We start from the raw sequence: 88,009 nt of genomic DNA, 5'->3' as shown, positions 1-88,009 counted from the left end.
CTTCTGGAAACCGAAAAGCTGGTGCTGGCCCCCGCCCGCGCGCCCGGCTTTGACTTTGACGCTTTTGAACGGGCCTGGACAGCCTTTGAAAACGCCCGCACTTAAAGCGGGCCAATCGGCACCTGACCCGGGACGGTGCCGTCGCAAGTTTCTCGACTGTTGTTGTCAGACGGTACTGTCAAAGGCAGGATCATGATCAGGACTTCGTCCAAGAGGCACCCGTCATTCGGCCGTGGACGATCCCGTCCGATGCGGCCCGCAAATCCTTGACCAATGCGATGGCCCGCAGCCGAACTGCTTCCTGGCTGATGGTCACACCCCTCGCAGCCAACACTCCTCGACGTCAGATGTGCTCACTACGAAGCAATGGTTAGCCCAAACCGCGCACGCAATGATCTCACGAGGAAAGCGAAATCCCTTTAAGCGTGGCTTGATCGTTGGGATGTTCTTTCGCGCGAGCTATCTGGATCACTCAATCTGAACTACTGCAATACCGTCCGTACATTTCGACACTGCCCAGAATCGCCGCAAGGTGGTTATTGGCTCTTGTAGTTCTCTGTCGTTGCACTTGGCAGCATGTTGGTTGGCATTGTCAGCTAATGCAGTGCCGTTTGAGAACATTGAACGATGCAACGCCCTTAAGACTCTGACGGTAGACGAGGCACGAATTGATTGTCATGAACGGGTGTTTGGTCCTGATGGGTTGGATGGCATCCATTTCCAGAAATTTAAGAACCGGCTCCGCCAACCAAGTGATGTATTCGCCAGATTTGATGATCTCGGCGACGGCGATTATTGACTGCGAAGTCATGGCAAAATTAGGAATGCCGCCAGTCAGTTCCTCAATGCGCCTGAGATAGCCATCGATGCTTTGGGGATCACTGCCGAACATGACCCACGGGTAGTCCAGCATTCGCCCCGGATCTGCCCCGCGACAGGGATGTGTTGCATTGGCAACCAATTGAATTCGAATTTCCGGGCCATCCGCTTTTTCAAGAAACGGTGGCAATTCGTCGAGACTGTGCCCATCGGCGCCTGCCAAAATGTCGATGTCGCCGTTGCGCAAGGCCGGCTCAAGCTGATTAATGGGGCCGATCGAAAGATCCACCCTCACAGCCGGGTAGTGCTGATGCATTTTGGCGATCGCTGAGGGAAGCAAATGGTAGCCCCAAACCGGAATCGCCCCGATTCTCAGCACACCCTGTTGACCCTCGCGGAAGGCTTTGACTTCCGCTTCAGCAAACTGAATTTCGCGGTCAATCACCTGGACATGTGTCAGTAAACGTTCACCAAACGGACTCAGACTTACACCTTTAGAGTGCCGTTCAAACAATTCAGCGCCATAGCTTTTTTCCAGTGAGTGGATTGATTTGGTCAGCGAAGGCGGTGTGATGTGAAGCTGGCGCGCAGCTTTGCCAATACTGCCTGCGCGCGCGACGACCAGAAACCTGTTGAGGAGATGGAGATTTTCCATATCACCTTCAATTTGTGAAGTACTTTTGGAAAATAATGAATTTGAATGCACCTCTCTGTCAAGCTTATCATTTGGTTAACAGCGGCGAACTCGCCAAACTAGTTACGACAGGATGAACGAATGAACATCATAGTTGTGGTGTCCGACACTTTTCGGTTGGACCATTTCCCAGGCTTCAACACGACAGAGATTTTTGCGCCAAACCTTGAGAAGTTTGCCCAGAACGCACAAGTTTTCAACAATTGCCGCCTGGGATCTTTTCCAACTGTTCCGGCACGGGCTGATATCGCAACGGGCAAGTTTGCTTTCACCTTCATGGGCTGGGATGCGTTGCCCAAGTCGCAAACCACAATGGCGGAATGTATGAGCAAGGCGGGTTACCTGACCTGTGGTATTGCCGACAATCCTTTCCTGGTGCGTAACGGTTATGGATATGACCGAGGGTATCAGGATTTCATCTGGGTGCGTGGTCAGCGCGCGGGACCCGAAGGCCGCGACGTCAAGAAAACCTGGAGTAGTGAAAACGATTGCTTTGCCGCACAAACGTTCACTGAGGCCTGCAACTGGATTGAGCGCAATGCGGAGGAGAAGTTCTTCCTCTATCTGGATCCATGGGACCCACATGAACCCTGGGACCCACCAGCGCATTATGTAAAACGCTATCTGCCTGACTATAACGGCGAGCAGATCTACCCTGCCTATTGGGATGTGGACGATTCCGGCGTGACTGCGCGTGAACTGGAAATTGCGCATGCTTGTTACAAGGGCGAAATTACCATGATCGATCATTGGTTCGGTCGGATGATGGCGCGCATTGAAAGCCTTGGATTGGCTGAAGACACTGTTGTTTTGTTTACCTCTGACCATGGATTCTATTTCGGCGAGCACAACATTTTTGGCAAGCGCCGGTTCCTGTGGGATAAAAAACATCCAATGAACAAGGTGCGGTTTGGTGAGCGGGGGTACTATTATTCCTGCCCGTTGCACCAGGAATTAACCCGCGTGCCCTTTGTCATGCACCACCCGAAACTAAAAGGTAAGACGCACGACTGCCTGCTCAGTCTATGTGACATCGCGCCAACGGTGATAGATATGGCTGGCAGCAAGGCCCCTGATGACATGCATGGCCGCTCGCTTGTGCCGGTGCTGGAGGGTACCACGGATACCCATCGTGATATCGTTGTTTCCGCCGACGCTGACGCACAAAACCTGCGCAGCACATCAAAAGCGGTGGATGACGTACCACGCGAAATTCTGGAGGTTTGCCCGGCGACGATCTTTGATGGCGAATGGGAACTGGTCTACGCCATCGAAGGCGACCCACACGCGCTGTATAACTCAAAGATAGATCCTGAACATCGGACAGATGTTGCGAATGATAACCCAGAGAAGGTTCGGGAGCTTCACGCCAAATATGTCGATTGGCTGGAACGTCACGGAACCGAAGAGGCGAACATCGCACCTCGTAGAGCACTGTGAGTGGGCGGATTTTCTCCCGACCGCTCATTCACATGCTCTTGTTGCGGCGACAAATGATAAGGCGGCGATGCCACGATGGCTAAGGTCACTCTAAGAAACGTAAGTAAACGCTGGGGCGCTTTCATTGGCGTCGACAATCAGAGTTTGGTGGTCGAAGACAAGGAGTTTTTCGTGCTTCTTGGACCATCGGGGTGTGGAAAAACCACGCTGATGCGAATGATTTCCGGGCTGGAAATGCCCACGGATGGCGACATTGAATTTGATGGCCAACGGGTCAATGATGAACTGGCAAAAGACCGCGATGTGGCCATGGTTTTTCAGAACTATGGCCTCTACCCGCATATGACAGTGCATGGCAATATCGCCTATCCATTGAAGGTTCGTGGCACCCCAAAAGGTGAGATCGAAAGCCGGGTTCAGGAAGCTGCGCGCCAGGTTGAAATGCTGGACTTTCTTGATCGCAAACCACGGGCACTTTCAGGCGGGCAGCGACAGCGCGTCGCCCTAGCTCGAGCGATTGTACGCAAACCACGCGTCTTTCTGATGGATGAACCACTGTCCAATCTTGACGCCAAATTGCGCGTCTCCATGCGGGCAGAGCTAAAGCACCTGTCGAATGCGCTGAAGATCACGACGATCTATGTGACCCATGATCAAGTCGAAGCAATGACACTTGCCGACCGTGTTGCCGTGATGAAAAAAGGTGTGATTCAGCAACTCGGCCCACCAACTGAAATTTTTGACGATCCGGCCAATCTGTTTGTGGCCGGCTTCATCGGGTCACCCGCCATGAACCTGATAAACGGCTCGGTGCGTAATGGCCGGTTCATCACCATGGGTGGGACATCGACAGTTGCCGTGAATACACCAGATCGCGAGCGTGTTGTTCTGGGCGTGCGCGCTGAGGATATTTTGGTGCATGAAGAGGGCGGCGGAGATCTGAACGTATCTGTCTATGCATATGAAAACACAGGCGAAAACGTAATGCTGACATTGCAGTTTGGTCAGCAGAGGGTCACCGCGCGGACAGATCGAGGGCTGCGCAAAAAGCAAGATGAGAAGGTTGGTTTAAGCTTCAATCCGGATCGTCTTTACCTGTTTGACGCAGATACAGAAGAACGAATTCGAACCTAAAAAGTTGCGGACAACGCGATGAACCAAAATCAATACCGGGAGGTAAAAATGCGAAGATTACATGAAAAAACCGGAACAATCCTACGTTCAACCCTGCTGGGCACGGTTGCGAGTGTTATGACATTTGGCACGGCACTCGCCGAGGATCTGCCTTATGGGTTGAAGTCCGGCAAGCCCTATGACGGTACAAAGATCACTTATCTTGCACCCGTCGCGACACAATATGAAGGACATTCTGAGCGTGTCGCGGAATTCACTGATATGACCGGCATTGAGGTCGAATTTGAGTTCGTTCCCTTCAAGACGCTGCTGGAGAAAATTCTCTCGGTCAAGGTCGCGGGCGATAGCGACCCAGATGTCATCAACTATCTGGATGCCTGGGGGCCAGCGTTGAAAGATATGCTGGTACCTTTGGATGACCAAATGGATGCGGACGGCATCTCAATGGACCGCTATTTTGCCGCTCATGCAGCCGGCGCGACCTATGACGGTGAGGTCTACGGGATGCCGCTGCGCGGTCATGCGCAGTTGTTGTTCTATCGCAAGGACCTTCTTGAAAAACATGGTCTTGATGTCCCTGTGACTTGGGACGACCTGGTCAATGTGGCTGCCGTCATCAAAGAGAAAGAAGGTCTTGGGGTTGCTAACTACTATTCACCCAAGAATGGCCAGAACATCTTTACCTGGGTCAACTTGCTTTGGTCCAACGGGGGTGAGTTGATCGCGGATGGCAAAGTTGTCTTCAACTCTCCAGCAGGTGTTGAGGCGCTTCAGTATTATGCTGACCTTGAAAACAAATTCGATGTCAACACGTCTGGTGCCAAATCGCGGGACCCGTATGAATCGTCCTTGTCTGTCGGAGCAGGAAACAGTGCCTTCTTCATGGGCTGGTGGTGGCACTACGGCTCGCGGATCCTGGGCAAGAATACGACACTGCAGGCCGATCAGATTGGCTTTACCGGAATGCCTGCTTATGGCGACAAAGGTGTTACATTCGCGCTATCGATGCCAAGCGGAATAAACGTGGAATCCGATGACAAAGAAGCCGCCTGGGAATTCCTGAAATGGGTCTCAAACCCCGATCTGGAAAAGCGCAACGTCATCGAAAAGGCAGACCGCAATGTTATTGTCGCTCTGCACAAGTCCAACCTGACAGACGAAGACGTCAATGAGGCTAACCGTGGCCTGCATATGGCGGGCGCAAAAAGTCTGGCCGACAGCCGCATTTTCCCGCAGTTGGAATCCTGGCCTGAAATTCAGCAGCTGATCGCGAATGCGATCTCTGATGTGGTCAGCAATGGGACCGATCCGCAAGAAGCGCTGGATACAGCCGCAGCGGCTGCTCAGAAACTCGTTGATCAGAAATAAGATCTGCGTCCGGGCCTCCTGCGGGCCCGGGCAACTCTCAAGGGTATGATATGACGGACCGAAGCTTCAAATACATGTTTATTGCTCCGGCGTTTTTGCTGGTGTCTGCGACGGTTCTTTACCCGCTGCTCTATGCAATCTGGACCAGTTTCCACGAATGGCGTCTCAGTAAATCTCGCGCTCCCACCGATTTTGTCTGGTTCGAAAACTACGCGCGTGCCTTTTTTGATGATCCGGCATTTCTGCAGTCCGTTGGCGTGACCTTTACCTTTATCATCGGGTCAGTTGTTTCTGCGATCCTTGTCGCGTTGCTGATTGCTCTACTGTTGTCCCGGCAGGGAAAGATTTACACAGTTACACGCACAATCATCGTGCTGCCATTTGCCATGTCACCTGCCCTACAAGGCACCTCGTTTCGATTTTTTCTGAATCAGGAGTTCGGAGTTTTTGACAGATTGATCGGCTTTATCTTTCCATTCGCCGCTGAAATCGACTGGCTTGGGGATAGTACATGGGCGATGATCTGGCTGATCCTGACAGACACCTGGCATTGGGCCCCTTTTCTGTCGCTCATGCTGATCGGTGGGCTGCTGTCCATTCCCCGTGACACGATTGAGGCAGCATCGGTTGATGGTGCATCGGCCTGGATGCGGTTCTGGACCGTTGTCCTTCCCCAGCTCTTACCGGTGTTGGCAATCGCCTGTGTGCTCAAGACAATCTTCTCATTCAAAATGTTTGAGTATGTTTACCTCCTCACAGGCGGAGGCCCGGGGACGAGCACCGCAACGTTAACTTATTATGCCTATCGCCAGGGATTTCATGCCTATGACATGGGATACGCATCAGCGATTGCCTTTGTGTTGGCCATACTTCTGATTGGTGTTTCGGTTGTTTATTTCCGTTTGCTCTTTCCAAAAGAGAAGGAAGTGTAAGATGGACTTTGATCGACAAACCAAAGATCGCGCCTTTGCGTTTCTGCGCGGGGTTGGCATCGCCATGATCATCTTCGTGTTTTTGGGCCCGATCCTTTGGATATTCCTTACGGCCTTTAAGCCGCTCTCAGCGGTTTACACCATGTCGCTTTGGTTCGAACCTACGTTGGATAACTTCCGCCAGATCTTTGACAAACCTTTTTATCTTGGCCAAAAGCTGTGGAATTCAATCGTCATTTCCGCCTTTACCGTCGCGATCGGAGTGCCAACCGCGCTGGCGGCCGCCTATAGCTTTTCGCGCTTCCCGATGAAGTACAAGAAGTCCCTTTTCTTTGGTGTTCTCGCCACGCAATTCATCCCGCCGATGGTGGTGGTGCTCCCGTTCTTTCTGATGTTTCGCACCTTGGGTCTGCTGGACACCTGGACCGGCATGATCTGGATTAATCTATCTATTGTGCTACCCTTCGCCATCTGGATGTTGAAAGGGTTCATTGACACAATCCCCATAGAAATGGAGGAAGCAGCCATGATCGATGGCGCATCTCGTCTGCGGGTGGTGTGGGACATTGTTCTGCCCGTCTGTGTTCCCGGACTTTTTGTGGCGGGCATCTTCTGTTTCATCTTTTCATGGAACGACTTTCTCTACGCTCTGATCCTGACCAAGAAAGAGGCCGTGACCCTGCCCGTGACCCTGAATGCATTCTATACTGAAGAGGGTGATCGCTGGGAGCTGATGGCCGCCACAGGCACCTTCATCCTGCTCCCGATGTTCGCAATCAGCTTCTTTATCCAGCGGCACTTTGTCCAAGGCGCAACGCAAGGGTCAGATCGTTAAGTAAGCCTCCGCTTTTGGACCCATCAAACAGAAGGGTCCTGTCGCGACAGTCTGCGAAATGGTGGAGCCGGGAGGTTTGATGTTTGACCAAGCCTTCGGCGAAACCCGCTCAAACATCACCGGTTCCCGCAAGACACCCTTTTGGTGGTAGTGAGGTGGCACTGCCTGCTGATCCGATCGAGCCTGAATTGGCATGTGGACGAAACTTTCATCTCTGTGAGGCCGCCAGCGATACCTCTGGCGAACCGTAGACGCGGATGGGCAACTGGGAAAAGAGCACTATTGGTGCATCGGCCCCCTCCTGTTTGGTTGCTGCGGGTACGGGATAGTTTCAACAGGTGCCAGAAAACCAACCGAATGACACTGCCAGCTAGGGGCCATTGTCGAACGGCCTGTCCAATGCTATCTGAGGCCCAATTCTCGGGTTAAAGGAGCAGGGCGCAATGGCGACCGACTATATTGTAAAAGACATCAACCTGGCCGAGTTCGGCCGCAAAGAACTGAACATTGCCGAAACCGAAATGCCGGGCCTGATGGCGCTGCGGGACGAATACGGTCAAAGCAAACCGTTAAGCGGTGCGCGCATTGTCGGCTCGTTGCACATGACCATTCAGACAGCTGTTCTGATCGAGACGCTGGTGGCGTTGGGCGCTGACGTGCGCTGGGCGTCGTGCAACATTTTCTCGACTCAGGACCATGCCGCCGCCGCGATTGCCGCCGCGGACATTCCGGTCTTTGCAATCAAAGGTCAGTCACTGGAAGAGCATTGGGATTATCTGGACAAATCCTTCATGTTCCCAGATGGCCCGAACATGATCCTCGACGATGGTGGCGACGCGACGCTCTACATCCTCTTGGGCGCCAAGGCCGAAGCCGACGAAAGCGTTCTGGGTGTGCCGCAGTCGGAAGAAGAAGAGGTCATTCACGCCCAGATCCGCAAGCGCATGGCGGCCAGCCCCGGTTGGTTCACCAAGATGCGTGACCAGATCCAGGGCGTGTCCGAAGAAACCACCACCGGTGTGCACCGTCTTTATGATCTGGTAAAAAAGGGCGAACTGCCCTTCCCCGCGATCAACGTCAACGACTCGGTTACCAAATCGAAGTTCGACAACAAATATGGCTGCAAAGAGTCGCTGGTTGACGGTATCCGCCGCGCCACCGACACCATGATGGCCGGTAAGGTTGCCGTGGTCTGCGGTTACGGCGATGTGGGCAAAGGCTCGGCCGCCAGCTTGCGCGGCGCTGGTGCCCGCGTGAAAGTGACCGAGATTGACCCGATCTGCGCATTGCAGGCGGCGATGGACGGTTTTGAAGTCACCACGCTGGAAGACGAAGTTGCCAGCGCGGATATCTTCATCACCACCACTGGCAACAAGGACGTGATCCGCATCGAGCATATGCGCGAGATGAAGGACATGGCCATCGTTGGCAACATTGGTCACTTTGACAATGAGATTCAGGTCGCGAGCCTGAAGAACCACAAGTGGACCAACATCAAGGAACAGGTGGACATGATCGAGATGCCTTCGGGCAACCGCATGATCCTGCTGTCTGAGGGACGTCTGCTGAACCTTGGTAACGCCACAGGCCACCCGTCGTTCGTGATGTCGGCGTCGTTCACCAACCAGGTTCTGGCGCAGATCGAGTTGTTCACCAAGGGTGATGAGTACAACAACGACGTCTACATCCTGCCCAAACACCTGGACGAGAAAGTTGCGCGCCTGCACCTCGACCGTATCGGCGTTAAGCTGAGCAAGTTGGCAAAAGAGCAGGCGGATTACATCGGTGTGTCCGTAGAGGGCCCGTTCAAACCCGAGCACTACCGATACTAAGTCATTCAAGTATTTAACAAAAAGGCGCCAATAGATTTTTGGTGCCTTTTTTAATGATCTTCCCAGAACAGAAAGCGGTCCTGCCCATTTTCCATTCGAAAAATGCGCACGGTGCACCATGGGCTTTCGCCGTTGGTCACGCCGAGACAGAAGTCGTCAACGCCTGGTTCATTGTAGTCATCGCCGGCATCAGGCATTCCATCGACTTCCATTGACGCCCAGTGCTTTTGGAACCGGAAGCTGTGCTTTGTTGGATTGGCAGGCAACCCTAGCGCAAAACTACCCTCGGCGCTGACCTCAATTGGCTCGTTATCTTCGAACTGATAAAAAAGGTCGAATGAGGCACTCAGGTCTTCGCGAGGTGTTTCAGTGATGGTTTCCACACAGCGACTGTAACTGGTCAGTTGATCGCCCTGGGTCCACCCGCAGATTCCTTTTGTGGATTTAGCAACAGGCGCAGAGAGTTCGCTGGACAATGCGTATTCGCGTCGGCTGTCATCAGTCCGCGCCAAGACAGTCAAGGGCGTCGCGCGCGTGACGAAATAGTTTGCATATGGATCGAAGAACAGCGTGCGCCCTGTATGGTCTTCGCCAATTTCAAACATGAGCATGCCGGCAGAGGTTGTTGGAATGTACCAGTTGTAGAGAATGGGGTCAGTGTCGGGCTGGAATTTGCAGGACACATCACCCTGGGATCCCATCGGTATCGGCATTTCGCCGATCAGATTTGAATACTTCTCATAGAAAACAGGCGGTTTTTGCCAGAAATTGCCCTGATAGATGTCGACCCGCGCCTCACCCAAAGCTTCGGCCACAAGGTTACGGGCATTGTAGCAGGCATTCCAGACTGCAAGTGGAGAGAGTTCGCTCGGGAACACGGCAGGAGCCACACGGATGCGCCAGTCGATGGCATGGCCAGCGGTGGAAACGTAAAACATCTGTTCGGGAGGGGTCAGCAACATCCTTTCCAGCAAAGATTCGGGAAAGGAGATTTTGTTCATCTGCCCAACCAGACGGGCAATGTGGCGAACAGACTGACTGTAAACTGCGTCCACGACCTGTTTGTCGTATTGGCCTTCGGGCACGAGGAGTTTGGGCGCATGAAAGCCCAGTTTTCCCAGGGGATGCAGAACCCGTCCGCCCAGTTCCAAATCGATAGACCCCCCATCGCCGCTGGCACCGGCCATGAAAATGAGCGCACAGGCGCTTTCGCAGCGCATACCCTTGCCTATGGCCGTCGCAAAGGTGCCAAAGTCCTGTTCCAGAATTTCAAGGGCCTCATTGTACGAGCCACCTGGACTGTCGAGGCAGATGCGCGGAATGCTTGGCATCCATTCAAGTTGTGGCGGCGAGTCGCCTCTGAGACGCAGCTCTTGACGTGCCTTGGCATAGGCCGCGACCTCGGCGCGTAGCTGTTCCTGATCCCCCTTTTCGATCGGGCCTTCAAGTTTGATGTGGCAGGACATGATGGGATCTACGGGGTCAATACTGCGCGTAAAGCTTGCCCCGAGACTTGCTTTGGTCGACAGAAGAAGCGCTGCGCAGAATACCCAAGGCATCAGGAAGCAAATGTGACGCACCAATAGACCACTCCCCATTTCGCCAAACCTTTTCATTTGGGTTGCCATGGGGCAATGGTTGAGGCCATAGGCTGCCCCGTCAAGGGGAAGTACGAGATCCTCAACCTGATGTTGCACGGGCGATGGCCGCGCTAGTGACCTATGTGTTCCCCGACAGCGGATTTGTCGACAGCTGAGATCAGCTTGGCGACTGCATTGGGGGTAGTGACCCCGTCAATTGACATAATGGCCTTGTTTGTCAGCGGTACAGATATCCGCAGCGCGTTGCGTGTCCCATATGCGTAGCCAATGGGTCGCTGGATCGGGCTTTTGCCCTCGGCCTTGGTCAGGTTGACGATATCGTGTCCGGCAAGCTTGTTACGCTCGACCACCTCATCACGATTGGCTCTGGCCTCAAGCCGTTTGGCCAGCGAGTCGATCCAGACAGATTTTTTGTCGCGCGGGCCAAGGGCATTCTTGTCGCCGGTGAATTGCATACGGACCGACATGAATTCGCCGTTGGGGTGCAGATACATAGCGCGTGTGAGTTTTCTTGCAAGGACGCGCTGTTCGAAATCCGGTTTGCGGTAGGTCCTAATGAAATGCACCAGATGCTTGTAGCCAGGGTTCTGCGCAAGCGACCGCGCAGGACCGGGCCAAGCGTGATGCAGGTCATCCAGAATATTCGGATTGCGCGCATCCATGACAGTGACACGATACCACCCATCACGCGCCGGGGGGAGGTAGGTCAAAGGGCCAGGATCGCGGCTGTCAAAGAGCCCAAGTATGCGGCCGAAGTACCCGGTGAGGCCACCCGGATCCACGCGGTCATAGGATGGCGCATCAACGCGCGTTTCCAGTGAAGCGGTCTGGGTCACGGTCATTGGTCTGGTGACTTCTCGCAGAGCAAACAGCAAGACCAGCGATGGCAAGGTGATGCCCAGGACAATCAAAGCAACCAATGTCGTCTTGCGCGGGGCGGTACGCCCGGTGGATGGGCGCATTTCGGCCCCTTGCGGCGATGGAGCACTTTCAGGGTTTTGCCGACGGAATTCAGCAAGCCGTTCTTCAAAGGATTTCTGTTTCGACATGAACGTAGGCGCAGCCAATTGTGTTTCGCATCAACTGAAACACGTGCTCTGGGCAGGAATATGGCGTAATGTCGAAATTCCAACGTTCTGCTGCTTTTGGTGCGCCTGTGTTGAAACATTTGAATTGGCCGTGCGGCGTTTCGGGCTGTGGGATGCTGTGAGTGGTTTGTCTAAGATGGCAAGAAACGCTTGTGCGTGGAGATTTGACGATGAGATTGTTGTTCAAACTTACTGGGGCGGCCTTGGCGGCTGTGTCGCTTTCACCGATCCAGCTGATTGCAGATCAAGGGGATGACCTGGCCAAGCAGCTGGCCAATCCGATTGCCTCACTGATCAGCGTGCCTTTTCAGTTGAACTACGACGAAGGTTTTGGTGCCTCCGGGGATGGGTCGCGTCTGACTCTCAACATTCAACCGGTCATTCCGTTTGAGCTGAACGATGATTGGAACGTGATCTCGCGCACAATTCTGCCGGTGATCTCGCAAGAAGATTTCACACCGGGTACGTCGCAATCCGGGATTGGGGACGTGGTCCAGAGTTTCTTCTTTTCACCCAAGGCGCCGAGCGCAAGCGGGTGGATATGGGGGGCAGGGCCTGTTTTCCTGTTGCCAACGGCAACGGACAGTGCGCTGGGTCAGGACCAGCTTGGCGCCGGGATTACAGGTGTCGCGCTGAAACAAGTGGGCCCATGGACATATGGCGCGCTGGCCAATCACATCTGGGATGTCGGAGGTGGGTCCACGGATATCAACGCGACCTTCTTCCAGCCCTTCATCTCGTATATCACGCCAGAGAAATGGACGTTCTCGCTGAATACTGAGCTGACCTATGACTGGAACACGGATTCGGCCAATGTTCCGATCAACATGACAGCGACCAAGCTGATTCAGATCGGCAATCGACCTGTCAGCATTGGGGGTGGCCTGAGGTACTATGCGGACAGCCCGGCAGGCGGTGCTGACGGCTGGGGTGCGCGCATGATCGTGACGTACCTGTTCCCAAAATAGCACCTGCGCAGGGAATGGGGCGAGACTGACCCGCCCCAAACGCAAATTTCAGAAATCTTCGCCGAGACCGAAAGTTTCGGTCACATAGTCGATGTCCTTGTCCCCGCGACCGGACAGGTTGATCAGAATGGACTTGCCCGGGTTCTTGGCGGCTTCGCGCTGGGCAAAGGCTACGGCATGGGCACTTTCAAGCGCGGGAATGATGCCTTCGTAGCGGCTCAGGTCATAGAACGCCTTGAGTGCCTCTTTGTCGTCGGCGGCGGTATAGTTGGCGCGGCCGGTGCGGTAGAGGTGCGCGTGCTCGGGTCCGACACCGGGATAGTCGAGCCCGGAGGCAACCGTGTGTACCGGGGCGGGTTCACCGTTTTCATCCTTGAGAACCATGGTGCGGAAGCCATGAATGTCACCATCTTCGCCATAGGTGATGGTGGCGGCGTGCTCGCCCAGTTTCGAGGATGTTCCCAGAGGCTCAACGCCATAAAGCGCCACGTCGGCGTCCTCGATGAACCCGGCAAACATGCCCATGGCGTTTGACCCGCCGCCGACACAGGCCGCGACCATGTCGGGCAGCCCGCCGGTCATTTCAATGAACTGCTCGCGGGCTTCGATGCCGACGATGTGCTGGAAGTCGCGGACCATCATTGGGAAAGGGTGGGGACCAACGACCGAGCCAATTGCAAAAAGGGCCGTATCCGCCTGAGGGACATAAGATTCAAAGGCGGAATCCACCGCCTCTTTCAGGGAACGTCCGCCAAAGCCCACGGGAACAACGGTTGCCCCCAAGAGTTTCATGCGGGTGACGTTTGGTGCCTCTTTCGCGATGTCGATTTCACCCATGTGGATTTCGCATTCCATGCCGAAATAGGCGGCGGCGGTTGCCAGCGCGACGCCGTGCTGACCGGCGCCGGTTTCGGCCATCAGCTTGGTCTTGCCCATGTGTTTGGCCAACAGCGCCTCGGCCATGCAGTGGTTCAGCTTGTGCGCGCCAGTATGGTTCAGGTCTTCGCGCTTGGCATAGATTTGCGCGCCACCGGCACGGTCGCTGAGGTTTTTGAGGTACGAAACCGGGGTTGGACGCCCCTGAAAATGTTTACGGATGTAGCGCAGGTCGCGAATGAACTCGGCTGACTTTGAAATCTGCTGATAGGCCTCGTTGATTGCCTTGAAATGGGGTTCCAACGGGGGTGGCAGCATTGCTCCGCCGTACTCGCCAAAATAGCCGTCCGCGTTGGGGATGGTTTTCAGATAAGATGCCATTCGTGTTTTCCTGTCATGAGTTCACCGTGATTTGGCAGTGTTTTCAACGCGTAGCCAAGTTGTGAAAGTGTCGCGCTTGGTCGCATAAACTCGCGGCTATTCGCCGAGGGGGAAAGCATCGCCAAGTTTCCCGTTGTTGGGTGGCCGAGAGAGGATACTCTTTGACACAGCTTCGCGAGGGGCTTGGATCTGAATTACGGCAACGCCAGAAAACAAGGGATGGGACCTATGGGAAAACGTGACGACCTGATCGCCAAATACGCAGAAGATCTGCGCAGCAAATGTGGGATGGAGCCTGATATGGACCTGTTGACCAAGGTAACCATCGGCTGTGGTCCTGCGATCTACAACGATGATGCCTCGACCGTCGCGGCGACCCAGCCGGAAGAGCTGGAAACCGTGAAAAACAACTTTCTCATCAAGAAGTTGGCCCTGTCGGATGGGCCAGAGTTGATGGAAGCCATCAATTCGGTGATCGACACCTATGGGCGCAGCGAACGCAACAAGTATCGCGCGGTGGTTTACTATATGCTCACCAAGCATTTTGGAAAAGAATCCATCTACGGATGACATCCCCCTCAAGGGGATGAAATGCGCCCGCTTGACCAAGTTTGACCGCTTTAACCTCGTCGGTCATGCCCTCTTGGTTAAGCGGGTGTTTCTTTTTTGTCCTTGGTTCTAACTACTTGGTGTTTGTCCGAATCCGCAGGCTGGGATAGGTATAAATCAACGCCGCGCCAGGATGGCCGGAACCAGTTTCAAGAACACGTGTGGTGAGTAGGGAGCACGTGGGGTAACGGAGGTTCTGGCCGATGTGGGATCGGGTGGAGCCTCCGTTTTTAGTTGCGCAATCTACTTTTCCAAAGCCTGTTTCAGTTCATACAGTTTCTGCAGTGCTTCGCGCGGACTGAGGTCGTCCGGATGGACGTCTTCCAGTAACTCTTCGACCGGCGATGGACCCTTGACCGGGGCGGGAGCCGGAGCAGGCGTGGCGGCAAAGAGTGGCAGATCGTCGATCAAAGCCTTTTGCGCTGGCCCCTCGCGTTCGCCTTGTTCCAAAGCTTCGAGAACGACGCGCGCGCGCTCAACCACAACCGGGGGCAGGCCCGCGAGCTGTGCGACCTGAACACCATACGAGCGGTCGGCGGCACCCTTTTGGACTTCGTGCAGGAAGATTACCTCGCCTTCCCATTCTTTCACGGTCACGGTCGCGTTTTCGACTCCCTCCAATTTGCCCGCAAGAGCCGTCATTTCGTGGTAATGCGTGGCAAAGAGTGCCCGCGACTTGTTCATGTCGTGCAGGTGTTCGAGCGTTGCCCATGCGATGGACAACCCGTCGTAAGTGGCCGTGCCGCGTCCGATTTCATCAAGGATGACAAGGGCGCGATCGTCGGCCTGGTTCAGGATCGCAGCGGTTTCGACCATTTCGACCATAAAGGTCGAGCGCCCGCGCGCCAGATCGTCCGAGGCACCAACACGGCTAAAGAGTTGGCTCACCAGCCCGATGCGGGCTTTGTTCGCCGGGACAAAGCTGCCCATCTGGGCGAGCAGGGCAATCAGCGCGTTCTGGCGCAAAAAGGTCGATTTACCGGCCATGTTGGGACCGGTGAGCAACCAGATGCTGGCCTCGTCCCCGCCGGAAAGGTCGCAGTTGTTGGCGACAAACGGCGCGCCAGTCTTGCGCAGGGCGGCCTCAACCACTGGATGGCGACCGCCTTGGATGTGGAAATCGTGGCTTTCGTTGACCTCGGGACGGCACCAGTTCTCGGAAATGGCCAGCTCGGCGAGGCCGGTGGAGAGGTCGAATTCAGCCAACGCGCGGGCAGCGGCAGAAATAGGCCCGGCCTGATCCAGCACAGCAGCGCGCAGCATTTCGAACAGGCGCTTCTCGATTTCCAGCGCGCGATTGCCGGCGTTGAGGATCTTGGTCTCCATCTCGCTCAGTTCCACCGTGGTAAAGCGCACCTGATTGGCGGTGGTCTGGCGGTGGATGAAGGTCTCGGACAGTGGCGGCGACAGCATCGCGTCGGCGTGTTTGGCTGTGGTCTCGACGAAGTAGCCAAGGACGTTGTTATGCTTGATCTTGAGCGACTGAATGCCGGTGGTCTCAACGTATTGCGTCTGCATTCCGGCGATCACGCCTCGGCCTTCGTCGCGCAGCTGGCGGCTTTCGTCGAGTTCGCTGTCATAGTCGGGGGCGATGAAACCGCCGTCGCGGGCGAGCAGCGGAGGTTCGGCGATAAGGGCCTGATCGAGCAGCGCCAAGAGGTCGTCGTGCCCTTGAAGAGCGGTGAGGGCAGTTTGCAATACGTGAGGGAGTGCGTCAGGAAATGAGGCCAGAGCCAGATCCATTCCCTGACCAAGCGCATTGCGGATCGCGGCAAGATCGCGCGGGCCGCCACGGTCCAGCGAAAGTCGCGAGAGGGCACGATCCATGTCAGGCACGCTGCGCATGGTGTCGCGCAAAACTGCGGCAATGCCACGATGATCGGCGAAATAGCTGACGGAGTCGAGGCGGTCCTGCACGGTCGACAGGCGCAGGGACGGGGACGAGAGACGTTGTTCCAAGAGCCGCGCGCCGCCAGCGGTGAGTGTGCGGTCGATCACAGACAGAAGTGATCCGGCACGACCACCGGACAGGGCGTGGGTCAGCTCGAGGTTGCGACGCGTGGCGGCGTCGATCTGCATCACCGCCTGCGTTGCTTCGCGCATGGGCGGCCGCAGGAGCGGCAGTTTGCCTTTTTGGGTCAGGTCCAGGTAGTCGACGATTGCTCCAAGTGCGCCGATTTCGGGGCGTGCAAAGGTGCCAAAAGCCTCCAGAGAGTTGGTTTTAAACAGGGACGAGACCCGTTTTTCAGCATTGGTGGAATCGAATGAACCGCGGGATAGTGGGGTCAACGGGACGCCCATGTCAGAGACTATTTCAGCTAAACCCGGCTCTGATCCTTCGGCAACCAGCAATTCGGACGGTGCCAGTCTGGCCAACTCTGGTCCCAATCGCACTGGCGCGATTGGCATCACGTGCAGGCTGCCTGTCGAAATATCGGCCCAGGCCAGTGCCGCCTCATCCCGAACCACAGCGTAAGCGGCGAGGTAGTTGTGTCGGCGCGCATCCAAGAGCGAGTCTTCGGTCAGGGTGCCGGGGGTGACAAGGCGCACGACCTCGCGCCGCACGACAGCCTTGTAGCCGCGTTTTTTGGCCTCGGCCGGGCTTTCCATCTGTTCGCAGACAGCCACCCGGAACCCTTTGCGGATCAGGGTAAGGAAATACCCCTCGGCGGCATGATGGGGGACGCCACACATCGGGATCTCGGATCCTTCGTGTTTGCCGCGCTTGGTCAGTGCAATATCCAGCGCCTCAGCGGCGGCAACGGCATCGTCAAAAAACATCTCGTAAAAATCGCCCATGCGATAAAACAACAGGGCATCCGGATGCTCGGCCTTGATCTCGAGATATTGCGCCATCATCGGCGTGACGGCTGGCTTGGCTGCGTTCACGAGTGACATTCCCCCTGTCGTGGCCCTTTTCTTAGCAAATGCGGCACATTGCGCGAAAGGCGAAAGTGCTTGGCGGTTGTGAGATTCGCACCCTTGGGCTAAGAGGCCCGGAAGGTATCGGAGGAGTCAGCAAAATGGCCAACACCAAAGTCACTGCGGAAGAAGCGCTCGCGTTCCATCTGGAGCCGACTCCCGGCAAGTTCGAGATCAAGGCCTCGGTGCCGATGACCACGCAACGTGACCTGTCGCTGGCTTATTCTCCCGGTGTGGCTGTGCCCTGTGAGGCCATCGCGGCCGATCCGGCAACGGCCTATGATTACACCAACAAGGGCAACCTTGTGGCGGTGATCTCGAACGGGACCGCGGTTCTGGGCTTGGGCAACCTTGGCGCGCTGGGCTCGAAACCGGTGATGGAGGGCAAGGCGGTTTTGTTCAAACGCTTTGCCGACGTGAACTCGATCGACATCGAACTGGATACCGAAGATCCGGATGAGTTTATCAAGGCAGTGCGCCTGATGGGTCCGACCTTTGGGGGCATCAACCTTGAGGACATCAAGGCGCCTGAGTGTTTTATCATCGAGCAGACCCTGAAAGAGCAGATGGACATTCCAGTGTTCCATGACGATCAGCACGGTACTGCGGTGATCTGTGCCGCGGGTCTGATCAATGCACTGCACATCTCGGGCAAGAAGATCGAAGACTGCAAGATTGTTCTGAACGGCGCGGGCGCAGCGGGCATTGCCTGTATCGAATTGCTGAAATCGATGGGCGCCAAGCATGACAACTGCATCACCTGTGACACCAAGGGCGTGATCTATCAGGGACGTACCGAGGGTATGAACCAGTGGAAGTCGGCCCATGCGGTGAAAACCGATCTGCGTACGCTGGAAGAAGCCATGAAAGGCGCTGACGTGTTCCTCGGCGTTTCTGCCAAGGGTGCTGTGACGTCCGAGATGGTCGCCTCGATGAACGACGATCCGGTGATCTTTGCCATGGCCAACCCCGATCCGGAGATCACACCGGAAGAGGCCCACGCCGTACGTGCCGACGCCATTGTTGCGACGGGCCGGTCGGACTATCCAAACCAGGTCAACAACGTGTTGGGTTTCCCATACCTGTTCCGGGGTGCGTTGGACATTCATGCCCGCGCCATCAACGACGAAATGAAGATCGCCTGCGCCGAGGCGCTGGCCGAGCTTGCGCGTGAAGACGTGCCGGACGAGGTTGCCATGGCCTATGGCCGCAAGTTGTCCTTTGGTCGGGACTACATCATCCCGACCCCATTTGATCCGCGCCTTATCCACCGCATTCCCCCTGCCGTTGCCAAGGCTGGCATGGACACTGGCGTGGCGCGTCGTCCGATCATCGATATGGATGGGTACGAAGAAACACTGCGCTCGCGAATGGATCCAACGGCGTCGATCCTGCGCGGCCTCAACGCGCGTGCGCGTCATGCTCAAGCGCGGATGATCTTTGCAGAAGGCGACGATCCCCGTGTTTTGCGGGCGGCTGTCACCTATCAGCGCAACGGCTTTGGCAAGGCATTGGTTGTCGGTCGCGAAGCGGATGTGAAACAGAAACTCGAAGCCGCAGGACTGGGCGATGCAGTGCGCGAGATCGAAGTGGTCAACGCGGCGAACACGAGGCATCTGGAGACCTATACCGACTTTCTCTACGAACGCCTGCAACGCAAGGGCTTTGACCGCCATGACGTGTTCAAGCTGGCCGCACGGGATCGCCACGTGTTCTCATCCCTGATGCTGCAACATGGTCACGGGGACGCGCTGGTGACCGGCGCGACTCGCAAGTCGGCGCATGTGCTGCAACTGGTAAACCATGTGATTGATGCCAGTACCGAAAATGGCGCCGTGGGCGTCACAGCGTTGTTGCATAACGGGCGCATTGTGCTGATTGCCGATACGCTGGTGCATGAATGGCCGGATGAGGAAGATCTTGCCAATATCGCGGAACGTGCTGCTGGAGTGGCCCGTCATATGGGTCTGGAACCGCGTGTAGCGTTTGTCAGTTTCTCGACCTTTGGGTACCCGGTGTCGGAACGCGCACAAAAGCTGCACGTCGCGCCTCAGGTTCTGGATCGGCGGGGCGTGGATTTTGAGTACGAAGGCGAGATGACCGTGGATGTGGCTCTGAACCCACGCGCTCAGGAAAACTATCCGTTCCAGCGCCTGACCGGCCCGGCGAACATCCTCGTGGTGCCAGCGCGCCACTCGGCGTCGATCTCGACCAAGCTGATGCAGGAAATGGCGGGTGCAACGGTGATCGGTCCGATCCTGTCGGGCGTTGATCATTCGATCCAGATATGTTCGACCGGCTCGACCGCAAACGACATCCTGAACATGGCGGTGATGGCTGCGGCCAAGATCGGCTGAGACGACGACAAAGCTTGATGTTTTGTGCAGGTCGGGCATTGTTGCCCGGCCTGTTTTCTTTTGTTGGTGTTTCTTATGGCGATCTACAATCTCGGGTCCATCAACGCGGATTTTTTCTATCGCGTTCCACACTTGCCCGCTGCCGGGGAAACCCTGGCGGCGACGTCGGTTTTGCGGGGGTTGGGCGGCAAGGGCACCAACATGTCGGTGGCCGCAGCCCGTGCGGCGGCCCGGACCATTCACATTGGCGCAGTGGGGGAAGACGGCAAATGGGCGGTCGAACGGTTGCTGGAGTACGGCGTCGATACGCGCCACATCGCGACTCTGCCCGAGACCCCGACGGGCCATGCCATCATCAACGTGGATGATGCGGGTGAGAATGCCATCGTGTTACTGCCGGGGGCCAATCACGTGATTTCCGAGGCGGCGATTGGCTCTGCGCTGAGCGAGGCATCGCCAGGGGATACGCTGCTGATCCAGAATGAAACCAACAATCAGGCTTATGCTGCCGAAATGGCCAAACAGCTGGATTTGTTTACGGCCTGTGCCGCCGCGCCTTTTGAGGCCGAAGCGATGCAGGCCGTGTTGCCCTATACAGACATTCTGTTTCTGAACGCAGTTGAGGCAGCGCAGTTTGAGCAGGCCACCGGACAGGCCCCGCCCGATTTGCCGGTAAGCCAGGTGATCGTGACCAAGGGTAGTCAGGGGTGCTCGCTCTATGACAATGGCTCTGGTGAGATTCGGCATTTCCCCGCATTGCCGGTGACGCCGGTCGACACGACCGGTGCAGGGGATACCTTTACCGGGTATGTGTTGGCGGCGCTGGACCGGGGCATGCCGATGCCTCAGGCGATTGCGCTGGCGACACGCGCCTCTGCCTTGATGGTGACGCGACACGGTACGGCCGATGTGATCCCGGACCTGAAGGAGGTTCAGGACGCGAGTTTCTAAACAGAGTCTGACCGGACCGTCCGCGGCCCCCTGCGCCCTTGGCAGAGAATCAGCCCGAAAACACAAGGGTTAATGGCCAAAACCCACATCTGTATCGCGTCGGTATAACGTCGCTATTGCGTCGGTGTTGGGGGCGGCATCCGAAGAAATTAACGCGCCGGTCGGTAGGTCGGACAAAATTGTCCGACCTACGGGGCGTTTGCGCCCTTACTCAGCCACTTCGTCCGCATTGAGGAACCCGCCAGACTGTCGCGCCCAAAAGCTGGCATAAAGCCCGTCTTGGGTCAGAAGTTCAGCGTGGGTGCCTTCTTCGACGATGTGACCGCCATCCAGCACAAGGATGCGATCCATCCGCGCGATAGTGGACAGACGGTGCGCGATGGCAATCACGGTTTTGCCCTCCATCAGACCATAGAGCGTTTCCTGAATCGCGGCCTCGACTTCGGAATCAAGTGCACTGGTGGCTTCATCGAGCAGGAGGATTGGCGCATCCTTGAGCATGACACGCGCCAGCGTGATCCGCTGACGCTGCCCACCTGAGAGTTTCACGCCGCGTTCACCCACCTGCGCGTCATAGCCGGAACGCCCCTCGGGGTCCTGCAGGTCCATGACAAAATCATGCGCTTCGGCCTTGCGGGCAGCATCGAGCATCTGTTCCTCGGTCGCATCCGGGCGACCGTAGAGGATGTTTTCGCGGACCGACCGATGCAAGAGGGAGCTGTCCTGCTGGACCATGCCAATCTTGTCCCGCAAAGAGTCCTGCGTGACCCCCGCAATATCCTGACCGTCGATCAGGATGCGTCCGGCTTCGGCATCGTAAAACCGCAAGAGGAGCTTCACGAGCGTTGATTTGCCCGCGCCAGAGCGGCCAATCAGGCCAATCTTTTCGCCGGGCTGAATGGTGAGAGAAATGGCGTCCAGACCCCCGGCACCACGCCCATAGTGGTGAGATAGAGACTGAATCTCGACTTTTCCGTCTTGCATGGCAAGCGGTTGCGCGCCTTTGGAATCGACAAGCGTGATGGGCTGCGCAATGGTCTCCATCCCCTCGGCAACAACGCCAAGTTGCCGAAAGAAGGTGGTCAACGCCCACATGATCCAGCCGGTCATAGCATTCAGGCGCAGCGTCAGTGCGGTGGCTGCAGCAACGACGCCAACGCTGGCGGCACCCTGCATCCAGAGCCAAATCGCCCAGCCGACAACCGCGACAATCAACAGACCATTCAGTGTCACCAGCATGATGTCCATGATGGTGTAGATGCGCATCTCATCCCGGAAGGTTGTTCGCGAATACTCGATGGCCTCTTTGGCATACTCCATCTCGCGCTCATCATGCGCAAAGAGCTTGACCGAATGGATGTTTGTATAGGCATCGACCACCCGACCCGTGACCTGCGAGCGGGCGTCGGATGCGCGTTTCGAGGCCGGGCCCACCCGCACCATCGTCCAGCGCACCAAGAGGGCGTAGAGCACCAGCCAGCCAAGCATGGGCAGGACCAACCTCGGGTCACTGTCGCTGAGCAGGATCGCGGCGCCCACGAAATACGCGATGGAAAAGGTGATGGCATCAAAGACCTGGAACACGGCTTCGCCCGCGGCGGGAGGCGTCTGCATGATCCGGTTGGCGATGCGGCCGGCAAAGTCGTTTTCAAACCAGCCCACTGATTGGCGCAGCACGTGTTTGTGTGAACGGTATCGGATCAGCGTGCCAAAATTGGGCAGGATGGTGTTGTTCAGCAAAAGCACATCGAAGGCCTGAAGTGCGGGGCGCAAAAGCAGGATAAACAGCGCCATCAGGATAAGCTCGGTGCCGTGCTCTGCCCAGACTTGCGCAGGTTCGCCGCCGAGGATGTCCACGATGCGCCCCATATAGCCGATCAGGAAGATTTCGACTGTGGCCACGACAATCGACATGATCCCGGCCACCCAAAAGACTCGTTTAAACGGCTGGGAATAGTCCCAAAGGAACGGCCATAATTTGGTCGGCGGCGTATCGGTTTCCGGATAGTCGCAATAGGGGTCAACGAGGTTTTCGAAAAACTTGAACATGGAAGGGGTCCGAAACTGGAAATGCAAAATGGTCCGGCAAAGCCAGTTGGCAATACCGATGTGAGGTTAGCTTTGGCTCAGGTCAGCCAGATACCTCGATACATTTTGCACCCTCCTTGCTCATTGGGTTTGGGGACTGTGGGGCAGGGTGGGGGCCTGTGTCAACTGCCGGGTAGCAAAACCATGATTGAGAAAATGGCGAGTGCGACCGCCATGCATCGCGTGAAAAGGGCCCAGGCGAGCGGGGTGGTCAGCAGAAACGACAAGAGTGCACCAGTGCAGGACCAGAACAGGCAGACAAAAAGGTTGATACCGGAAAAGGCGCTGCCGAGACGCAAAGCCTCGAGGTGAAGCGGCAGGTCAGAGGCATAGGCTGAGGCCGCAGCAAGGGCGACGATCCAGACCTTGGGGTTTACCCATTGGAACAGTACGGCTTCGACCAATGTGAAGGGGCGGTCATCGTCGATCGTGTGGCCCGGCCGGGACGTCCAAAGGCGGTATGCCATCCACATGATCCAGATGGCCGATATGGTCTTGAGAGTCCATTCGAGAACCGGCCATTTCAACAGGATCGCGCCAATTCCAAGACCGGTCAGAGCGGACGTGATGCCAACCCCGATCACCACGCCAAAAAGATGTGGAAGGGTGCGGCGAATTCCAAACCGTGCGCCCGAGGATGTGAGCAGGATCACGTTGGGTCCGGGGCTGAACAGACCGAGGAAGACAAAGGCGTAGAGCGGGTCTATTTGGGCAAAAAACGCTGAAATAGTCACTGTTTTTGCTTCAGGAGTTCTTGCCGTCTCAAGGTGAATCCAGAGGCGATCCAGAGGGCCTCGAGCCGCTTCAGCTCAGCCCCCAGTGTCGGGCCGCTCAGCGCTGGCATGAGGTCAGCGGGTTTGACCGGGAAGGTGGCTTTGGCCCCTGCTGCGATCTCGTTGCGCCATGTCGGAGACATGGGCATTTCGAGCAGGGCCGCGCGCAGGAGCAGGACCGAAAGTGCGGTGCCTGTCCCATGTTGATAGGCCAGTGAGCCAGCGGTTTCGGGCGTGCCGATGGCGTTGTGCAGCGTGTCGAGCAGGCGGGTCTGTTTCTTGGAGAGGCGCAGGCCTTTGGCGACGTTCTGACCGCCAAGGGCGGCAAGGCGGCGGATTGGATCGGGGTTGGCGCCGATCTCTTGTTCGAGGTGCACCAGGGGGGCCAGCGCGCGGTCGTCGGCGCCGGTGATGACAGTTGTAAGCGCGCCGGTCTGGCGCATGGCGGCAACGGCGGGGGCGGGATCGGGCGCAGCGAGCAGCTTGAGCATTTCAGCGCCGAGGCGTTCTTTGGAGAGGGTGTTGATGCCGTCGATGTTCGTCGCAATGGCGGCGAGCGCGTCGGGATCCATGCCCTGCGCGGTGTCTCCGTACCAGGCATGAAATCGGAAATAGCGCAGGATTCGCAGGTAATCTTCGCGGATGCGCAGATCGGCGTCGTCGATGAACCGGACGCGGCGGGCCAGAAGGTCGGTCATGCCGCCCAAGGGGTCGACGATGGTACCATCGGGCTGTGCGTAAAGCGCGTTCATGGTGAAGTCGCGGCGGTGGGCGTCATCTTCGGCCTGTTTGGAAAAGGCGACGACGGCACGGCGGCCATCGGTTTCGACATCCTTGCGGAAGGTGGTGATCTCGTGCGGGATGTGGTCAGCGACAACTGTGATGGTGCCATGATCGATGCCGGTGGGAATGGCGTGCAGACCGGCGCGGGCGGCAAGGTCGATCACGGTTTCCGGCATGGCATCTGTGGAGATGTCGAGATCGTTCACCGCGACCCCAAACAGCGCGTTGCGCACACATCCACCGACAAACAGCGCCTGATATCCGGCGTCGGTCAGCATCGCGCAGACCTTTTGGGTGTGCGGATTGTCTAACCAGTCGCCGGAAATGCGTGTCACGGGTTCATCCTCTCGGCCAGCCCCCGCAGGATACGCGCGGTGGCCCCCCAGATGTAATAGGGTCCGAAGGGGACCGTAAAGTAGGAACGCTTCTGTCCCATCCAGCGGCGCGACTGGACCGAGAACTGCGCAGGGTTGGTGACATGCGCGAGCGGGACCGAGAAGACCTCATCCACCTCACCGGGCTCTGGAATGATGTCAAATGCGTCTCTAACACGGCCCAAAACGGGTGTAACGGTAAAGCTGGTGACCGTTTCGTGAAACGGAAGGGTCCCCAGGACTTCAACGTTGTTCTCAGGCAAACCAATCTCTTCGCGCGCCTCGCGCAGGGCTGCGGCGACGACGTCCACGTCACTTTCGTCCTGTTTGCCGCCCGGAAAGGCGATCTGGCCGGGGTGGTGTTTCAGGTGCGAGGCACGTTTGGTCAGGATGACATGGGGCACATTTGCACGCATCTCAATCGGCACCAGAACCCCAGCGGGGCGCAGTTTGCGCCCCTCGGGCAGGACCACGTCGGGGTTCAGATCAAAATCTGAAGAGGCCCCTGTCTCGCGTTCCAGAGAGGCCAAAAGAGAGGCGAGCGGATCACTCACTGTCTGCGGCCTTCGCATCCTTGCCGACGGTTGTCGGGTCGAGGTCATAGTGCGCACCACAGAACTGGCAATCGGCGGTCACGCGGCCCTCGGGCGTGGTCATTTTTTCGATGTCCTTGGCTGAGTAGATCGAGAGCGACTGGCGCACACGATCTTCGGAACAGGAGCATCCGAATTTGACGGGTTGGGCGTCATAGACCCGCGGTGCCTCTTCGTGGAACAGGCGTATGAGGAGATCAGCGGGCGAAACGGATGGCCCGATCATCTCGAGATCTTCCACGCTGTCCAACAGGATGTTGGCGCGGTTCCAGTTCTCGCTGTCATCTTCGTTCAGCACATCCTGAGCCAGCAGCAGGCCCCCTTCGCCGCTGCCGCCCTCGCCGGACACATGCGGAGAGGCTTTGGGCATGTGCTGCAGCATAATGCCACCGGCGCGCCAGTGTTCAGGCACACCGGGTTCGATAGATTTGCCAAAGCGCAGGGCAAATCGCGTGGCCAGCTGCTCGGACTGAGCAAAGTAGGCCTCGGCACTTGCCTTGAGCGAGCCGCCTGTCAGCCCGCTGATGCCTTGGTAAGGCTCCATGCCCTTACCCTGGTCGATCAGTACGGCGAAGTACCCGTTGCCGATCTGGTCAAAGGGCTCACCATCCGTAATGCGGTCACCATCAAAGCTGGCATAGGCGCGGATGCGCGCGGGTTCACCGTCTTCCGAGGGACCATAATAGTCTGTCGCGATCATGCGTACGGGCCCGTTGGACTGAACCTGCAACGAGAGCTTCCACCGAAGCTTGATTGTCTGACCGATCAGCGCCGTCAAAAGCGTCATCTCGGCGACCAGCGCTTCGACCGCGGGAGGATAGTTGTGCTGTTTCAGCACGCCATCGAGCACACCGTCGAGGCGCGCCACGCGACCGCGAATATCCGAATTGTCCAGTTGGAACGGCAAAACAGTGTCGTCCCAGGCAATTTTGTTACCAAGTGTCATGGAGCGTTTCCTATAGGCTTTCCTTGCCATACCGCGACTATATAAGGGCGGCAAGTCGAACAAAAAGGGGCAGGGGCCATGATCCGCAGATTTGGCGAACCACCACGGCGCGATGTGAAATACAGGATGCGTCCCGGCGCCTATGCTGTGTTGTTGCGTGGCGATCAGATGTTGGTCACTTTCCAAGCTGAACCGGACTATGAGTTTCAATTGCCCGGAGGGGGGATAGATCCCGGCGAGTCGCCTGTCATGGCGTTGCATCGGGAAGTCTATGAAGAAACAGGCTGGCGCATCTCAAAGCCATTGCGATTGGGTGCATTTCGGCGGTTTGTGTACATGCCGGAGTATGAAATCTGGGCGGAGAAACTGTGCACGATCTATATGGCGCGCCCTACCCATCGGCTGGGGCTGCCAACTGAACCGGGCCATACGGCGCATTGGATGGACCCGGAGCAGGCGTTACCCTTGCTTGCGAATGAGGGGGATCGGCACTTTGCCGAAATGATCCTGCGCTAGAGCCATGGACCGCGGTATTCGAACAGGATGCCCGAAATGTCATCCGGGAAGCTGGCGCCACCAGAAAACTCTCCAAGCTGCCAGATCAACGTTTCAAGCATGGTTTCGATGCTCTGGTCCTTGAGATCGCCCAGCATTTCGGTCAGCCCGTCTTCTCCCAACATGTCCCCCGAGGCACCCGGGCATTCGGTCACCCCGTCCGACAGCACCAACAGACGGTCGCCGGGGTTCAGACATTCTTCGAAGGGGCTGAATTCTGCCCCCTCAATCAGGCCGACCGGCAGGCCACCCGGCCCATCCTGTTCGATTGTGCCGTCAGCGCGCAGGATCACCGGGTGCGGGTGCCCTGCCTGAGCCATTTCAAGGTGTCCGGTCTGCAAATCAACGATCGCAAGCAGCATCGTAAAGTAATGCTCAGTTTCCATCTCTTCCATGATGATGCGATTGAGCGTGGCTATGACCTCGTTCGGGGGGACGTAGGATTGGGTGCCGTCCGGCAACAACTGGAGGGCCACGTTCTGTTCCACCGAAGAAGACGACAGGTAACCTGCGAGCCGTGCAGTTATCAAGGCCGAGCTGATGCCGTGTCCGGATACGTCAATGGCATAAAGACCAACAAGGCTGTCGCTGATCCGGTATTGGCCAACGAGATCGCCGCCAACATGGCCCGATGATCGCAACTCCAGCGATACCGCGCCGGTTCCGAAGTCCTGGAAGCGCTCGCGGACCAGCGATTGTTGCAACTTCTTGGCTTCCATCAGGTCATTGTCGAGCGAATCATAGAGCCGCTGCAATTCGTCCAGCGTTTCTGAAATGACCGTGTTCTTGTCTGTCAGTTCCTTCTGCATGCGCAGGATTCGTTCTCCGGCGCTGATCCGGGCACGCAGTTCGTGTGCGTTCACCGGCTTCATCACAAAGTCATCTGCGCCGCCTTCTAGGCCGCGCACGACCTCTTCCTTTTCGCTTTTCGACGTCAGCAGGATAAAATACCCGTACTGATCCCCCGGCAGGGCGCGAAAGGCCTGGCAGAACTCGAGCCCGTCCATTCCGGGCATTACAAGGTCGCTGAGAATGAGGTCCGGTGGTGTTTTGCGACAGATTTCAAGGGCTTGATCGCCGGATTCGGCCTCAAGCACCTCATAGCCGTCGCGCGTGAGCGAAGCGCTGAGAATGCGCCGTTGCAAACGGCTGTCGTCCACCAGCAAAACCCGACGGATGGCTCCGCCAGGTGTTGCCACATCTTCCTTTGCAGTCGCTTCCTGCACACCAAACCCAAATCATACTTGTTCACCGGACTCGAACGACAGACCTACGTGCTCTCTCTTAACAATCGTTGAACTCTAAAATTGCACAGACAAAAACGGGCAGACGGTATTTGTTAAGGCTTTTCTGTCAGGTTGACCGCAAGACATAGGAGAGAGCCGTGATCAACTGGACACGTGTGGATGAACTGCGGGATGAAATCGGCGCTGAGGATTTTGCCGAGGTGGTCGAGTTGTTCCTGGAAGAGGTTGAGCAGGTCATAGACAAGCTGCGCAAAGCTCCGGATATGAACACGCTGGGCGAGGATCTTCATTTCCTCAAGGGCAGCGCGCTGAATCTGGGATTCCGTGGCTTTTCAAGTCTGTGCCAAACCGGTGAGACCGCTTCGTCCGAGGGCAAAGCTGAAACTGTCGATATTCCCGAGATTCTGGATTGTTACGAGGCTTCGAAACAACAATTTCAGGCCGGGCTGGAACAGTAAGTCGGTCTCAGAGCGCGCGCTTCTCGATGGCGACTCCATAGATCGTGGTGAGGAGGCTGGCACCAACCAGGGTCAGCAGGCAATTCGATGCCACCCCAGAGGCCAATGCAGTTGCGGGGATTGCAGCGGCGAGCAGTTCGCTCGCAAAGGCCAACACGAAGCTGAGCACAAAGGTCAGCGCTGCGGCGATCAATGTCGCGCCAGACAATGCGGCCGTAGACTCCCACGCCTCGCGGATGGTGGTGGGTTTTTCAATGGCCGAGGCGGGCAAAACGGGAGAGAGCCGATAGAAGACCCAGATTCCCATCGTGGTCACGGCAAAAGAGAGAACTGCAAAAAGGATCGGTGCCACACCAGCAATCAGAGCGCCAACGCCAAGCCCAATCATCAGCAATAAACCAATCAATAGCCCAAGAACAAAGGACGTTCCAAAGTATGACAGTATGCGATCAAAGCGAAGGGGCGGAATGGTCTTGGGGTACTCTTCAAGCAGAATGAAACGGTGCCAGGCGACTATGGTCCAAAGTGATCCGATCAGGATCAACGGCAACGCCAGCAAAAGCCCACCTGCCCCTTCACCGGGGTTTGCGACGTCCAGCCCGGACAAAATGGCTTGGCCAGCCAGGAGAAAGGCGACAACATTGCACAGGATCAATGGCACCGAGATCTTGAGCGCGTGAGGCCAATTGACCAGCACCATGCGCACCGAATGGCTAAACAGCTTCCAACCTAACATGTGATGACCTCATACCTGTGATGCCAGCACTTGAATCGCTTTTAGGGCGACTTGGCAAGGGTTTTGGGTCAGGGGTGTCGCGGCCCGAGCGTAGCGAGGCCATGCCCAACATCTGGCAGGCGGCCAACTGGCCGCCGAAGATGGCGGGAGCGCCGGTCAGGCAGTTAGCTGAATGCCATTGAGGCCGATGATCGGTGCGGTAACAATCTGGCCTTCTTCCTGAGTCTTCGCAAAAAGCACTTCGGTGAATTGCGCTGTACGGCCCATATGCGCGTTTTCCATCAGGATATGATGAGTTTTGCCAATCTGCGCCTGCAGGTGGTTTTTAACCTGAAGATCGCCAGCTGCACGCAGGCGGGCGGCGCGGTCTTTGATGACATTGCCGTTGACCTGTTTGGGGATCTTGGCCGCCGGGGTGCCTTCGCGTTTGGAATAGGGGAAGACGTGCAGCCAGGTGAGATCGCAATCGGTGACCAGCTTGAGCGAGTTTTCGAAATGCGCTTCGGTCTCGGTTGGGAAACCGGCGATGATGTCGGCGCCAAAGGTCATGTCGGGGCGTAAGTGGCGCGCCTCTTCGCAAAAGGCGATGGCGTCGTCGCGCAGGTGGCGGCGCGCCATGCGTTTCAGGATCATGTCGTCGCCGTGCTGCAGCGAGAGGTGCAGGTGAGGCATCAGGCGCGGCTCGGTCGCGATGGCCTGCATCAAGGCGTCATCGGCTTCGATCGAATCGATCGACGAGATGCGCAGGCGGGGCAGGTCGGGGACCAGTTTCAGGATGCGCAAAACCAGATCGCCAAGGCGCGGCTGCGCAGGCAGATCAGCACCCCAGGATGTGAGGTCAACGCCGGTCAGCACGACTTCGTTAAAGCCCTTGTCGACGAGGCGCTTGATCTGGTCGACCACGACGCCCGCGGGCACGGAACGTGAATTGCCGCGGCCATAGGGGATGATGCAAAAGGTGCAGCGGTGGTCACAGCCGTTTTGCACCTGTACATAGGCGCGGCTGCGGGTGCCGAAGCCGTCGATCAGGTGGCTGGCGGTCTCGGTCACGGACATGATGTCGTCGACCATGACCTTTTCGCTTTCGCCAATGAAATCAGCGGCCATGCCGGCCCAGGTCTCGGGCTGCATTTTTTCGGTGTTGCCCAGAACAGTGTCGACCTCGTCCATGGCGGCGAAGGTTTCAGGCTCGGTCTGGGCGGCGCAGCCGGTGACAATGATGCGGGCATCGGGGTTGTCACGGCGGAGTTTGCGGATTTCCTGACGCGCTTTGCGCACGGCCTCAGCCGTCACGGCGCAGGTGTTCACGATCACGGCGTTGTCCAGCCCTGCCTCTTCGGACATGGCCTTCATGGCTTCGGTCTCATAGGCGTTGAGACGGCAGCCAAGCGTGGTGAACTTGGGCGCGGCAGACATCACACGCTCTCCAGGAAATCCCGCGAGAATTCACCGGCAAAGACGGTCATGGTCGGGCCGGTCATCCAGACGCCGTCTTCGGCCCAGTTGATCCAGAGCGTGCCGCCATCAAGGTCGATCTGTACCTTGCGCCCGGTGAGGCCACGACGGGCGGCGGCGACGGCGGTGGCGCAGGAGGACGAGCCGGAGGCCAGCGTGATTCCCACGCCACGTTCCCAGACACGCATGCGGATGTGGTCGGGACCGATGAGGGACGCGACCTGAACATTGGTGCGCTGTGGGTAGAGCGGGTGGTGTTCGTGCGCGGCGCCAAAGGTTTCAAGGTCAACCGCCTCGGCGTCTTCGACAAAAAAGGTGCAATGCGGATTGCCCATGCCGGTGGCCGTGGGCGTGCCATCAATGGGCAGCTCCAGCGTGTCCATGGGCTCGGCCAAGGGGACTTCGTCCCAGTTCAACTGCGGCTGGCCCATGTTGACGGCGGTGAGGCCATCGCCTGCGTCACGTGCCATCAAGAGGCCGCGGTCGGTGGTCAGGCGCAGGGTCGTGAGACCCGTTTCATCCATCAGCTTGCGGGCGATGCAGCGAGTGGCATTGCCGCAAGCCGCCGAGATCGAGCCATCAGCGTTATAGAACGTCAGATGCGCGTCATGCTTGCCCGAAGAAATCACCGCGAGCTGGTCAAAGCCCACGCCGCAATGGCGGTGTGCAATGGCGCGGACCAGACGTTCAGGCAGGGGAATGTCACGCGCACGCGCATCCACGACGACAAAGTCGTTTCCCAGCCCGTGCATCTTTTCAAAGGGCAAACCGGTATGTTTCCGAGCGATCATGGGGCGCATATAGGCCTTTTGGTCGGGAATAGGAATATGAGTCGTCAGTCTGCCTGTACCTTGATGCCCATTTCAACGCCTTGCATGGTAAAATACTCGGGCGGGTCAGCCAGCATTTCGCAGGTGGCATTGTCGGCGCGGTAGTTCACCGCCTTGCAGCTTTCTTCTTGCAGGCAGGCTGTGGCACAGGAATCGTAGCTGCCAAGCTGAACCGTCTGGTAGGCGTAGCCATCAAAACCTTTGCCCTTTCGCCCCTTCATGACAACAGGGCGGGTGTCCTGTGCGATGCGGTTGGCGAATTCGGGCCGCATGTAGGTAGAGGCCTTGGGGTGCAGGCGATACGTGCTGCTGAGCGCGCCCTGACCTTTGAGGAAACAGAGACCGTTCCAGCTATCTTCGGTGTAGCCGATACAGTCAGACCGGTTCATACAAGCTGTGGCACAATCGTTCATGTCCCCACTGCGCACAGTTTCGACGTCACCTCCGGGGAGATCAAGCCCGCGATAGGTCAGGAACCGTAGCCATACCCAGCCCTGCGCTTCGCGGTCATTCTTGAATGTGCTCTGTGGTTGCTTGGCCGCGGAATGCTCTTCGTTGGTGGGCAAAACCTCGATCGGCATGTCAAAGGGGAACATGTAAATCGGATCGATTGAGCGCTCCTGAAGCACACTTTGTTCCTGTGCCCAGGTCAACACATCGATGTCGCTCTCCGGGATCTCGGTATACGACACGATGCGCACGGAAATAGGCGTGGATTGCAGGTAGTAGTCTTCGGCTTTGAAATCTGTGACGCCATCCAAGTAGAAAGACACAAAGCAACCGTTCACATGGTATTTGGTCGCCGACGGATAGGCGCCCACAAAAGCGAGAAGCTCATTGTTGCGGATCTCGGCAAAAACCTCGCGATCCTCGCTAAAATAGTCCTCATCTAATGAAGCTTTCAGGTCCTTGGTGTTGGTAAAGCCGTGGTGGATAGACGCGCTCAGACCGTAGCCAGCGGGGTAGCTGCCCTTGAGATAGACATTGTCACAGATGTTACGGATGTGGTCAGTGCGGAGTTTTACATCAAAGTTTACGCCACCAACGGAAATGTCAGACAGGATCGCGTCCCCAACCGTGTCGATGTAGTACATGCTACGGTGGTCGGTGTTAAGCCAGCGGTGCAAAAGATGATCGGTCATGGCGCGGCTGCCACGATCCTGAGTCCGGTTGACCTCAAACAGTCGCGCAGCGGCGTCGAGGGCCGTTTTGAATGCAGTGTTCAGATGCTGGTCCTGATACGACTGGCCAGTTTGCAACTCCAGGCTGGGGCCGTGAAAGCCAAGTCGCGACCCAACCCACATGATGCGATCCATCTGGCGGGTGACATCGGTGCCTTCGAGCGTGCTGCCACCCAGAAAAGCAACGGCACAGGCCGATTCGCAGCGATCTCCTGGCAGAACCGCGGTGGTCAGGTTGACGTCCCAAAGGAGGTTGAAGAGTTTCAGCCCCTCTGAAAGGCTTCCTCCCGGGCTATCGACGCAAAGGCGCAATGGGTAGCTGCCGGTCGGAATTCGGTCAATCAGCTCGCTGTCACCCTTTTCAATCTGCCCAGTGAACTTCCAGTCGCAGTATTCGTTGTTTTCAGAGGTTAACTGACCAGCCATCGAGACCGTAGCCGACATGCCTAAAGCCAGTAAGGCAAAGAGAAAGGGTTTCATCGCGCGTTCTCCCAAACAATGTGTAACGAGTTTGGACTTGGTGAGCCTGTTGGGTCAATTCTTGTGAAATTCATGAAAACGATTTTTCTTGTGATTTCAGCCTTGACCGTGCCCACCTCTCAGCATAGTAAGCGCGCCACAGAGTGGGCCGTTAGCTCAGTTGGTAGAGCAACTGACTTTTAATCAGTGGGTCGTAGGTTCGAATCCTACACGGCTCACCACTTTTTCCAAAACACTGAAAATTCTGCTGAAGCCCCGAGGGGCAAGGTGGTTTTGGCGATGCGACTGCGCTCGGTTCGGCATCGGGCAGGAAAGCTTGTGAATTCAGCCCGAAAGAACGTCCGTTTGCACTCTCACGTTTTGGAAATCCAAGGTTTGCGGATGGTTTCTAAATCCGGGCTGCTTGCTCGGAGTTTATGGCGATTGTGTAGCTTGTGTTTGGGTTTTGTCGCGCCTGGCGCGTACCGCTTCAAAGGTATGTGATACGCGCCAACCAACCCTCCCAGGTGCAGGGGCCGCGTCAAATTCTGCTTGCCACGAATACAGGCCAACAGTAAGTAGTCCGCGTCGCCTCAATAGCTCAGCTGGTAGAGCAGGTCCTTCGTAAGGACAAGGTCGGGGGTTCGAGTCCCTCTTGAGGCACCACCATCACCAGATTTGGAAATGGAATCAATGCCTTCGGCAACCCTGTAAGGTGACGCTTGTGCTTGCGACTCTTGCGTGCTCAGACGGTACCGTGCGCGGGCTAAAGCGTTTTGTCTTTAATCTGAGGCACAGATTGAAGGCAAAATGCCCACAAGACCGACGGCGGGTGGGCATTTTGCCTTTTTCCCTGACTCGGTAAAAACGCAAAAGGCTTTAGGCAAGAAGAAGCTGACCTCGGGATTTGTAGCCCTTCTGTTGGTTGTCATTGTTGCAAAATGTGGTCGCGCCGTTTTCCGGTTAGCGGTGTGGATTTGAGTCAATGCCAATAGGGCGCACGAGAACGTGCGCCCTGGGTGCTTAAATGGAATTGGATATCCAATTAAGGTCAGGTCAGAGCATCAAGGCGTGTCTGTCTGGGGACAACGCGCGCCTTAAAAGGTCCACTCACGGAAATTCCAGCCTTACCGATCTTCTTAATACAGGACTTAAGCTGCTCTGTCGCGCGCATGAAGGTGACAGAGTAATGATTGCTTATGCAAAATTACCCAGTAGTGCTACAAAGTACTCAGCAAAAACTGACAATCATGGCGACCATGGAACAAAGAACTGATACGAATGGCTCCGTTAAGGTGAACGGTGAAGCCCTGAAAGCCGATAGAAAACAGGCGGGCCACACACAGCAGTCTCTTGTTGTGGCTTGTGGATCTGTTTCGCTTGCGACGCTACGGCGCGCTGAACAGGGGCACAGAGTTCGCTGTGCCTCTCTTATCAGGATCGCCAGTATTCTGGGACATGAGGTTGATCGTTACGTTCGTGCCGATCTTTTGAACCAGAAAACCGAGTTTGCCATTACGGTCGAAGGCAATTGGTTTGGCCTGTATATCGAAGCCGACCGTGGTGTGCGGCCCTACATTGTCGTCGATGAGACCACATTTCACCAAACCGGGGACAGTGTTGCCGGCGGTTCGGTCAACATTGACCCACCCGATCATCGCCAAGAGCAGTTCGAGGACTGTCGTGTTGTGCACAATACAGTCGTTGGATTGCACCACATTGATGCCTGGAAGGCGCCGTTTGGTATTGGGTCCTTCGTCGTGAAGTCCACCCGGAATGATGACTGGCTTGAAGGTTTCTCAAGCTGGTATGACCCGGATACAGATCGGATTGAAACGTCTCGCTACATTCTTGTGCGCAAGGACAGCTCCACCAGCGAACGCTATGTCGCGGAAGCCCGCAAGATCCTTGAACAGGACATCTTCCTGTATGAACTGCGCAAGCTGGTTGAGACAGGCTATGGCGTCGAGGATGCGATCAGGATGCTTTCGGCTTCGCTTTCCGGGCACAACTGACCCCGTGGCATCATGCCTCTGCATTTTCCGGGCACGATCAATTGAATTTTCCATGCCACTGATTTAAAGGGACGGCATACAAGTTGCTGCACCTGCAAAAGATGCGGCGATGAGAAACCGAGGATTCGTGGCACACGCTGCGTAAGTCACCAGAACTTCCTTTATCGCTGAAAGGTAGGAAAATCATGGCCGATCAACTGAACGCCGACATATTGTATACCATTGTAGACGAAGCGCCGGAGCTGGCCTCGGCTTCGTTCCTTCCGATCATCCGCAAGTTCGTTTCCGCCGCGGATATCTCGGTTGGAACGCCGGATATCTCGCTGGCCGGCCGCATTATCGCGACCTTTCCCGAGAACCTGACCGACGACCAACGCCAATCCGACGATCTTGCGGCGCTGGGCGAGTTGGTCAAGACGCCGGGTGCCAACGTGATCAAGCTGCCGAACATCTCGGCTTCGGTACCGCAGCTGACGGCGGCCATCACGGAACTGCAGGCGCAAGGGTACGATCTGCCGAACTATCCTGATGATCCGCAGACGGATGAAGAAAAGGCCGTCCGTGCGCGCTATGACGCGATCAAAGGCTCGGCCGTGAACCCGGTATTGCGCGAAGGAAACTCGGACCGTCGCGCGGCGCGTGCGGTCAAGAACTATGCCCAGAACAACCCGCATTCCATGGGTGCATGGGCCGCCGACAGCAAAACCAAAGTGTCGAGCATGTCGGGCAACGATTTCTACGCCAACGAAGTTTCGGCAACGATCACTGATGCGCAGGCCGGTGATGCAAAGATCGAATTTGTCGGCAAAGACGGGTCTGTTTCCGTTCTGAAAGACGGTTGGCCGTTGGAGGCAGGCACGATTGCGGATGCGACGTTCATGTCGGCCAAGGCATTGGGTGCGTTCCTCGCGGAAGCCATTGAAGACACCAAGAAAGATGGCACCATGTTCTCCTTCCACATGAAGGCGACCATGATGAAGGTTTCCGACCCGATCATCTTTGGCCATGCGGTCAAGGCATGGCTGGGCCCGGTTTGGGACACGCATGGAGATGCGATTGTCGCAGCCGGAGGGTCACCCAACTCGGGTCTCGCGGCCGTGTTGGCGGCCATCGACAGCATGGACAATGCTGCCGAGATCAAGGCTGAGATCGCCGCACTTGAGCGCCCCGACATGTACATGGTCGACAGCGACAAGGGCATTACCAACCTTCATGTACCTTCGGACGTGATCATCGATGCGTCGATGCCTGCCGTGATCCGCGCAGGCGGCAAGGGCTGGGATCAGACGGGCGCCAAGGGTGACACCAACTGTGTGATTCCGGATCGCTGCTATTCGACAATCTATGACGAGACCATCAACTTCTTCAAAGCCAACGGCGCGCTTGACGTGACCACGGCGGGTGCTGTGGCCAACGTTGGTCTCATGGCGCAAAAGGCCGAGGAATATGGCTCGCACCCAACCACATTTGAAGCCCCGGCAGACGGTGCGATCCGCATTGTCCTGGCAAACGGTGAGACGTTGCATGAGCAAAACGTCGAGGCCGGTGACATCTGGCGTGCCTGTACTGTCAAAAAGGCACCGATTGAAAACTGGATTGAGCTTGCTCGGGACCGTCAGCGCCTGACCGGTTCAGAGGCGATCTTTTGGCTCGACGCCAATCGCGCGCATGATGCGGAACTGATCAAATACGTCAAGCCGGCCCTTGAGGCGGCGGGTGTTGCAGACAAGTTTCAGATCATGGCCCCGCGTGAGGCCACGGCACAGTCGCTGAAAACCATCACCGCGGGCAATGACAGCATCGCCATCACCGGCAACGTTCTGCGTGACTACCTGACCGACCTGTTCCCGATCCTGGAACTGGGCACTTCGGCCAAGATGCTGTCGATCGTGAAGCTGATGAAAGGTGGCGGTTTGTTCGAAACCGGTGCTGGTGGATCAGCACCAAAACACGTGCAGCAGCTGGTGGAAGAAAACCACCTGCGCTGGGACTCGATGGGTGAGTTCTGTGCGTTGGGTGAATCGCTGAACTTCCTGGCTGACGCCAAGGGCAACGCAAAAGCAGGAGTTCTGGGTGCGGCGGCTGAGGCCGCGACGCAGGGCATTCTGGATGACAACCGGTCGCCCAGCCGCAAAGTGGGCGAGCCGGATAACCGCGACAGCCACTATTGGTTTGCCCGTTACTGGGCAGACGCGCTGGCAGCGCAAAACAAAGACCCGGGACTGGCGGCGGAGTTCGCGCCGATTGCCAAAGCCTTGGCTGATAGTGAAGAGGCGATCCTGGCCGAGTTTGCAACGGTCCAAGGTCCGGCTGCAGAGATCGGTGGCTACTACCGTCCTTCGGTTGAGCTGAAAGCGAAAGTGATGCGCCCAAGCGCGACCCTGAACGCGATCATCGACTGATCGGCCACGTTACAACATGCAAAAACGCCCGGTATGAAAACCGGGCGTTTTTCATTTCTAGTAGTCCAGTTTGTAAAACAACCCGATCCCGGTGTCAGAGTTGGAATCGAGCCGACCCTTGACCGTCAGCTTCGGGCTGACGTCCAGGTTGAGGCTGATCGAGCTTTCGCCTTTCCCCTCAAGGCCAATCTCAGTGTAGACACGATCGGTCAGGTGTTTGCCGGCACTGATGCCCGCGTTTCCTTCGTCGTCCGTGGTGATATCCAGGTTATCGAGGCCGATGCCTTTGCGGAGCCCCCCGACAAGCCCGTTTCCACTGCCTTGTCCGCGCAGCGAGGCGACCGCGCTGGCCAGCTGCGCGGCCTGGATGGCCGAAATATTCTCAAGGTTCTGTCCAAACAGGATTTGCGACAAAGCTTCTTCTTCCGGCATGCTGGGGGACGAGTTGATCGAGAAATCCGGATCCGTGGCGCGACCTTCGAGTATGATCTCAAAGCTCGCTTCTGATGTGCTCGTTTCGGCGACCATCCGCATAAAGGGCACAAAGTCGCCCTCAAGCCTGACCAGACCCTCGGTCAGATCCAAGCGTTTGGTCAGAAAGTCGATTCGCCCACGGGCGAGATCGAATTCGCCTGAGGTGACGATGGCATCTGTTGGCCCGTTCAGGCCAATTTCACCTTCGAATTCGGCATCCAAACCAAGCCCCCGGACAAAGATTCTGTTATTTGCCTGAATAAGCAAATCCAGCACGAAAGGTGGCGGAGTAGATCCGGAACCCGAGTCGACCTTTTCCACCACTCCAGCAAAGTTTCGAGTTCTGTGGACCCCAGATGGTTCACCAACATGGCGGATCTTTGGAATGGGGTCTGCGCTCAGGCTGCCGCCGGCGACGTTGACCTCGGTGCGCACCAGATCAATCAATCCCGAGATTACCGCGCCACCTGTGAGCGGGCCAGTGATCCGGACCTCGCCCTGCAGAACGGTTTCCAGCAGATCCTGATAGTGGATCACCATGTTGTTCAGATTAAGCCGCAAATCGCTGGTAAATGGTGCCTGCAACGCAAGCCCGCCACCCAGGCTGAACCCACCACCCGCTCTGGCGGCGCCATCGGCTGTGATTGTTGCCGAAGAGTCCGAGACATTGGCGCTAAAGTTGACATCTGTCAGTGCGGTCGCCAGCTCTGGAAAGGTGACCCTTGCGTTTGACGTTCTGATCGTGCCGCTGACGTTGCCAAGTTCAAACGGCCCGTCCAGGGCGAGATCAAAGCTTGTGCTGCCTTGCAAACTCACAGCATCGTTGGTGAACAGGTTGGCAATCTCGAGCGGAACTTGACCCGTCAGGCCAAGGTCTCCGGATTGAAAGCTGTTGTCTACAAAGCCGTTGACCGTCAGGGCAAAACCATTTGCGCCCTCGCCATCACTGTCAATTTCCCAGCCTGTATCCTTGCGAAGCGCAGCTGCCACGACTTTTGCGGACCCTGTCAGCGACGGCACCAGTGCCTGGATTCTGCCAATTGCTATGTCCAGATCAACCTTGCCGCCACCGGACTTTGGCAGCGACAATTTCCCTAGAACGGTGGTGTCTCCGGGGGCGGAGCTTTCAATCTTGGCTGTCCAGCCCTCAGTAGTTTCTTGGCCGGACCCCGCAACGTTGAGAGGGCCGCTGAATTGTGGCGCCACGCGGTTCACATCATCCAGAGCAAAGTCAAACACGACCGAACCTGACCCGGTTCTCAAATCCCCTTTGGCGCTGACCTTGAGGGCGTCCGACTGCATCCGAAAATCGCGCAGGACGACGCCTTTTGAATCCCTTTTTGCGGAAATGGACAGGGCAGAGCTTTCGCCTGTCAAGGCATCAACGGCGGGCTCTCCGATCATCAGACCCGTGGCGGATGCGGAAAGGGTGAGGTCGAAGGCCCCGGTCAGTGGTTCTGCCGAACCGGAAACACTGGTCTCAACAGCGCCGCGCAGGGGCCTTTGCAGTATGGGTTCGAGAAACGCCAGGTCGCGTACACTGGCGTCTGCCTGTCCGGACACTGTAATCGCCTCAAGAGGGCCGTTGATTTGGCCTTTGGCCGATACTCGGCTTTGCGGGGTGCGCAGCTCAATCGCATCAAAGGTCAAAGGTGATCCGGCCTGCCAATGAAACTGCGTAGAAACGCCAGCAACATCACCGAGGGCATTGGCAACGTCTGCACCTGCATCATTTGTGGGCCTAATGCCAATCGCCCTTAGAGAAATGTCAGCCGCCACATCGGGCGTTTCGCCATGATGAATGGTTCCCGTTCCATCCAATGACAAGGACGCCATCGAGATGTCTGGCAGGACAAGATCCTGAAGACGACCCCGCAAGGACCAACTGTCTCCGGTCTTTTGGTCGTATCTGAGTTCAACCTGCCCGCTGTCCAAATTGATGCCAGCCTTGGAAGGAAACTCAACCCGGCCGCCATTTGGGTCAGCCAGGGTGATGTCGAGCGCCATTCTTTCCGGCATTCCTTTTGCCGCGAGCGTCAGTTCGCCTAGGGCGCGGAATGAGCGGGTGTTGATCAGGAGTTGATCGAGGTGTGTCCGGCCATCAGATGTTTGTCGAACCACTGATGTCAGTGAAACCTGTTCGCCAAAAAAATCCTGGTACTTTGGGGCGAACAAAGGCGCCATGTCACCTGACAGGTCCACACCCAGCACGCGTGTTTGTCCTGTTACCTGACCCTGGTTGTTGATTACTTCCTGAAGCTGGCTGGCAACGGCTCCGGTCATCCGGGCCTGACCATCCGTGGCGAGGTTCACCTGGGCCACGTAGGAGTCAATTGGACCAGAACCCTTTATCGACAGGTTGAGCGGCGGCGCCCCCGGAACGTTCAAGAGATCAACAACAATCCCGTTGTCCGCTTCGACCACGCTAAGATCGACGCTCAGATGGCGTTCGGTATTGTCAAACCCCCCGGCCAGCCGGACGTGTCCTTGCGGCCCGTCGGTGCGGATGACATCCAGAGTGGTCGCGCCGCTTCCGCCTTCAAGGGACATTTTTCCCAACAAGGAGAAACTGACCACCTGGCCAATGACCGACTCGCCCAGTTCGACGTGACCCGCATTCAATGCACCGATGTTGATGCTGACCGGCAGTTCAGGCAACGCAAACTCTCCGGACTCGGGGTTTGGTGCTGAAGGGTCGGTTTTGGGGATCCGGTACAAAATGATCTCAGCCGCGATCAGCTTTTCGACCTCTACCCGACCCCGAAGCAAAGCGCTTCTGGTCCAGATCAGCTCGATCCCTGACAAGGTCAGCCAGACACCGTCAACGTCGGAAATGGTCAGTTTCTCGATCGAGGCGTGCGAACTCAGCGCACCCTGAAATCCGTCGATCCTGACGTCGCGCCCGGCACCGGAAAGGCTGTTTTCGAGAAGCTGCGCCAAACGGCCCTTTTCTTCTTCACTGGCCAGCGCAGCCAAGGGCATCAACAGAAAGCTTATGACCACAAGCCACCGCATCAAAAGGCCTGCCCAATCCCAACGTACAGTTGTGTTCCACCAGAGGTGTCACCTGAAACAGGCACGCCAAGGTCGACCCGAATAGGTCCAAAGCTGGTGTGATAACGAATGCCCAGACCAGCACCTGCATGCCAGCTGCCTCCACCGGAAAAATCGCTGGATTCGCCGACAAACCCGGCATCGTAAAACGCGACTGTTGAAATGCTTTCGGTGGTTTGAACACGCAGCTCACCCGATATGCCAACAAATGAGAGACCGCCGCTTTCGCGACCGTTCACGGTGACAAAGTTTGATTGGTACGGTTGACCCCGCACTGTACCGCCACCGCCGGTAAGGAATAGCATGTTTGGCGGGGTTTCCGCGATCGACGGACCGAGAATGGTGCCCAACTGAAGCCGTCCGGCGGCGACCACACGACCATTGCCGAGGCGTCGATAGGCACGGGAGTCTGCCAGCACATAGGCGCCGGGCGCGCCATCATCAAAGGCTGCGTAGGGCATGATTGTGCCGCTCAGGTAATAGCCGCTTGTGGCATCCAGCTTGTCGTCCCTTTGATCCCAGGTTGCCTTGAGAGGGAGGCCCAGGATTTGAAACTTCCTGTCGCCGTAATCGTCCGTTGATTGCGAGTATTCGGCCAGAAACCCGCCCGCAACAGTAAGCTCAGGGGAAATCACACGCGTCAAGAAGACATGCGCGCCCAGCCTTTCCATCTCGTAGAGCGGATCGTCAATCATCTCAATGTCGAGACCAAACGAGAGGTCCGTGTCAGGCTGAAACATCGCCGGGCGCGTCAGTTCCGTGTTCAACCGAAGGTCTGTGCCGCCAGTCTGGGCGCCGATGCCGCTGACTTCTCCATCAATGAGAAACCGTTCGCCATTTCCAAAGAGGTTTCTATGTAGCCAGGTTCCCGATACCGAAAGACCGTCTCGGGACTCCAGCTCCGCCCCGAAAGTGATGCGTCGCGGTTTGTCATCTTCGACCTGGATGTCGATGCCGAGCGTATCATCGGGGCCGATCCGGTCGGCCTCGGAGATTGAGACGGACCGAAACACCCCGGTACGACGCAACCGGCGGCCAATTCGGTCCAATTCGTCAGGGCTGAAGGTTTCTCCAACAGGCAGTGCGATAATCTCGCGCAGGCGTTCTTCGGTCATGCGCGTGGTGCCTGAGATACTCAGGTCGCCAAACCGAAGCTTTGGACCGGGCGTCAGGTCAATTTTGACGTCTAGTTCGGTGTTGTTGTGATCTGCGGTAATCAGCTGATCCGCGATATCGGCTTTTGCGTGCCCCTGATCACGCCACCCCGCGACGCTTTCGCGAGCGGCCTGCGAGATTGCACCGGTTGTTGCGGGTTGTCCGGTTTGAAAGCGGTCCGTTATCTGAGTTTCCGGCGCAAGTGGCCCTAACTCTGTGAGCCCGAATTTGAATCTGGAACCTGGTGTGACGCGCAGTTCGACCTGTTGAACCTCTCGAATGGTTTCAAATGGCGGCAGGTTCGCAGCCTCGCGACCATCCACAAGCACATGAATCTTGGGACCGAAATAGCCTTGGCCATACAGTACGGACAACAACCGCCGGTATTCCGCGCGCGCTGAAGATACAATGTCATGTGCGTCGTCAACGTCATTGCGCTGGGCGGAAAAGATCAATGACGCGCCTTCCAGCTGACCACGTAATTCTTCCGCGTCGGGTGGAAGGGTCAGGCGTGCTTCAAAGCTGGCTGCCATCATTGGGAACAGGACCAGCAAAACGCCCGAAATGGTGCTGGCGATGGTCGCGCGATGACGGGAGGGCAGCATACCCATGAACGCTCCTGACACGGTCATTGCGCACAATCTAACTCAGCCCCATACGGATGAACATAGCGTCAATTCACGAACAAAGATTTTTCGGCATCGAAAGGCGAATTGTTGCCTTTTCATCTTTGCGTCGAAAGGGCACAAATTACTGAGAGTTCGTGCGGAATTTCCGTGAGTGTTATGACAAAGCAGCCAAAGACGACATTTTTCGTTAGAGCAAGGTCCATAGCGTTCTATGGTTTGTCCGGGGTGTGTGCGGTCCCGTTTTTGCCGTTATTGCCGGGGTTGGTGCTGCCCGCGGGCGCGGTCTTTTTCGTAACGGATGTGTATCTGCGGCTTCAGCTGTTCCTGTTGCGGGTGGTGTGCGGCATTGACTACGAGGTTCTGGGTCGTGAAAATCTGCCTGAAGGTCCTTGTCTGATTGCGTCTCAGCATGAGTCTGCCTGGGAAACTCTGTACTTTCAGGTGTTGCTTGGACGGCCGGTCATGTTTGCCAAAAAAGAGGTGTTTGGCTATCCGATCTTTGGGTTTTTGTCTCGGAAGCTGGGGCACATTCCGGTAGACCGTGCGGGTTCTGTTGACGCTGTACGCGAAGGGTTTCGCACTGGGCGCGAGGCGGTTCAGAACGGGCGGAAACTTTTGATTTTCCCAACGGGCACACGCCGTCAGGGGGCTGAACAAGGCAATGCCGTTCAATCCGGTGTTGGTGTGTTGTATCAATTGATTGGGCAGCCTGTGGTGCCTGTTATGGTGAATTCCGGCGCGTGTTGGCCTGCGTCGAGCCTGATGAAGTTTCCGGGCAAGATCACAGTTCGAATTCTACCTCAAATCCCAGCTGGATTGGATCGGCGCGAGTTTCTCGAGCGCGTAAGCGACGAACTGAACCCTAACGACTAGGGGTCGCGACCCAATCTGGAAATGCTGAAAATTCTTATTGTTAAGGGAAGGGAAACCTCCTGGGTGCTAAACCCGTTTTTGGGTGAGTAACAGGTGGTGGAAATGGGTTCGCATTCCAATGCGGCACCAGTCATCATCAAAAAGAAAAAAGTTATCGCAGCTGGCGGGCACCACGGTGGGGCGTGGAAAGTGGCCTATGCGGACTTCGTTACGGCGATGATGGCTTTTTTCATGTTGATGTGGCTGTTGAACGCGACAACGGAAAAACAACGCAAAGGGATTGCGGATTACTTTAATCCCAATGTGCCAATCAACCGGATTTCTGGCGGCGGCGACGCAATGTTTGGCGGCGATAGTGTCTTTGCAAAAGACGTGCTTGCCAAAAACGGTGTTGGTGGAATGCCGAAGATTGACGGGCTGGATGGCCCGGAAGGTCGCGCAAAGTCCAGGGAACCCGAGACTGCGGCGGAGAGTAAGCGGTTCGAAAAAGTTCAGGACTTTCTCGTCGGCAACGGCGGGGAGAGCCTGATTTCTGAGAACGCCATGAAACATGTCGTGACCAAGCTGACGGATGAAGGGCTGGTTATCGAGTTGTTTGATCTTGAAGGGTTGCCCTTGTTTGTCGAGGGCGAGGACACTCCGAACCCCGAACTAGAGTCTTTGATCCGCCTCGTGGTTGCCGCCGCGAAGAAGGTTGGCAACCATGTTGCAGTTGCAGGCCATCTGCGCTCGGAGCCCGTTGTGATCGCGCAAAGTAAAGTCTGGATGTTGTCATCGATGCGGGCTGACAAAGTCCGGCGCTTGTTGGTGGCCGAGGGACTTGAAGCGTCGCGCGTGGATCGCGTCACTGGTCATGCGGACCGAGATTTGGTGGATGATGACCCCAGAAGTCTTCGTAACAACAGAATCGAGATTATTCTTTTGCGAGAGACAGGAAATTAGAATCGATTTTATCTGTTAGCACTGTTTTAAGGGCACTGGCCTAGCTGTTGTTTGGACATTTTGTCGATACAGCAGAAAGGCGTATTCATGACAATTTCATCGTCGCTCAATGCCGGGGTTGCGGGGCTATCCTCTAATGCAAGCCGGCTGGCCGCCATTTCAGACAACATCGCGAATTCCGCCACGCCTGGGTACAAACGTGTGGTGTCAGATTTTCATTCAATGGTGATTTCGGGGCGCGGTGGAACCTATTCCGCGGGCGGTGTTCGTGTCACGCATCAACGACTTGTCGATGAGCGTGGGGCGCTGGTGTCGACATCAAATGCCACCGACCTTGCGGTGAGGGGGCGAGGTATGCTGCCCGTCGGTCTTGCTTCGGAAGTGGGCGTTGGCAATGGCGGAACGCAGATGATGCTCAGCACGACAGGGTCATTCCGCACGGATGCGCAGGGATACCTGACGACGGAATCCGGATTGGTCTTGCTGGGGTGGCCAGCAAATCCTGACGGCACGGTGCCAAGTTACCCGCGGGATACCAGCGACGGGCTTGAGCCGGTTCGGATCAATGTGAACCAGCTGAGTGGCGAGCCCACGACAACCATGTCCTTGGGTGTCAACCTGCCCGCGACGGAAACCGAGGCATCCGCCTCGGGTGACCCCCAGGACCTGTCGGTTGAATATTATGACAACCTCGGTCGTTCCGAGTCGCTGAGCATTCAATTCGTGCCCACAATCCCGGCCTCTGGCTCGTCAAACGAATGGACGGTCGTGATCACTGATTCCGCATCGGGCAACGCAACTGTTGGAGAGTATGTGTTGACGTTTGACGACAGTCGCACCGAAGGCGGCACGCTTGCCTCGGTCACGACAACATCCGGCGGGGCATACGATCCCGCCACGGGCAGTGTCATCGTCAACGTTGCGGGCGGCCCCATGGAGATCAATATTGGTGAGATCGGCGCCAATGACGGATTGACTCAGCTGTCCGATACCTTTGCCCCGTTGCAGATATCCAAGGATGGTTCCCCGGTCGGCAACATGACTTCGGTAGAAGTGGATGCGAACGGATTTGTTCACGCCTTCTTTGACACCGGCATCACGCAAACCATTTTCCAGGTGCCCCTTGTCGATCTGCCGAACCCCAACGGCATGGTTGCCTTGGATCATCAGACCTACATTCCGTCTCCTGACAGCGGTAGCTATTTCCTTTGGGATGCCGGGGATGGTCCGACGGGTGACATTGTCTCTTTCGCGTTGGAAGAATCCGCAACGGACGTTGCGGGTGAGCTCACTGACATGATCCAGACTCAGCGGGCGTATAGTTCAAACGCTAAGGTGATTCAGACAGTGGACGAGATGCTGCAAGAAACCACCAATATCAAACGCTGATACCGGGTCCTGAGGACATGGCATCATGAGTATTTCAGGAGCGCTTTCCAACGCGATTTCGGGTCTTACAGCGGCCTCGCGCTCGGCCGAGGTCGTCTCGACCAACATCGCCAACGCGATGACCGAAGGCTATGGACACCGAAGTGTCGCACTGTCTTCTCGCGGTCAATACGGTTCCGGAGGTGTGGGTATCGACGGCATTGTCCGCCGGTCCGATCCGGTTGTACTCGCAGATCGCCGGCTGGCGGAAGGACAGGACGCCAATGCCCAGCGCATGTTGGGTTTTTTTGAAACAATGGAAAAAAACATCGGCATTCCTAGCGAACCAGGCTCTCTGGCGTTCCAAGTTGCCGAGTTCGAGACCAGCCTGATTGCCGCAGCAAGCATGCCGAGCGCCAACGAACGACTGCAGGCGGTTTCGTACGCAGCAAAGGCTCTTACAGATACCTTCAACAACCTGTCAGACGGCATTCAGTCTGCGCGCAAACAGGCCGATCAGAACATCTCGGATTTGATTGGCTCAGTGAACGCCAACCTGCAAAAGATTGAGCGCCTCAATGTGGCAATCGTCCAAGCATCGGCCAATCGCCAGGACACGTCGGCATTGGTGGACCAAAGGCAATTGGCGTTGGACAGTGTGGCAACCATAATACCTGTTCGCATCATGCCTCGTGACAATGGGCAGATCGGGGTCTACTCGACCGGTGGTGCAGCCTTGGTTGACGGCAAAGCTGCGGTGCTCAGCTTTACAGCTTCTAACGCGATAACAGCACACACCACACTCGACGGCGGTATGCTTTCTCCGCTCTCAGTTAACGGCAAAACAATTGACACCAGGGCCGATGGGGCACTTGGTGGCGGCCTGTTGGCGGCTGAATTCGAGATACGCGACAAGCTTGGCGTGTCGCTGCAATCAGATCTGGATGCCATGGCAAGAGACCTTGTCGAGCGGTTTCAAAGCACTGCCATGGATCCAACCCTTGCCCCCGGTGCAGCCGGTTTGTTCACGGATGCGGGGGCGGCGTTCTCAGGGACAGACGCAACCGGCCTGAGTGGTCGCCTTTCCATCAATGCCTTGGCAGATGCATCTCAAACCACCGAAATGTGGCGATTACGTGATGGTCTGGGTGCCGTTGCCCCCGGCGCAGCCTCTGATACGACTTTGCTTTTGGCCATGAAGGATCAAATGGCCGGTGCGACATCGCTGGCTGATGCGACGCATTTGGGTGGCGCATACTCGGTCCATGCGTTTGCGTCCCAGCTTGCCTCTGTCGTGGGGGCGCAACGCGTTTCCCAAGAGGACAGCGTGGCGTTTTCCTCGGCGCGCCTTGGAGCTCTTCAGGAACAGGAAATGGCGCAGGGCGTTGACACTGACCAAGAGATGCAGCGCCTGCTCTTGATCGAACAAACCTACGCAGCAAACGCGCGTGTCATTCAGGTTGTGGATGAACTCATGGAAACCTTGTTGGGACTTTGACATGACATTTTCCGGAATTGGTGATCTGGCACGGCATCTCGCGCTTAGCCGTCAACATACGACACTGAATGCTCAGCTTGATCGTCTGACCGATGAGCTCGCCAGCGGGCGCAAAGCCGATGTCGCCCATCCGGTAACAGGCGGATACTCTCTGCTGGGTGACATTGCCCGTTCGGAGAGGTTGCTTGCAGGTTTCGCCCAAGGTACGGCCGAGGCGGCTTTGTTCTCGGAAGCACGTCAATCCACTCTGGAAAAAGTGCAAGAAAACTCACAATCCCTGGCGTCCGACCTTTTGTTGTCGGTCAGCGCCACTCAACAAACGCTTCCTTCACTGACTTCAAAAGCCAAGGCCGCATTTCAAGACCTTGTTTCGTCAATGAACACATCGATCAACAACAAGAGCCTGTTTGCCGGAACAGCGACTGACAGGCCGGCGTTGGCGCCGGCGGACGACATTTTGACTCACCTGCAAGCGGAGGTTGCCGGCGCGGCCACCGCGCAACAGGCCCGTGATGCCATTGAAATGTGGTTTGGGGGGGCAGGGTTCGAAAGCGATGGCTACCTTGGCAACAATGCTTCGATTGATTCCCAGGTTTCTGAAGGGGTTTTGGTGAGCTCGGACCTGAACGCCGGGTCCAGCGCGATCGTAGATTTGTTGGCCGAAACGGCGATTGCAGCCATGGCGACAGAAATCCCCGGGTTAAATGAAACCCAGTCTCGAGAGCTGCTGAATTCTGCGGGTGAAGGGTTAATGGCCGCGCAAGACGCAGTGACCGGGCTCCGGGCTGATTTGGGCGTAGTTCAGGAGCGGATCGAAGCCGCGGAGGCAAAAAACCTTGCCCAAAAATCTGCACTGGAAATTGCCCATTCGGAAATCATCTCCAGCGACCCTTTTGAGACTGCAACCGCCCTTGAGAGCACACGCCTACAACTCGAAGCCCTTTACACTGTCACTGCGCGCCTGTCCGGGTTGTCTTTGACGTCCTTCCTCAGGTGATTTTATGCTCAGAAAACTAACAATCAGTCTAATCTTTCTGGTTTTTGCCAGCCACGTTTCAGCCAACCAGGTCCGGATCAAGGATCTCGTGGAGTTTGACGGTGTACGAGGCAATGATCTTGTTGGGTATGGCCTCATCGTGGGTTTGAATGGCACTGGGGACGGTCTGAGAAACGCGCCATTTACCGAAGAGATCATGTCAAACATTCTCGAGCGCCTGGGCGTGAATGTTTCTGGTGAACAGTTTCGGCCAAAAAATGTTGCAGCTGTTTTGGTGACGGCAGAGCTCCCGCCATTCTCCAGGGTCGGTGGGCGCATTGACGTAACCGTTTCGGCCATTGGGGACGCAAAGAGCCTTTTGGGCGGCACCTTGGTAATGACTCCCCTCAACGCTGCTGACGGAGATATCTATGCCGTGGCACAGGGAACGATCATTGCTGGTGGTGCGGTGGCCGAAGGTGATGCTTCTTCGGTGACAGAAGGGGTGCCAACTGCTGGCGTTATCCCTTCGGGGGCCCGTGTGGAAAGAGAGGTCGATTTCGACTTTCGTACTTTGAAACGCCTCAGGATTGCGCTTCGAGAGCCTGATTTCACGACGGCAGCCCGGATCGAACAGGCGATCAACAAGAACTTTGGCAGGCGCGTTGCGCTGATGATGGATGCAGGTACTGTCGAGCTTGACATAGCCTCAACTCAGGCACCGTCTGCAGCACATGCGATTGGCCAACTTGAGAACATTCAGATCCAGCCTGAGCGCCGCGCGCGAGTCGTCGTGGATCAACGGTCTGGGACAATCGTGATGGGGGAAGATGTTCGCATTTCGCGGGTTGCAGTGTCTCAGGGTAGTTTGACGCTTCGGATAGATGAAACGCCGCTGGCTATTCAACCGAACCCATTTGCAGATGGGCGGACTGTCGTGGTTCCGCGCACGAATGCTGAAATTGAAGAAGATGAGGGAACGGGCCTCGCTGAGGTCGCAGGCGGCACGTCATTGAGTGAGGTCATCGCAGGTTTGAATGCGCTGGGCGTGTCGCCCCGCGACATGATCGATATTCTCAAAAGCATCAAAGCGGCTGGTGCATTGCATGCAGAGTTTGTTGTGCGATGAAACTGCGGCGGTCCCGGGTTGGACAGCATCACTTTGCAAGCAGAACCCGTGTACTTTAGTGTAACAAATCTCTCTAAAAGTAACCTCTGACCAGACTTCCTGCGATCAAGCTCCAGCCATCAGCAATGACAAAAAAGGCCAGCTTGAAGGGCAGTGATACAATTGCCGGAGGTACCATCATCATACCCATCGACATCAGTATGGCGGCCACAACCAGATCAATGATCAAGAAAGGCAGAAACACCAGGAACCCGATCTGAAACGCACGGGCAATCTCCGAAAGAAGAAAGCTGGGAATAAGCACGGACAGGGGAGCCTCTGGGCTGATGTGGGATACAGCCCCTTCCGGGCGAAGCGCGGCCATCGAATGGAATGTGTCGGGATCTACGCGAGACGTCATAAATACGCGGAAAGGCTCTAAAGTGCGTGGGAAAGCCTCTTCCACGGTCAACGTTTCATTCAAGAGAGGGGAGATTCCGTTTTCCCAAGCGGTCGTAAAAACAGGCTCCATGACAAAGTAGCTGAGAAACAGAGCAAGGCTAACAATCAGCAGGTTTGGGGGTGATTGTTGAAGCCCAATCGCCTGCCGCAAAATGGACAGAACCGTAACGATGAAAGGGAAACACGTGATCATGATCGCCAGACCAGGTGCCAGGCTGAGCAAAGTAATCAGCACAAAAAGCTGGATACCCCGTGCGGTCAGGGAATTTTCTCCATCGCCCAGAGAAAGTGACATTTCCTGAGCGAACCCTGTGTTGGGCAGGGCAAAGCATATCAGCGCCACCCCAAGTATCGTCCATAGGCGTGACATTACAATCCGCTGGGAAATTCGGCGATTTCGGTCAGTCGAACAGCCAGTTGACCGTTTTTGCTCTCACCAAGTTCTTCGAGTTCGCCACGTGCAATCAGACGATCGCCGACATACAGCTCAACCGGATCGTCGACCTTTTTATCAAGCGAGAGAATTGCGTTTTCACCAAGCTCCAGAAGCTCTCCGATCAGCGGTCGGGCGCGGCCTACTGATACGATGACTTCAATGGGCACGTTGGTGAATGGGTTATCTCGGGTTGGGGTTTCGGACTCAGCCATTGACCACCTCTCTTTGGGATTGATGAACGAACCCGGCCAGCGCCTGAGACAGGTTTTGGACGACGTCTTCAACATCGATTTGGCGCTCAATAACACCAAACCTTATTTGGCATTGGCCCTTGGCCACTTGTGAATCTGCAAGAACAGTAACGGGAAATGTCAGGTACTCGGGCAGCAAGGCTTGCACAGCCGGCTCATCACCTGGAGAGACGCGTATCTCGACGTCTGCGGGGTCTTGTTCATTTGCAAGCTCAGTAAGCTGCTCGACAATCTGTAGCCCAAGCGCCTCATGAGCCAGCGGTGGGATCGCCTTGGTGACGATTTGTTCCAGAATGGGTGCGATGTCTGCCAACATTGCCGCACGCGCTTCGTGAAAGGTAAAAGACATGTCCTGAAGATTGCGCGCAAGATCCGACGAAACGCTTGTCAGTTCGTCGGTTTTGGCGCGAATAGCGTCCTCCCATCCGGCCTTGTACCCCTGCTCGAATGCTTCAAGCATGTCTCTGCTTTGCGCTTCCGCCGGAGTTTCATTTTGTGCTTCCAGCACCGGCGCAAAGTCTTCCAACAAGTGATGAATCGACATCAGGTCGCCTCCTTTCGATCTTCCAGCCAGCTGCGCAGGATATCGACCGTTTCGTCCTGACGTTCGATAATCAACGCCCGAAGACGGTCTACGGGATCCGTAAGATCCGGCGTGTTTGAAGGATCAACTGGCAAGGCGGTAACTGTGTTGTCCTGATTGAGCAAAGGCGTCTCTGGATCGATTTCACCATCAATCGGAATCGTGGGTGGGTCGGCTGCCAGACCCGCCCGCGAGATCTGCGCAGCCGAGGGTAAAGTCGGAGGGCGTAGAAGCAATGGCTTGACGACAAAAAGTCCAAGAACAATAGCGACCACGGCCAAAACGCCAAGCTGCAGGAGGGACATCAGATTGAGGCTGAGATTCGACCAAAACGACGGCGCAAAGGCTGTTCCAGCGGGATTGATGGCTTCAAACGGCATCGATTTGAGCGTTACCACATCTCCTCTATCGGAGCTGAAACCGATGGCTGACTGTACAAGCTCGCGCAGCTCGGCAAGCTCGTCTTCTGCCCTTGGCTGCGTCTCCGAAGTCCCTTCAGGTCCAACAGTTTGAGTCGCGTTAACCAGAACGGCCACGGTAATTCTCTTGATTGCCCCGGGTTCGCGGGTAATTTCCCTCTGGGTTTCCGAAACTTCGTAATTCACCCTTTCGCGGGTTTCGCTGTCTTCGTTTGAAGAATCGGCACCTGCATTGGCTTCGCCGTCGGGTAGGTTCGATGCCACGGTTACGCTGCCGCCCGTTCCGCGCGAGCTTGTGCTGCGTTCCTCTGTGTCGGTGCTGATCGCGACGCGCCCCTTTGGGTCAAACACGCGTTCGACGATGGATTCACTTTCTGTGACCGGCTCAATCGTCAGTTCAACAACCGCGTTTCCGCGCCCGACACGAGCCTCGAGTAGTCGCGTAACACTTTCACGCAACTCCGTACTGCGATCAGAGGCGGTCGAACTGGCATTGGGGTCTTCGCCTGCACCAACCAGACCAGATGTTCCGTCTATGACGGTCACATCATCCGGAGACATTCCCGCGACGGCCGAGGCCACAAGGTATCGAAATGCACGCGCCTGAGCACCCGAAACCGTGCCCACCATTGACGTTACAGTGACTGAAGCCGTGGCTTGGCCCGTTGGTAGAAAGGGATTGCTGCTGGTCTGAGCAATATGAACCCGTGCGGACAAAATGTTTCTGCTTCCCACAATTGTGCGGGCCAGCTCGCCCTCTTTTGCGCGCCAATAGGCCGCGTCAAACATCTGCGAGGTGGTTCCAAATCCCGACAAGGAATCCAGCAGCTCGTATCCTCGCGTCGTGTTGGCGGGCAGACCTTCGCTGGCCAAAGTCATACGCAATTCGTCTCGAGAGGAGTGTTCGACGTAAATCGCCCCACCGCGGACCTCATATACAACGCCTTTTTGTTCGAGTGCCCGGACGACTTCTCCGGCTTGCCCGTTTTCAAGGCCGCTATAGAGCAACGACATGCTGGGCGTCGCCGCCAGCCTGGCCATGGCCAGAACCGACCCAAAGACAGCTAGGGCGGCCGTTATCAGAATCACTTTGCGCCGGAGCTCAAGCGATGCCCAAAGATCCAAAAGCTGTTTCACACGTGCCCTCCTGGTCGTTCGACATTCTGCCGAGCGTTGGACTCATCTTTCGTCTATCAGCCTTAACAATCGGTTAGTCCCTGTCGGTTAATTTCGCGGAGCAAGTGTGAAACCGGATGAGATCAACATGGGTGAAAACGAAACGTCAGAGGACATCCCAAAGAGGCGCTCGCGAGTTCCGTTGATCCTGGGGCTGGCCCTTGCGCTGATTGGGGCCGGGGGCGGCTTTTTTGCCGTATACTCCGGGCTGATTTTCGCCAGTGAGTCGCCAAAAGAGCAAACAGAAGACGGGAAAATCTCGGCAATGCCGGATGACACCCCGGCCTTTGTTAAGATCGATCCGATTATCGTTTCGCTACCACAAGGCGCAAATGCCCGCCTGGTTCGGTTTTCCGCACAGCTAGAAGTGAATCCGGATTATCAGAGAGAGGTTGAAACTCTGGTGCCGCGTGTCGTTGACGTGCTCAACGGGTACCTCCGAGCGGTCGAACCGTCGGATCTGGAAAAACCTTCGGCGCTTGTCATCCTGCGGGCACAGCTTTTGCGGCGGATACAGATCGTAACGGGGCACGACCGTGTGCGCGATTTGTTGATAATGGAATTCGTTCTGACGTGAAGGGATCGGAAATGGAGTTGATTGCAGACATCTTGTTGGTGGCCGGTGCGATTGGGGCGGCAATCTATTGCTTTGTTCTCGCGCGACGCCTTGCCCGATTTAACGATCTGGAATCCGGAATGGGAGGGGCAGTTGCGGTTCTGTCCGCCCAAGTTGATGATCTGACCAAAACACTGGAGATCGCTCAAACCTCGGCGGGAAGCTCTGCGCAGACGCTCACGGACCTTACGAACCGTGCTGAAGCGGTTGCCAAACGGCTCGAGCTATTGGTTGCATCCATGCATGACATTCCGGATCAGCCGATGCCGCGGCGGCAGGTTCCCACTGATGAAACTGTTTTCGTGCGCCATCCCCGAGATGAGGCAGGAGCAGCCTGATGCCGCGACAAAAGAGGCCGAGATCCATCCGCGGAAGCCTGCTGATTGTGGCCGGTTTCCTAATTGCATCTGCCCTTGTGCGCATCGGAAGTGAAGCGGGTCAGGTTCTTGCAAAAGAGACCCCTTTCGGCCAAGAAACCCTGTCTACGGCCGAGTCTGAGCAGATTTGCGAGCCTGCGCCTGACCTGCGTGCCATGATGGCCGTGTTCAAAGAGCGCGAAGATCGTATTGAGACCCGCGAGCGGGAGATCATTGATCGGGCAAGGGCGTTGGAGATAACCGGCGAAGAAGTCCAACTCCGCTTGCAAGAGTTGGCCGCCGCCGAAAACGAACTGCGCGCGTTGATTTCCATCGCAGAGACAGCTGCCGAGGATGACCTCAGCAGGCTCACAAATGTTTATGAATCGATGAAACCGAAAGAGGCTGCTGCCTTGTTCGAGCAAATGGACCCCGAATTTGCCGCAGGGTTCCTGGGCCGCATGAGTCCCGAAGCCGCTGCCGGCGTCATGGCAGGCCTTCCTCCACAAGTTGCCTATACCGTCAGTGTCGTTCTGGCAGGTCGAAATGCCAACGCGCCGAAAGAATAGCCGCGGCTCACAAAAACTTAAGGACTGGCTGCGATATTCGTCGTGGAAATCTACGACAGGAGACAGATCGTGATTGGACTCATCGGCATCGTCACGATTTTTGTGATGGTTTTTGGGGGCTATCTGGCTGCGGGGGGTAAGCTGGCGATCATCCTCAAGGCTCTGCCGTTTGAGCTTGCCATGATTGGTGGTGCAGCGGTTGGGTCTTTTTTGATCGCCAACGACATGACCATCGTCAAACACACAGCAAAAGACATTGGCAAAGTGTTCAAAGGCCCCAAGTGGCTGCCAGAAGACTACAGAGATCTTTTGTGCCTGCTGTTCGAGCTTATCCGATTGGCCCGGCAGAACCCCGTAGCCGTCGAAGAGCATATAGAAGCACCTGACCAATCTTCGATCTTCGGTAAGTATCCAAAAATTCAAGGGGACAGTGAGGCTGTTGCGCTCATAGCCGACACAATGCGGTCCGCGTCAATGAACTATGATGATCCCCATCAGGTTGAAGAAGTTCTTGAAAAACGGATGGAAGCGAACCTGCACCATGCGCTCCATACCAGTCATGCGTTGCAAACGGTTGCTGATGGGTTGCCTGCGCTGGGAATCGTTGCCGCCGTGCTTGGGGTGATCAAAACAATGGGCTCAATCGACCAACCTCCTGAAATACTTGGTAAAATGATTGGCGGTGCTCTTGTTGGAACATTCCTCGGGGTTTTTCTTGCTTATGGTCTTGTTGGTCCGTTTGCGACCAAGGTTAAGGCCGTGGTTGAGGAAGACAGCCACTTCTATCAGCTTATCCGAGAGGTTCTTGTCGCGAACCTGCACAATCACGCGACCAATATCTGTATCGAAGTTGGCCGGCAGAACACACCTTCCCACTGTCGACCGGATTTTGCGGATCTGGAGGAAGCACTCAAAGAGCTCAAGAAAGAGGCTGCTTGATGGTTCGACTCCTGATTATCTGTCTTGTCCTTTGTCCCGCAGCCCTGCTGGCGGACATAGTGCCCGTCCGGTCGGGTGAGCACGCGACGTTTACGCGCCTGGTCTTAACGCTACCCGCAGCCACAACAGAGTGGGAGATGTCATCGTCCGAAAATGCACCCAAACTTCGAATCACGGGTGAGGACCTGACATTCGACATTTCCACTGTCTTTGAACGAATCCCACGCACCAGATTGCGTGCGCTTCGAATAGAACCCACTGGCCTGATCATGGAGTTGAACTGCGACTGCACAACCCGCGCGTTCAAGTTTGCAGAAAGATCGGTCGTTGTTGATATTCTGGACCCAGTTCAACAAGACCCAGACCTGGCGGGTGACGCCAGGGATCCTGCCATTGCGGAAATGGCGGAGATTACAACCTTGCGGGTGAAAGATGCCGTTAGGGAAGACCTGCAGAAAGCCTACACAGCGTTTGAGCCTCATTTTGAACGGCGACCGGATAATGACGTTATGGCTGCAAAATTGGAGGCTCAGCTTGAACAGGCGATCCCGCAAAAAAAGCAGTCAACCGCAACTTCTGAGCCTTCATATCCAGATGTTGATGGCGTGGGCGGTTCGCATGATGCCGAAACGACAGAAACTGATCCGCAATCTCTGCCCAAGAACCTAGAGCTACATACTGCAAGCGGCCTTGATGAAATGCTCAAGGAGGACCTGCAGGGGCTTGAGGCGCGATCACAAAGCCACTGTATCGCGAATCAGATTGTGTCGCTGGATGATTGGGCGAACGCGGGGCCAGCCCTTGCGCGGGTTAGCGGGTTACGGCGCAGTTTAATGGGAGAGTTCGATGAAATCGACACGCCATCAGCAATCGAACTGGCACGAACCTACACCTTTCTGACGTTTGGCGCAGAAGCACGAGATGTCTTGCGTTTGGTTCCTGAAGATGACGAAGTGAAGGCATTGAAGAGACTTTCTCATCTGATGGAAGGCAACCCTCTTCCGGCGCAGGCCCTGTTTGAAACCCAGCGTGGGTGTTCCGATTGGCATACGTTCTGGGGTGTCCTGAGTGGAGCACGTGACACCCTGACAGAGCCAGAGATCGGGCTTGCGCTTCGCCTGTTGGGTGGTCTTCCGGATCATCTCAGACGTGAACTGGGGCCTGTCCTCGCAGAGAGATTGGTTGACGCGGATCGTGCGAACGCTGCCAAGCAGGCCCTGGCGGCCGTTGATCGAATTACAATAGACCCGGAATCCGCCACCTCTTTGGCGCGTGCGAAAGTCGAGATCGATCAGAAGGAATTCACCTCTGCAAAAGAGGTTCTGGTGTCGGTTTTGACCGACGGATCCGCAGCGTCTCCGCAAGCCCTAACCGAATTGGTCGACTTGCACTTTGATCAGTCCTTGGTGCCGTCCGAAGATCTTGTTTCTCTTGTGACTGCCTACGCCGTCGAACATCGCCGAACAGCCTATGGCCCGGATCTTCGCCGTGCCAGCGCCTTGGCCCGCGTTCTTTCGGGTGATTTTGACGTTGGTTTCGCTCAGGTAAATGAAATCAAATCGCGCGATGGTGCGGAACAGGCAGCAATGGTGCGAAATGAGCTGGTTAGTGTTTTACTTCAGGCCAACGATGATTTTGAGGTGGTCCGAGCCACCGTTCTACACGATCTTTCCTCCAGTTTGCCGCCGGATCTTCAATTCGCGATGGCCGAGAGGCTTTTGAACGCTGGATTTGTAGACTTGGCCAAGAATAGCATGGCATCTGGAGCCGATATCATAAGCCCTGAAACAAGAATTCTTCGTGCGCGTTTGGCTCTGGAAAATGGCCTGCCAAAACGCGCACAAGCTGAGTTGCTGGGATTAAAGGGTGCGGATGTACAAGCTCTGCGCGCGCGCGCTTTGGCCCTAAGTGGAGACGTGAATGAGGCGGCGAGTGCTTATCTTGATGCCGGATCGAACCAGGATGCTGAACGCATGGCTTGGCTGGCCGGGGATTGGCAGACGCTGGCGGCGTCTGCAGACGAGTCCTACCGAAAAGTAGCGCGTTTGCGGCTTTCAAACTCCCCGGAGTCGACTGATAAGACCTCAAAGGAAGAACAGGTTCTTGCCCGTCATCAAACGCTTCTGGCGGAGAGTGTCGCGCTTCGAAATCTGGCAGGGGATCTCCTTGCCAAGCATCCAGTGGGTGACTTCAAAGATCTGCACTAACCAAGATTACCAAATCTCAACGAATGCCGCGTAGGACTTGAACAGAAGCAAAGCAGAAAGCTTGTTCATGATCCGATACTTGATACGCGGCGCACGAAGTGTCCGACGGAAGACTCCGACCAGAAACGGCGGTTATCTCTTTTCGGCATTTTGGGCACTTCTGGCTCTGGCCTGTACCTCGTCAAATGCTGAGATTGCTCCAGAAAATGAATGTGATTTGGCAGCGCAAACTGCCTCGATGCGTTGGGGCATTCCTGCTGATGTTCTTTGGGCGCTCACGAGAACGGAGACCGGTCGCAACAGGGCAGGAAAACTGCAGCCTTGGCCATGGACGGTGAATGTTGAAGGTCAGGGACGCTGGTTTGCAACACGCGACGAATCGCAAGCATTTGCCTATCAACAGTACAAGCTTGGCAAACGTAGCTTTGACCTGGGATGCTTCCAAATCAACTACAAGTGGCACGGGCAAAAGTTTACCTCTCTTGAGTCAATGCTCGACCCACAGGCAAACGCTGATTACGCTGCTTCGTTCCTTCAAACACTCTATTCCGAGTTCGGAAATTGGTCAGAGGCAGTTGCCGCCTTTCATTCGCGAACACCCGAGTTTGCCGAGAAGTACCAGGCCCGGTATGAACGCATCTATGCCTCGCTGGATGGCAAGTCGCCATCAAGCCTGTCCACTCCCACCCAACAGCATGGACCGTCCCGCGCAAAGCAAAACAGTTTCCCGCTGTTAACGCAGCGCGCCACTAAAACATCGACACTTGGTTCGCTGGTTCCTGTCAAAGAACGATCTGCGGGGGGCCTCTGGTTCACAGTCGGAGACAGGTCGTGAACTTGGCTGGCATACGCTCATTGTTTTCGCCAACAATCCTGCTGGCTCTGGCTCTCATGGCGATCATCGTGATGATGATCTTGCCCATGCCATCCTGGGTTTTAGATGTGGGTCTTGCGGGATCGTTTGCCCTGGCAATTCTGATTTTCACAGTGATTCTGTTCATCGAGCGCCCGCTGGACTTTTCAGCCTTTCCAACAGTCCTTCTGGCGTCCCTGATGCTCCGGCTGTCGCTTAATGTTTCATCTACCAAACTGATCATTGGCCAAGGGCACACGGGTACTCACGCGGCGGGCAATGTCATCGAAGGATTTGCCAGCTTCGTCATGGGAGGCAGCGTATTTTTGGGGCTGGTGGTTTTTGGCGTGCTTCTGATCGTGAACTTCATGGTGATCACCAAAGGTGCGGCGCGCATGGCCGAGGTCAGCGCCAGGTTTGCACTGGATGGCATGCCAGGCAAACAACTGGCGATTGACAGCGATATGTCTGCGGGTGCAATCGATCACGCCGAAGCCAAAGCAAGACGGGAAACCGAGCAGCTTGAAACAACCTTTTTCGGCTCATTGGACGGGGCGTCAAAGTTCGTGAAGGGGGACGCCGTAGCAGGCCTCTTGATTACCATGATGAACTTGGTCATGGGGTTGATCATGGGCATCGTCGTTCACGGAATGCCCGCGGGCCAAGCGTTTGAAACTTATGCAATTTTGACGGTTGGGGATGGGTTGGTCACGCAAATTCCGGCCGTCATTATCTCGATCGCTTCTGCGTTGTTACTGGCACGCGGTGGCGCGCAGGGGTCAACCGATCTGGCCCTGGCTTCTCAATTGGGGGGGCACCCTGGTGCGCTTGCGACCGTCGCGGTCTTGATGGGGCTTTTTGCGCTGGTGCCCGGTTTGCCATTCTGGCCCTTTTTGCTAGGGGGTGCTGCTTTGGGTGGGGTGGCGTTCATGGCGGGGCGTACACCCTTGGCGGACGACACGCTGCAGGAACATGCAGAAGACATGTCTCTGCCGGAATCCCGCATCGGAGACGTTCTGGATCTGGATGAAATTCACGTCGAGTTTTCAACCGATCTGGTCAATATGGTTCTTGATCCGGGCGCAGGGCTGGAAGCGCGCATTGCCAACATGCGCACGCACATTGCCACAACTTTTGGCGTGGTGTTGCCAGAGATCAGGCTGACAGACAATCCGGCCCTGCAGCCAGAAACATACATTGTAAAAGTGCAAGGTGTTGAAACCGAACGAGCGCAGCTGAGAGCAAATCAGGTTTTGGCCCTTGTTCCATCGGGCAACACGCCTGACTTGCCTCCGGGCAAAGATGTGAATGAGCCCGTCTATGGCGCCCCGGCGCGCTGGATCGCGAAAGAGCATCAGGATCAGGCAGCTCTGTCCGGGGTCACAACCGTGACGGCAACCGAAGTGCTGGCAACGCATCTGTTGGAAACGATCAAACGCAATCTTGGGCGCTTGTTGAACCTAAAAGCTTTGCGGCGGCTGATGGACGAAATGACCAATCTCAGCGATGCAAACAAATCCGAGGCCAACCGGCGAATGCTCGACGAGCTTATCCCGGACAAAGTGCCTACAGAGTTATTGCATCGCGTTCTTAGGCTCCTTCTGGAAGAGCAGGTCTCTATCCGAAATCTTCCCCTGATACTCGAGGCAATTGTGGAAGGCCGCCAAAGCCAGTTGTCCGCAGAAGGCATTTGCGAGCACGTCAGGCAGCGCCTAGGGTTTCAGTTGGTGTCTGGAATGCGTCGAGACGACGGGACTATTCCGTTGGTCCAGCTCGCTCCGGAATGGGAAGAAACGTTTTCTACCTATCAGTTGGACGCTGACAAGGGCGGACTTGATGTTGCCTTGCCTCCGGACGTCTTTGGTCAGCTGGCCGGGTCCATAGCGGACCGGATGCGAGAAGCAGGAGATCAGGGCGTCTTTCCCGCCCTGGTAACGTCGACGCGGCGCAGAAGATTTCTCAGGACAGTCCTGAATGCCAAAGGCATTACCAACCCGGTCCTTAGCTTCGAAGAGATCGGTTTAGAAGCGCGCCCGGCACTTGTTGGGGTGGTGGCGGCATGATCCAGGCTGTTGAAACGCTCTTGGACTCTAGCGTTTCGCTTTGGTGGCAATGGTTTGCAGTGTTTCTCCGGGTCTCGGGTCTGGTGTCGTTTCTGCCCGCATTTGGAGAACAGACGGTGCCAATGCGCGTACGGCTGGCAGTCGCGGTTGCATTGTCTCTGGTTGTTTTTCCAGCAGCAGGTCAGCCCAACATAGATTTTTCCAATCTGTCCAGTGTAGCAGTGGGCGCGACGGCCGAGTTGCTAAATGGGGTCCTGCTGGGGCTGGGTCTCAGGATCTTGGTGATGGCGCTACAGACGGCTGGCGCAATTGCGGCACAAGCAACGTCTCTTTCGCAACTTTTGGGTGGCGCAAGCGCGGATCCGATGCCGGCCCTGGGTCAGGTTCTTGTGCTCGCCGGTTTGGCACTGGCAGTGACAACAGGCCTGCACGTGCGCGCGACGGTGTTTCTCGTGTCGTCATATGACATCCTTCCTGCGGGGCAATTTCCCTCTGCTTCGATCATCGGACAATGGGGCACCGTACAGGTTTCCCAAGCTTTCGCTCTGGCCTTTCAGCTGGCTGCACCGTTTGTGATTGCCTCGGTTCTCTACAATCTCACCCTTGGGGTCATAAACCGTGCGATGCCGCAGCTGATGGTTGCCTTTGTCGGCGCGCCTGTGATCACCGCGGCCGGATTGGTTTTATTGTTGTTGTCGTTTCCCATCATTTTGTCTTTGTGGCTCGAGGCGCTCCATATGCATTTGGACTATCCCTTTTCGGAGGGACGGTGATGGCACAAGAGCAGGGCCAGGACACTGAAAAGTCCCACGAGCCAACACCCAGAAAACTCGAACAGGCGCGTAAAAAAGGCCAGATCGCCAAGTCTGCCGACGTATCGGTGGCCGCATCCTATGCGGGCCTTTTATTGATCCTGAGTTTTTCAGCCGGAGCGCCAGTGATCAGGTTGGGCGAGCCGCTTGTGGTTCTGTTGGACCAGGCACCAGCGCTTTCTGACGAGCTGTTTTCAGGGCACCCCTCAAACTTGATGGGCGGAACCATCCTGTCCGTCGTCATGGCCTCGGCAGTTTGGTTTCTGGCACCAGCCGCGGCGGTGCTTCTGTCCCTGTTTGCCCAACGCGCCTTTGTTTTTGCGCCCAGTAAACTCGAGATGAAAGCCTCGCGCCTCAGTCCCGTGTCCAACGCAAAAAACAAATTCGGGCGATCTGGGTTGTTTGAGTTCGCAAAGAGCTTTTTCAAGCTTTTGATTTACTCGGTGTGCCTGGCGCTCTTTCTGAACGCAAGACTTGAGAATATTTTGGCTTCGGTCGGTACAGGGCCCATGCAGGTCGCAGGAGTGCTTGGCATTTTGGCGCTGCAGTTCTTGGGGATTGTGGTTTTGATCGCGTCTGTAATCGCGGCGGTCGACTACATGTGGCAGTGGTTTGAGTTTCGCAGGCAACAAATGATGACCCACAAAGAGTTGGTGGACGAAACCAAGGACTCCGAAGGTGATCCCCAGATGAAACAACAACGCCGACAAAAGGCGCAGCAAATTGCGATGTCTCAAATGATGGGAGCAGTTCCAAGTGCCGACGTGGTAATCGTCAACCCAACCCATTTCGCGGTCGCCCTGAAATGGAGCCGCGACCAGGGAACAGCGCCTGTTTGCGTTGCAAAAGGTGTAGATCACGTGGCCATGCAAATCCGAGAGCTTGCAGACAAGTCTTCGGTTCCAATTCACAGCGACCCCCCGACTGCCCGGGCGCTTTTTGCTACTGTTGAGATTGGTGAAGAGATCGCACCAGAGCAATACAAGGCAGTCGCCGCGGCCATCCGCTTTGCAGATTCGCTTCGCAAGAAAGCGCGTAAGTAGATGCAACGCCGGGAATTAGTTCGTCTTTCAAAAGCGATGGAAGCAGATTTCCTGTCAGCGCAAATGCGGTTTCGCCAAATCATTGCGGAAGAGAACCGCTTGCGTACGATGCTTCGCGATCTCGATTCGCAAGAAAGAGAGTCTCGCAGACAGCTTCACTCGGACGTCGGACTAAAATCCTTTGGTGGGGATATTGCTTGGTACCGTTGGGTTTCTTTGTCACGTGAAAGGCTGAACACCCAGCTTGCCAAAGTGCTTGCCAAAAAGTCCGAATCTGAAAGCGTTTTCCGCGAAAAGGGTGGCAAGTCCGCAGCCATAGACACGGTTTCCCAGAAACAACAAGAAAACGCACGTCGGCGCAGGGGCGTTTTGGAGTTACGGACGTTAGAAACGCTTCACATTCTGAAATCCAGAAGTCGCTAGATTTCTTGTCGTGCAATGTCAATTATCAGGACTTCGATCAGTTTGTCCCCGAGCGACAGCCTCGCCGTTTCAAACAAAGATTTCTTCAACAAATCCAGATTGCCGGATTGAGTGAACGCGCCATCGAAACCGCCGATGTTTGCGTGATCGAACATGGCTTGTAACAAAGCGTCGCGTAGTTTCGGCTCTTTTGAAAAGACGGCCTCTTTGTAACCCGCCAATACCTCGAGGCTGAGGGATACGAGAACCATTGACGCAACTTTGTCGTTCTTGATGATCGGCACCACAAATTGGTTGTTGAGTTTGACGAACTCATGCCCGGAAGTCTCGCCAGCTTTCTTGGCCGAAGGATCGGTCTTTTGTGGCATTGAGTCTTCAGAAGGGAAGGGGGCAGGTCGCAGGAAAATCCCCGCGCCCGCCCCGGCGCCAAGGCCGATCAGAAGCATCAATATTGGTAAGAGTTTTCGCATTTTCTGCGATCCTTAGAACGGCAAGACCATGTCCAGGATTTGCTGCCCGTAACGCGGTTGCTGGACATCAGTTATCTGGCCACGGCCACCATATGAGACCCGCGCAGAGGCGATTTTGTCATATGTGATTTCATTCTGGCGTGAGATGTCTTCTGGGCGCACAAATCCGGAAACCAGAAGTTCGCGCATTTCGAAGTTCACGCGCAATTCCTGAGATCCCTCTATCGACAGGATGCCATTTGGCAGCACGTCTACAACGGTTGCTGCAACCCTGAGCGTCAGTTTTTCGCTGCGGCTGACAGAGCCATCGCCACGGCTTTGGCTACTGCTGTCAACGGCGACCATTTGATCTGAGGTGGCACCATCCGGAAGTCGTTCGTTCAATCGTTGCGGCAGACCAAAGAGTTGTGAGGCACCCATTTTCTCGGACCCGCTGCGACCACGAGAGGTTGCGTTGGAAATCTCTGCTTCTTCGTCGATTTCAATGACGATGGTCATGATATCCCCCCTCTGGAGGGCGCGTCGATCCCCCAGAAGGGATTCGCGGTTTCGGCTCCACAAGGACGAGTTTTCCGTTGCGGTTGGTCGATGCGCCACTTGTGGTAAGGGCGGATTCATCATCGCATAGTGTTCGGTGCTGTTCATCGTTGGGGTGAAGCTTGGGGGCTTGCCCAGGTGATCGGTACGATCACAGGCTGAAAGAACAACGATAATCGACAGACAATGGTAAAGTCTCATAAAGACCCCCCTTAATTCGAGACCAGGACGGCACCGTCCGGCCGGACGATACCTGAAACAGATTTTCGAGAAGCCAGGTTGATAACGCGCGCGCGCTCGCCGACAGCGGCGCGCGACAGGCTTCGACCCTCGGTCAAAATTGACACGCCGTTGTTGGCGTAGATCAGGGTCACGATGTCATTTCGCTCAATCAATGCAGGTGGGCCGACATCGTCAGGTCGGATCGGGCGACCCGGGTAGATCGTGACCCGAGCCTCAAGACCGAGAACATCAGATGGATTGGCAACGGCACCTTTGTGATTGGCGAGCACAAAGGAAATCGCATCCTCGGTCACAATGCTTTGTGCGCGAATGGTTCGGGTCGCAACGACGCTGTCAGGCAACCCGCAGGTTGGCAGAAAGAGCAGAAGTAAAAGGAGACGTGCCATCAGCGGATCTGCGTGGTCGCCGAGAGCATTTGATCTGCTGCGGTGATCACCTTGGCATTCAGCTCATAGCCCCGCTGAGCTTCGATCAATTCGGTTACTTCCCGCACGGCATCGACTGAACTGTCCTCCAGATAGCCCTGCCGCAAAATGCCCGTACCGTCACTGCCGGGATCTGTCACATTCGGGGGGCCAGAGGCCTCTGTCTCAAGGAATAGGTTGGCTCCGGTCGCCTCCAATCCTTTGGCATTTGCAAAGGTTGCCAGGGTCAGTTGGCCCAGAAGTTCAGGTTCGGGAACATCAGCAAAATAAGCATAGATTTCGCCATCCGCATTGATCGAGATGCTGCGTGCGTCTGTTGGAATGGTGATTTCCGGCTGCACGGGAAAACCATCTGAGGTCACGATCAACCCATCCGCGTCCCGTTTTAATGACCCATCGCGGGTGTATGCGGACAGCCCCGAGGGCATTGTGACCTCGAGAAATCCACGCCCTTCGATGGCGACGTCCAGATCCCCGCCAGTGGCCGACAAAGACCCCTGAGCCAGGTGAACGGTCACGGCTGACGGTCGCACACCCAATCCCAGCTGCACGCCTGTGGGCAATATGGTCCCGTCCGCGGCATTCACCGTCCCCGGGCGTGACATTTGCTGGTAGTGCAGATCGCTGAATTCTGCCCGCCGGGCGTTGTAGCCCGTCGTCGACATATTGGCGAGGTTATTGGAAATGGTTTCCACGCGCATTTGTTGGGCGCTCATTCCGGTAGCGGCGATTTTAAGGGCCCGCATGGTGATCTCCTTCGTTTATCGGATCAGGGTTTGCAGAACGCTGCGCACGCGCTCATTTTCAGTGTCGAGGAATTTTTGCCCCATTTCATAGGCGCGCTGGACTTCGATCATCCTGGCCATCTGAGAGATGGGGTCGACATTGGATGCCTCCAGAAAGCCCTGAAGAATTTGTGCTTCGACAACGGGTTCAGGCTCGATTTCGGATTGAAACATCACGCCATCGCGGCGCGTCAGCCTGTCACCCTCGACGGGTTGGAACAGTCCAATCTGGCCAATTGCGCGGCCTTCGTGGCTCATCGTGCCGTCCGGGGCGATCATCAGGTCCTTTGCGTCGGGGGGAATGAAAACAGGGGCACCACCGGCATCCAAAACCCGAAACCCAGACATCGTTACAAGATCGCCCTGCGCGTTTGGAGAAAAGCTGCCGGCGCGGCTCAGCATGTTGCCGTCTGGCGTCTCAATCAGAAAGAATCCGTTTCCCTCAATCGCCAAATCAAAGGGCCCACCGGTTTGCGTCAGCGTTCCCTGTTGAAACGATGTTGTCTGAGCATCCCCCAGTGCCATCGACAGGGACGGCCCCTCTGCCACGCGATGCACGAATTCGGAAAATACCAAGCCTTCTTGCCGGTATCCCGTCGTTGAAGCGTTGGCGATGTTGTTTGCCAAAACGGACATTTCCCGGGTCAGTCCGGATTGACGTGTCAATGTTGTGTAGCCAGTGTTTTCCATTGCTCAGCCCCCAACAATGAGTGGGATAAGAGTGCCTTGGAAAAAGGACACGAGCGTTTGCGACATGAACCCCATGGACATCCAAAACACCACAACAATGGCCAAGAGCTTGGGCACAAACGTCAGGGTCATTTCCTGGATGGATGTCAGCGCCTGAAACAGACCGACGGTCACACCTGCAATCAATGCCACGGCAAGAATGGGGACGGAAACGATCACAGCGACCCACAAACCTTGGCGCAGCGTGTCGAAGAAAACGGCTTCTCCCAACATCAGACCGGCATTCTCAAAATTTCTTGATAGGCTTCAACGACCTTGTCACGAACCGTCACGGCCGTTTCGACCGCCAGCTCGGTTTGCGCCAACGCCTGGACCAGAGAATGCGGGTCGGCACCCCCGGTCATCGACTGCATTGCAACCTTTTCAGAGTCGCGCAGAGCCTCGGCAAAATCCTGAGCCAGATTGGCAAATCCGGGGCCGGTCTGTGCCGAATTCTCGCTGGCCTTTGTGGCTGGTTTGGCCGCAGCATAAGATTGCGCGGCGAGGCTTGCACGGATATCCATTCTGAATACTCCTATTTCCGCAACAGTTCCATCAGAGCCGACGACATCTGCCGGGTCTGATCGAACATTTTGAGATTTGCTTCGTAACTTCGTTGGGCTTCGCGGGCGTCGGCGATTTCCACCATGAGATCGACGTTCGAACCGTCGAAATGTCCGGTCATGTCCGCGAGTGGGTGAGAGGGATCAAACACGCGTTTCAGATCGCTTTGATCCAATGTAACACGCCCGGTTCTGACGTGGCCTGCGGCGTCACCCAGCGCGGTTTCAAAGGGGACAGACTTGCGTCTGTAGCCCGGTGTATCGGCATTTGCGATGTTTTCCGACACGTGCTGCAATCGTTGAGCCTGTGCGCGCAGGCCGCTGGCGCTCAGGCCCAATGCGGATGAAAAATCGGTCATCTCTCGCCCTCCTATCTACGGCCCAGACTGGTGCGCAACACGCCCAGAGCGGATTTGTAAATGGTGAGGGCGCGGTCATGCTGGCGTTTGATGTCGACGGCCTTGAGCATCTCTTCCTCAAGCGACACCGAGTTGCCATTGGGTGCCCCAAGGGCCGCGCCATTTGTACGCAGTTCAACCTGTTCACCGGCAGAGGTTGCCAGATGACCCTGTCGCGTTGCGCGCATCGACGTGTCCGAAGTTGCGCGCGCCTTTGAGAATTGTTCCTGAAAGCTCGGTAGATCCCGTGCGGCATATCCCGGGGTGTCAGCGTTGGCGATGTTGCGCGCGACAATAGCCTGACGGTTTGCCGCGTGAGTCGCCATAGCATGGCTCACTTTAAAAACATCCAGATCCTGAAACATCGGGGCTTCTCCCTCGAAACGCATAAATCAAGGCTTAACCCTGATTCCTTTAGAAATTGTTTTCAGAGGAAGATTGGAGAACCCATGCAAGGCACCGGAACAACAGGGCTCGTGGCAGAGATTGAGGCCATTCAAGTTGCAGCCGAGATCGGTAGAGTACGCGCGGTTGAGGGCAATCTGTTGCGCATAGGTGGGCTGACTCGATCAGCGCGCGTCGGGGATCAGGTCCGGCTGTTTTCACACGATGGCAAAGGTATCAAAGGCGAGATTGTCCAGTTACATGACGATGCGCTCAGCGTTCTTCCAGAAGAACCCCCGAACGGTGTCAGGCTCGGCGATCGCGCAGGGCTGATAAAAGTGTCCGGGATTGCGCCATCAGAGGCTTGGATTGGCCGGGTTGTTGACCCCGACGGCCAGCCTCTGGATGGGGATCCGATCCTGCGTGGGTCCGAAATTAGATCAAGGCGGGCCTCACCTCCGCCGCCAGCGCGCAGGCGGGCTCTTGGTGACCGATTAGAGACGGGCCTGAACGTCTTTAACACGATGCTCCCGTTGGTTCGTGGTCAGCGCCTCGGGTTGTTCGCTGGCTCCGGTGTGGGAAAATCGACCCTGCTGGGTCAGTTGGCGCGAGGGGTCACGGCTGAGGTTGTTGTTCTGGCAATGATCGGCGAGCGGGGCCGCGAGCTTCGGGATTTTGTCGAGAATATCCTCGGGCCAGAAGGCATGGCGCGCTCTGTTGTTGTGGCCGCGACGTCGGATCAGTCACCCATTCTGCGCCGCCGCTGTGCCTGGACCGCCATGGCCGTTGCCGAATATTTTCGCGATCAAGGCAAGCAAGTATTGTTGCTTGCAGATTCGATCACGCGCTTTGCCGAAGCACATCGCGAAGTGGCTGTCGCCAGCGGGGAAATGCCGGCGCTCAGGGGCTATCCACCCTCAACGTCACATATGATCATGTCACTGTGCGAACGCGCGGGGCCGGGGTGTGATGGACAAGGTGACATTACCGCGCTTTTCAGCGTCCTGGTTGCCGGTTCAGACATGGAAGAACCCATCGCCGACATTCTTCGCGGGGTGCTTGACGGGCACGTTGTTTTGGATCGGCGCATCGCCGAGCGCGGCAGGTTTCCGGCGGTGAACCTGTTGCGCTCTGTATCCCGGTCTCTGCCTCATGCTGCGGATGACCACGAGAACAAGATGATCGGCGCGGCGCGGCGCTTACTGTCTGAATACGACGAGGCTGAAATGATGGTAAAAACCGGACTCTACAAGGAAGGTACGGACGAAAAGATTGATGCGGCCATTCGCGCCAGACCTGAGCTTGAAGGGCTGTGGGGTGATACAGAAAACAGGCCCATTTCAGAGAGCTTTACGCGGCTCGAACTGGCGCTTCGTCGTTCAGGCGCTTTGAAATAGCGCTGATGGGCACCCACCACAAATGCCCTAGGATTGCAGCAATGTCAGCGCGATCTCCGCCGGTGACGAAGAGGGCGAGTCCTTGATCTGACTCATCAACAAGTAACGCTCAACCAAGGTTTCACGCATGGAAGTGGTTTCAAACTGCGCCACCGAGCTGTCCCCAAATTGGCTTTCTGACCGCTCCTTCAAAAGATTCAGCTGTCGATCGATATCCAGCTGCGAAAATGAAGATGGCATACCCAGTGCGGTTTCAAAAACCTGGCGCAGCGGTGGAGATCCCAACACACGGAACCACTTTGTGTCTTCACTCTCGCTTGATGACCCAAACTCCGCCAACTCGCGGTCTGCGTTCATGGCAAGCCTCATGCTTTCATCTTGCGCACCAACAGCAACTTCGAACTGACGCTGCCGATAGGATTCGGTGATGTCAGACCCAAAGTTTGAAATCTTTGTGCTTGGCGTCGCAAAATCCCCAAATCCAAAGGCGGATGCCAAATCTTTGTAACGTGTATCGGTCAGGCGATTTGACAATGCGTCATCGGACAACGTGCCGTCTTCCAGGATCTTTCGAATGAAAAATGTGTTGTCGATGTCATCCGATAAACCAAAGGCACCGAGCGCAACGCGCAGCAATCGACGATCGGACACGAGCTCCTCTGCAGTGTCGATTTTGCCGATATTCTCCTCAAAGTACGCCGTGTCACGCTGCATTGTTGCGGCTTGGTTGAACGCCGTCGTCTGATCTTCGAGAGTGCGCTGCAGAAAGGCCCACCCAACAAGACCCCCGGTCGGAAGTACGGGTTGAAAGCTCATTGCGGACAAGCCGCAAGCAGGCGGTCTTCTCGCGGCAACAAGGTGCGCAAAGCTTTCAATCCCTGGTAATGCCGCCCGGCCAGGATGGCTTCGGTTGCCAAGGTCAGGTGCCGGCGACTGTCCGTGTCCGTGAGTATCCGGCTGAGCTCTTCAATGCGCCGCAGAATGGGAAGACTGGCTTCTTCCGGCACCGAGTCTCCGGTTAGGATGAGCTGCAAGGCGTAGCAGACCCGCCGAACCGGTGTATTGGCCTGTTCCGGATGGATGGCGTCTCGCAAACGCAAGATGTTCGCATTGGGTGTCACAATGGACAATCGGCTGCGCCGGTCGCCATTTTCGATCACCGCGCCATTAACCAGCACTCTTTCCTTGGGGCTCAGTTTTAGAACAAGACCACTCATGCCGCCTGCCTCTCTGCTCTTAAACCCCTCAGAATTGCGGTATTCACCTCAAGCAATGGCTGTACCCCGGCCTGACCGGCAAGAACCTTTGAGCTCTGAACATTTGTGAATTCTGCCAGGTAAAACAGCTGCGCTCTCAATTCGGCGGGCAGGGCGTTGTCGTCATCGGCCACCGAACTTGCAAACAAAGCCCAAAGGCGGCGGTTTTCGTGAATGGCCTTGGCCAATTCGGAAAATCCCTTGTCGCCCAGATCGGCGGCTGTTTTCAGCTGTCGCGTAACTTGTGCGATGGCGTCGTACTCTAGGGTTCTGGGGGAACGGGTCGGAGCGGCATTCACGCCATATGCGCGTCGGGCCAGGTCGTGGGAAACCATGTGCTATCCTTTAGAGAAGGGAATCGTGGATACGAGGCGCGGACACCGCCCGCGCCCCATCTATGATTAGCGGAAGAGCGACAGGATCGACTGCGGCGCCTGATTGGCGATCGACAGCGATTGCGTTGCAAGTTGCTGTTGCACCTGGAGGGCCTGAAGCCTTGCGGATGTTTCTTCCATATCAGCGTCCACCAGTGCGCCGATCCCTGTCTTCAGCGAGTCGGTCAGCTGAGACACAAAGTCGGTTTGCGTCTCGATGCGGCTTTGGGCCGAGCCAAAGGCTGCCGCTGCATCGATCGACGTCTGGATCAGGGATTCGATTGTCGACAAAGCCTGACCTGCGCCAACTTCGGTTGAGACATCAATGGCATTCAATGCCCCGAGACCAGAGCCGCTCGCCGATGTTCCGGGCGTACCACCGGAGGAGGTCTTGACCGTCACATCCATGCTAGCGCCCGAGTCGTTTGATATGGTCAAAGCCGCACCGCTTTGGGCAAGCGAATAGTCGCTGGATGACGTGGACGCGCCGAGATAGGCATTGATTTGTCCGAACAGGTTTTGTGCTACGCTTTCAGCACTGTCATCGGTTCCCGCGACATATTCAAAGGTGCGGCTGCCGACTGCGGTTCCTCCACCCGTCGCTGAAAGCTGCACGTCATCCAGAACGATGCGGTAGCTGGCGCCTTCCGACACGCTTTCGATGGTGACAACTGTGTTTGCGCTGTCAGCAACTGTCACGGCCGTGTCGTCAACTGTCGCGCCATTGGTTGCCAAAGAACCATCATCAACATCGACGGCACCAAAGACGGCGCTTGTGGCCGTTGTGGTCAGCGACAAGTCCTGACGCGAGACAGAGATTGACCGATCTGACACGGTTCCGTCTGTCGACCGGTCGAGCGACGAGAGAATGTCGACCGCATCCGTGGACGATCCGTCAATCAGGTTCAGGCCATTGAATTGTGCGGCGCCGACCACGGATTCGATCTGATCACGCAGGGCGACAATATCGGTCTGAAGCTTGTCCCGATCGACATTGGCCTCTTGCGCGGAAACGATTTTGCCTTTCATCTGTGTCAAAAGATCAGTCACGGTCTCCGACGCATTGCGTGCGACTGCAACGGTTGACGACCCGAGCGATAGGCCCTCAGAAATCGCCTTGAACCCTTCGACGTCCGATTCCATCACCTTGGAAATCGCCCAGATGGCCGAGTTATCTTGCGCACTCGACACGCGCTTGCCGGTTGAAATCTGGTTTTGGGTCTCGGCGAGGTTTGAGTTCACGCTTTTCAGTGTTTGCAACGCAACCATTGCGCTGGTGTTTGTCAGAATGCTGGACATGGCATTTCCCTTGAAATGGTGGGCGCTTTGCGCCCGGTTGATCGGTCCGCCGCGGCGGTCATGAGAGTCTTTCTGACAAGTGCCTCCAGCAGTTTCACTGGTGGCGCCACCCTTGCGGATGCCCGATCAAGATGTCCCTTCAACTGCTAATGGAATGCTAAACACCCAGCGTAAAATTTGCGGCATTTGAGATAAATCTCAGACTATGCGCGTTTTTCGACTCGTTGCCCAAGGTCCGTTGTGACGACGGATCGCTGGCCAGATTGGTCATAAGTCTCCAGCGAACGCTTGACCCGCCTGAGTGTCTTGATGCGCTCTGAAACCTCGCGGATGCCCTCGAGTGCTCCGCTCAACAGAACCTGATTGCGTTCAATCTTGCCCTTTAGACCTGTCAGCGCATCAGTGCTGGCCCCGGCAAGTGGCCCGAGCTGCTTCAAGAGCTTTTCTTTCTCGCCGGCGATTTCCGTCAAAACGCCAAGGTTGCCGGTCAGCAGCGCCCGCTTTTCACGATCCAAAAGACGCAACAGCGGTGCGATCTTTCGGGTATCGGTTTTGTTAGCCATTCTGGGACTCCTTCAATGCTTCAAACAGTGTCTCTGCGAGGCCGATTCCACCCTGTCTCGCCATTTCCCGCGCTTGCTCGAGCCGCAGGAAAGACGCGAACTGATCCTCGCCAGCCCCCCCGCCAAATCCATCCGGAGCCTTTCCGACGCCCGCATGCTTCAACATCTCCGACAAGAAGGTAGCTTCCAGCTCAATGGCAACTTCGCGGAGTTTTTCATCAGGAAGTTTTGGGGCTGGCATCGACTGTGCGGGCGCAACGACTTCTGAAATCATCGGGGTCTTTCCAAGTTGAACGACTTTGTTCCAACTTGCGCCACAGCCGTAAAGAAGTGGTAACTAAGTTGGGAAACAGTGCAGCATCAGAGGAAGAAATCTTCGGTGCACACATGATTCAGCTGTCGCTTACGACACGACCAACACCTGCCCACGAAGCCAGCGTAGTGCTCAGGCAAGACCGCGCAGAATCGAACGAAGTTTTTGTGCTGGACGCACAGACAGAAGACGTGGTTTCCGAACAACGGGTGCCGCAGCGCGCGACTTCCATTTCGAAAACCGAAAGTGGGGAAAGCCCCGAACAAGCCATGACTGACGTCGGCTTGTCGCAACCGCACTCAGACCCCATCAATGGCGCGGCAGAACCCGCACCTCAGCACTGGAAACGATCAACCGTTTTTGGTGCGAGTGGAGACATATCTGCCCAATCCGGCACGCCATTCGTTGGCGAAAAAACCGGCTCCAACGCCCCTCCGCTGAACGCTGTGCCCGCGTTTTCGGACAACCCGCCCAACATGGGGATGGGATCTCAAAATATAGACATCAGCGGGCCAAACTCAAATAGTACACAGGCTCTAACCTTAGGAAAAGGCGAAGAAATCCCGCAGGGTACAGCAGTGGGCGCAGTTGGCAAAACTGAAACCTTTGGCACTGCAAACGGTTTGGAAGGCCAGGGTGATCCTGTGATTGTCAAAGGTTCAAAGGGCATGCGCGTCGAGGCTGCACAACCAACCTCCCGAGATCCCCAGATACCGCCCAGGGATCAGCCCGCGATCAATGCAGACGCAAAAACACCATCAATTGCCACACCTCCTCAACCGGTCCCCGGATCGCATGATTCAACACCGGCGACCCAAGGGGCGGTGACACTGGAATCGGCCGCAAGGAACCAAACTCACCGTGGAACAGCGACCGCGACGAACGCGGGTGAGGGTGCTGAGAACCGGACCGAACATGCGTCTGCTTCCGTGTTACCGACAGGATCGAAACAGGCGATACCCAAGGAACAAGCTGTGCCTCCGCCAAATGGGGAAATGCCAACTTCGCTTACCAAAAGCGCACGACATCTGGAGTCACGCGCCCCGGACGAAACCAGCACTCAGCGGCAGTCGCAAACAGACTTGCATGTTGTCCGAACGGCCAAAGGGCCATCCGATTCCGCCCAAATGACTGGCAACGGGCCTGGCCTATCCGCCACTGTGGCCCAAGCCTCCGAGATGCGATTGACCGACATTTCCACATCAGCAGACGTTGTACTGGGAGCGTCTTCATTAGAGGCGGATGTCAAAACTCAATCCGGCGCTCCGTTGCAGTCGCCACTTCAGTCCCGGCCAGCACTCCCTCAAACCGTTCTGAATCAGCTGGCCGCCGTTGTTTCAAACACCCCGAACCGACCCGTCGAGGTTCTTTTGAATCCGGAAGAGCTGGGGCGGGTGCGCATGGTGATGTCGGCAAATGACACCCAGATTGTGGTTAGCATTCAGGCCGAGAAACCAGAAACAAGCGATCTGATGCGGCGGCATCTGGATCAGTTGAGCGCTGAGTTTCAAGAGCTTGGATACACGGACATCTCATTTGCGTTTTCCGGAGGCGGCAAAGAGCCAGCGGATCAGCCAGAGACACACTCAAACGACGCAGACTTCGTAACGGAACAAGACGTCGCTCCGATTTCCACCCATCTAACGGTTCAGACCTCGGGTCTGGACCTCAGACTATAGGACCGAGATATGCAAGTCACCTCCAGCCAATCGTCTGCGCAGCCCGCTCAACCTCAATCTACCGCCACTACGCTGAACTCGGATTACGAGACGTTCCTGATCATGCTCACAGCGCAGATGAACAACCAGGACCCTCTAAATCCCGTTGATTCCTCTGACTATGCCGTTCAGCTGGCGACATTTTCTTCGGTTGAACAACAGGTGATGACCAACGACCTGCTGGCCGCGATGCAGGCCCAACTGGGCATGATGAACCTGTCACAGTTGGCCGGGTGGGTTGGAATGGACGCCCAGGCGATGGCACCGGGATACTTTGATGGCAACCCGATCGAGATTGAGACCTATCCAGACCCGTTGGCAGACCATGTCGACCTCGTCGTGATCGACCACGCTGGTCACGAGGTTTATCGGCAGCAAATTGATCCGGGTCAGCAATCGGTTGAATGGGACGGGATTGGCAATGAGGGCAACGAACTCCCGCATGGGCTCTACTCTATTCGAACTGACAGCTACGCTTCCGGGGCCTTTTTGGGTCAGCACCAGGCTGACGTCTATTCGCGCGTAACAGAAGCGCGCGTGGGCGACACCGGCATCGTGCTGGTGCTCGAAGGCGGCACACTTGTTGACTCGGGGTCTATTTCTGCACTGCGCCAGCCTGACCAGGGCTTGTCGTGACTGGTGAACTCCTCTAGCGTCGCGCGGGTTTCTCGGATGAGGCAGGCCGCCGTTGCATTCTCTCGAACTTCCCCCCGCTGCTTTGGTTACACAGGCCATCAGCCATTTGCCCTGGCTGGACGGTGCCAAGTGGCTGGCGCTGTCTGGGGGCCGGTCTAACTTTGCGTGGCAGGTGACACCGGGTGCGCCGCATCAGACCGTTGTCGTAAAACTCTATCGCGGACCAGCCAAGAATCCCCTGTTCCCCAACGAACCCGGTGCCGAGGCGCAGCTGCTCAGGGCGCTTCAGGCAACAGGCATCGCGCCAACGCTACTATCCGCGTTCACGTCAGAGTTGGGGGCCTGCAACATCTACTCGCATATCCCCGGTAGCAGCTGGACCGAGGATGCCGCGCAGGTCGGAAAATGCATGCGACGCCTTCACGGAATGGCCCTCCCGACCGGATTGCGCAGCGTCCCAAACGGTAGCACTGAATTGTCCGCACAGACCGCCGCGATCCTGTCCGGGTGTCGGACCGCTTCGAATCTGATGTCCTTACGACCACCGGGCGCCGTTGGCCCCAGCAACACCAGGGTTCTGTTGCACGGAGACATCGTACCGGGAAACCTGATCTCCAACGAAATGGGTCTGCACCTGATCGATTGGCAGTGCCCGGCCGCTGGGGATCCGTGCGAAGACATTGCGATCTTCCTGTCGCCTGCAATGCAGCAGGTTTATCGCGGCAGGCCACTCGACCCAGCCTCTGTTCAGGCATTCTTTGACGCCTACAACAGGGCCGACATCAAGGGCCGTTACCACGACCTTGCGCCCTGGTATCACTGGCGTATGGCGGCCTATTGCGCGTGGCAGGCCGAAAATGGCCGGCCAGATTATGCCTTGGGGCGGGACCTTGAAATCGCGGCGCTTCAGAGATCCTTTAGCCCATAGGCCAGATACGCAGGCCACAGTGCAAGCCTTCGAAACCGACCTCCGGGAAAGCGGTTCGGAGGGTCGGATATGACGGAAGAGGTCCGCAGATCGCCCTGGCCCGAAACCTGTTGCGCCAGAAGTGCGCCGCAGTAGCTTCCCATGGCAACGCCGTTTCCGTGATAGGCAAATCCCGCGAACATGCCCGGGGTCTCGGGCAGCTCTCCGGCAAACGGAGTCATGTTGGCCGAATAGCAGACATACCCACTCCAGTACCAAGGCGTTTCGACCTTGGCCCAACCGGGAAACATCTCTTCGAACTCCTTACGGATTTTCGCCCGGATCGCGTGATGCACGCGTGGGTTTGTTGCCAGCCCACCCCGCATCCCGAACAAGAACTGCCGGTTCGGCATCAGGCGAAAGTAATGCAGGATGTTGCGCGAGTCATAGGACATCTGATGGCTGGTCCAGCCCTGTGCATCAAGCTCTTCCTCGCTTAGCGGGCGCGTGACCAGAACGCTGGATTGGGCGGGGAAATAGCGTCCCCGCATCCAGGACGGCACGGTCTCGCTCGAGTATCCATTGGTTGCAACGACGATCTTTTTGGCTTTGACCACCCCCTGTTGCGAGGTCAACGTGAAATCGCCGTCTTGCCCCTCGACGTTTTGAACCGCTGATCCGCCAAAAATCCGCGCCCCGGCGTCCTCTGCGGCCTTGGCCAGACCAAGGGCGTACTTCAAAGGATTTAGCGCAAATCCGATCGGGGACGTGATGCCGCCAAAAAACGTCCCATTCATGCCGCGTTGTTTCAATTCGGCTTGGTCAAAAACATCTGCATCCACGCCGTAAAGATCACGAAGATCCCGGGCGTCGGCTTCAAATCCGACAAAGTCCTTTGGCCTGTGGGCGAGCATTGTTTCACCGGCTGAGTGGGTGTCCGCCTCGATCCCCAATCGCTCCAAGATATCCGCGACCAGATCAACGGCATCTCTTTCTGCCAGCTTGTATTCCCGGTACGGAGCCTCTCCAAACGCCTTTTTCATTTTGGCGCCGCTCATTTTGGCGCCTCCGACGCAGCAGAACCCACCGTTTCTGCCCGAGGCTCCCCAACCGGGCTGGTTCTCTTCCAACAGGGCAACCGACAGACCCGCCTCAGCCAGATGCAGCGCAGCCGAAAGCCCGGTAAACCCGCCCCCAATCACCGCAACATCTGCGGTGACAGTGCCGGTCAGGGGGGCCCAGGCCTGGGTCGAGACGGTTTCATTCCAGAAACAGGCCTCAACAGGCCCGTCCGAGTAAGAGAACGGATGGCAAATTCGGGTCATGCAGCCTCGGCTCGTTCTGCGGCGCGTTCGTCTTTTTGCTGTTTGACTGCCGCCCGTTTGGACACCAGCGACGCTGTGATCACACCCACCGCAACAATTGCGATCATGAGTGTCGAAAGCGCGTTGATCTCGGGGCTGACGCCCAACCGAACCGAACTCCAGATTTTCATTGGCAGGGTCGTGGCAGATGGACCCGCCGTAAACGATGCGATGACTAGGTCGTCCAGTGACAGGGTAAAGGCCAACAGCCATCCCGAAATCACCGCGGGCGCGATGATCGGCAGTGTCACCAAGCGAAACGCCTGAAACGGTGTGCACCCCAGGTCCAGCGCGGCCTCTTCCAGAGACTGGTCAAAGCTCACGAGGCGCGAACTGACCACAACCGAGACGTAACACATTGAAAACGTTGTGTGTGCCAGCACAATTGTCAAAACACCACGGTCAAGACCAATACCGATGAACAGCAAGAGGAGAGACAGACCAGTGATCACTTCCGGCATCACGAGCGGTGCATAAATCATGCCCGAGAACAGGGTGCGTCCGTAGAACCGACCGGCCCGCACCAGCACAATTGCGGCCATCGTTCCCAAAACCGTCGCAAACGACGAACTCATGACAGCAACCTTCAAGGTCACCCATGCCGCATCCAGGAACGCATCGTTGCGCAACAGTTCCCCGTACCATTTGGTCGAAAACCCGGCCCAGACAGTAACCAGCTTTGACGCGTTGAAGCTGTAGATCACCAGAATGATCATCGGCAGATAGAGAAACGCGAACCCCAGGGTCAGTGAGGTCGCATTGAACCAGCTGAAACGTCTCATCCTTCTGCCTCCCGTTGCTTCTGCTCATTGCGTTGGAACAGGATGATCGGGATCACCAGGATCAGCAGCAGGATCACAGCCACCGCCGAGGCGACAGGCCAGTCGCGGTTCGAGAAGAACTCTTCCCAAAGCACCTTGCCGATCATCAACGTCTTCGAGCCGCCCAGCAAAGAGGGGATCACAAACTCACCCAGGGTTGGGATGAAGACCAGGAAAGACCCGGCAATGATACCCTGTTTCGACAGCGGGACCGTGACCAGCCAGAACGCCGTGAAACGCGAGCACCCAAGGTCTTCGGCAGCTTCCAGCAAACTTTCGTCCAGCTTTTCCAGCGCTGAATAGATGGGCAGGATCATGAATGGTAGATAGGTGTAAACGATCCCGATGTAGACGGCTGTATTGGTGTTCAGGATGATCAGCGGTTCCGAGATCAGACCCAACGACATCAGCAGCTGGTTGAGATACCCTTCCTGGCTAAGAATCCCCATCCAGGAATACACCCGGATCAGAAAGCTGGTCCAGAACGGCAGAATCACCAACATCAACAAGGTTGCGCGCCATTCCTGTGGTGCACGCGCCATGCCATAGGCGATCGGATAGCCGACAATCAGGGTCAGGACGGTTGAGATGACCGCGATCTTGAGGCTCGACAGATAGGCTTTCCAATACAGGTCATCTTCGGTCAGCCAGACAAAGTTCTCAAAGTCCAGCTCGGACAGAAACGCTGTGAAGCCCGCCCAACCCTCTGAGAGGTCCAGTGTGGGGACATAGGGCGGGATGGCCAATGCAGAATCGGACAGCGCGATTTTGAATACGATCAGGAAGGGCACCAGGAACAGCGCCAGCAACCAGACATATGGGATTGCAATCAGGGTTAAACGGCGCATGGCTCAACGCTCCAGCAAGACACCAGCGGTGTCCGTAAAGCTGAGCCAGACATTGTCTTCCCAGGTAAAAGTGCGGCGCGACAGGCGACGGTTGTTTGCGGTCTGCGCCTTGATGACTTGCCCACCGGCCAGCTCAACGTGGTAGGTCGAGATGTTGCCGAGATAGGCAATGTCCAGGATCTTGCCCTGCAACGCATTGGCGGCCTCTGGCTTTTCTGCAGAGATGGCTACTTTTTCCGGGCGGATGGCAAAATGAACCGTCTGCCCGTTGCCGAATTCCGTGGTCGGCGTGCCGACAATCTCGGGCTGACCCTCGGCCCAGGCAATGCTCAGCTTATCATTGTCCTTACTGGTGGCTTTACCTTCGATCAGGTTCACATCCCCAATGAAATCAGCCACATAGGTTGAATTTGGTGTCTCGTAGATCGCATCCGGAGTGGCGACTTGGATGATTTTACCATGATCCATAACGGCAACGCGGCTGGCCACGGTCATGGCCTCTTCCTGATCGTGTGTGACGATCACAAAGGTCGTGCCGGTTTTCTCCTGAATGTCCATCAGTTCAAACTGCGTTTCCTGGCGCAACTTCTTGTCGAGCGCACCAAGAGGCTCATCCAACAACAACAACTTCGGGTGTTTGGCCAGGGACCGGGCCAGCGCCACACGTTGACGTTGGCCGCCGGAAATCTGATGTGGCTTGCGACGGGCGAATGTCTCCAGCCGGGTCAGGCGCAGCATTTCATCAACGCGGTCGTTGATGTCGTTTTTGGCCATGCCATCGCGTTTCAGTCCAAAGGCAATGTTTTCCCAAACCGACAGGTGCGGGAACAGCGCATAAGACTGGAACATCATGTTCACGGCGCGCTTGTTCGGCGGTACCGGCGCAATATTCTGCCCTTGCAGCAAAATGGTGCCTTCTGTCGGTGTCTCGAAACCCGCCAACATACGCATCAGCGTGGTTTTCCCGCAGCCGGACGGCCCCAACAGGGCAAAGAATTCTTTTTCGTAGATATCGATGGTCAGGTCATCAATGGCGGTAAAGTCTCCAAAGCGTTTGGTGACATTCTGAAAGTGAATGATCGGATCGGCATTGGGATCTTCCCAGGGAGCAAAAGCATCAAGCGCCATGACGGCCTCCGTTGGATGTAAGAAAGGCCCGCGCAAGGCTGTTGCGCGGGCCTGATTTTTGGGCTTGGGCTTAGGTGCCCGATTTGATCTTGGTCCACATACGGGTCACAACGCGCTGCGTTTTTTGCGGATAAGGCGTTGTGGTGTAGAGATTTTTCAGGGTCTCTTCACTGGGGTAGATGGCCGGATCGCCGATCACGTCTTCTTCCAGCATGGGCTGCGACGCCAGGTTACCATTGGCATAGTAAACATAGTTCGACGCATCAGCCATGTTCTGGGCGTCCATGATAAAGTTCAGGAACTTATGCGCACCTTCCGGGTTGGGCGCATCAACCGGAACGGCCATCTGGTCGAACCACATCAGGGCACCTTCGCTGGGTGCGTTATAGGCGATTTCAACGCCGTTCTCGGCTTCCCATGCACGGTCGCGCGCCTGAAGGATGTCGCCGGACCAGCCGATGGCGACGCAGATGTCACCATTTGCCAGAGCGTTGATGTACTCGGACGAATGGAACTTCTGAACATAGGGGCGTACCGCGGTCAGGATCGGTTCGGCCTTGGCGATCACGTCCTTGTCGTGGCTGTCCGGGTTTTCGCCCAGATAGGCCAGGGCCGCAGGGATCAGTTCAGCCGGTGCATCCAGGAAATGCACGCCGCATGCTGCAAGTTTCTCCATGTTGGCCGGGTCAAACACCAGCGCCAGCGATCCGATTGGCGCATCTTCGCCCAGGGCTTCCTGCACCTTTCCGACGTTCACGCCAATCCCGGTCGTGCCCCACATGTAGTTGATCGAATACGCGTTTTCCGGGTCGTATTTTTCAGTCCGGGCTTCGATCGCGTCCCACATGTTGCTGTGGTTCGGCAGTTGCGCCATGTCCAGCTTCTGAAAGGCGCCCGCCGTGATCTGGCGTTGCAGGAAGGTGCCCGAGGGCACAACGACGTCATAGCCCGAGCCGCCCGCCAGCATCTTGGTTTCCAGAACTTCGTTCGAGTCAAACACGTCGTAAATCAGCTTGAGCCCGGTTTCTTCTTCGAATTTGGTCAGCAGCGCTTCGTCGATATAATCCGACCAGTTGTAAACCCGAACTTCTTCGGCGCTCGCGGCCATTGCGCAGACGGCGGTGCTCATGGTCAGTGTCAGTAGTGTGTGTTTCATTCGTTTCTCCCGTTGGATGCCCAAGGCTTATCGCCCGGGCAAAAAATCTGTGCTATTAATTTGATCAAGTTTTTCGAATATGGCAACATAACTTTGCAACGAACATACGAATTCATGCTCATGGGCCGCCACAGGGGGCGAGATTTGCTTAAATGACAGGCACTGCAAAAAACGGGTCGGATCAGGGTTATGCTGATGAAAACACTCAGCGTATTCCAATTCACCAAAAGGTCTACCAAGAGCTGCGCGAATTGATTTTGTTTGGAGAGCTTGCTCCGGGCCAGGCAGTGACCATTCAAGGCCTGATCAGCCAATTGAACGCTGGAATGACCCCGGTTCGCGAGGCGATTCGCCGCCTGACGTCCGAGGGTGCGTTGGAATTTCAGGGCAATCGGAGGGTTTCCGTACCGACCCCTGATTCGGCCAGTATCGAGCAAATGATCTATGCTCGACGGGCACTTGAGCCCGAATTGGCCAGGCGGGCGGCTCGCAATGCAACGCTGGCTGATCTCAAGTCTCTGACCACAATCGACAACCGCCTGGATCAGGCGATCCTCCAGGGCGATGTTGGGGCGTATCTTCGGGAAAACTATGCGTTTCATGCTGAAATGTACCGGATGGCCGATGCCCCGATCCTGACCGAAATCGCCAATGGTCTTTGGTTGCGCTACGGCCCGTCTCTGCGTGTTGTGTGTGGTCGTATGGGCACGCAGAACCTTGTGGATCACCACAAGGCGGCGCTGAAAGGGCTTCAGAATTCGGACGTTGATGCGGTTGCGAAAGCCATCGAAGAAGACGTTGTTCAGGGCATGGAGCAGGTGTACCAGGCGATGAATTCCGGGCAATTCGACTTTGATCAGATTGACAGTTGAAAATTTGATCATATTCTGGCGGTAATTCAGGCCCACCGATAATCGCGGGGCAAAAACCTTCTCGAGGACCGCCATGAACATGATCACCAACCACATGCCGACCGCCGAGCTTCAAGCTTTGGATGCGGCGCACCACATCCACCCGTTCACAACGCAGGATGACCTGACAGCCAAAGGCGCGCGTATCATCACGCGGGCGACTGGCGTCACGCTGACCGACTCGGAAGGCACAGAAATTCTGGACGCGATGGCGGGCCTTTGGTGCGTCAACATTGGCTACGGCCGCGACGAACTGGCCGAGGTTGCAGCCCGTCAGATGCGCGAGCTGCCCTATTACAACACCTTCTTCCAAACGACTCACATCCCCGCGATTGCCCTGTCTGCCAAGCTGGCTGAGCTTGCGCCGGGCGATCTGAACCACGTGTTCTACGCAGGTTCCGGGTCCGAGGCCAACGACACCAACATGCGCATGGTGCGCACCTATTGGGCGCAAAAAGGCAAGCCCGAGAAAAAGATCATCATCAGCCGCAAAAACGCCTACCACGGGTCGACCATGGCCGGGGCCAGCCTTGGTGGCATGACCCCGATGCACGAGCAGGGCGGCCTGCCCATTCCTGACGTGCACCACATCGACCAGCCGCATTGGTACTCCGAAGGCGGTGACATGAGCCGCGAAGAGTTTGGTCTCCAGCGGGCTCAAGAGCTGGAAAAGGCGATTCTCGAGCTGGGCGAAGACAAGGTTGCGGCCTTCATCGGTGAACCGATCCAAGGCGCGGGCGGCGTTGTCATCCCACCCGCAACCTATTGGCCCGAAATCCAGCGCATCTGCGACAAATACGAAATCCTTCTGATCGCGGACGAGGTGATCTGTGGTTTCGGACGCACCGGCAATTGGTTTGGCTCTGAAACCGTTGGCATCAAGCCGCACATCATGACCATCGCCAAAGGCCTGAGCTCTGGCTACGCGCCCATCGGCGGCTCGATTGTCTGTGATGAAGTGGCCGAGGTCATTGGCGCCTGCGAATTCAACCACGGCTACACCTACTCGGGCCACCCGGTTGCCGCCGCCGTGGCACTGGAAAACCTGCGCATCCTCGAAGAAGAGGGTATCGTGGACAGGGTCCGCGAAGAAACCGCGCCTTACCTCGCCGAAAAATGGAGCTCGCTTGCCGATCACCCCCTCGTGGGCGAGGCACGCTCGGTGGGTCTCATGGGCACATTGGCCCTCACACCAAACAAGGAAACCCGCGCAAGCTTTGCCGGTGACGCAGGGACCATCGGCTATATCTGCCGCGAGTTCTGCTTTGCCAACAATCTGGTGATGCGCCACGTTGGTGACCGCATGATCATCTCGCCGCCGCTGGTTATCACCAAGGCCGAGATTGACACCCTGGTTGAACGGGCCCGCCTCGCGCTGGACCTGACGCTGGAGAAAATCAAAGCCGACGGCCTCTACAAGTAAGCCATCCACTTAACAAAAAGGGGCGCAGCCAGCGCCCCTTTTTTAGTTTGTGTCGCTGACGACACCGCCGCTGCCACGTTTCTCTTTCCGAAGCGTTTTCAGCAGAGTCAGAGACGCATATCCATCCGGCGTCATCCCTTTTGCAACCTGATAATCCCGCACCGCATTGATGGTCAGCGGCCCGATTTTCCCGTCGATCTTCACTGTATCAAACCCGGAGCGCGTCAGCCTCTTTTGCAGCTCAGTGCGTTCCTTTAGCGTCAGCGCACGATCCTGTCGCGGCCACGTGCCCTTGATCGCCGGGCCGCCGTCAATCCGATCCGCCAGGTGCCCCACACCAATCACATAGGCGTCTGCGGTGTTGTAGGTTTCGATCGCATCAAAGTTGTTAAAGATCATAAAGGCCGCCCCGTTACTGCCCGCAGGCAACAGGATCGACCCCTTGCCATGGTTGTTCGGGACAGCGCGGCCATTCACATCCTTGATCCCAAGTTTGGCCCAATCCGAAGGCCTCTTCAGGGTGTCCCGATTGGCGAGCAGATAGTCGAACCCTTTCGGCAACCGCACCTCAACGCCCCAGGGCTTGCCCTTTTGCCACCCGGATTTCGCCAGATAGGCCGCCGTCGAGGCCAGAGCGTCCGAGGGATCGTCCGACCAGATATTGCGCTTGCCGTCACCGGTGAAATCCACCGCAAAGTTCAGGTAAGACGTCGGGATAAACTGCGTGTGTCCCATCGCGCCGGCCCAGCTTCCGGTCATATTGCGCGCACTGACATCGCCATTCTGCAGAATCTTTAAGGCCGCGATCAGCTGTTCTTCAAAGAATTCACCCCGCCGACCGTCATAGGCCAGCGTGGCCAGCGCCTCGATGGTCGGCGTGTTCCCGCGATAGCCACCATAGGCGCTCTCGAGTCCCCAGATCGCCACGACAACCTCTTTGTCGACGCCGTACCGCCGCTCAATGGCCTCCAGCTTTTTGCGATGCGTGTTCAGCGCCGCCTTGCCGTTGCGAATCCGCGCGTCCGAGGCCGCACTGTCCAGGTAATCCCAGATCGTCTTGGTGAATTCCGACTGGTTGCGGTCCTTTTGAATGACGTCGGCGTTGTACTTCACACCGGTGAGCGCGGCGTCAAACACGCTGGCCTGAATTCCGGCACTCAGGGCGCGCGACCGAAACCCGCTGATCCAATGCTGAAACCCCAGGTTCCCCGCCGTCAGCGTCGGGCTCGGCACTGTTTTGATACCTTCCGAGGGGCGCAGAACCGGCCGCACGTGACCCAGCCCTGCTGCACTTGCCACCTGAACCGTTGCGTTTTCGGCAGTTGGCCTTGCGACAGGCCGCAGGGAGCTGTCCGGCGCGTTTGCCGACGCCATTTGCCCAAACACCCAGGCACAGGTCACCATTGTCAGGAATCGCCACTGCATCGTTCAGCCTCGTATCATTTTGAGGTTGAGCCTATCGCGATTGTTTCCAATGAGGAAGCAATCGCATCATGACAGCCGACAATCGGCTAGGCTTTGCTGTGCGTGCGCAATCTTTCGCTGAATTCCCGCAGCATGGGCACGCGACGCGGGCGGAACGACTCGGTTGTCAGTTCCAGATTCTTCATCCGATCCAGTCGGAACACCCGGTAATCCTGTCGCAGATGACACCACGCCATCAAACAGTGCGAGGCCTGCATGAACACGATGGACAAGGGATCGACGTTGCGCACCGTTGCCGCGCCGTTCACATCCTCATAGTCGAACCGGATCGTGCGTTCCTCCCAGGTCGCCTTGCGCAGGGCGCGGGCATCTATTCCCGGCATGGGCGGGCGGGCAAATCGCACCGCGGTCAGCACCGCATGCTCCAGCCGATGCGCCTGTTTTGACGGCAACCGCGCGCGCAGTTTGCTCATGGCATTGTTGGCGGCATCCGCCAGGGCCGGATCGCCCACAGCCATGACTTCCCGCAGCCCGACCACCAGTGCTTCGATCTCTTCTTCGTCAAACCCCAGGGGTGGTAATGAGGCATCCTCGATCAGGGTAAATCCAAACCCGGCGGCCCCATCAATGACCGCCCCCAGGCTGCGCAGGGTATCGACGTCGCGATAGATCGTGCGCATGGACACACCCATCTCATCCGCCAGCTGCTCAGCTGTGGCGGGGGGTGGCAGGCTACGCAACACCTGCATCAGTTGGAACAATCTTGCGGTTTTCGACATGGTTCCAACATACTCACATCTCCTGACATAAATTGGCAATAGCTGCGGATAGCTTCAGGACAGTCCCAAATTCAATCCCGAGGTTCCAATGCTCACTTTGCTCACGTTTCCCGGTGGTCCCGACCACCCCAGCCACAGCCCGTTTTGCCTCAAGGTCATGGGTCTGCTGCAGCTCGCCAATCGTGAATGGCAGCCAAAATTCGTCACTAATCCAGCCAAAATGCCGCTTTCCCGACTGCCCGTCCTGAAAACCAACGACCGTCTCATCCCGGATAGCTACATCATCCAGACCTGGCTCGAAGGGCAGGGGGCCGAGTTCTATCCCGGCCTTGATGCCCGTGCCCGCGCCCAGGCGCATGCCTTGATCCGCATGACCGAGGAAAACCTGCGATTGGGCCTCGTGCATGAACGCTGGCTCAAGGATACCTGCTGGGAGATCATGCGCGATCAGTTCTTTGCCGACGTTCCCGCGCTGCTGCGCAAACCCGTCTCAAACATGGTGCGCAAAAAGGCCCGCGCCGGGCTGATGGCCCATGGCATCGCGCAGTTCAGCGAAACCGAGCGTCGCGTGCGCCTGAAATACGACCTTGATGCCATCGCGATGCAACTGGATGGCAAGGCGTTCCTGTTCGGCCCGGTTCCCACGGCGGCTGATGCGGCGATTGTGCCGGTGCTCGACGGGTTGCGCAGCCTGCCCGTTGATACCGGGATTCGGCGCATGGTGCGTGCCATGCCCGATCTGATGGCCTATGTCGACCGGGGTCGCGCCGCGCTCTACCCCGTGGACCAAACTCTGGCGCTGGCCGCCTAGCTACTTGCGTCGGCGCGCGACCTTGCGCTTGACCTTGTCAGTCTTGCGTTTCGCCTGCGCGCCTTTGCGTCGGACCGGCTTGCCCCGCCCCCGACGCCCGGAACCGGAGGGCAGTTTCTTGTCCTCCAGTTCCAACAGTTCCAACGCAATACCACCCGTCACGGGGGCGGCTTCGGTCAGCCGCACCAGCACCCGTTGACCCAACCCGATCACCACCCCGGTTTCTGACCCGGTCAGCGTGTTGTCCTCGTGGTTGAACCGAAAGTACTCGCGCCCCAGATCCCGCATCGGGACCAGCCCGTCAGCACCGGTTTCGTCCAGCTTGACGAACACGCCAAACTTGGCAATGCCGCTGATCCGTCCGGCAAACTCATTGCCCACGCGTTCCGAGAGATACGAGGCCAGGTACCGGTCGGTCGTATCCCGTTCAGCCAGCATCGACCGCCGTTCGGTGTCCGAGATATGCCCCGCCGTGTTCTCCAGCATTTCGACGCCCTCGGGCGACAGCCCATCCTTGCCCCAGCCATGCGCCGAGATCAGGGCCCGGTGCACGATCAGATCGGCATAACGACGAATGGGCGAGGTGAAATGCGCATAAGATTGCAACGCCAGCCCAAAGTGCCCGAAATTCGAGGGGCTGTAATAGGCCTGTGTCATGCTGCGCAGGGTCGAGATGTTGATCAGCTCCGCATCTTCGGTTCCGGCTGCTGCATTCAGCAGGGCGTTCAGATGCTGTGTTTTCAGCACCTGACCCTTGGCCAGGGTCAGCCCGGCACTTTGCGCCGTTTCCCGCAAAGCGTCCAGCTTTTCGGGATTCGGCTCTTCATGCACCCGGAACAGCAGCGGAGATTTGGCCGCAATCAGCGTTTCGGCAGCGGCGACATTGGCCAGGATCATGAACTCTTCGATCAGCCGGTGCGCGTCAAACCGATCCCGGAACAGGACCGAGGCCACCTTGCCCTCGGGCGTCAGCTCAACCTTGCGCTCCGGCAGGTCGAGATCCAGCGGCTGCCGTTCGGCCCGCGCCCGCTTGGTCGCCTCGTAAGCGGCATAAAGCGGCTCGATCACCTCGTGCATCAAGGGCGCGCAGGTTTCATTCGGGGCACCGTCATGGGCTTCCTGCACTTCGGCGTAGTTCAGCGAGGCAACCGACCGCATCATGCCCCGGACAAACCGATGGCCGATCTTGCGACCGTAGGAATCCAACTGCATCCGCACGGCAATACAGGCGCGTGGCACACCTTCGTGCAGCGAACACAGGTCGCCAGACAACCGATCCGGCAACATCGGCACCACACGGTCGGGGAAATAGCTCGAATTGCCGCGTCTGCGGGCCTCGCGGTCCAGTGCGGTGCCGGG

The 88,009-nt window shown here is 56.6% G+C and carries 81 protein-coding genes, 2 tRNA genes and 1 pseudogene (1 of these 84 cut by a window edge); 39 read left to right on the top strand and 45 right to left on the bottom strand.

Translation table 11 applies throughout. The features are described 5' to 3' along the window. Positions 1 to 188: 188 nt before the first annotated feature. Positions 189 to 444 (bottom strand): annotated as a pseudogene (locus EK369_RS22135) (IS6 family transposase); the annotation flags it as partial. Positions 445 to 592: 148 nt separating this feature from the next. Continuing rightward, positions 593 to 1,474 carry a LysR family transcriptional regulator gene (locus tag EK369_RS07990; protein ID WP_127113240.1) on the bottom strand — a complete coding sequence of 294 codons (882 nt, stop codon included), beginning with the start codon at positions 1,472 to 1,474 and terminating at the stop codon, positions 593 to 595. A 120-nt stretch (positions 1,475 to 1,594) separates the two neighbouring features. Between EK369_RS07990 and EK369_RS07985 the strand changes: the two genes are divergently transcribed. From EK369_RS07985 to ahcY, 6 genes are all read left to right on the top strand, one after another. After that, positions 1,595 to 2,953, top strand: a complete 1,359-nt coding sequence (locus tag EK369_RS07985; RefSeq protein ID WP_127113238.1) for a sulfatase — start codon at positions 1,595 to 1,597, stop codon at positions 2,951 to 2,953. A 75-nt stretch (positions 2,954 to 3,028) separates the two neighbouring features. After that, a complete protein-coding gene (locus EK369_RS07980; RefSeq protein ID WP_127113236.1) occupies positions 3,029 to 4,087 on the top strand; it encodes an ABC transporter ATP-binding protein in 1,059 nt (352 codons plus the stop codon). Positions 4,088 to 4,105: 18 nt separating this feature from the next. Further along, on the top strand, positions 4,106 to 5,455 hold the full coding sequence (locus tag EK369_RS07975) for an ABC transporter substrate-binding protein (RefSeq protein ID WP_127113234.1): 1,350 nt from the start codon (positions 4,106 to 4,108) through the stop codon (positions 5,453 to 5,455). A gap of 50 nt (positions 5,456 to 5,505) precedes the next feature. Further along, positions 5,506 to 6,387 (top strand): carbohydrate ABC transporter permease, encoded by an 882-nt coding sequence (locus EK369_RS07970; protein WP_127113232.1) that lies wholly within the window; start codon positions 5,506 to 5,508, stop codon positions 6,385 to 6,387. Position 6,388: 1 nt separating this feature from the next. Further along, a complete protein-coding gene (locus EK369_RS07965; RefSeq protein ID WP_127113230.1) occupies positions 6,389 to 7,222 on the top strand; it encodes a carbohydrate ABC transporter permease in 834 nt (277 codons plus the stop codon). A 443-nt stretch (positions 7,223 to 7,665) separates the two neighbouring features. Continuing rightward, on the top strand, positions 7,666 to 9,054 hold the full coding sequence (ahcY, locus tag EK369_RS07960; RefSeq protein ID WP_127113228.1) for an adenosylhomocysteinase: 1,389 nt from the start codon (positions 7,666 to 7,668) through the stop codon (positions 9,052 to 9,054). Between the two features lie 50 nt (positions 9,055 to 9,104). Here ahcY and EK369_RS07955 read toward each other — a convergent pair whose 3' ends face one another. Both EK369_RS07955 and EK369_RS07950 read right to left on the bottom strand, forming a co-directional pair. Beyond that, the gene (locus EK369_RS07955; protein ID WP_127113227.1) at positions 9,105 to 10,520 is read right to left on the bottom strand and encodes a hypothetical protein; all 1,416 of its coding nucleotides are present in this window, start codon (positions 10,518 to 10,520) and stop codon (positions 9,105 to 9,107) included. Between the two features lie 245 nt (positions 10,521 to 10,765). Then, a complete protein-coding gene (locus EK369_RS07950) occupies positions 10,766 to 11,704 on the bottom strand; it encodes a hypothetical protein (RefSeq protein WP_127113225.1) in 939 nt (312 codons plus the stop codon). Positions 11,705 to 11,913: 209 nt separating this feature from the next. Between EK369_RS07950 and EK369_RS07945 the strand changes: the two genes are divergently transcribed. Further along, positions 11,914 to 12,711, top strand: a complete 798-nt coding sequence (locus tag EK369_RS07945) for a transporter (RefSeq protein WP_206198054.1) — start codon at positions 11,914 to 11,916, stop codon at positions 12,709 to 12,711. Positions 12,712 to 12,759: 48 nt separating this feature from the next. Here the strand turns inward: EK369_RS07945 and trpB are convergent, their stop codons facing one another. Beyond that, entirely contained in the window at positions 12,760 to 13,968 is a 1,209-nt protein-coding gene (gene trpB / locus EK369_RS07940) for a tryptophan synthase subunit beta (RefSeq protein ID WP_127113223.1), read from the bottom strand. A 228-nt stretch (positions 13,969 to 14,196) separates the two neighbouring features. Between trpB and EK369_RS07935 the strand changes: the two genes are divergently transcribed. Further along, the gene (locus EK369_RS07935; RefSeq protein ID WP_127113221.1) at positions 14,197 to 14,538 is read left to right on the top strand and encodes a DUF2853 family protein; all 342 of its coding nucleotides are present in this window, start codon (positions 14,197 to 14,199) and stop codon (positions 14,536 to 14,538) included. A gap of 282 nt (positions 14,539 to 14,820) precedes the next feature. Here EK369_RS07935 and mutS read toward each other — a convergent pair whose 3' ends face one another. Next, positions 14,821 to 17,475, bottom strand: coding sequence for a DNA mismatch repair protein MutS (gene mutS / locus EK369_RS07930; protein ID WP_235871366.1), 2,655 nt, complete (start codon positions 17,473 to 17,475; stop codon positions 14,821 to 14,823). Positions 17,476 to 17,600: 125 nt separating this feature from the next. On the opposite strand from mutS, the gene EK369_RS07925 reads away from it, so the two are divergent. Continuing rightward, a complete protein-coding gene (locus EK369_RS07925; RefSeq protein ID WP_127113219.1) occupies positions 17,601 to 19,856 on the top strand; it encodes an NADP-dependent malic enzyme in 2,256 nt (751 codons plus the stop codon). A gap of 75 nt (positions 19,857 to 19,931) precedes the next feature. Then, on the top strand, positions 19,932 to 20,807 hold the full coding sequence (locus tag EK369_RS07920; protein WP_127113217.1) for a ribokinase: 876 nt from the start codon (positions 19,932 to 19,934) through the stop codon (positions 20,805 to 20,807). Between the two features lie 207 nt (positions 20,808 to 21,014). Here EK369_RS07920 and EK369_RS07915 read toward each other — a convergent pair whose 3' ends face one another. The 5 genes from EK369_RS07915 to hslO all read right to left on the bottom strand — a co-directional run bounded on the left by EK369_RS07915 (position 21,015) and on the right by hslO (position 26,364). Next, positions 21,015 to 22,856, bottom strand: coding sequence for an ABC transporter ATP-binding protein (locus EK369_RS07915; protein ID WP_127113215.1), 1,842 nt, complete (start codon positions 22,854 to 22,856; stop codon positions 21,015 to 21,017). Positions 22,857 to 23,017: 161 nt separating this feature from the next. Further along, positions 23,018 to 23,629 (bottom strand): LysE family translocator, encoded by a 612-nt coding sequence (locus tag EK369_RS07910; RefSeq protein ID WP_235871365.1) that lies wholly within the window; start codon positions 23,627 to 23,629, stop codon positions 23,018 to 23,020. Further along, a complete protein-coding gene (locus tag EK369_RS07905) occupies positions 23,626 to 24,786 on the bottom strand; it encodes a CCA tRNA nucleotidyltransferase (RefSeq protein WP_235871364.1) in 1,161 nt (386 codons plus the stop codon). Before EK369_RS07905 ends, EK369_RS07910 begins: the two co-directional genes overlap by 4 nt. Beyond that, the gene (locus EK369_RS07900; protein WP_127113213.1) at positions 24,783 to 25,397 is read right to left on the bottom strand and encodes a CoA pyrophosphatase; all 615 of its coding nucleotides are present in this window, start codon (positions 25,395 to 25,397) and stop codon (positions 24,783 to 24,785) included. Before EK369_RS07900 ends, EK369_RS07905 begins: the two co-directional genes overlap by 4 nt. Further along, positions 25,372 to 26,364 (bottom strand): Hsp33 family molecular chaperone HslO, encoded by a 993-nt coding sequence (gene hslO / locus EK369_RS07895; protein WP_127113211.1) that lies wholly within the window; start codon positions 26,362 to 26,364, stop codon positions 25,372 to 25,374. The genes EK369_RS07900 and hslO overlap by 26 nt, the downstream gene beginning before the upstream one ends. Before the next feature lie 78 nt (positions 26,365 to 26,442). Here hslO and EK369_RS07890 point away from each other — a divergent pair, with 78 nt between their 5' ends. Next, positions 26,443 to 26,880 (top strand): NUDIX hydrolase, encoded by a 438-nt coding sequence (locus tag EK369_RS07890; protein WP_127113209.1) that lies wholly within the window; start codon positions 26,443 to 26,445, stop codon positions 26,878 to 26,880. Here the strand turns inward: EK369_RS07890 and EK369_RS07885 are convergent. Next, positions 26,877 to 28,145: a PP2C family protein-serine/threonine phosphatase gene (locus tag EK369_RS07885; protein WP_235871362.1), complete on the bottom strand. Its 1,269-nt coding sequence runs from the start codon at positions 28,143 to 28,145 to the stop codon at positions 26,877 to 26,879. The genes EK369_RS07890 and EK369_RS07885 overlap by 4 nt on opposite strands. A gap of 158 nt (positions 28,146 to 28,303) precedes the next feature. Here EK369_RS07885 and EK369_RS07880 point away from each other — a divergent pair, with 158 nt between their 5' ends. Next, positions 28,304 to 28,624, top strand: coding sequence for an Hpt domain-containing protein (locus EK369_RS07880; RefSeq protein ID WP_127113207.1), 321 nt, complete (start codon positions 28,304 to 28,306; stop codon positions 28,622 to 28,624). 7 nt (positions 28,625 to 28,631) lie between these two features. On the opposite strand, the gene EK369_RS07875 is transcribed toward EK369_RS07880, so the two are convergent. The 4 genes from EK369_RS07875 to EK369_RS07860 all read right to left on the bottom strand — a co-directional run bounded on the left by EK369_RS07875 (position 28,632) and on the right by EK369_RS07860 (position 33,306). Continuing rightward, positions 28,632 to 29,360 (bottom strand): threonine dehydratase, encoded by a 729-nt coding sequence (locus tag EK369_RS07875; protein WP_127113205.1) that lies wholly within the window; start codon positions 29,358 to 29,360, stop codon positions 28,632 to 28,634. 156 nt (positions 29,361 to 29,516) lie between these two features. Beyond that, entirely contained in the window at positions 29,517 to 30,776 is a 1,260-nt protein-coding gene (gene mtaB, locus EK369_RS07870) for a tRNA (N(6)-L-threonylcarbamoyladenosine(37)-C(2))-methylthiotransferase MtaB (protein ID WP_127113203.1), read from the bottom strand. Continuing rightward, positions 30,776 to 31,606 (bottom strand): diaminopimelate epimerase, encoded by an 831-nt coding sequence (gene dapF, locus EK369_RS07865; RefSeq protein ID WP_235871361.1) that lies wholly within the window; start codon positions 31,604 to 31,606, stop codon positions 30,776 to 30,778. Before dapF ends, mtaB begins: the two co-directional genes overlap by 1 nt. A 44-nt stretch (positions 31,607 to 31,650) precedes the next feature. Continuing rightward, entirely contained in the window at positions 31,651 to 33,306 is a 1,656-nt protein-coding gene (locus EK369_RS07860) for a PAN domain-containing protein (protein ID WP_127113199.1), read from the bottom strand. Positions 33,307 to 33,451: 145 nt separating this feature from the next. Here EK369_RS07860 and EK369_RS07855 point away from each other — a divergent pair. The 4 genes from EK369_RS07855 (at position 33,452) to EK369_RS07840 (ending at position 37,702) form a co-directional block, all read left to right on the top strand. After that, positions 33,452 to 33,527: transfer RNA gene (locus EK369_RS07855), tRNA-Lys, on the top strand. 348 nt (positions 33,528 to 33,875) lie between these two features. Beyond that, a tRNA-Thr gene (locus EK369_RS07850) sits at positions 33,876 to 33,951 on the top strand. Positions 33,952 to 34,544: 593 nt separating this feature from the next. After that, positions 34,545 to 35,300 carry a helix-turn-helix domain-containing protein gene (locus EK369_RS07845; protein WP_164726916.1) on the top strand — a complete coding sequence of 252 codons (756 nt, stop codon included), beginning with the start codon at positions 34,545 to 34,547 and terminating at the stop codon, positions 35,298 to 35,300. Between the two features lie 185 nt (positions 35,301 to 35,485). Continuing rightward, positions 35,486 to 37,702, top strand: coding sequence for an NADP-dependent isocitrate dehydrogenase (locus EK369_RS07840; protein ID WP_127113196.1), 2,217 nt, complete (start codon positions 35,486 to 35,488; stop codon positions 37,700 to 37,702). 57 nt (positions 37,703 to 37,759) lie between these two features. Here the strand turns inward: EK369_RS07840 and EK369_RS07835 are convergent, their stop codons facing one another. Both EK369_RS07835 and EK369_RS07830 read right to left on the bottom strand, forming a co-directional pair. Continuing rightward, on the bottom strand, positions 37,760 to 41,191 hold the full coding sequence (locus EK369_RS07835) for a translocation/assembly module TamB domain-containing protein (RefSeq protein WP_127113194.1): 3,432 nt from the start codon (positions 41,189 to 41,191) through the stop codon (positions 37,760 to 37,762). Continuing rightward, entirely contained in the window at positions 41,191 to 42,996 is a 1,806-nt protein-coding gene (locus EK369_RS07830) for an autotransporter assembly complex protein TamA (protein ID WP_164726914.1), read from the bottom strand. The genes EK369_RS07835 and EK369_RS07830 overlap by 1 nt, the downstream gene beginning before the upstream one ends. 102 nt (positions 42,997 to 43,098) lie before the next feature. Here EK369_RS07830 and EK369_RS07825 point away from each other — a divergent pair, with 102 nt between their 5' ends. From EK369_RS07825 to EK369_RS07800, 6 genes are all read left to right on the top strand, one after another. Next, positions 43,099 to 43,887, top strand: coding sequence for a lysophospholipid acyltransferase family protein (locus EK369_RS07825; RefSeq protein WP_206198052.1), 789 nt, complete (start codon positions 43,099 to 43,101; stop codon positions 43,885 to 43,887). A gap of 102 nt (positions 43,888 to 43,989) precedes the next feature. Then, entirely contained in the window at positions 43,990 to 44,829 is an 840-nt protein-coding gene (locus EK369_RS07820) for a flagellar motor protein MotB (RefSeq protein ID WP_127113188.1), read from the top strand. A gap of 87 nt (positions 44,830 to 44,916) precedes the next feature. Beyond that, positions 44,917 to 46,218 carry a flagellar hook protein FlgE gene (locus EK369_RS07815; protein ID WP_127113186.1) on the top strand — a complete coding sequence of 434 codons (1,302 nt, stop codon included), beginning with the start codon at positions 44,917 to 44,919 and terminating at the stop codon, positions 46,216 to 46,218. 25 nt (positions 46,219 to 46,243) lie between these two features. Next, positions 46,244 to 47,695: a flagellar hook-associated protein FlgK gene (flgK, locus tag EK369_RS07810; protein WP_127113184.1), complete on the top strand. Its 1,452-nt coding sequence runs from the start codon at positions 46,244 to 46,246 to the stop codon at positions 47,693 to 47,695. A gap of 220 nt (positions 47,696 to 47,915) precedes the next feature. Continuing rightward, positions 47,916 to 48,692 carry a flagellin gene (locus EK369_RS07805; protein ID WP_368731912.1) on the top strand — a complete coding sequence of 259 codons (777 nt, stop codon included), beginning with the start codon at positions 47,916 to 47,918 and terminating at the stop codon, positions 48,690 to 48,692. Positions 48,693 to 48,696: 4 nt separating this feature from the next. After that, entirely contained in the window at positions 48,697 to 49,800 is a 1,104-nt protein-coding gene (locus EK369_RS07800) for a flagellar basal body P-ring protein FlgI (protein WP_127113181.1), read from the top strand. A 73-nt stretch (positions 49,801 to 49,873) separates the two neighbouring features. Here the strand turns inward: EK369_RS07800 and fliP are convergent, their stop codons facing one another. Genes fliP through fliF form a run of 4 tightly spaced genes read right to left on the bottom strand, consistent with a single transcriptional unit; the run spans position 49,874 to position 53,067 of the window. After that, positions 49,874 to 50,611 carry a flagellar type III secretion system pore protein FliP gene (gene fliP, locus EK369_RS07795; protein ID WP_127113179.1) on the bottom strand — a complete coding sequence of 246 codons (738 nt, stop codon included), beginning with the start codon at positions 50,609 to 50,611 and terminating at the stop codon, positions 49,874 to 49,876. Then, entirely contained in the window at positions 50,611 to 50,889 is a 279-nt protein-coding gene (locus tag EK369_RS07790; protein WP_127113177.1) for a FliM/FliN family flagellar motor switch protein, read from the bottom strand. The genes fliP and EK369_RS07790 overlap by 1 nt, the downstream gene beginning before the upstream one ends. After that, positions 50,882 to 51,472: a FliH/SctL family protein gene (locus EK369_RS07785; protein ID WP_127113175.1), complete on the bottom strand. Its 591-nt coding sequence runs from the start codon at positions 51,470 to 51,472 to the stop codon at positions 50,882 to 50,884. Before EK369_RS07785 ends, EK369_RS07790 begins: the two co-directional genes overlap by 8 nt. After that, a complete protein-coding gene (fliF, locus tag EK369_RS07780) occupies positions 51,472 to 53,067 on the bottom strand; it encodes a flagellar basal-body MS-ring/collar protein FliF (RefSeq protein ID WP_127113173.1) in 1,596 nt (531 codons plus the stop codon). The genes EK369_RS07785 and fliF overlap by 1 nt, the downstream gene beginning before the upstream one ends. Positions 53,068 to 53,194: 127 nt before the next feature. On the opposite strand from fliF, the gene EK369_RS07775 reads away from it, so the two are divergent. The 10 genes from EK369_RS07775 to EK369_RS07730 all read left to right on the top strand — a co-directional run bounded on the left by EK369_RS07775 (position 53,195) and on the right by EK369_RS07730 (position 62,987). Then, positions 53,195 to 53,683: a flagellar basal body-associated FliL family protein gene (locus tag EK369_RS07775; protein WP_127113171.1), complete on the top strand. Its 489-nt coding sequence runs from the start codon at positions 53,195 to 53,197 to the stop codon at positions 53,681 to 53,683. A gap of 11 nt (positions 53,684 to 53,694) precedes the next feature. Further along, complete coding sequence (locus tag EK369_RS07770) at positions 53,695 to 54,060, top strand: hypothetical protein (RefSeq protein ID WP_127113169.1); 366 nt, start codon at positions 53,695 to 53,697, stop codon at positions 54,058 to 54,060. Next, positions 54,060 to 54,647 carry a MotE family protein gene (locus EK369_RS07765; RefSeq protein WP_127113167.1) on the top strand — a complete coding sequence of 196 codons (588 nt, stop codon included), beginning with the start codon at positions 54,060 to 54,062 and terminating at the stop codon, positions 54,645 to 54,647. The genes EK369_RS07770 and EK369_RS07765 overlap by 1 nt, the downstream gene beginning before the upstream one ends. Before the next feature lie 69 nt (positions 54,648 to 54,716). Continuing rightward, positions 54,717 to 55,586, top strand: coding sequence for a flagellar motor stator protein MotA (gene motA, locus EK369_RS07760; RefSeq protein WP_127113165.1), 870 nt, complete (start codon positions 54,717 to 54,719; stop codon positions 55,584 to 55,586). A gap of 137 nt (positions 55,587 to 55,723) precedes the next feature. Then, positions 55,724 to 57,793, top strand: a complete 2,070-nt coding sequence (locus EK369_RS07755; RefSeq protein WP_127113163.1) for a hypothetical protein — start codon at positions 55,724 to 55,726, stop codon at positions 57,791 to 57,793. Between the two features lie 67 nt (positions 57,794 to 57,860). Beyond that, complete coding sequence (locus EK369_RS07750; RefSeq protein WP_127113161.1) at positions 57,861 to 58,628, top strand: lytic transglycosylase domain-containing protein; 768 nt, start codon at positions 57,861 to 57,863, stop codon at positions 58,626 to 58,628. Positions 58,629 to 58,684: 56 nt separating this feature from the next. Further along, complete coding sequence (gene flhA / locus EK369_RS07745; protein ID WP_127113304.1) at positions 58,685 to 60,709, top strand: flagellar biosynthesis protein FlhA; 2,025 nt, start codon at positions 58,685 to 58,687, stop codon at positions 60,707 to 60,709. Next, complete coding sequence (locus tag EK369_RS07740; protein ID WP_127113159.1) at positions 60,706 to 61,482, top strand: flagellar biosynthetic protein FliR; 777 nt, start codon at positions 60,706 to 60,708, stop codon at positions 61,480 to 61,482. The genes flhA and EK369_RS07740 overlap by 4 nt, the downstream gene beginning before the upstream one ends. Continuing rightward, complete coding sequence (locus EK369_RS07735; RefSeq protein ID WP_127113157.1) at positions 61,482 to 62,564, top strand: EscU/YscU/HrcU family type III secretion system export apparatus switch protein; 1,083 nt, start codon at positions 61,482 to 61,484, stop codon at positions 62,562 to 62,564. The genes EK369_RS07740 and EK369_RS07735 overlap by 1 nt, the downstream gene beginning before the upstream one ends. Beyond that, positions 62,565 to 62,987, top strand: a complete 423-nt coding sequence (locus EK369_RS07730) for a hypothetical protein (RefSeq protein ID WP_127113155.1) — start codon at positions 62,565 to 62,567, stop codon at positions 62,985 to 62,987. Here the strand turns inward: EK369_RS07730 and EK369_RS07725 are convergent. From EK369_RS07725 to EK369_RS07685, 9 genes are read right to left on the bottom strand one after another with little or no spacing between them, the layout of a single operon-like run. Continuing rightward, on the bottom strand, positions 62,984 to 63,433 hold the full coding sequence (locus EK369_RS07725) for a flagellar basal body-associated FliL family protein (protein WP_235871360.1): 450 nt from the start codon (positions 63,431 to 63,433) through the stop codon (positions 62,984 to 62,986). The genes EK369_RS07730 and EK369_RS07725 overlap by 4 nt on opposite strands. Positions 63,434 to 63,469: 36 nt before the next feature. Continuing rightward, positions 63,470 to 64,195, bottom strand: a complete 726-nt coding sequence (flgH, locus tag EK369_RS07720; RefSeq protein WP_127113151.1) for a flagellar basal body L-ring protein FlgH — start codon at positions 64,193 to 64,195, stop codon at positions 63,470 to 63,472. Positions 64,196 to 64,206: 11 nt separating this feature from the next. Next, complete coding sequence (gene flgA, locus EK369_RS07715) at positions 64,207 to 64,623, bottom strand: flagellar basal body P-ring formation chaperone FlgA (RefSeq protein WP_127113149.1); 417 nt, start codon at positions 64,621 to 64,623, stop codon at positions 64,207 to 64,209. Continuing rightward, positions 64,623 to 65,408, bottom strand: a complete 786-nt coding sequence (flgG, locus tag EK369_RS07710) for a flagellar basal-body rod protein FlgG (protein WP_127113147.1) — start codon at positions 65,406 to 65,408, stop codon at positions 64,623 to 64,625. The genes flgA and flgG overlap by 1 nt, the downstream gene beginning before the upstream one ends. A 15-nt stretch (positions 65,409 to 65,423) precedes the next feature. Continuing rightward, positions 65,424 to 66,137: a flagellar hook-basal body complex protein gene (locus tag EK369_RS07705; RefSeq protein ID WP_127113145.1), complete on the bottom strand. Its 714-nt coding sequence runs from the start codon at positions 66,135 to 66,137 to the stop codon at positions 65,424 to 65,426. 3 nt (positions 66,138 to 66,140) lie between these two features. Next, positions 66,141 to 66,410 (bottom strand): flagellar biosynthetic protein FliQ, encoded by a 270-nt coding sequence (locus EK369_RS07700; RefSeq protein ID WP_127113143.1) that lies wholly within the window; start codon positions 66,408 to 66,410, stop codon positions 66,141 to 66,143. Further along, on the bottom strand, positions 66,410 to 66,700 hold the full coding sequence (gene fliE, locus EK369_RS07695) for a flagellar hook-basal body complex protein FliE (protein WP_127113141.1): 291 nt from the start codon (positions 66,698 to 66,700) through the stop codon (positions 66,410 to 66,412). The genes EK369_RS07700 and fliE overlap by 1 nt, the downstream gene beginning before the upstream one ends. 11 nt (positions 66,701 to 66,711) lie before the next feature. Further along, complete coding sequence (gene flgC, locus EK369_RS07690) at positions 66,712 to 67,098, bottom strand: flagellar basal body rod protein FlgC (RefSeq protein ID WP_127113140.1); 387 nt, start codon at positions 67,096 to 67,098, stop codon at positions 66,712 to 66,714. 11 nt (positions 67,099 to 67,109) lie between these two features. Beyond that, positions 67,110 to 67,502, bottom strand: coding sequence for a FlgB family protein (locus EK369_RS07685; RefSeq protein WP_127113138.1), 393 nt, complete (start codon positions 67,500 to 67,502; stop codon positions 67,110 to 67,112). A gap of 84 nt (positions 67,503 to 67,586) precedes the next feature. Here EK369_RS07685 and EK369_RS07680 point away from each other — a divergent pair, with 84 nt between their 5' ends. Continuing rightward, entirely contained in the window at positions 67,587 to 68,918 is a 1,332-nt protein-coding gene (locus tag EK369_RS07680; protein WP_127113136.1) for a FliI/YscN family ATPase, read from the top strand. Between the two features lie 27 nt (positions 68,919 to 68,945). Here EK369_RS07680 and EK369_RS07675 read toward each other — a convergent pair whose 3' ends face one another. The 6 genes from EK369_RS07675 to EK369_RS07650 all read right to left on the bottom strand — a co-directional run bounded on the left by EK369_RS07675 (position 68,946) and on the right by EK369_RS07650 (position 72,684). Next, on the bottom strand, positions 68,946 to 69,734 hold the full coding sequence (locus tag EK369_RS07675; RefSeq protein WP_127113134.1) for a DUF1217 domain-containing protein: 789 nt from the start codon (positions 69,732 to 69,734) through the stop codon (positions 68,946 to 68,948). After that, positions 69,731 to 70,135 (bottom strand): flagellar biosynthesis repressor FlbT, encoded by a 405-nt coding sequence (gene flbT / locus EK369_RS07670; RefSeq protein WP_127113132.1) that lies wholly within the window; start codon positions 70,133 to 70,135, stop codon positions 69,731 to 69,733. The genes EK369_RS07675 and flbT overlap by 4 nt, the downstream gene beginning before the upstream one ends. Further along, complete coding sequence (gene flaF / locus EK369_RS07665; protein WP_127113130.1) at positions 70,132 to 70,509, bottom strand: flagellar biosynthesis regulator FlaF; 378 nt, start codon at positions 70,507 to 70,509, stop codon at positions 70,132 to 70,134. Before flaF ends, flbT begins: the two co-directional genes overlap by 4 nt. A gap of 66 nt (positions 70,510 to 70,575) precedes the next feature. Then, a complete protein-coding gene (locus tag EK369_RS07660) occupies positions 70,576 to 71,847 on the bottom strand; it encodes a flagellin N-terminal helical domain-containing protein (protein ID WP_127113128.1) in 1,272 nt (423 codons plus the stop codon). Between the two features lie 203 nt (positions 71,848 to 72,050). Beyond that, complete coding sequence (locus tag EK369_RS07655) at positions 72,051 to 72,410, bottom strand: hypothetical protein (protein ID WP_127113127.1); 360 nt, start codon at positions 72,408 to 72,410, stop codon at positions 72,051 to 72,053. After that, positions 72,403 to 72,684, bottom strand: a complete 282-nt coding sequence (locus EK369_RS07650; RefSeq protein WP_127113125.1) for a rod-binding protein — start codon at positions 72,682 to 72,684, stop codon at positions 72,403 to 72,405. Before EK369_RS07650 ends, EK369_RS07655 begins: the two co-directional genes overlap by 8 nt. A gap of 35 nt (positions 72,685 to 72,719) precedes the next feature. Here EK369_RS07650 and EK369_RS07645 point away from each other — a divergent pair, with 35 nt between their 5' ends. From EK369_RS07645 to EK369_RS07635, 3 genes are all read left to right on the top strand, one after another. Beyond that, entirely contained in the window at positions 72,720 to 74,402 is a 1,683-nt protein-coding gene (locus EK369_RS07645; protein ID WP_127113123.1) for a flagellar hook-length control protein FliK, read from the top strand. A 9-nt stretch (positions 74,403 to 74,411) separates the two neighbouring features. Next, entirely contained in the window at positions 74,412 to 75,077 is a 666-nt protein-coding gene (locus tag EK369_RS07640) for a flagellar hook capping FlgD N-terminal domain-containing protein (RefSeq protein ID WP_127113121.1), read from the top strand. 82 nt (positions 75,078 to 75,159) lie between these two features. Continuing rightward, the gene (locus EK369_RS07635) at positions 75,160 to 76,005 is read left to right on the top strand and encodes an aminoglycoside phosphotransferase family protein (protein ID WP_164726909.1); all 846 of its coding nucleotides are present in this window, start codon (positions 75,160 to 75,162) and stop codon (positions 76,003 to 76,005) included. Here the strand turns inward: EK369_RS07635 and EK369_RS07630 are convergent. The 5 genes from EK369_RS07630 to EK369_RS07610 form a co-directional block, all read right to left on the bottom strand. After that, the gene (locus tag EK369_RS07630) at positions 75,984 to 77,309 is read right to left on the bottom strand and encodes an NAD(P)/FAD-dependent oxidoreductase (RefSeq protein WP_127113117.1); all 1,326 of its coding nucleotides are present in this window, start codon (positions 77,307 to 77,309) and stop codon (positions 75,984 to 75,986) included. The two genes, EK369_RS07635 and EK369_RS07630, sit on opposite strands and share 22 nt — an antisense overlap. Further along, the gene (locus tag EK369_RS07625; RefSeq protein ID WP_127113115.1) at positions 77,306 to 78,130 is read right to left on the bottom strand and encodes an ABC transporter permease; all 825 of its coding nucleotides are present in this window, start codon (positions 78,128 to 78,130) and stop codon (positions 77,306 to 77,308) included. The genes EK369_RS07630 and EK369_RS07625 overlap by 4 nt, the downstream gene beginning before the upstream one ends. Further along, positions 78,127 to 79,017, bottom strand: coding sequence for an ABC transporter permease subunit (locus tag EK369_RS07620; RefSeq protein WP_127113113.1), 891 nt, complete (start codon positions 79,015 to 79,017; stop codon positions 78,127 to 78,129). The genes EK369_RS07625 and EK369_RS07620 overlap by 4 nt, the downstream gene beginning before the upstream one ends. Positions 79,018 to 79,020: 3 nt before the next feature. Continuing rightward, the gene (locus tag EK369_RS07615) at positions 79,021 to 80,145 is read right to left on the bottom strand and encodes an ABC transporter ATP-binding protein (protein WP_127113111.1); all 1,125 of its coding nucleotides are present in this window, start codon (positions 80,143 to 80,145) and stop codon (positions 79,021 to 79,023) included. Positions 80,146 to 80,215: 70 nt separating this feature from the next. Beyond that, complete coding sequence (locus tag EK369_RS07610; RefSeq protein WP_127113109.1) at positions 80,216 to 81,301, bottom strand: polyamine ABC transporter substrate-binding protein; 1,086 nt, start codon at positions 81,299 to 81,301, stop codon at positions 80,216 to 80,218. Between the two features lie 152 nt (positions 81,302 to 81,453). Here EK369_RS07610 and EK369_RS07605 point away from each other — a divergent pair, with 152 nt between their 5' ends. Then, positions 81,454 to 82,173 (top strand): GntR family transcriptional regulator, encoded by a 720-nt coding sequence (locus EK369_RS07605; protein WP_127113107.1) that lies wholly within the window; start codon positions 81,454 to 81,456, stop codon positions 82,171 to 82,173. 73 nt (positions 82,174 to 82,246) lie between these two features. Then, positions 82,247 to 83,635: an aspartate aminotransferase family protein gene (locus EK369_RS07600; protein ID WP_127113105.1), complete on the top strand. Its 1,389-nt coding sequence runs from the start codon at positions 82,247 to 82,249 to the stop codon at positions 83,633 to 83,635. A gap of 42 nt (positions 83,636 to 83,677) precedes the next feature. On the opposite strand, the gene EK369_RS07595 is transcribed toward EK369_RS07600, so the two are convergent. Both EK369_RS07595 and EK369_RS07590 read right to left on the bottom strand, forming a co-directional pair. Further along, positions 83,678 to 85,060, bottom strand: coding sequence for a lytic murein transglycosylase (locus tag EK369_RS07595; protein WP_127113103.1), 1,383 nt, complete (start codon positions 85,058 to 85,060; stop codon positions 83,678 to 83,680). An 86-nt stretch (positions 85,061 to 85,146) separates the two neighbouring features. After that, entirely contained in the window at positions 85,147 to 85,839 is a 693-nt protein-coding gene (locus EK369_RS07590; RefSeq protein ID WP_127113101.1) for a helix-turn-helix transcriptional regulator, read from the bottom strand. A gap of 88 nt (positions 85,840 to 85,927) precedes the next feature. On the opposite strand from EK369_RS07590, the gene EK369_RS07585 reads away from it, so the two are divergent. Then, positions 85,928 to 86,650: a glutathione S-transferase family protein gene (locus EK369_RS07585; protein WP_127113099.1), complete on the top strand. Its 723-nt coding sequence runs from the start codon at positions 85,928 to 85,930 to the stop codon at positions 86,648 to 86,650. Here the strand turns inward: EK369_RS07585 and rnr are convergent, their stop codons facing one another. Next, positions 86,651 to 88,009 carry the 3' portion of a ribonuclease R gene (gene rnr, locus EK369_RS07580; protein WP_127113097.1) on the bottom strand. Its footprint extends 897 nt past the window's final position, so the window shows 1,359 of its 2,256 coding nt (coding positions 898–2,256); its start codon lies beyond the right edge, outside the window — the gene reads right to left on this strand; the stop codon is at positions 86,651 to 86,653. It lies immediately after the preceding gene.

It is taken from the genome of Shimia sediminis, from assembly GCF_003990645.1.
GTDB lineage: Bacteria > Pseudomonadota > Alphaproteobacteria > Rhodobacterales > Rhodobacteraceae > Shimia > Shimia sediminis.
Note: the sequence above shows the minus strand (reverse complement) of the source record. Positions and strands in the feature narration are given on the sequence as shown.

Excerpts from the sequence above, each read along its gene's own strand:
- EK369_RS07790 (WP_127113177.1), bottom strand. The coding sequence starts at position 50,889 with ATGGCTGAGTCCGAAACCCCAACCCGAGATAACCCATTCACCAACGTG.
- EK369_RS07965 (WP_127113230.1), top strand. The coding sequence starts at position 6,389 with ATGGACTTTGATCGACAAACCAAAGATCGCGCCTTTGCGTTTCTGCGC.
- flbT (WP_127113132.1), bottom strand. The coding sequence starts at position 70,135 with ATGAGTGGTCTTGTTCTAAAACTGAGCCCCAAGGAAAGAGTGCTGGTT.
- EK369_RS07650 (WP_127113125.1), bottom strand. The coding sequence starts at position 72,684 with ATGATTTCAGAAGTCGTTGCGCCCGCACAGTCGATGCCAGCCCCAAAA.
- EK369_RS07630 (WP_127113117.1), bottom strand. The coding sequence starts at position 77,309 with ATGACCCGAATTTGCCATCCGTTCTCTTACTCGGACGGGCCTGTTGAG.
- trpB (WP_127113223.1), bottom strand. The coding sequence starts at position 13,968 with ATGGCATCTTATCTGAAAACCATCCCCAACGCGGACGGCTATTTTGGC.
- EK369_RS07875 (WP_127113205.1), bottom strand. The coding sequence starts at position 29,360 with ATGTTAGGTTGGAAGCTGTTTAGCCATTCGGTGCGCATGGTGCTGGTC.
- EK369_RS07730 (WP_127113155.1), top strand. The coding sequence starts at position 62,565 with ATGCAACGCCGGGAATTAGTTCGTCTTTCAAAAGCGATGGAAGCAGAT.
- EK369_RS07920 (WP_127113217.1), top strand. The coding sequence starts at position 19,932 with ATGGCGATCTACAATCTCGGGTCCATCAACGCGGATTTTTTCTATCGC.
- EK369_RS07915 (WP_127113215.1), bottom strand. The coding sequence starts at position 22,856 with ATGTTCAAGTTTTTCGAAAACCTCGTTGACCCCTATTGCGACTATCCG.
- EK369_RS07845 (WP_164726916.1), top strand. The coding sequence starts at position 34,545 with ATGGAACAAAGAACTGATACGAATGGCTCCGTTAAGGTGAACGGTGAA.
- hslO (WP_127113211.1), bottom strand. The coding sequence starts at position 26,364 with ATGACACTTGGTAACAAAATTGCCTGGGACGACACTGTTTTGCCGTTC.
- EK369_RS07700 (WP_127113143.1), bottom strand. The coding sequence starts at position 66,410 with ATGTTGGGAGAAGCCGTTTTCTTCGACACGCTGCGCCAAGGTTTGTGG.
- EK369_RS07955 (WP_127113227.1), bottom strand. The coding sequence starts at position 10,520 with ATGTCCTGCCACATCAAACTTGAAGGCCCGATCGAAAAGGGGGATCAG.
- EK369_RS07740 (WP_127113159.1), top strand. The coding sequence starts at position 60,706 with ATGATCCAGGCTGTTGAAACGCTCTTGGACTCTAGCGTTTCGCTTTGG.
- EK369_RS07990 (WP_127113240.1), bottom strand. The coding sequence starts at position 1,474 with ATGGAAAATCTCCATCTCCTCAACAGGTTTCTGGTCGTCGCGCGCGCA.
- EK369_RS07595 (WP_127113103.1), bottom strand. The coding sequence starts at position 85,060 with ATGCAGTGGCGATTCCTGACAATGGTGACCTGTGCCTGGGTGTTTGGG.
- EK369_RS07685 (WP_127113138.1), bottom strand. The coding sequence starts at position 67,502 with ATGTTTCAGGATCTGGATGTTTTTAAAGTGAGCCATGCTATGGCGACT.
- EK369_RS07620 (WP_127113113.1), bottom strand. The coding sequence starts at position 79,017 with ATGCGCCGTTTAACCCTGATTGCAATCCCATATGTCTGGTTGCTGGCG.
- EK369_RS07890 (WP_127113209.1), top strand. The coding sequence starts at position 26,443 with ATGATCCGCAGATTTGGCGAACCACCACGGCGCGATGTGAAATACAGG.
- EK369_RS07755 (WP_127113163.1), top strand. The coding sequence starts at position 55,724 with ATGTCATCGTCCGAAAATGCACCCAAACTTCGAATCACGGGTGAGGAC.
- EK369_RS07975 (WP_127113234.1), top strand. The coding sequence starts at position 4,106 with ATGAACCAAAATCAATACCGGGAGGTAAAAATGCGAAGATTACATGAA.
- EK369_RS07750 (WP_127113161.1), top strand. The coding sequence starts at position 57,861 with ATGATCCGATACTTGATACGCGGCGCACGAAGTGTCCGACGGAAGACT.
- EK369_RS07590 (WP_127113101.1), bottom strand. The coding sequence starts at position 85,839 with ATGTCGAAAACCGCAAGATTGTTCCAACTGATGCAGGTGTTGCGTAGC.
- EK369_RS07735 (WP_127113157.1), top strand. The coding sequence starts at position 61,482 with ATGGCACAAGAGCAGGGCCAGGACACTGAAAAGTCCCACGAGCCAACA.
- flgA (WP_127113149.1), bottom strand. The coding sequence starts at position 64,623 with ATGGCACGTCTCCTTTTACTTCTGCTCTTTCTGCCAACCTGCGGGTTG.
- ahcY (WP_127113228.1), top strand. The coding sequence starts at position 7,666 with ATGGCGACCGACTATATTGTAAAAGACATCAACCTGGCCGAGTTCGGC.
- fliE (WP_127113141.1), bottom strand. The coding sequence starts at position 66,700 with ATGGATATCCGTGCAAGCCTCGCCGCGCAATCTTATGCTGCGGCCAAA.
- EK369_RS07945 (WP_206198054.1), top strand. The coding sequence starts at position 11,914 with ATGAGATTGTTGTTCAAACTTACTGGGGCGGCCTTGGCGGCTGTGTCG.
- EK369_RS07925 (WP_127113219.1), top strand. The coding sequence starts at position 17,601 with ATGGCCAACACCAAAGTCACTGCGGAAGAAGCGCTCGCGTTCCATCTG.
- flgK (WP_127113184.1), top strand. The coding sequence starts at position 46,244 with ATGAGTATTTCAGGAGCGCTTTCCAACGCGATTTCGGGTCTTACAGCG.
- EK369_RS07765 (WP_127113167.1), top strand. The coding sequence starts at position 54,060 with ATGCCGCGACAAAAGAGGCCGAGATCCATCCGCGGAAGCCTGCTGATT.
- EK369_RS07775 (WP_127113171.1), top strand. The coding sequence starts at position 53,195 with ATGGGTGAAAACGAAACGTCAGAGGACATCCCAAAGAGGCGCTCGCGA.
- EK369_RS07800 (WP_127113181.1), top strand. The coding sequence starts at position 48,697 with ATGCTCAGAAAACTAACAATCAGTCTAATCTTTCTGGTTTTTGCCAGC.
- EK369_RS07610 (WP_127113109.1), bottom strand. The coding sequence starts at position 81,301 with ATGAAACACACACTACTGACACTGACCATGAGCACCGCCGTCTGCGCA.
- EK369_RS07680 (WP_127113136.1), top strand. The coding sequence starts at position 67,587 with ATGCAAGGCACCGGAACAACAGGGCTCGTGGCAGAGATTGAGGCCATT.
- EK369_RS07950 (WP_127113225.1), bottom strand. The coding sequence starts at position 11,704 with ATGTCGAAACAGAAATCCTTTGAAGAACGGCTTGCTGAATTCCGTCGG.
- EK369_RS07605 (WP_127113107.1), top strand. The coding sequence starts at position 81,454 with ATGACAGGCACTGCAAAAAACGGGTCGGATCAGGGTTATGCTGATGAA.
- EK369_RS07625 (WP_127113115.1), bottom strand. The coding sequence starts at position 78,130 with ATGAGACGTTTCAGCTGGTTCAATGCGACCTCACTGACCCTGGGGTTC.
- EK369_RS07900 (WP_127113213.1), bottom strand. The coding sequence starts at position 25,397 with ATGCGAAGGCCGCAGACAGTGAGTGATCCGCTCGCCTCTCTTTTGGCC.
- EK369_RS07655 (WP_127113127.1), bottom strand. The coding sequence starts at position 72,410 with ATGGCTAACAAAACCGATACCCGAAAGATCGCACCGCTGTTGCGTCTT.
- flhA (WP_127113304.1), top strand. The coding sequence starts at position 58,685 with ATGGCGATCATCGTGATGATGATCTTGCCCATGCCATCCTGGGTTTTA.
- EK369_RS07840 (WP_127113196.1), top strand. The coding sequence starts at position 35,486 with ATGGCCGATCAACTGAACGCCGACATATTGTATACCATTGTAGACGAA.
- flgH (WP_127113151.1), bottom strand. The coding sequence starts at position 64,195 with ATGAGACTTTACCATTGTCTGTCGATTATCGTTGTTCTTTCAGCCTGT.
- EK369_RS07820 (WP_127113188.1), top strand. The coding sequence starts at position 43,990 with ATGGGTTCGCATTCCAATGCGGCACCAGTCATCATCAAAAAGAAAAAA.
- EK369_RS07585 (WP_127113099.1), top strand. The coding sequence starts at position 85,928 with ATGCTCACTTTGCTCACGTTTCCCGGTGGTCCCGACCACCCCAGCCAC.
- EK369_RS07600 (WP_127113105.1), top strand. The coding sequence starts at position 82,247 with ATGAACATGATCACCAACCACATGCCGACCGCCGAGCTTCAAGCTTTG.
- mutS (WP_235871366.1), bottom strand. The coding sequence starts at position 17,475 with ATGTCACTCGTGAACGCAGCCAAGCCAGCCGTCACGCCGATGATGGCG.
- EK369_RS07615 (WP_127113111.1), bottom strand. The coding sequence starts at position 80,145 with ATGGCGCTTGATGCTTTTGCTCCCTGGGAAGATCCCAATGCCGATCCG.
- mtaB (WP_127113203.1), bottom strand. The coding sequence starts at position 30,776 with ATGTCTGCCGCGCCCAAGTTCACCACGCTTGGCTGCCGTCTCAACGCC.
- flgC (WP_127113140.1), bottom strand. The coding sequence starts at position 67,098 with ATGACCGATTTTTCATCCGCATTGGGCCTGAGCGCCAGCGGCCTGCGC.
- dapF (WP_235871361.1), bottom strand. The coding sequence starts at position 31,606 with ATGATCGCTCGGAAACATACCGGTTTGCCCTTTGAAAAGATGCACGGG.
- EK369_RS07705 (WP_127113145.1), bottom strand. The coding sequence starts at position 66,137 with ATGGAAAACACTGGCTACACAACATTGACACGTCAATCCGGACTGACC.
- EK369_RS07830 (WP_164726914.1), bottom strand. The coding sequence starts at position 42,996 with ATGGGTATGCTGCCCTCCCGTCATCGCGCGACCATCGCCAGCACCATT.
- EK369_RS07980 (WP_127113236.1), top strand. The coding sequence starts at position 3,029 with ATGGCTAAGGTCACTCTAAGAAACGTAAGTAAACGCTGGGGCGCTTTC.
- EK369_RS07770 (WP_127113169.1), top strand. The coding sequence starts at position 53,695 with ATGGAGTTGATTGCAGACATCTTGTTGGTGGCCGGTGCGATTGGGGCG.
- EK369_RS07935 (WP_127113221.1), top strand. The coding sequence starts at position 14,197 with ATGGGAAAACGTGACGACCTGATCGCCAAATACGCAGAAGATCTGCGC.
- EK369_RS07785 (WP_127113175.1), bottom strand. The coding sequence starts at position 51,472 with ATGTCGATTCATCACTTGTTGGAAGACTTTGCGCCGGTGCTGGAAGCA.
- EK369_RS07640 (WP_127113121.1), top strand. The coding sequence starts at position 74,412 with ATGCAAGTCACCTCCAGCCAATCGTCTGCGCAGCCCGCTCAACCTCAA.
- flgG (WP_127113147.1), bottom strand. The coding sequence starts at position 65,408 with ATGCGGGCCCTTAAAATCGCCGCTACCGGAATGAGCGCCCAACAAATG.
- flaF (WP_127113130.1), bottom strand. The coding sequence starts at position 70,509 with ATGGTTTCCCACGACCTGGCCCGACGCGCATATGGCGTGAATGCCGCT.
- EK369_RS07985 (WP_127113238.1), top strand. The coding sequence starts at position 1,595 with ATGAACATCATAGTTGTGGTGTCCGACACTTTTCGGTTGGACCATTTC.
- EK369_RS07815 (WP_127113186.1), top strand. The coding sequence starts at position 44,917 with ATGACAATTTCATCGTCGCTCAATGCCGGGGTTGCGGGGCTATCCTCT.
- EK369_RS07675 (WP_127113134.1), bottom strand. The coding sequence starts at position 69,734 with ATGAGCTTTCAACCCGTACTTCCGACCGGGGGTCTTGTTGGGTGGGCC.
- EK369_RS07725 (WP_235871360.1), bottom strand. The coding sequence starts at position 63,433 with ATGCTTCTGATCGGCCTTGGCGCCGGGGCGGGCGCGGGGATTTTCCTG.
- EK369_RS07835 (WP_127113194.1), bottom strand. The coding sequence starts at position 41,191 with ATGCGGTGGCTTGTGGTCATAAGCTTTCTGTTGATGCCCTTGGCTGCG.
- EK369_RS07860 (WP_127113199.1), bottom strand. The coding sequence starts at position 33,306 with ATGAAACCCTTTCTCTTTGCCTTACTGGCTTTAGGCATGTCGGCTACG.
- fliP (WP_127113179.1), bottom strand. The coding sequence starts at position 50,611 with ATGTCACGCCTATGGACGATACTTGGGGTGGCGCTGATATGCTTTGCC.
- EK369_RS07660 (WP_127113128.1), bottom strand. The coding sequence starts at position 71,847 with ATGTCCAGCATTCTGACAAACACCAGCGCAATGGTTGCGTTGCAAACA.
- EK369_RS07970 (WP_127113232.1), top strand. The coding sequence starts at position 5,506 with ATGACGGACCGAAGCTTCAAATACATGTTTATTGCTCCGGCGTTTTTG.